Origin of the sequence: Blastococcus sp. HT6-4 (assembly GCF_039679125.1) — a bacterium.
In the GTDB taxonomy this organism is placed as follows: domain Bacteria; phylum Actinomycetota; class Actinomycetes; order Mycobacteriales; family Geodermatophilaceae; genus Blastococcus; species Blastococcus montanus.
The window spans coordinates 2,099,742-2,212,668 of the sequence record NZ_CP155551.1; the positions used below are offsets into that span (position 1 = coordinate 2,099,742).

A 112,927-nucleotide genomic window follows, 5' to 3' on the forward strand; every position below is an offset into this window, starting at 1 on the left:
GAATGTCTCCGACACGACCTCGTGCGCGGTCTCCGGGTCGGCGTGCCGCACCGCGTAGGCAAGCACCCGCGGGGCGTGCTCCTTCCAGAGCGCGGTGAACCGGCTGGTCTCGGGTTCCGCCGCCGGAACACTTCCCGTCACTCTCACACCTTGCAATGTCCGGCACCTGGCCGTTTCTTACGTCCGCAGCCCCGTGTCGTCCTGCCATACCTCCGCCCATCCGCTGGTCGCTCCAGCGCTACGGCTGGCGGCTTCGTGACTCCTCGACGGCTGTGCCCGCTCGCGATCGCGCCGAGCGACGGCCGATCGCCGCCGGAGTTTCCCGTCACTGATTGCGGCAGATCAGTCCTTCAATTCGCGAATGTCCTTGCCCTGTTCGGCGAACGCTTTGAAATCCTCCATGTGCTGTTGCGACTGCTTGCGGAAGACGCTGGGCATGAGAAACCCCACCAGCCGCATCAGCGGACCGGCGAACCGGTATTCGCTCTCGCTCTCCCAGAGCGTCGACTCCGGACTGGCTTCGGTCAGCCGATCGCGCACGACGCTCCACATGCCCGCACCGACGAGCTCTCGGTCGAAGTGAACGACGGTCTCTTCGGCGATCCCCTCCAGGTCTGCCGGATCCCGGCGTGTGATCGTCTCGGTGCACTCGAACTTCCGCTTCCCCGACTGCATCACGACCCGGGACCTGGTGCCGAGCTGTCCGTGTATCCCATCCACGGGCTCGTGCAGCACCATGCCTCGCAGCCACTTCGGTAGGTGTGCCGGGTCGGCGAGCAGCTGGGCCACCTTCTCTCGCGGCAGGGCGATCTCGATCGAGTTGGTGTACTTCATGACGCGCATTCCTCCTGGGCGTGGGACAACCTGCCTGTTGTGCTGCTCGTCGTGCTCCTCGACGGAAAGGCCTGGCATCCGTCTCGCGCATCGACACCTCGCATCGGCGGTGCGAGCGCCGGGAATGCCGAGCAGCTCACCGCAGCGGGGATGTCAGGTCAGGTCGGGTCGGGCGCGTAGAACGTGGTGGTGGCCTCGACTGCGGCCGCGACGTGCTCCGGTTCGCCACCGGCGGCCAGGTGAGCATCGCCCCAGGCCGCGGCGCTTCGGCGGATGAACTCGCGCCCTTCGGGCGATTGCTGGACCACCTCGTGGTCGGCGGTCCCGTCACCGGCCAACAACCGGGTCAGGGCGAGGAGATGCAGGTCCCAGCCAACGCCGCCGGCACCGGGGCCGTAGGTCGGGAAGAGGGGCTCCTCGACGACCGCTGCGTGGATCAGCGTGAACTCGGTGTCGCCGGTCGGGCCGGGGACCAGGCGCACTTCCACCTCGCTCGTGCCGGGCCAAGCGTCGGCGTCCGGCCCGTAGAGCCAGGACACCTTCAGCAGACGCGGCGGCTCGCACCGGAGGATCTCGCCGTGCTCGCCACTGCCCAACTCGAACGTGCCGCCGAGCCGCAGGTCCCCGGTGACCAGGCTCAACCAGCGGTGCAGCCGCTCGGGGCTGGTGACGGCGTCCCAGACGTCGTCGATCTGCGCTTCGTATCGCCGCCGCAACTCGATGGTGTACGCCTCGCCGGCGGGCACGCTGCCCTTACCCATCGCCCGGTGCGTGGCGGCCAGTTCGTCCAGTACGTCTTTCACGTCAGCTTCCCTTCGCTGCTGGATCGGTCTCGTCCGCATCGATGCCGGGCTCGGCCGGTCGGGTGGGCTCCCCACCAGCCGGAGTCCGAGCTGCACGCCTGCCCCGGGCCAGTTCGGTCTCCAGAGCGTCGAGGCGTTGTTGCCACAACCGGCGAAACCGGTCCAACCATGCGTCGACCTCGCTCAGCGGCCCGGGCTCGACGGCATAGAACCGGCGAGCGCCCTCACGCCGCACCGACGTGAACCCGCTGTCACGCAGCACGCGCAGATGCTGTGAGACACCCGGCTGGGAGAGTCCGAACTCGGCCCGGATCACGTCCGTGACTTGGCCAGAGGTCTGCTCGCCGTCGGCGAGCAGCTCCAGTATTCGTCGGCGCACCGGGTCGCCGAGGACGTCGAACGCGTACACGAACAGGGACCGTACCGGTCTTGGCTTATATAAGTCGATACGGACTTCTGGACGGGCGGCCAGGAAGATCCAGGGCCGGACACTTGCCCCCGGCAGTGACCTGCGTCACGATCTCGGGGCCCCGTCCGCCAAGGGAGTCCTGATGCGCCTGCGACGACGTACCGCCCTGTTCGTCACCTTCGGCACCGCGGTGGCACTCGCACTGCCGGCTGGACCGGCGGCCGCGCATCCAGGCGGCCACGGGCCCGGCGACGGCCCGGTGAGGGTGCAGTGCACCGCCGACGACACGGTGCACGTACCGGGCGCTGAGCTGGCCGTCACCGCCTGCTTGCCGGACGTCACCACCGCCGGGCTGCTCCAGGCACCCGCGGGCCAGTACACCGACCAGGCGGACTGGCTCTCTCTTCATGCGCCCGGCACGGCCAACCCCAGCGGTGTGCCGGGGGTGCAGGTCGACGGCTACTTCCCGGACACCTCGAGCTTCAACACCACCCACGGCTGGAACCACGACAGCCAGTTCGTGCTGCGCATCCCGGACAACTGGAACGGCGGCCTGGTGGTGACCGGCGCGCCGGGCAACCGCAAGCAGTACGCCAACGACTTCCTGATCTCCGACTTCGTCCTCGCCCAGGGATTCGCCTTCGCCTCCACGGACAAGGGCAACAACGGTGTCAACTTCTACCGCGACGGCGACCAGCCTGGCGACGCCGTGGCCGAGTGGCACGAGCGCGTGACCCAGCTCGCGATCGCTGCGCAGGGCGCGCTGCGCGAGCGCTTCGGCCACGCGCCCGAGCGGACCTACATGGCCGGCATCAGCAACGGCGGTTACCTGGTGCGCTGGCAGCTGGAGAACCGCCCGATGCTGTACGACGGCGGTGTCGACTGGGAGGGGACCCTGTTCACGCCGGACGGGCCCAACCTGTTCACCTACCTGCCCACGGCCGTGCGCTTCATCCTGGGCCAAGCCGACGCAGAGGACATGTACGCCGCCGGCTTCGCCCGCGGGTCCGAGGCGCTGTGGCCGTACCACCAGCAGGTCTACTGGGGTCTGACGCAGAAGATCTACCGGGCCGAGTTCGACCCGGCGTACGACCCGGACTGCCCGGGGGCGACGGCGGGCACGACGCTGCCCGAGATCCTGGCGCCGTGCGCGCATGACGCGGCCTACGACGCGTGGTTCGCCGACCCCGAGTCGGAGGCGGTGCACGACGCACTGGCTCGGATCAGCCTGACCGGCAAGATCAAGAAGCCGCTGCTGACCCTGCACGGGACGCTGGACACCCTGCTGCCGATCGGCACCGACAGCGACGTCTACGCCCAGATGGTCGCCGACGAGCACCGGAGCCGGTTGCACCGCTACTACCGCATCGAGGGCGGCAACCACGTCGACAGCCTGGTAGGGCTGGACCCGGACACCCTGCGCCCGATGCTGCCCTGCTTCCGGACCGCCTTCGACGCCCTCACCGCCTGGGTCGAGGACCGCCAGCAGCCGCCGGCGAGCACGACCGTGCCGCGCCCGGCCGGCAACGGCGCCACCGACCCGGAGCTGTTGAACACCTGCTCGCTGAGTGCCTGGAACTGACCCAGGTCTACCTGTCAGGTCACGCGCGGCGGCCGGCCATGCGCCCTGGCTCCTGATCGGACGCCGCGCCAGTGGCGCACGAACCCGGGTGCGACACCGTCACCCGATGGCGCTCCCCGGCTTCCGCCACGTGACCGCACCTCACCTCATCGGCACGCCCCGAGGGCAAGCCAGAAGATCGGCTCAGGAGTCGGCCGAGGCGAGCGGCCTCCGGGTGTTCTCCTCCCCCGGCGCCCCGCTGTGCCGCCGCGAGGCCGCGATCCGGGTCACTCGGATGCGTGTGCGTATGTGGCGTGTCACCCCTCGGACACCGAGTTGAACCCCCACGGTCCTCATGGCGGTGGGGTTCTCTCGTTACCGGTGTCGGCACGTCTGTTGGTCCGCTGAAGGGCACCAGCGGCGAGCCGTCTAGCGCGTCCTGTGGGGCGAATTCGTCGTCCGGTCTCGGGAACGTGCCAGCTGGAGGCGGTCGACCGAGCCGTGGTGACCTGGTGGGCCGCCGGGAACTATGGTGGGCGTCTCGGCATGGCTGTCAGCGTCCCCGCTGGCGCCGGTGCTGTCGAATGGGCCGGTACCAGGCAGCCTTCCGCGACACGGGACGGGCTGGAGTCGAGGCACGGCGAGGTCCCCGCCCTCCTCGCGAGGCGTGGCGCACCGACCGGCCGGCTGACGGAAGACGGTCTGGTCGCCAAGACGGTCAAGACGTGGTGTCGGCGGTCCGGCCGCCCTGCCATCCGGCAGGAAGCGGGCCCAACGTCTCTACTGGCCGTGGGCGATGATCGCGCGCTTGCTGATACGCCAGCCTGCGGGGGTACGGGTCAAGGTGTCGACGTACTGGCCGATGAGGAAGGGCATGGGGCCGGGCCGACTCTGACCGAGGCGCAGGTACTTGCTGCGCACGTCGACCTCGTCGCCACGGTCCTCGACCACCTCACTGTTCGTGGTGTGGTGTGACAAGCCGTGGCGCACCCCCGCCATACGCGTGAGTAGGGATCCACCGACGTACCGGTCATGGCCTCGAGGACGGCCTCGAGGCCAAGAACGACAGGACCTCCGCCGGCGGTCATGTCGAAGACCACGTCCGCGGTCATGACCGTGTCGAACGGCACGGCCGCCGAATCGAGCGCGTGCCCGTAGCGGGCGATGGTCTGCATGATGCCGAAGTAGTCCTCGAACCTCATGCCTGCGCCTCTGCGTAGGTCTCGGCTGCGCCTCCGGCGGAGGTCCGTCGTGGGGTGAGGCCGAAGGATTGGGCGAGCAGCGTGTGGGAGTGGCGGCGGCCGTCCGGGTCGGCGATCCGGTTTTGGATCATGATCTCGTCCGCTGGGCTCTCGTCGACCATCCGCTCCAGCGTGGCCCGGACCTCGTCCGGGTTCCCGGCGACGAACTGCGGCCACTGATCGTCGACGATGGAGGTTGGCTGCTCCCGCTCGGTGGTCGTCAGTTCCCGGGCCGCCTCATCGGCCGACGGCAGTTGCGCATCCCCTCCGGTCGGCCGCAACCGGGCGTAGTAGCCCTTGGCCGAGCCGACCAGGCGCTGCGCGTCTGTAGACGTGTCGCCGACGGTGACGTTCACGGCGAGGATCGCCCGCGGAGTTTCCAGACCGAAGCCCTGCCGCTGGAACTGTGCGCGGTAGGTGCGCAATGCCGGTGCCGCCCCGGGCGGGTTGATGAAGCCGGCGGACCCGCGCGGCGTTCGCCGCCGGGCTGGCCGGCCCGAGCATGGCCGGGGAGCTGGGTCGGGTTGCCGTTCCGGTCACCATCGTGCGCGGCACCCGCGATCGCGTGTCCCCCGCCCAGCGGAGTCGGTTGATGCACGACCGGCTCCCCTGCGCCGAGCTGGTGCTGCTCGAGGGGCGGGCCATGTCTCCATGGTCGAGCGGCCGGTCGAGGTCGCGGCCGTTCTGGACGGTGCTCCCCGCGTGGCGGCCGGGTAGGGCCCCTACGTCCCCACGCGGGCCGCTCACAGCCGGGCATCAGCCACCTGCCTCGGACACCAAGTCCGACGCTCACGGCACCGCGACCGGTGGGCGTCCCCTGTCCCTGGAGCCGACACGTGCGCCGTGCTGATCACTAGGCCGGTGAGCGTCACGGTCAGGCGCCGACGACCACGGACCTGACTGATTCCGGGCGGCGCCACTCTCGACGAGCACGCGCAGCTGCTGGTCCCGTGCTGGAACTGTCGTTCCCCCTCACCGACGTGGTGCGTCCTGGCCCGATGCATCGGAGGAGGCACACAGCGCGGCAGCGGCGCCACCGCCGAGACCCGTGCCGGTGCGCCGGAAGCACGGTCCCTGCTGCCCACGGTGAATGGGGCAGCGTCCTGCGGGTAGCGGAGCGGAGGCAGAGCACCAACCCCTAGGCCGATGCGCTGGGAGATGAGGATGACCGCCAGCACGGGAGAGCAGGACGTCGTCGACATCCTGACCACCGATCACCACGAGGTACTCGCACTCGTCAGCCAGATCCCGACGGCTGATCCTGACCAACGGCGGGACATGACCGACACGGTCATCGCCGAGCTGATGCGCCACTCGGTCGCCGAGGAGATGTACGTCTACCCGGCAATGCGTGAGCATCTTCCCGACGGGGACGGGAAGGTTCAGCACGACATCCAGGAACACCAGGAGCTCGAGGAAGTCATGAAGGAGCTCGAGGGTCTCGACGCCGCGGACCCGCAGTTCCTGGAGACACTCGCACGTCTCGATGCGATCCTGCGCGACCACGTCTCGGATGAGGAGAGTGAGCAGTTCCCCATGCTGCGTGCACAGCTCTCCCGTGAACAGCTGGTCGAGATCGGCGAGAAGGTCGAGACGGCGAAGAAGGCAGCCCCGACCCGGCCGCACCCTGCGGCCCCGCACAGCGAGCTGTTCCACAAGCTCGTGGGGCCGGGTGTCGGTATGGTCGACCGGCTCAGGGACAGGCTCACCGGTCGGCAGAACAGCGCCTGACCGCCCGGCGACGTCGATCGGCGGCCGAGAGTGGCAGCGGGTTAGCTCGGCCGCCTGCCCTCGGACACATCGACATGGGGGCGGCCGGACCACGAGGACGTGGTCGGCGGTCCCTGCCGAGCTGGGCCGGGCCGGCGCGCGCGTACGCGGCGGCCCGAGCGGGTCTGGGCCGCTGCAGGATCACCGCACCGGAGGGCGGACCGAGGCCATGGGCGGCAGGGTCCAGCACGCACCCAACGCGCGATCCAGGGTCCGGTCGAGCACGTCGAGGCCACCACCGGGATAGGGCGTGAGCTCACGGAACGACACGACCCGCAGCGGTGACCAGTCCGGCGTGTACACCCGTCGGAGGTGGTGGGCCCCCGAACCGGTCGGTGTCGACCTGTACGAGCCGCATCCGGCCGCCGAACACGAGGAGCTTGTAGTCGGCGAGCGGCTCCCCGAGGAACTCCTCGACCAGCAGAAGCCGGCGCGCCTGGCTGTAGACCCGCTCACCCCGGGCGCGGTACAGCGGCTCGTCGAGCCAGCCGTCGGTGATCCGGAACAGCTGCTCGACCTCCGGTTCGCCCGACCCGAGCTGCACCCGCATGGTTCCGTGGTTGGGCTTGAGAACCCACCTCTCCGGCACGTCCATACCCGCCAGCTCCCGCACGTCCGTCCCGGACCACAGGACCCGCGGCACCCGCAGGTCGGGGCACACCCGAGTGGCGTACTCCCTTATCCGCAGCTTGTCGCCCAGCTGCCCGATCAGCGTCCGCCGGTCGTTGACCACCCGCCAGTTGATCTTCTCCGTGAAGGTCCGTGGACGGCGGTCCCGCGGCCAGAGCCCGTGCGCCTCGCGGCAGAGCAGGGCGCGCTTCGGCCGGTCCGGGAGCCGGCGGAAGACGGCTCGGTAGGCGGGGTGGGCCGTCCTGACATGCTCCTCCTTGGTTGGGAGGCGGCGACCCGCCGCCGCCCGTACGGTCGGACCGACAGGGACGTCGGCTCCATGCCCACGGCGCCCACCGCGCCCACCCGCGAACAGGGAGAACCGGCTGCCAAAGACCGTGCTTCCAGTGGCGTCCACCAAGGTGGACGCCACTCGTGTCGCCCCTCGGACACCGAGTTGAACCCCCACGGCCCTCCGGCCGGTGGGGGTTCTCCTGCCTCTGGTATCGGCATACCCGCCGACTGCCTGAAGAACTGGATCGGCCGGCCGGTTGGCCTTAGCTCTCGGGCCCTAACGGCCGTCTCCTCATGGGCAGGCCAGTCGGGCGCGGCGCAGTCACCCCGAACCGGATGCCCGCCCTGAAGCGATAGCAACGTCATGGGCGGCGGCTCGCGGCTCGGTCAGGCACCGCCAAGCTGGGATTCGCAGCACTTGCCAGCCGAGTCGCTGTAACACCAGATCCCGCACGAGATGCTGGCGACGCTGCCGGCCGCGGGCGTCAGTGTGCTGTGTGCCGTCGCATTCAACATCGATCTGGCGGCCATCAGCGGCGGTCACAGCAAAGTCGAGTTCGTAGCCGTCTACGAGCGATTTTAGCTGTACCTCCAGGCCGGCTTCGGTCAGCGCCGCGTACAGCCGCCCTTCAGCCTCCGAGTGCAGACGTCGGTCTTCCCTGTCGGTCGGTGACGGCGTCGGGTGTTCGCGGCGGGCGACGTCAGCCAACGCCGCCAGGGTCGGCGTCGGCAGCTGCGCCAATGCCAGGGCGTCACCTGCGACGACCAAGGCACGGCGGGCCCGGCTGACCGCGACGTTGACCAGATGCGTTGCTCTTCCGCCCAGCGCGCAATTCCGTGTCGTGCATCGGAGGGCAAGCACTGGGCTGAACAGCACGCGATCGACGAGGGCCACCGCCCCGGAACCACGACCGATGACGCTTTGCTCGACTGGCTGAGCTGAAGCAGCACCGCGAGTGCTCCGCCGGTTCCTCCCGCCAGGTTCGCCGGTCGAACACGACCTCGGCGCTCGACTCCCGGCTCGGTGCCTCGGCGGCGAGGGACAGGACCAAGAGGGGCACAGCGGTGTGAGCCACGGCGCGGGTGGGCACCGAAAGGCGACAGATGCCACGCGGACGGAGGTCCTCCATGGAGCTGACCGGGCAGGTCGCCCTCGTCACCGGGGCATCGCGCGGGCTGGGGCTCGCGCTGGCCCGGGAGCTCCTCCGACGTGGCTGCAGGGTGGCGGTCTGCGCCCGGGACCCGGAGGAACTGGAACGGGCCCGAGTGGAGTTGGCGCGGGACGGCGCGGACGTGCTGGCCGTTCCGTGCGACGTCTCCAATCGTGATCAGGTGGAGGAACTGGTCGCCCGGACCGTGGACCAGTTCGGTTCGCTGGACGTCCTCATCACGAACGCTGGGGTCATCCAGGTGGGCCCGCTTCCGACGATGCGGGTAGAGGACTTCGAGGACGCCATGGGGGTCATGTTCTGGGGCGTGGTTCTGCCCACCCTGGCCGCGCTGCCGCACCTGCGCGAAACCCGGGGCCGGATCGTCACGATCACCTCAATCGGCGGGAAAGTCGCAGCACCCCATCTGCTGCCCTACGACGCAGCGAAGTTCGCCGCCGTGGGCTTCTCGGAGGGGCTCGCCGCCGAGCTGGCCCGGGAAGGTGTCCGCGTGACCACCGTCGTCCCCGGCCTGATGCGCACCGGCTCGCCGCTCAACGCGTTCTTCAAGGGGCAGGAGGCGCGCGAGTTCTCCTGGTTCACCGTCGCCGACAGCGTCCCCGGGCTGTCCATGGATGCCGAACGCGCCGCGCGACGGATCGTCACCGCCATGCAACGCGGCCGCACCGAGGTCCTCCTGACCGCTCCGGCCAAGCTGGCGGTGCGGGTCCACGGGCTCATGCCTGCCACCACGGTCCGCACCCTGGGCCTGGTGAACCGCCTGCTGCCCCGTGCGGACGCCGCCGACCAGCACGCGGTCCGCGGGGAGGCCGCCGCAACCGCGATCGGTTCCCCGCTGTTCCACCGGCTCATCGCTACGACCCGCCGGGCCGCGGAGCGCTTGAGGCAGCGGCCGGGCCCCGTCGCTTCCCCGGCCGCGGTCCGGTCCGCGCGGTCCGCTCCCGGCGAGGCTACGGGCCCCGGCGACGTCTCGTCGAGCTGACGGACGCCGTGGAGCCCGCACTCACTGGCCGTGAGTTTCCGGCAGTCTGCAGGCCCCGCGATCAGGCCCGGCCGAGTCCCCCAGGGCCGCAGGATCCTGTCGCTCAGCTCGCTGCTTGGTCGGCTTGCTTCTCAAGGAGAAGGTCCACGAGCTCCCGGTCGCCGGACTGCTCGACGTCGGCCGCACAACGGACATGGGTCCCGGCCCACTGCAGATCGTGCTACCGAGAGCTCACCGAGTTGTCGACGTCGTAGCCGCGCCCGGCGATGCAAGGCGGATTCCAAGGGGGCGTCCGACGGCACCACTCCCCGCCCGCCTTCGATGCCCTCACCGCCTGGGTCGAGGACCGCCAGCAGCCGCCGGCGAGCACGACCGTGCCGCGCCCGGCCGGCAACGGCGCCACCGACCCGGAGCTGTTGAACACCTGCTCGCTGAGCTCCGGGAGCTGACCCAGGTCTACCTGTCAGCTCACGCGCGGCGGCCGGCCATGCGCTCTGGCTCCTGACCGGACGCCGCGCCAGCCGCAGATGAGGCGGGCGCGCAGCGCCTCGTCCCCCGACGGCACCGGGCAGCCTGCATCTGTCACGTCACACGCCGCGGGCACCCAGCAGCCGCGAGATCTCGGCGGCGGCGGCTCTGGCTTGCGGGGCGAATCCTTCGATCGACTCTCCGGGATGCTCGAGGGCGATCGACGAGATCGACAGTCCGTGCGTGGCTCGGCCCGTGCTGTCGTATATCGCCGCCGCCACGCACACGGTGCCGTCTTCGTTCTCGCCCAGGTCGACCGCGAAGCCTCGCTCACGCACGACCTCGAGCACGCTGTGGAGCGAGGCGACGTCCCGGACCGTCGCCTCCGTGCGCGCCGGCAGCCCGGTGCGCTCGGCATAGTCGTTCACCTGGTCGTCGGTCCAGGTGGCCATCACGGCCTTTCCCATGCCGGTCGAGTGCATGGGGATCGCCAGGCCGATCCGCGAGCGCATGCGGTAGGGCTTGGAAGAGTCGGTGCGGATGACGTAGACCATCTCGTCGCCCGCCCGGACGCCGACGTGCACCGTGCAGTCCACCTCGGCGACGAGGCGGTCGACCACGGGCTGGGCGACGCGGGTGATGTCGGTCTCGGTGAGCACGCGGCCCGCCAACGACATGAAGCGCGTGCCCGCCCGGTACCCGTGCTCGGCGTCCCCGGAGAGGAACCCCTCCTCCACGAGGGTCGCGACGAGACGGTGCACCGTCGACTTGGCAAGGCCCGTGTGCTCGACGATGTCGGTGAAGCGCTCCTGCACCAGCGCCGCCTCGAGCACCTGGAGCAGCTTGTGCGAGGCGTTCGAGGGTGACTCCCGCCGATCGGTCAGCAGCTCCATCCTGGCCCCTCCGCTCGCACTCATCTCTCGTACTCGCTCGCTCGTCAGGTCAGCTCGGTGATCTGCACGTGGTCCATGTCGTCGAACGACTGGTTCTCGCCGGCCATGGCCCAGACGAAGGCGTATGCCTGCGAGCCGACGCCCGAGTGGATCGACCAGCTCGGCGACATGATCGCCTGTTCGTTGGCAACGAGCATATGGCGCGATTCGCTCGGCTCGCCCATCAAGTGCAGCACGCGAGCCTCTTCGGGCACGTCGAAGTACAGGTAGAACTCGGTACGGCGTTCGTGCGTGTGCGCGGGCATCGTGTTCCACATGTTGCCCGGGTGCAGGCGCGTGACGCCCATGACGATCTGGCAGCTGCGGATGCCGTTCTCGTGGATGACCTGGCGCAGCGACCGGCGGTTGGAGGTCAGCTGGTCGCCGAGCTCGCGCACCGTGCCCTCGCCGGGGCGACCCAGCTGGGACGGGTACTCGGTGTGCGCCGGCGCCGAGAAGCCGTAGTACTTCGCCGGGTCGTCGGCGGAGTCGGAGGCGAGGACGACGTCGCGCGTGCCGCGGCCGAGGTACAGCACCGCCTCGCGCTCCATCGGGTAGGTCTCACCGCCGGCACGGATGCTGCCGGGCCCACCTACGTTGACGATGCCGATCTCGCGGTGCTCGAGGAAGTACTCCGAGCGGATCTCGGGGATGGGGGTCAGCTCGATCTCGGCGTCGGTGGGCACGACGCCGACGGCGACCACGCGGTCGTAGTGCGTGGGGATGGCCACCTGGCGGCCGGCGACCAGCAGGTCCTCGATCAGGAACCGGTCGCGCAGATCCTGCTGCGAGAACCCGGGAATCTGCTCCGCGGCGACTGGGCCGCGCATCGACGAAGGCACTGCGTCTCCTTGAGGTGGTTTCGGTTGGACGGACGATGCGTCACTCGACGAGGCCGGCCAGGCGCGGCAGCCACAGCGACACGTCGGGTACGAAGACGACGAGGAAGAGCATGACGATCAGCACGACGAGGAACGGCATCATTCTCTTGATGACCGGCTCGAGCCTCGTCCTGGCCACCTGAGTACCGACGAACAGCACCGGCGCCGAGGGTGGCGAGATCACGGCGATCGACAGGTTGAAGACCATCATGATGCCGAAGTGCACCGGATCGACGCCGTAGGAGACCGCGATCGGCAGGAAGATCGGCACGAAGATCAGCAGCGCCGGCGTCGGGTCGAGCGGGATGCCGATGACCAGGAGCACGAGCATCATGATCAACAGCACGACGACCTTGGAATCGGTCCATCCGAACAGCGACTCGGCGATCAGCTGCGGCAGCCGCGCGTAGGTGAGGATGTAGCCCATGATCGACGACACCGCGATCAGGAAGATCACGATCGCGCTCGTGCGGCAGGCGTCGTACAGGATGCGGTCGAGGTCGCGCACCCTGATGGTGCGGTAGATGAACGACAGCACGAGCGCGTAGACGACCGCGATCACCGCGCCCTCGGTAGGCGTGAAGAAGCCGGCGACGATACCGCCGATGACGACCACGATGAGCCCGAGCGAGGGCAGGGCCTGCAGGACGGTGGCGAAGAAGACGCCCCAGCCGGGGAACGGCTGGCCCTTCAGCTCCGGGTGACGGCGCGCGTAGAAGTAGACGACGCCCGCGCACGACAGGGCCCACAAGGCACCGGGGATGTAGCCGGCGAGGAACAGCGCCCCCACCGAGGTGCCACCGGCGGCCAGTGAGTAGATGATCAGCGTGTTGCTGGGCGGGATCAGCATCCCCGCCGGTGCGGAGCTGACGTTCGTCGCCGCCGACATCGCGGGGTCGTATCCGCTGCGCCGGAGCATCGGCGTCATGGTCGAGCCGACCGCGGCCGCGGTGGCCACCGCCGAACCCGACACGGTGCCGAAGATCGTGTTGGCGATGACGTTGCTCTGCATGAGGGAAGCCGGTGCGCGCCCGACGAGCACGCGGGCGAGGTTCACGAGCCTCTCGGCTATCCCACCGGTGTTCATGATGACGCCGGCCAGCACGAAGAAGGGAATTGCCAGGAGGGCGAACGAGTTCGCGCCGCGCAGCATCTGCTGGGCGGAGGTGATGGCGCCGTTGTCGAAGCCCGCCACCAGCATGAGGCAGACGGTCGAGGGCAGACCGATCGCGACCGAGACCGGGGCTCCGATGGCGAGGAGGACGACGAGGCCGACGATGAGGATCAGCCCGATGACGAGTGGATCGATCATGCGGTCGCTGCCCCCGGGTCCTCGCGGAAGCCCTCGCGTCCCGTGAAGTCGCGAGACAGGGCGTGGGCGATGTGCAGGAACAGGTAGAAGGTGATCAACGCTCCCGAGATGGGCAGCGCGAGCGAGAGCTGGCCCTGCGTGAAGGGCAGCAGCGGGTTCGTCTGCGCCCACGCGACCCTCGACTGCTCGATGCCGCCGAAGAGCATCACGTAGCCGACGAAGGCGAGCACCGTGAGATAGGCGAGGACGTCGACGATCCGCTGCCAGGAGACCGGCAGCTTCTCGACGAGGAAGTCCATGACCACGTCCGCCTTCTCGCCGATCGCGATGGAGATGCCGATCAGGCTGACCCAGACGAAGGTGTAGCGCGCGGCTTCCTCGCTCCACGCACTCGGTGCGCCCAGGACGAGGCGGGTGAAGACCTGCCAGACCACGAGCAGCACGAGCACGGCGAACAGGACGACGCAGACGGCTCGCAGGGTGCGATCGAGCCAGAGGCGGACGACGGTCATGGACTTCCCACCGGTGGAGGGGACGGACGGGATCAGCTGCGAGCGGCTTCGATGGCGTCGTAGATCTCCTGCTGACGCTCGGTCGTCACCAGCTCCTCGTGGAGCGGGAGCACTGCCTCACGGAAGGCGTCGGCATCCGCTTCGACGAACGTCGCGCCGGCCTCTTCCGCGTCGGCCTTCGCGGTCTCGACAGCGTCGCCGAAGGCGGCGAGCTCGGTGTCGATCGACTCGGCGAGCAGCTCTTCGAAGATCTCCTTGGTCTCGTCGTCGAGCGAATTCCACGTGCTGGGGCTAGCGATGAGGTAGTCGGGCATCATCAGGTGCTCGGTGTAGGAGTAGTACGGCGCGATCTCGTCGTGCGAGAGCGACGAGTAGATGAGCTCGTTGTTCTCGCCGCCGTCGATGACCCCGGACTGGATCGCGGTGTACACCTCGTCCTGGGCCATCGGGGTGCCGACGCCGCCCATGAGCTCCATCATGCGGACGTTCGTGTCCGAGCCGATCACCCGGATCTTGAGGCCGGCGAGGTCGTCGGGCGTCTCGACCGGCTTGTCCGTGTACACGTTGCGCACACCACCGTGGTAGGCGGCGAGCACCTCGATGTTGTCCTGCGAGAGCGAGTCGTACAGCTCGCCGACGATCTCCTGGTCGTTGAGCACCTCGAGCTGGTGTTCGGGCGACTCGTAGACGTACGGCAGGTTGACCACCGAGAAGTCGGGCTCGAGGCTCTCGAGCAGCGAGCCGGCGACGAAGGCGAAGTCGATGGTGCCCGACTGGACCTGCTCGATGGTGGCTTCCTGCGCACCCAGGGTGCCGTCGGGGAACAGCTCGAGCCGGTAGCGACCGTCGGTCTCTTCCTCGAGCTTGTCGGAGAGCTCGAGGATCGCCTGGGCCTGGGGGTGCGACTCGTTCTGGTTGAACGCGACGCGGAACACCTGAGTGTCTCCGCCGCCGCCACCCTCCCCAGAGCCGGAGCCGGAGCCGGAGCCGGAGCCGCAGCCCGCCAGGGTGAGGGTGATGACCGCTCCGGTCGCGACGACGCTCGCGATGCGCTTGTGCGGAAGCATGTGGACTCCTCTTCGAGTTGACACCGGGCACCCGTGCGCCGGCGGCTTGAGACTCGGGTCACCCTACGCAGACGGAACCCGGTTTCGCCAGATGGAACTTTTCACGGAACTGTGTTCCACTTCCCCGAGCGGCAGCGTCCATCGCGCGTGTCGACGGCGCTCAGGGAGGAGACGTGGTGGGAGCTGGCGAGTACACGGGCGGAGGGCGAGCCGCTGCTTACACGGGTGCGGGCCGCATCGAGGTGAGGGACAACGCCGTCACGGGCCCGCAACCAGGTCAGGTGCAGATCCGCGTGGCGTACTGCGGCATCTGCGGCACCGACCTGCACATCCTGCACGGCGACATGGACCACCGGGTGAGCCCGCCGCAGGCGATCGGTCACGAGATGAGCGGCACTGTCGAGGCCGTCGGCGACGGGGTCGAGGGCGTGCGCCCGGGTGACTCCGTCACCGTCATGCCCCTGGACTGGTGCGGCGACTGCCCCGCCTGCCGCGCAGGCCACCAGCACATCTGCCACCGCCTCACCTTCGTCGGCATCGAGACCACGGGCGCGATGCAGGAGCTGTGGACGGTGCCCGAGTCGATCGTCGTCCCGCTGCCCGGCGAGGTGTCGCTGAAGCACGCCGCTCTGGTCGAGCCGCTCGCGGTCGCCTCGCACGACGTGCGCCGCTCGCGTCTCGCCGAGGGCGAGACCGCGCTGATCATCGGCGGCGGGCCGATCGGTCAGCTGATCGCCCTGGTCGCCGCACAGGCCGGCGCGCACGTCGTCCTGAGCGAGCCCAACGCCGACCGTCGCGCCTTCGCCGCCCGGCACGGCGCGACCGTCATCGACCCGATCAACGAAGACCTCGCCTCCCGCATCCAGGAGCTCACGGCCGATGCCGGAGCCGACGTGGTGTTCGAGGTCGCCGGCGTCGCCGCGACGGCACTCGAGGCCACGGCGCACGCCCGTACCCGGGGTCGTGTCGTCATGGTCGCGATCCACCCACGCCCCGTGCCGATCGATCTGCACCGGGTCTTCTGGCGCGAGCTCGAGCTGCTCGGCGCACGCGTGTACGAGCGCGAGGACTTCGAGCACGCGATCGCCCTGATCGCGCGGAGAGCCATCCCCGCCGACGAACTGATCAGCGCGACCGTGCCGCTCGACCGCACTGCTGAAGCGTTCGACAGCCTCACTCGCGCCGAGTCGATGAAGGTCCTCATCGATGTGCAGCACTGACCGCTTCTCACCGACCGACCCCCAGTTGGGAGCACCAGCATGACCGCGATGTTCGACCTCACCGGCACCACCGCCGTCGTCACCGGAGCGCGCCGCGGCATCGGGTTCGCCATGGCCGAGGCACTCGCGGTCGCGGGTGCCGACATCATCGCCGCCTCCGCCGGCCAGGAGGAGGACGGCGGCGAGATCGGCCGCCGCGTACGCGAGCTCGGCCGCGGGTTCGAAGGGCACCGCGTCGACTTCCGCGACCGCGAGGCCGTCACCGCCTTCGGCGCAGCCGTGGCCGGACGCACCGACATCCTCGTCAACAACGCGGGGACCATCCGCCGCGCCCCCGCTGCCGAGCACCCCGTCGAGTGGTGGGACGAGGTGCTCGACGTGAACCTGAACAGCCAGTTCGTGCTCACGCAGCAGATCGGCACGTCGATGATCGAGCGCGGGCGCGGCAAGGTCATCTTCACCGCGAGCCTGCTCAGCTTCCAGGGCGGCATCAACGTGCCGGGCTACGCCGCGGCCAAGTCGGGCATCTCGGGACTCACCAAGGCGCTCGCCAACGAGTGGGCGCCGCTGGGTGTGACGGTGAACGCGATCGCCCCCGGTTACATCTCCACCGACAACACCGAGGCGCTGCGCGGGGACCCCGACCGCTCGCAGGCGATCCTCGCTCGCATCCCCGCCGCGCGCTGGGGCCGGGCGAGCGACCTCGGTGGCGCGACGGTGTTCCTCGCGTCCGCCGCCTCGGACTACGTCACCGGCGTGATCCTCCCGGTCGACGGCGGGTGGCTCGGCCGATGAGGGGAGACCACCCGCTGTTCACCCACCGAGTGGTGCCGCTGGCCTCCGTCTCGCACCCCGAGACGATCGAGGCGATCGGTGAGGGTCTCGTCGCCGGCGGGCTGCCCGTCGTCGAGGTGGCCCTGCGGGGTGAGTTCGGCATGACGGCGGTGCGGCGCCTCGCCGGGCGCGACGACCTGCTCGTCGGCGCGGGCACGGTGCTCTCGGTCGAGCAGGCCCGGGCAGCCGTCGACGCGGGCGCGCAGTTCCTCGTGAGTCCCGGCCTGGACCTCGAGCTCGTCGCCTTCGCGGGTGAGGCCGGCGTACCGATGGTGCCTGGTGTGATCACGCCCACCGAGGTGCAGCGCGCCCGCGCCGCCGGGCTCACCCGACTGAAGCTGTTCCCGGCCGGGGTGTTCGGCGGGCTGTCGCTGATCGACGCGTACGCGTCGGTGTTCCGCGACATCCGGTTCATGCCGTCGGGCGGCGTCTCCCCCGGCAACCTCCCCGACTACCTCTCGCGCGCCAGCGTCTTCGCGGTGAGCGGCAGCTGGATCACGCAGGCCGCGGACGAGGGTGCCGAGGCTGTCGCCGCACGCGCCCGCGAGGCTGTCGGGGGGGCCGGGTGAGCACCTCCCCCGCCGATGTCGTCGTCGTCGGTGAGAGCCTCGGACTGCTCGTCGGCGAGCAGACGGGGCGCCTCGCGCGCGGCGAGCGGATGCGGCTGACCTTCGGTGGTGCGGAGAGCAACGTCGCGATCGGGGTGTCTCGACTGGGCGGCTCGGCCGCATGGATCGGCCGCCTGGGCGCCGACGCTGTCGGAGCGATGATCATGCGTGAGCTGCGTGCCGAGGGCGTCGCCGTGCATGCGGCGACCGAGTCGGCAGCGGCGACCGCGCTCATGCTCAAGGAGCGCGTGCGCCCCGGCGCCAGCCGCATCACCTACTACCGGCACGGGCAGGCAGGCAGTCGGCTGTCACCGGCCGACATCCCGACCGACGTCGTGACCTCGGCGAAGGTGCTGCACATGACCGGGATCTCGGTGGCGCTGGGGGCGGGGCCTCGGGATGCTGCGACGCACGCCGCTGATCTCGCCCGCGAGAGCGGCACGCTCGTGTCGTTCGACGTGAACCACCGCGCAACGCTCGTCGATGACCTCGAGCAGACACGACGCGGCTACCTCGCTCTCGCCGAACGCGCCGATCTGCTCTTCGCCGGCAACGACGAGGCGGAGCTCCTCACCGGGGAGAGCGACCCGGAGCGGCAGCTCGATGCGATGCTCGCGCTCGGTGCTCAGCAGGCCGTGGTCAAGCTCGGCGAAGACGGCGCGATCGCGGCGACCGCGAACGGCGACCGCCTGCGCCAGGGCGCGTTCCGGGTTTCAGCCGTCGACACGGTCGGCGCGGGCGACGCGTTCGTCGCGGGCTGGCTCGCCTCGTTGGTCGATGGTGGCGACCTCGACGCTCGGCTCGACACCGCTGTCCGCTGCGGAGCGCTGGCCTGCCTGACCGAGGGCGACTGGGAAGCCGCGCCGACGCGGGTCGACCTCGCCTGGCTGGACGCGAGCCACCTGGACCCCGTCTCGCGTTGAGGAGCTCTCTTCGGCGCCAGCGCATCGACCGGAACGTGGGAGGACGGCGACGACGAGCTGGTCCTCGGGGCATCGGAACCTGTCCCGCTCGAAGAGTTCGAGCCGGTTCGAGCGGCCGACCACCCGCATGCCACGCTCGCAGTCACGTCCTACCGGGATCATGTCGTTGTTGCGCTTCTCGCCGCGCTCCCGGTGGGAACCACCTGCCGCCGCACGGACCAGCTGAGAGGGACACCTGATGCAGACCGCTGAGCCAACGGAGCTGTTCGACCTGCGCATGAGCGAGGAGGCCAGGCCGCTCTACGACCGCGTCGTCCGGTTCCTCGAGGACGTGGTCGCGCCGATGCAGGAGGAGTACTTCCGGCTCGGTGGGGGACGCGCCGACCCGTGGTCGTACGCACCGGGTCAGCTCGAGGCGCTCGAAGGGGCCAAGACCAAGGCCAAGGAGGCCGGTCTGTGGAACTTCTTCCTTCCCAACTCCGAGGTCGGCGGCCTGACCAACCTCGACTACGCGTACATCGCCGTCGAGCTCGGCAAGTACCCGCTGGGCTCGGAGTCGCTCAACTGCTCGGCCCCCGACACCGGCAACATGGAGGTGCTCGAGCGCGTCGGGACCCCCGAGCAGAAGGCCCAGTGGCTCGAGCCGCTCCTCAACGGCGAGATCCGTTCCGCCTACGCCATGACCGAGCCCGACGTGGCCAGCTCCGACGCCAAGAACGTCCGGCTCCAGGCGGTGCGCGACGGCGACGAGTACGTCCTCAACGGCGAGAAGTTCTACATCTCCGGAGCCGGAGACCCTCGCTGCAAGATCATGATCGTCATGTGCCAGACGAATCCCGACGCGCCGGTGCATGCACAGCAGTCGCAGATCCTGGTGCCGATGGACACCCCCGGCGTCGAGGTGCTCGGCCCGATGCGCGTGTTCGGCCGCGACGACGCCCCCCACGGTCACATGCACATCCGTTTCACCGACGTGCGCGTGCCCGCCTCCAACATGCTCCTCGGCGAGGGCCGCGGCTTCGAGATCAGCCAGGTGCGCCTGGGGCCCGGGCGCATCCACCACTGCATGCGCGCCATCGGCCAGGGCGAGAAGGCCCTCGAACTGATGATCCGCCGGGGCAAGTTCCGGGAGGCGTTCGGCAAGCCCGTCCTGAACCTCGGCAAGAACATGGAGACGGTGTCGCGGGCGCGGATCGAGCTCGATGCCTGCCGGCTCATGGTGCTGAAGGCCGCCAAGGCGATGGACGTGCTCGGCAACTCCCAGGCCCGCGTCTACGTCTCGGCGGTGAAGGCGATGGTGCCGGAGAAGGTCTGCCAGATCATCGACCAGGCCATCCAGATCCACGGCGCCACCGGAGTGTCGCAGTGGACGCCGCTGGCCGACATGTACACCAGCCAGCGCACCCTCCGCCTGGCCGACGGACCCGACGAGGTGCACCACTTCGTCGTCGCCCGCCAGGAGGCCGGTCGCTACGCCGAACCGGCCCCCGGTCGCTCCGAGGCCCTCGGCGACGGCGTCTTCGCCGGCCCCTGAGCGGCGCAGGTCCCTGGTTCGGCGCAGGCCCCGTGGTCGGCGCGCCTCGGGCGCGCCGACCACGGGGCCGGGATGGCCGCGTACCAGCAGGCGCCTCCCGGCATGGGCGCCGACGGTGCCGAGCGGATCAGCCGACCGCTCGGCATCGACGGCCGGGAGGTGGCTACCGAGTTCGTCGTCCCGCGGACTCCGGTCGGTCCCCGGCGGAGCTCCGTCCGCCGGGGCCCCACCGGAGCCTGGCCGGCCGGTTGCCCCGACTCCCCCGGAGCCCCGGAGCGATCCGGTCCGGCCCCGGCCTGGGACGAGCCACCGTCGACGACGCCGACGGCCTCAGTGCTCGTGGGGTATGACGAGCACCTGACCAGCTCGGATGACCGTGGTCGTCAGTTGGTTGGCCGACATGATGTCGTCGACCCGGACCCCGTGGGCCAGCGCGATGTGACCGAGCGTGTCCCCCACGGCGACGGCGTACCCGCTCTGCGGGGACGCTGGGGCTTCTGCAGCTTCCTGCGAAGCGGGGACCGCGAGCACCTGGCCGGCCCGGATGACGGTGGACGTCAGCTCATTGGCCGCCACGATGCCTTCGACCGGGATCCCGTGGGCCAGCGCGATGTGACCGAGCGTGTCCCCGGGGGCGACGGTGTACTGCCTCGTCGGTGGTGCGGGTTCCATGGGCGGTGCCGGCTCGTCGGGTGGCGCCGGCTCGTCGGCCGGTGCCGGGGCCGGGGGTCGCCATGCGACGTCGGCGGCCACCCCGGTCCACCAGGACGTCTGCCGCAGGGCACCGCTCCAGGACAGCGAGATGTGCACGTGGCCGGTGTGCGCGTCGGCGCCCTGGTACGGCAGCCAGCCCTCGGTGGCGCGTTCGGCGGACCAGATCCGGTGGTCCCAGATGACGTACATGACGCCGAGCCGCCGGGCGTTGTACGCGTCCTCCCCCGCCGGGCCGGGCGCGACGAGCCAGCCGAGGAACTCCTCGGCGGCGACCCGCTCTGCCGGGATCTCCGCCTTCAGCATCCAGTCCCAGGCACGCCCTTCCTTGTGCTCGCTCGTCCCGCCCCAGGCGCAGTCACGGACGTACCCGCCGTTCCAGCCGACGCCATAGTGGGTGAGCACCGTCTCGGCCAGCGCCCGGACGCCCGGCTTGGCGACCGGGTCACAGGTCGTCTGCCCGACGTAGGGGGCGAGGGGTTCGAGCTCGGGTGGTGCGGCTGCGGCTGCGGGTGCGGTCGGGCCGGGCACGTCGTCCGCGTGCGCGGGTGCAACCAGGAAGCCGACGGCGCCGGCCGTGGCGAGCGGGAGGGCCACGGACCACCGGCGCCTGGCCCGGCGTGGGCCGGCGGGACTGCTGGGACCCCACCATGTCGACAGACGCACGCAGTCCTCCAGTGCCCGGTGAAGGCTCATCGCACGGGACGTGAGCCGCCCGGGTCCACCCCGCCAGCTGGGGCGACGGGATGGCACGGCGCGTCCCCCACCGAGCGGAACCGGCCATGTCCGGATACGACCTGACACCCTCTCCGACCACCTGCTCCCTCGTCCCGGCACGAATCCGACGGCCAGGAGGACCACCGCGCCTGGGGCCACCGGGCGCCCGCGGGAGGCCGGCATCCAGGTCAACCCGCCCCGCCGTCCGGGGCCGGGTGGCTCGGCAGGGCACACCGCGCGGCGGAAGGGGTCGTCAGCGGATGTCGCGCATCGGGGCGATGCAGCAGCCGTCGCAGGGATGGGCGGTGGAGACCCCACCGACGGACTGGAGATCGATGACGTCGTCGGGGTCGGGGTGCCCGATGCCGTGGGCGCAGCGGCGGAGGGAGTAGCCGCGGTCAGCGCTCCAGGTCATGGGCCAGCTCCGCATGTGGTGGTCGCTCGGGCGGTGCCAGCAGCACGGGCGGCCGGCACAGGTCTCGGGGTCATGTGGTGCGGCGGGGCTCATCGGGTCCTTCTGACGTGTCGAGCAGCCCTGTCGGCCTGCACCTCCCCCGCCCCTGGACGGAGCCGGGGCCGCCCATGCGGTGAGGAGGACGGCATGGGCTCCCCAGCCGGGGAACTGCTGGGTCCGGGAGCGAGCAGGTCTCCGTCGGGGATCGACACAGCAGCACTGTCGACGGCCAACCTGGGACCTCCGGGCAACCAGCCTGTACGGCGCCTGCGAAGGGGTGGGCGCAGGTAGCGCGTCGCCCCCCGGACGGCGAGGTGGACTCCCGCGGTCGTCAGGCCCTGGGAGCGCATCCACCCGGTTCGACTGGGACGCGATCGGGTAGCGCACAACTGACGTCGGCGGGAGCGTCGGCGGCCATCCCGACGCGCGAGGAGATCGCACTCATGAGCATGACCGGCACGGACGCCGCGACCGGCTCCCGGGACATCAAGAACCACGAGAGGACCAGCTTCGCCGACCTCGGCAAGGAGATGTGGTCCTACCTCACCGGCAAGGGCGCCGCGATCAACTACGAGTTCGTGGACATGACCGTCGAGGTGCCCCGGGAGACCGGATCGGACGCCCCGCGCGCCGTCTGGCGGCTCAACGGCACGCTGCGCATCACGACCGCCGAGATCGCCGGCCGGGGATGACGGACGCGCGCGGCCCCGTGCACCTGTCCGGAGAGCTCTCGCTGGAGGTGGACGGGGCGGGCGTGCAGGTGCTCGCCGACGGCGCGGACGTGCGGATCGTCGCCGAGGACGTCGGCGCCTTCGTGGCCCGGGTCCGGGAGGCCGCGACCGCACGGTCGGGGGTGGCGCCGGGCCGGCGGGACCTGGGTGGGCTGGCCGAGGCCCTGGCCGCCTCCGGGGTCACCGCGCACCTGGAGTCCCCGACGCGCCCGGTGGCCGTCGCCGGCGCCGGCGTCGACTCCCCGGCCGGGGCGCTGCTGCTGGGCACCCGGCGGGTGCGGCCGGGCGCGGCCGTGGTGGTCGCCGCCGGCCGCGGCCGGCGGCTGCTCGCCGCGGGCGCCGTCGCGGTGGTGCTGGTGACCGTCCTCGCCCGCCGCCGCAGGTGACCCGCCGGCGGGCTCTCGGCGGCCGCCGTCCGCGCTCACCCGGGCGACGGTGACCGCTCCTCCGCGAGGCGGTCGGCGAACAGCGGCGGCAGGTAGCGCAGCATCAGGGCCGACCAGACCAGGTGCGTGAGCACGGGGGCCTGGATCCCTCCGGTGACCCTGCGCTGTACCGCGAAGAGCAGACCCATCGGGACGCTCGCCAGCACGAGCGCCGCGTTGCGGGTGGCCGTGGTGGCCAGGGCGTACACCGCGGTCGACGCCAGCACCGGCCGGTCCGCGCCCGCCGCCGCGTAGAGCGCGCCGCGGAAGAACACCTCCTCCGCCACGCCGTTGGCCAGCGTGGTGGTGAGCACGAGCGGGTTCGACCCCTGGTCGGCGTAGCGGAGCACCGAGCCGATCGCCCGGTCCAGGACCGGGATCCGCCGGGCGACCAGCGCCGCCGCGTAGAAGGCCCCGAAGGCGCCGATCCCCGAGGCGACCGGCGTGAGCACGGGCCGGCGCAGCCGGTCGCCGGGCCCGAACATCCGTCCCAGGTGCAGTGGCCCGGACGCCAGCCCGCCGACGACCCAGGTGCCGGCGACCCCGAGGGTCAGCCCGTAGAACCGTGGTGAGCCCGGCGGCGTCGACAGCGACACCCCGAGCAGCGACGCGCCGGTGACCGCGACGACGCCGGTGACCCGCCGGCGACGGCGGAAGGCCGCGTCGGTCTCCCAGTGGTCGCGCGGGACCGCCCGCAGCAGCGGCCCGGCCGCCCGCTCGACCGCCGCCCGCAGCCGGTGCCCTCGGCGGCGGGTCACCGCCGGGCTCCGCGGCTCAGCCACCCGCCGCGCCGCTCCCCCACCTGCTGCCGGCGTTCCCGCGCCCGCTCCATCAGGGCGGTGAGCACCATCTCGTCGTAGTCCATGGGCTCGAACGGGACGGCCGAGCGGATGGCGTCGTCGGTCGCGACCACCTCGATGGTCATCGAGTCGATGAGCGAGCGGCCGGTGGCGACGTCCACGTCGGTGACCAGGGCCAGCCAGCGCGAGGACAGCTGCGGGCTGAGCAGCGGCACGGGGACGACGAACAGGTGCCGGTTCTGGATCTCGGCCACCCGGGTGAGCATCTGCAGGTAGGTGAGCACCTCCGGGCCGCCCACCTCGAACACCCGTCCCGCCGTGTCCGGTGCGTCGAGGACGCCGACCAGGTACCGGACGACGTCGGCGACCGAGATCGGCTGCGTCCGCGTGCTGACCCACCGGGGGGTGACCATCGCGGGCAGGTGGGCCACCAGCTGGCGGGTCATCTCCCAGGAGACCCCGCCGTGGCCGACCACGATGCCCGCGCGCAGCACGGTTACCGGCAGACCGGTGCCGCCCAGGAGCCGCTCGACCTCGCGGCGGCTGCGCAGGTGCGGCGACAGCCGGTCGTCGTCCCGGCCCAGGCCGCCGAGGTAGACGATCCGGCCGACCCCGGCCGCGGCGGCGGCCCGGGCGAAGGCATGCGCCGCGTCGGCGTCCTTGCGCTCGAAGTCCGGGTCGCCGAGGGAGTGCACCAGGTAGTAGGCGACCTCGCAGCCCTCGAGCGCCGCCCGCAGCGATGCCTCGTCGCCGACGTCGCCCGCCACCGGGGTGCCGGCCCCGCGGTAGCTCTCCGGACGTCGGGTCATCGCCCGGACGTCGTGGCCCGCCTCGTCCAGCGCGGTGGCCAGCCGGCTGCCCACGAACCCCGACGCGCCGGTGACCAGGACCCTCACCGGCACAGCCTCACCCGGCCGGCCGGTGGGCGCGACCTGTAGGCGTCTCCGGCCGGGGATGACACGATCTCCGTCGGTGCGGGGCCCCTGCCGGCCGGCCTCCGCGACCCGGAGCCTCCGGTCCCGTTCGCCCAGTGAGGAAGACGCGATGACGCAGAACCCAGGACGGACGATCTACATCGACGGGCAGTGGCGTGGGGCCGACGGGGGCGCGACGTTCAGCGTCACGGATCCGGCCACGGGTGAGGTCATCGGGCAGGCCGCGGATGGCGGCCGGGTCGACACCGAGGCGGCCATCGCGGCTGCCGACCGCGCGTTGCCGGCCTGGTCGGGCGCCACGGCCTACGAGCGCGCGGCCGTCCTCGCGAAGGCGGATTCCCTGATGCGGGAGCGACGGAAGGACCTCGCCGCGCTGATGACCCGGGAGCAGGGCAAGCCGCTGAAGGCCTCGATGAACGAGGTGGCGTACGCCGCTGACTTCCTGGCGTGGTTCGCCGAGGAGGCCAAGCGCGTCGGTGGTGTCACGATCCCCTCGGCGCGGGCCGACCAGCGGTTCCTGACGATGCGTCAGCCGGTCGGCGTGGTTGCGGCGATCACCCCCTGGAACTACCCGATCTCGATGCTGACCCGCAAGCTCGCACCGGCCATCGCCGCCGGGTGCACCTCGGTGCTCAAGCCCGCCGACCAGACGCCGCTGTGCGCGGTGGCGACGGTGCAGCTGCTGGCCGATGCGGGGGTTCCCGCCGGGGTGGTCAACATGGTCACCACCACGCGCCCGGCCGAGGTCGGCGACGCGCTGCTGGAGTCGCCGGTGGTGCGGAAGCTGACGTTCACCGGCTCCACGGGGGTCGGGAAGATGCTGGCCGCGAGGGCCGGCGCCACGCTGAAGCGGGTGTCGGTGGAACTGGGCGGCCACGCGCCCTTCATCGTCTTCCCCGACGCCGATCCGGTCCGCGCGGCGAAGGGTGCCGCGCTGGTGAAGTTCCTCAACACCGGCCAGGCGTGCATCAGCCCCAACCGCATCTACGTCCACCGCTCCGTCTACGACACCTTCGTCACGACGCTCGAGCAGCGGATCGCGGCGCTCCGCGTCGGCAAGGGCGACCAGGACGGCGTCTCGATCGGCCCGCTCATCGACGAGCGAGCCGTGGCCAAGATGGAGGCCCAGGTGCTCGACGCCCGCACCCGCGGCGCCCGGGTGGTGGCGGGAGGCCGGCGCCTGCAGGTCGACGGCCTGGAGGGCACGACCTTCTTCTCGCCGACGCTGCTCGCCGACGTGACGCCGGACATGCTCATCTCCCGCGAGGAGACCTTCGGCCCGATCGCCGCGGTCACCCCGTTCGACGACGAGGACGAGGTCGTCGCCCGGGCGAACGACACCGAGTACGGCCTCGCCGCGTACGTCTACACCAACGACCTGTCCACGGCGATCCGCGTGACCGAGAAGCTGCGGTTCGGGATGGTCGGGATCAACGACATCAACCCCACGTCCGCCGCGGCTCCCTTCGGCGGGATCAAGGCCAGCGGCCTGGGCCGTGAAGGCGGGTACGAGGGGATCGACGAGTACCTCGACACCAAGCTCGTCGGCATCTCGATCCAGTCGAGCCTTCGCCGTTCCCGCGGCAGCGGGCTCAGGCCGCGGCGGCCCGCTCCAGGGCGCGCCTCGTGAGGAGCCGGGCCAGGTGCCGCCGGTACTCGGCGTCGGCGTGCATGTCGGCTCCCGGCGACGTCCCCTGGTCGGCGAGCCCGGCGGCCTCGGCGATCGATGCCCCGCGGGCGAGCGCCTCCTCGGTCGCCGTCGCGCGGAGCACCGTGCCCGCCATGTTGGCCAGCGCCACCCGTCCGTCGACGGCGGCGGCGGCCACGATCGGCCAGTCGTTCTCCCGCCGGGTGAACTTCTCGTAGGCCCATCCGGTGGAGCCGGTGCGCGGCACCCGCAGCTCGACGACCATCTCGTCGGGCGACATGGCCGTCTCGAAGAAGCCGGTCCAGAAGTCGGTCACCGGGACAGGGCGGCGCCCACCGGGCCCCTGCAGGACCACGGTCCCGCCGAGGGCGAGCAAGGCGGTCGGCAGGTCGGACGCCGGGTCGCTGTGCGCCGTGGTGCCGCCGATCGTGCCGCGGTGCCGGACCTGGGGGTCGCCCACCCGGCCGGCCACGTGCGGCAGGATCGGCACCTCGGCACGGGCGACGTCGTCGCGCTCCAGCTCGTGGTGGCGGGTGCACGCACCGATCGCCACCTCGTCGCCCTCGACCCGGACGTAGGACAGGTCGGCGATCCCGCCGATGTCGATCAGCACGCTCGGCACGGCGAGCCGCAGCTTCATGATGGGCAGCAGCGAGTGGCCGCCGGCGAGCAGCTTGGCGTCCTCACCGTGCTCGGCCAGGGACGCCAGCGCCTCGTCGACCGAGTGCACCTTCACGTAGTCGAACGGGGACGGGATCACCGGGTCACCTCACCGGCGGCCGGACCGGCCTGCGCCGCCACGCGGACGGCGCGGACGATGTTGTGGTAGCCGGTGCAGCGGCAGAGGTTGCCCTCCAGCCCCTCCCGGACCTCCCGGTCGGTGGGGTCGGGGTTGTCGGCCAGCACGCCGATGGCGGCCATCACCATGCCGGAGGTGCAGAAGCCGCACTGCAGCCCGTGCTCGGCCCGGAACGCCGCCTGCACGGGGTGCAGTTCGCCGTCCGGACCGGCCAGCCCCTCCAGGGTCGTGACCTCGGCCCCGTCGGCCTGGGCGGCCAGCACGGTGCAGCTCTTCACGGACAGCCCGTCGACGATGACGGTGCAGGCACCGCAGGACGTGGTGTCGCAGCCGATGTTGGTGGCGGTCAGCCCGCAGGTCTCCCGGAGGTAGTGCGCGAGCAGCAACCGCGGCTCGACCTCGTCGGTCCGCTGCGTGCCGTTGACGGTGATCGAGACCTGCATCAGCTGCCTCCCCGCTGGGCATGCTGGATCGCCCGGAACACCCGCATGGGAGTGGTGGGCATGTCGATGTGCCGCACGCCCAGGTGCGACACGGCGTCGATGACGGCGTTCTGCACCGCCGGGGTGGCGCCGATCGTCCCCGCCTCGCCGATGCCCTTGGCTCCCAGCGGGTTCATCGGCGTCGGAGTGGCCATGTCGACCAGCTCGAAGCTGGGCAGCTCGGTGGCGGAGATGAAGGGGTAGTCGGCCAGCGTCGACGTGGTCGGGTTGCCGTCCTCGTCGTAGAGCACCTCCTCCAGCAGCGCCTGGGCGACGCCCTGGGCGTAACCGCCGTGCCGCTGGCCCTCCGCGAGCAGCGGGTTGAGGATCGTGCCGGCGTCGTCGACGGCGATCAGCCGCGTGACCTCGGCCTTGCCGGACTCGACGTCCACCTCGGCCACCACCACGTGGGCTCCGAAGGGAAACGTCGGGGCGGCGGCGGTGAACCTGCTCTGCACCAGGAGCTGCTCGTCGGCGGCCAGCTCGGCGAAGGTGACCCCCGCGCCCGGCGTGCCCCGGACGGCGAGGCCGGCGAGACCCAGGTCGACGACGAGGTCGGCGGGGTCGACCTCCAGCTTCTGCGCGGCCCGCGCCCGGGCCAGCTCGATCAGCTCACCGGCTGCCTGGTGCACCGCCGCGCCGCCCTGCTGCAGGCTGCGGGATCCCATGGTGCCGCCGCCCTGCGGCACCCGGTCGGTATCGCCGTGCACCACGGTGATCTTCTCGACGGGGATGCCGAGCTGGTCGCCGGCGATCATGGCCCACGCGGTGGCGTGACCCTGGCCGTGCGGCGAGGTGCCGGTGAGGACCGTGGCCGTGCCGTCCTCGTGGACCTCGAGCGCTGCGGCCTCTCCGGTGCCGGCACCGTTGTCGGCCCCGGTGATCTCGACGTAGACCGACATCCCGATGCCCAGCTGGCGTACGTCGCCGCGCTCGCGCCGCCGGGCCTGCTCGGCTCGTAGTTCGGCGTAGCCGGCCGCCTCCAGCGCCTTGTCCAGGGCCCCGATGTAGTCGCCGTTGTCGTACGTCGCGCCCGTCGGCGTGGTGTGCGGCTCGCTGAACGCCGGCAGCAGGTTCTTCCGGCGCACCTCGGCGGGGTCCATGCCGATCTCCGCGGCGAACCGGTCGACCGCCCGCTCCAGGGCCGATGTCGCCTCGGGCCGTCCGGCGCCCCGGTAGGCGCCGATGGACGTCGTCGTGGTCGCCAGGGCGCGTGCCTGGGCGTGGACCCTCGGGAAGCCGTAGACCCCCGGGGCCATCAGCAGGGTGAACCTGGGGAGGGCCGTGCCGATCCGCGGATAGGCGCCGCAGTCCTGGTCCGCCACCAGGCTGTAGGCCTCGATGGTGCCGTCCCGGCGCCCACCGATGGTGACCACCTGGTCCTGCGCCCGCCCGTGCAGCATGCCGATCAGGTTCTCCGACCGGCTCTCCGACCAGCGGACGGGCCGGCCGACGTGCCGGGCCATCCAGGCGATGAGGGCGTACTCCGGGTCGGCGCCGATCTTGGCCCCGAACCCGCCGCCCACGTCGGGGGTGATCAGGTGGATCAGGTCAGGATCCATCTTCAGCCAGTCGCCGAACTGCCCCCGGGCCTGCTGGGCGCCCTGGTTGGTGCACCAGACGGTGACCCGGCCGTCGTCGCCCCAGACGGCCGCGGCGGCCCGGGTCTCCAGCGGCACCGGGGCCACCCGCTGGTTGACCATCGGCTGGGTGACGACGACCTCGCAGCCGTCGAAGAAGTCCTCCGGCGCCGGTCCGCCGAAGCCGGCCATCACGTTGGTGCCCGCCTCGGGGAAGAGCAGCACCTCGTCCTTGGCCGCCTCGGCCGTGCCGATCACCGCGGGCAGGGGGTCGATGTCGACCACGACGAGCTCGGCGGCGTCCTCCCCCTGGTACCGCTCCTCGGTGAGGACGACGGCGATCGGGTCGCCGACGAACCGGACCCGGTCCGACGCGAGCCACGGGCGCGTCATGGCCGGGTGGACGAAGGGGAACGGCGGTGGCAGCGGGATGAGGTCGGCGACGTCCTGCGCCGTCACGACCGCCACCACACCGGGCGCCTCCAGGGCTGCGGAGGTGTCGACCGACAGCAGGCGACCGTGCGCGACGGTGGACCGCACGAACGTGGCGTGCAGCGCTCCGGCGAGCCGCTCGTCGACGAGGTCGTCGGTGTAGACCGCGCCCCGGGTGAGGAAGAGCGGATCTTCGGTGCGGACCACCCGGGTACCCAGAATGCTCATGCGCCAGCCTTCCGTCGTCGCCAACGAGCACACTCAACCAGACCCTGTGACGGCGGCCACACGTTGATCGCGCGAGGAAGACCGTTCGTCACGGGTGATGCCTGCTGTCACGGACGCATCGTCAGGCCCCGCCGTCTCGCCCCGGCGGCCGGCCGGTGCGACCGTGGCCGCCCGACCACGGCGGTTCGTCGCCGACGAGGGACGCGACCACCCGGGGGGCGATCGCCTCCGGGGCGGCACGCAGGTTCGCCCGGGGTCACCGCTCGGTGGTGTCCCGCTCGTGGCCCGTCCGTGTCCGGGAAGGGATCCGCGGCAGTAGTCGCCGCACCCCGACCGCAGCCCGGATGGCGTGGCCCAGCAACCGAGCAGGCCCTCGCCGCGGAAGCGACGAGAGCTCGGCGGCCGACTCCGGCAGTGTCCGGTGATCACCGGAGCGGACGGCCTCGGCCACCTTCGACGCGGCACGGCGATGGGTGTCCAGCGCGCTGTGACCGGTCCCGATGAGCGGGACCAGTACTGCGTCCGGAGCCAGGTCCACGACCTGCTGCGCGATGGCCCGGGGTGTCCGGACGTCCCGGTCACCGGAGATCACGGCGAGGGGCCACCGGAAGCGCGGCAGCTCGGTGGCGAAGTCGAACGGCTCACCCGTGAACGGCGGATGATCCGCAGCGTTCGCTGCGAAGTCCAGGTTCACGTCGAGCGGCAGACCGTCCGGGACGGGTGCGTAGCGGAGCTCGCCGTACGCGATCCTGCCGACGAGGTCGGGCTCCATGAGCAGCGACCTGCCGGTGTGATCTCGTCGGCGCCCAGGCGTGCCACTCGGTTCCAGATCCACCGGCCGCGGCCGTCCAGGCGCAGCCGGAGCAGTCGTTCGAGCGCGGCGGGCCCGGCGAACTCGTGGACGATCTGGGCCACCGCGCCGGTTGTCTCCACCGGCACCACGCCGGCGGCAACGGCCCTGCGCATCAGCTCGGCCGCCCGGGCGGTCTGGCTGCTCCGGCCGTGCCAGTACAGGTCGCGCAGGAACTCACGAACGACCTGGTCGTCCTGGGCGCTGAGGACCACGGAGCCGAGCACCATCCCGGCGATCCGCTCGGGATGGCGTACCCCGAGCCTCTGCGCGAGATAGGTCCCGTAGGACCACCCGTAGACGACGGCCTGGTCGACCCCGCAGTCATCGAGGACGGCGGCCAGATCATCCACCACCTGCGACACGGTCAGCGCCTCCGGCGGCAGGTCCACGCCGTCGGCGTCCTGCCGGGAGAGCCCCACTCCCCGGTGCTCGACCATCAGGACGTCCACTCCCCTGCCGGCTGCGGCGGCTCGGAAGGAGGAGTAGGGCAGCACGGAAGCGAGTCCGGGCCGCCAGGGACCACCAGCAGCGGCCGATCGCTGCGCGGACCCTCGCGTACGCAGGAGAGCTGGAACGTCCGCTCGTGCCCGGGGACGATCGGCCGCTCGACACGGGCCACACGGGGGTCGGCTGCGAGCTTGCGCTTCAATCTGTCGGTGTCGCCCATGGCCGGCGAACGAGCTCGAGCAGCTGCAAGTTCCGAGACCGCTGCAACTCGCATGGCGTGTGACCCTGCGGCTGCCGCGGAACCGTCACGCGCGCGGCGTCAGGCCCCGTCGCAGCTCGTCCATGGCCTGCGCGAGGCCCACCCGCGGCGCCCAGCCCCACCGGCGCGCGCGGTCGGCGAGCAGCCGGCCGGTCCAGACCGGCTCGTCGGTCCACTCCGGCTCGACGCCCAGCGCGTCGGTCACCGTGCCGAGGTAGTCCCGCCACGTCGCCGGCTCGCCGGCGACGATGACCGGCGTCGTGCTCCCGGGCACGGGGCCCCGCTCCGGGTCGTCGGCGGTCGCGACGGCGCCCGTGGCGACGTCGGCGATGAACGCCGCCAGGTCGTCGACGTGCACCCACGCCCAGGTCTGCGCCGGGTTCGCCATCCGCTCGCCGTAGCGCACCGTCTGCGGCCGGAGCGTGTTCCAGACCGACGTCTCCCCGGCGCCCAGGATCGCCGGCGGGCGGACCAGCACGGTCGTGAGCCCACCGACCTGCGCCAGCGCGGCGTCGGTGGCGTTCTTGGTGTCGGGGTAGTCGCCGCTGCCCTCGGGCAGGAGCGCGCCGTCCTCGGCGACGTCGCCGACGCCGGCCGAGCGGTCGTAGACCCCGGCCGTGGACACGTGCACGAGCCGGGCGACGCCGGCGTCGCGGGCGGCCCGGGCGATCACCGGGGTGCCCTCGACGCCCACCCGGTGCTGCACGTCCCGGGAGGAACCCATCGGGTGGACGGTCGTGACCACCGCGTCGGCGCCGCGGGTCACCTCGCGGGCGAAACGCTCGTCGGCGAACTCGCCGACGTGCTCGGTGACCCCGTCGAGCCCGGGCGCGCTGCCGGCGCGGCGGACGACGGCGCGCACCTGCGCCGACCGCTCGACGAGCGCCCGGCACACCGCGGTGCCCACCAGGCCGTTCGCACCGGTCACCACGACGACGGGAGAGGAGTCGACCATGCCCTCCACACTGCCAGCCACCGCGCGACGGCGCCCTCCGTGCGGCACGTCGCGGGTTCGGGACGCCACCGCCCGCCGCCACGGAGTGTCGGTGCAGCTCGTCGCCGAGACCGTGCCCAGGCCTCGATCGGGCGGCATCGGCCCAATCCCGGCGGGCGCAGCGTGACCGGGGGTGGCCTGGGGCCTCCGTCGGGCGGCCGGCGCGGCTGACCGCTGCGCGTCGCCGGGCGGTGCGGGGGTGTCCGCGCGGGGACGCCGGGTAGCGACGGGGGATGACGTCCTCCCCCGTGCTGCCCTCCGCCCCGGACGCAACCAGCGACCTCGAGGCGGTGCTCGGCGAGGTCGCCGACCGGACACGGCACCTGGCCGAGGAGGGCGAGGTCGAGGAACAGCCCGAGGAGCTGCCGTCGGCCGAGGGCGCTCGCTTCGCGCTCGCGCTCGCCGAACTCGACGGGACCGAGCACGTCGCCGGAGACGCCGACGTCGGCTTCGCGATCCAGAGCGTGGTGAAGGTCTTCGCGCTCACGGCCGCCCTCCAGCTGGTGGGTGAGGAGCTCTTCGCCCGGGTGGGCCGTGAGCCGTCCGGCGACCCGTTCAACTCGCTGATCCAGCTCGAGCACGAGAAGGGGGTGCCGCGGAACCCGTTCATCAACGCCGGAGCCCTCGTCATCTGCGACGTCCTCCTCGACGCCGCGGACGACCCGTTCGGCGCCGTCGCCGGCCTCCTCGGTGACCTGGTCGGCGCAGAGACGACGGTGAACGACACCGCGCTGGAGGCCGAGCGGGAGAGCAGCGCGCTGAACCGGGCCATGGGCCACCTGATGCACTCGTTCGGGAACGTCCACCACCCGGTCGACGAGGTCGTGGAGCTCTACATCCGGCTCTGCTCCCTCACGGTGACCACCCGGACGCTGGCCCGCGCCGCCCGCTTCCTCGCCAACGACGGCGTCAACCCGCGAACCGGGGAACCGGTGCTCTCCGAGCCTCTCGCCCGACGGGTCAACGCGCTGATGCTGACCTGCGGGACGTACGACGCCGCGGGCCAGTTCGCCTACGACCTGGGCTTCCCGTGCAAGAGCGGCGTAGCGGGAGCGGTCATGGGGGACGTGACGGGGCGCTTCGGCGTGTGCGCCTGGTCCCCGCCGCTGGACGAGAAGGGCAACTCGCGAGCCGGACGGGCCGCTCTGCACCTGCTGTCGGAACGGCTCGACCTGTCGCTGCTGTGAGCTGACCCGGGCGCGCCCTCCGGCGTCGGTGCACTCGCGTCGCAGTGGGTCCGGCCCGTCTTCGAACAGGCAGGTGTGCGGCGTGACCTGCGCTCACTCACTCGGGCGCTCCGCCCTGCCGTCACCCGCGCCGCCGCCACCGAGCTGGCGGCCTTCGACCGTCCCACCTGGCTCGCGTGGGCCACCGACGACCGGCTGTTCCCGCTGGAGCACGCGTACGCACTCGCGGCACTGATGCCGAACGCCCAGGTGGAACTCATCGCAGACAGCCGGGCCTTCAGCATGCTCGACCAGACCGAGGTCCTCGCCGGCCTGGTGTCCGACTTCGCGGTCCGGCGCGCCCCCTCCGCCTGAGCAACCGGTCCCCGCTCGCCGTTCCGGATCTCCGGCGGTCGCCCGCTGCAGGGGACGTCGCAGCGCGGTCGCCCGAGGAACCGGGTGGGCGCCCGGGGTGCAGCACCCCCGCACCTCGGCTGCTTCTCAGGCGATCCGGCGGAGGCGGTTGATCCGCAGCCCGTCGTCGTCGAGCAGGTCGTCGAGCATGCCGGCGAAGCGGGTCAGGTGCGGCATGGCCAGGTGGGCGTCGAGCGCCTCCGCGGACTCCCAGTTCTCGTAGAGGTAGAAGGTGCCGGGCTGCTCGAGCGACTCGTGCAGGTCGTAGTTGACGAAGCCCTTCTCCTGACGGGTCGGCTCGACCAGCGCGGTGAGCTCGCGCCGCAGCTCGTCCTCCTTGCCGGGTCGTGCGCGCATGTGTGCGATGACGGTCAGCAGCTCGGGGCGGACGTCGGTGGGGGTGGTCACGGGGCCTCCTCGGTCGACCGGGCGCACGGGGCGGGGCGGGTGGGCGGAGGCGTCACGGCACGAGGATGGCCCGGCCGCGGACCTTCCCGGCGTCGAGGTCGCGGATCGCGTCCACGGCCCGGTCGAGCGGGTACTGCTGGGTGTGCAGGGTGACCTTCCCCGCCTGCGCCAGCACCATCAGCTCGGCCAGGTCGGTGTAGGTGCCGACGATGTTGCCGACGATGTTCTTCTCGCCGGCGACGAACTCCAGCGTGGGGATCCGCAGCTCGCCGCCGTACCCGATGACGTAGAGCGAGCCGGCCGGGCCGGTCATGCGCCAGCCGTCCATCTCCGCGCCCTGCTCGGCGACGAAGTCGAACACGACGTCCGCGCCCCCACCGGTCAGGTCCTGGACCGCCTGCACCTGGTCGCCGTCGGCGACGACGGTCTCGTCCGCGCCGATCTGCCGGGCGAGCTCCAGGGCGTCGGGGTTGCGGTCGACGACGACGATCCGGGTGCCCGACAGCGCGGCGAGGCACTGCACGCCGATGTGGCCGAGCCCGCCGGCGCCCTGCACGACGGCGGTGGTGCCCGGGTGCAGCAGCGGCAGCGCCTTGCGCACGGCGTGGTAAGCGGTGATGCCGGCGTCCGCGAGCGCCGCGACGTCGGCGGGGTCGGTGGACGGGTCGAGCTTCACGCAGGCGCGGGCGGTGGTGCGCAGGAACTCGGCCATGCCGCCGTCGTCGTTCGACAGGCCCGGGAAGAATGCGTTCTCGCACTGCATGTCCCGGCCGGCGCGGCAGGCCATGCAGAGGCCGCAGCTGGGCTGGGGGTGCAGGATCACCGTGTCGCCGACCGCGACGTTGGTGACGCCCTCCCCGACCGCGTGCACCCATCCGGCGTTCTCGTGCCCGATGACGTAGGGCAGGTCGGGGTTCTGCAGGTCGGCCCACTGCCCCTCGAGGATGTGCAGGTCGGTCCGGCAGACCCCGGCACCGCCGATCCTGACGATGACGTCGAACGGGCCCCGGAGCTGCGGTTCGGGGATGTCGTCGATCGACGGATCGGAGTGGTACTCGTGCACGCGGACGGCCTTCACGGGTGGCTTCCCTTCGAGACGGTGAGCGGGATCAGCGGTCGGTCCTCGGGGCGGGGCGTCTGGTCGGTCCCCGACCCCGGGTAGCGGGTGCGGAGCAGGCCGCGGCAGAAGTGCGCGTTGCCGTCGACGGAGATGCGCACCGAGCGGGCCCGGCGCAGCACCAGGGGCGCCTCCGCCGGGGCGGGACGGGTGCCGTCGGGGTGCAGGAGCACCGGGGCGCCGTCGTCCACCGGCAGGCCGAGGGCCGCCCGGCGGCGCAGCAGCGCGGCGGTGGTCCGCTCCCCCGCCGGCAGGTCCCCGACGGTGAGCGCGGCGACGTCCACCGCGGGATCGGTGCGCAGCAGCGGGGTGACCGCCCGCTCCATCGCCGCGGTGTGGGCCTTGCGGGCGAAGATGGCCCGGAGCTCGTCCAGCGAGTCCTCGGCCTCGTGCCCGAAGGTGCCGCGGTAACCCACCCCGGCGGCCATCCCCCGGTTGATGAGGTCGGAGTCGTGGTGGTCGTCGAGCTCCACCACCACCCGCGCGACGCCGGGGACGGCGGACACCGCGTCGTGGGCGTCGGAGACCATGAGCCAGGCGAAGTTGGGTGCGCAGAACGACGTCGGCAGCCGCAGGTGCACCTCGACGACGTCGCCGGTCACCGAGATCGAGCGGACGAACCCGAGGTCGGTGACCGGCTCGTCGAGTTCCGGGTCGACGACGGTGGTCAGCGCCGCGCGGACGGCGGCGGCGAGGTCCGGGAGGACGGCTGTCATGCGTGTCTCCTCAGACGGTCGCGAGGTCGGCGGCGTCGGGCTGGCGCGGACCCGTGGCGGTCTCCGGTGCGTCGGGCAGCCGCAGGTGCTCGGGCACCGGGAGGTCGTAGAGCTTGGCGGCGTTGAGGCCGAGCACCTTCTTCTTGACCTCCGTGCTCAACGGCGCGTACTCGGCCATGTCCTCGGGGATCTGGAAGTCGACGAACTTCTCCACCAGCCACTGCGGCGTCCACAGCGCGTAGTCGCTGGAGAAGAGGATGCGGTCCTCCCCGATCCAGTACAGGAGCTCGCCCATGATCTGGGCGAAGTAGCGGGGCCGGGTGTGGATGAAGGGGATGGCCACCGCCAGGCCCGCGACCACGTTGGGCTCCTGGGTGGCGATCCAGCAGAAGTCCTCGAGGCGCGGGAGGCCGCAGTGCTCGACGACGAAGGTCAGGTCGGTGAAGTCGGTGGCCACGTGGTCCACGTCGGCGACGTCGAAGGCGTCGCGGTCCAGCGGCCGGATCGTCGGGCCCTTGTGGACGTGGATGTTCCGGATCCCGACCTCGCGGCACACTTCGAGGTACCGGTAGGCCATCGGGTCGGTAAGCTTCCAGCCGCGGGACTCGCCGTGCCAGTCGGCGGTGTAGAGCTTCACGCCCTTGAGCTGCATGCGCTCGGCGTTGCGGCGCAACTCGTCCAGGCCGTTCTCGCCGTCGCGCGGGTCCCAGTAGTGGTTGTAGGTGAGCTTGTCGGGGTGCGCCTGTGCGAGCGCGAACGCCTCCTCGGTCTGCCCGAAACCGCGGTGGTAGAACTCGGCGAGCCGGGCGGGCTGGAAGATGGCGTGGTCCACCACCCCGTCGGCGAACATGTCGCGCATCAGCCGCTCGCCGCCCTGGTAGAGGTACTCCTCGTAGGACCAGACCTCGGGCTCCGGGCTGAGGTTGCGGTGGTAGTCGTAGAAGCAGTCGATGAACTGCTTCCCGTGGATGTTGCGCTGGTTCTCCGGACGTGCGTCCCACAGCGCGATGTGGGCGTCCACGATGAAGTAGTCCTCGCCGTCCTTGCGGTACATCTGGCGTCCTCCGGCAGCTCGGGATGTGGGAGCGGTCACGTTCTGCCGACCACGCTAGGAAGGTCGTGCACGACCGAAAAGGTGTGGGCTGTCTCACTTTGAGACGCTCGGCGGCGTACCGTCGTGGGGGTTCCGGCAACGAGACGGGTGCGGCGTCGGCACCCGGGAGGTGCTTCCCGTGGCGGCGGACCCGAACGCAAGTCGGCCCGTAGCGGCTCCTCCCGACCTGCGGTCGGACGGACGGACGGCGGCGCCGCGGCTGCGTGCGTCGTGGCGGCGCAGCCAGCAGTACGGCGTCCCTCCGGAGGAGGTGCTCCCGCTCTTCACCGGCTCGGTCGACACCGGGTCCCTGCTCTACGAGTGCGGGTCGCAGGTGCTCGCCGGACTGCACGCGACGATCGCCAACGAGCCGGTCAGCCTGATCGTGGCCGACCGGGACGGGCTGGTGCTGGCCCGGCTGTGCAGCGACGCGGGGATGCGGCGCTCCCTGGACGCGGTGCACCTGGCGCCCGGCTTCTACTACTCCGAGCAGCAGGCCGGCACCAACGGCCTCGGCCTGTCCCTCGCCGACCGCGCGCCCTCGCTCGTCCGGGCCGGGGACCACTACTGCGCCGAGCTGCGCGGTTACACCTGCGCGGCCGTCCCCGTCCTGCACCCGGTCTCCGGTGAGCTCGCCGGGTCGATCAACCTGACCACCTGGTCGGACTCGTCGTCCGAGCTGCTGCTGGCGCTCGCCCAGGCGGCCGCCGGGGCCACCAGCGGACTCATGCTGCAGCGCGCTACCGGTCGCCCGGCGGGAGCCGCACCTCGCGGCGCGGTCTTCCGGATCGTCCCCGGGGCCGACGGTGAGGATCCGTGCGTCTCGGCCGCGTGGCACGCGGCCGTCGCGGCGGCGCGGGCGGCCGACACCGCGGGCCGGGTGCTCGCCGTCGTCGGCGAGCCGGGGGTCGGCAAGTCGACGCTGGCCGTCCACGCACGACGGCGCCCGGGGCGCGGGCGCCGGGTGCTGCACGCCCGCGCCCCCGGCGACGACGGCGCCGCGGAGTGGCTGGACCTGTGGACCCCGGAGCTGCGCGACCCCGAGGTGCACGTCGTCGTGTCGGGCACCGAGCGGCTGCCGGCGTGGGCGGCCGAGGAGCTCGCCGCCGTCCTGTCCGCGGCGCGCCGGACCGACGGCCGTCCGCAGCCGTTCGCCCTGACCAGCCGGGAGTACGCCGCGCTCCCCCCGCCGCTGGCGCTGCTGGTCGACGCCGTCGTCGAGGTGCCGCCGCTGCGCCTGCGCACCGACGACGTCATGGTGGTGGCGCACGCCGTCGCCCGCGCCGAGCGCCACCGCCCGGTCGAGTTCACCGCGCGGGCGGCCCGCGCGCTGACCAGCTGCTCGTGGCCGGGGAACACCCGCCAGCTGCGCCGGGTCGTGCGCGAGGCCGTGGCCCGGACCGATGTCGTCGACGTCCACCACCTCGCCCCGGAGGTCCTCGACGGCGGCTCCCGGGTCCTGAGCCGGCTGGAGCGGCTCGAGCGCGACGAGATCGTCCGGTGCCTCACCGAGCCGGGCACCACGGTGACCCGGGCCGCGCAGACCCTCGGGATCGGCCGCGCGACCCTGTACCGCAAGATCACGCACTACGGGCTGGCCCTGCCCGACGCGCCGGGCTGAGCGTCAGCCGTGCGCGGCCGCGCGGTGGCGGGCCAGCACGTCCAGCCCGAAGTCGGCGGCCGGGTCGCGCCAGACGGAGTGCGCGTGGTTCGCCCCGCGCTGGGTGTTGTCCCACTCGATCAGCAGCCGCGGGCCCTGCACCCGGTAGTAGTGCGGAGCGCCCGGGTCCGTCGGACCCGCCCAGGCGATGTGCACGGCGTCGAGGGCGGCGGCGTCGTCGTACCGGCGCGACGGCGACACCTCCTCGGGCACCCGGTCCAGGTAGGTGCCCAGCAGCGCCCGCAGCAGGTCCCGCTGCTCCGCGTCGAGCTCCGCTGCCGCGACGCCCTTCGGCTCGGCGCTGTACGCGACGGCCGAGTGGTCGCCCTCCCTCAACCCCGCTGCCCGGTCGATCGCGTCGCTCATCGCCTGGAGCTTCGTCTGCTCCCCCGGATCGGGGAAGCGCTCGTCGCGCCAGATGCCGGCCAGCGGGATCACCCGGTCCCCCGGGGCGACGGTCGTGCGGTTGCCGGTGACGAGGTCCGACGGTGCCCGGTCCAGCAGCACGGCCCGGCCGGCCAGGTCCGGCGGCAGCGACCGGACCAGGTCGCGGGCGAGGTCCTCCATCCGGCCCAGCGGGCGGTTCACCGCGCCGCCGAGCAACGGGGACGCAGCCGGGTCCGCACCGAGGAAGCAGGGGGTGGTGGCGACCAGGGCGCCGTCGACGACGAGGTTGTTCAGCGAGACGTGGTGCCCGCCGAACCGCCAGGCCCAGGTGCCCCGCTCCCCCGGCTCGCCGAAGACCCGGAGGTAGTACAGACCGGGATCGCGGCCGCGCTCGCGGTCGAACCGGGTGACGAAGCCCTCGGTCTGGTCGAGGACGTTCTCCAGACCGATGATCGTCGCGACCGTGACGTATGCCGGTGTGGACAGAGCAGAGGCGACGAGGCGCATCGCCGCCCGCTGCTGGGCCGGCCGCTGGGCGTGGAAGGTCAGCCCTCCGTGGTCGGTCGGCGTGTAGAACCAGCGCCGGCGCTCGGCGTCCGACGGACCGTCGGCCGGGACGGGGCCGGTGGCCACCCGTCGCTGCTCCGCGTCGAGACCGTCCAGCCAGAGCCCGGCCGCCTGGGCCATCCGCCGGGCGGCCGTACGGGCGGGACCGTCCTCCACGGCGAGCTCCGCACCTGCCATGTCCGGCATGCTCCCCCACGACCGGACGCTGCGCCCGCCGACGCCGTACGGGGGCAGAGAACGGGACCGGGACGAGCTGCGTCGCCGCCCGACGCCCGGGAAGCGGTCACGCCGGCCGCGGCCCCGAACGGTCGCGGGCGACGTCGAGATGGTGCGCCATGACCTGGGTCAGGGAGACGGCATCGACGCCGACGGTCACGATCGTGGCCCCTTCGGCGGCGTAGCGTGCGGCCTCCTCGCCGCTGTAGGCGTGGACGCCGACGGGTACCCCCGCGGATCCCGACCGGGCGACGACGGAGGACAGCACCGCGCGCAGCTCCGCTTCGCGATCGGCACCGGTCAGCCCCAGGGCCAGCGAGAGGTCTCCCGGACCGACGTAGACGCCGTCGAGGCCCTCCACGGCGAGGACGGCGTCGAGATCATCGAGCGCGCTCGCGGTCTCCACCATGACGACCACCAGAGGCTGCTCGGCCCCGCCGAACAGCCGCCCGATCGACCGGCCGCCGGCCGGGGCGTACCGGGTCGCGGCGACGACCTCACGGGCGTGCTCCGCGTCGCGCACGTTGGGCACGATGACGCCGCGGGCGCCGAGGTCCAGCGGGCGGCCGATGTCGGCGAAGGACGGGCTGCGGGTCCGGACGAGCGGCACCGAGCCGGCTCCGGTGATCGCCGCGGTGACCCCGGGCAGGTCGGCCTCGGCTCCTCCGCCGTGCTGCAGGTCGACGACGACGAAGTCCGCGCCGGTCCGCGCGAGCACCTCCCCGGTCACCGCGCCGGGCAGCAGGCTCCACAGCCCGTGGCAGGCCTGCCCATCGGTCCAGCGTCGCCGCAGGTCGACCTCGCTCATCGCCATCCCGGAACCGGTCCTCTCGTCGATCGCCGCGTCGCCCGCCGACCGAGCCGGGACGGCGCCTGCGGCGATCCTGCCGCACCCCTCGGCGCCGTGCTCACGCTCGGCCGACGCGGAGCACGGCCAGGTAGGCGGCCAGCCCGAGGGCCAGGCATCCGGCGATGACCGGGACGTAGGAGCCGGAGGCGTCGACGGCCGCGCCGGCGAGCGGCGCGCCCACCGCCGAGCCGAGCCCGGCGCTGGTGTAGAGCACCCCGAGCAGCGCACCCAGGCGGGTGGTGCCGAAGCGCTCGGCGACGACGGCGGGGCCGATCGCGACGAAACCTCCGTAGCCGACGCCCAGCACGACGGCGAAGGCCAGCAGCGCGCCGTAGCCACCACCGAGCCCCCACAGCACGAAGCTCGCCCCCATGGTCAGGAAGCACCCCTGGAAGGCGCGCAACGTACCGATCCTCGCCGCGACCAGTCCGAGCAGCAGCCGACCGGCGGTGCTCGCGAGGCCGATCACCCCGACCAGCGCGGCGGCCGCGACCGGGTCCACGCCGGTCTCCTGGGCGTAGCCGGGCAGGTGGACGAAGGGGACGAAGAGCGCGACGGCCATGAGGCCCGACGCCAGGTACAACCGCCGGTAGTCGCGGTTCCGCGCGGCCTCCCGCAGCGTCAGCGCCGCCGGGCCGGCCTGCACCGGGGGGCGCTCGACGACGAAGGCGCAGGCGGTCAGGACCGCCGCGCCGGCCAGGCCCAGGACGAGGTGGGTGTTCCGCCACCCCAGCTCGCGGATCAGCGCCGCGGCCAGCGGCGCGACCGCGAGGGTGCCCAGGCCGATCCCGGTCACCGCCACCCCGATCGCGAGCGTGCGCCGCCGCTCGAACCACCCGCTGACGACGGCCACCATCGGGACGTAGGCGCAGGCCACCCCGATGCCGACCCCGAGGCCGTAGGTGAGGAGCCCGATCCACAGTTCACCGGCCTGCGACGTCGCGGCCGGCCCGGCACCGAGGGCGACGCCACCGACCAGCAGCACCCGCCGCGGGCCGTAGCGGTCCACCGCGACGCCGCTGAGGGCACCCAGGCCGAAGTACGTGAGCGAGGTCAGCGCGAAGAACGCCGACGTGGCGCCACGGCCGGACCCGAACTCCGCCGCCATCGGCTCGAGGAACGCGCCGAAGGAGTAGGCGATCCCGAAGGAGACGAACATCGCGGCGAACGCCGCGGCGACCATCACCCAGGCACGGGCCGAGTCGACCGATGCGGAAGGTCGCATGCCGGAGGACGATACGAGACCCGTGCGTGGCCGCCGGGACGCTGCGAGCCCCGCATGGCGGCGCCGGCCCCGGAGCGGCGCGCTCCGCCGTCGGGTCGCCGACTCGCGATCAGCGGAGGACCGTGGGAGACGTCGTCGCCGCCCCCTGGGCGTGCCAGACCTGGACGGAGGTCGCGTGGGACGGGTCCAACTGCTCGCCACGGGCGGCACGATCGCCAGCCGGCACGGACCGGGCGGGCTCGCGGCCCGCACCCCCGCCGCCGAGCTGCTGGCAGCGGCCGGGTCTCCCGCCGGCGTGACCGTGACGACCAGCGACCTCTCCACCGTCGGCAGCTTCGCCCTCGATACCTCCGACCTGCGGGGGCTCGTGGCGGAAGCCCGCCGCTGCCTGGTCGAGGGCGTGGACGGCGTCGTCGTCACCCACGGCACCGACACGATGGAGGAGTCCGCCTACCTGGCCGATCTCGTCCACGACGACCCGCGCCCGATCGTCTTCACCGGCGCCCAGCGCCCGTTCGACTCCCCCGCTCCCGACGGCCCGCGCAACCTCGCCGACGCGCTTCGGGTCGCGTCCACACCCGCGGCCCGGGACCTCGGTGTCCTGCTCTGCTTCGACGGCCACGTCTTCGCGGCGCGCGGCGTCCGCAAGGTGGAGACGCTGCGCAGCGGGGCCTTCGCGGCACCGGGACGCGGCCCCGTGCTCCGGGTCGACGGCGACGCGGTGACCTCGCTGGCCCGACCGCCGCGCGGCCCGGCTCTCCCCCTGGACCTGGCTGCCGACCTGCCCCGCGTGGACGTCGTCCCGCTCTACCTGGGCGCCGACGACACCCTGCTCCGCGCCGCGGTGGCGGCCGGAGCGGCCGGCATCGTGCTCCAGGCGTTCGGGGCGGGCAACGCGACACCGGTGGTGGCCGCCACCGTGGCCGACCTCGTCAGCGGAGGTCTGCCGGTGCTGGTGTCCTCGCGCGTCCCGTCGGGTCCCGTCGCCCCGCTGTACACCGGCGGCGGTGGCGCCGACCTCGCGCGGGACGGCGCGCTCCTCGCGGGCGACCTGAGCCCGTGGCAGGCCCGCCTGCTGCTCGCCGCCGCCCTCGCCGTCTCCCCCGACGACCCGCTGACGGTGGTCGCCGGCCACCTGGCGGCGTGGAACCGGATCCGCGACCGAGTGGAGGGAGTGCAGGGATGAGCAAGGAGATCTTCGTGGCCTTCGGCGTCGACGTCGACGCCGTCGGCGGCTGGCTGGGCTCGTACGGCGGGGAGGACTCCCCCGACGACATCTCCCGCGGCGTCTTCGCCGGTGAGGTCGGCGTGCCCCGCCTGCTGGAGCTGTTCCGCCGTCGCGAGCTGCCGACCACCTGGTTCTGGCCCGGGCACTCGATCGAGACGTTCCCGGAGCAGTTCGACGCCTGCGTCTCGGCCGGGCACGAGATCGGCGTCCACGGCTACAGCCACGAGAACCCGATCGCGATGAGCCGCGAGCAGGAACAGGCGGTGCTCGACCGCTGCATCGCGCTGATCGAGGAGCGCACCGGGCGCCGTCCCACCGGTTACGTGGCCCCGTGGTGGGAGTTCAGCGGCGTCACGAACGAGCTGCTCCTCGAGCGCGGCATCACCTACGACCACTCGCTGATGCACCGGGACTTCGAGCCCTACTACGTCCGGGTGGGCGACTCGTGGACGAAGATCGACTACTCGGCGCCGGCGGAGAGCTGGATGGAGCCCCTGGTCCGTGGCGAGGAGACCGACCTCGTCGAGATCCCCGCCAACTGGTACCTCGACGACCTCCCGCCGATGATGTTCATCAAGTCCAGCCCGAACAGCCACGGCTTCGTCAATCCCCGGGACATCGAGCAGATGTGGCGCGACCAGTTCGACTGGGTCCACCGCGAGATGGAGTACGCGGCGTTCACCATGACCATCCACCCGGACGTCTCCGGACGCCCGCAGGTGCTGCTCATGCTGGAGCGGCTCATCGAGCACATCAACGGTCACGACGGCGTCCGCTGGGCGACGTTCGACCAGATCGCCGGCGACTTCCTGCGGCGGTCACCCCGCGACGGCGCCCGGCCCTAGTCAGAGTGCCCCGTACAGGGCCCTCTCCACGTCCACGTAGACCTGGTGCACCTCCGGCGCGACGAACGGCAGGGTCTGGGTGTAGACCGCCGCCGTGATGCCGGTCGTCCGGTCGACCCAGAAGTGGGTGTTGCAGAGCCCGGCCCACGCGCCGCTGCCCGCGCGCCTGCGCCCGGGGAGGTCCTCGGTGTTGAGCAGCAGCCCGTACCCCCACGTGTGGCCGGGACCGGCGGAGAAGTCCGCCGTCGAGCCCGGGTCGGCGCTGGGGATCGTGGCGGGGAAGCCCAGGTCGCCGATCTGGTTGGTGAACGCCGCATCCACCGTCTCGGGCCGGAGGATCCGGGTGCCCTCGAGCTCACCGTTCCCGAGCAGGGCGCGCTGGAAGCGCAGGTAGTCCCGCGGCGTGGCGTACAGCCCGTGGCCACCGGCGTAGTACTCGGGCTCGGGGTGCAGGTCCAGCTCGCTGGGCTGCCACGTGCCGTCCGGCGCACGCATGTGCACGGGCACGCAGTTCGCCCGCTGCTCGCCGCTGGGCGCGAACGAGGTGTCGTCCATGCCCAGCGGCCCGGTGACGCCCTCCTTCACGGCGACGTCGAAGCCCAGCCCGCTGGCCGCCTCGACGACCTTGCCCACCCAGTCGGTGTTGATGCCGTACTCGAACCGGGTGCCGGGATCGGCGAGCAGCGGCGCCCGGAAGATCACGTTCGATCCCGACAGGACGTTCGGGGTGCCGGTCACCGTCTCCCAGCGCAGCAGCTCGGCGTTGAAGAACCAGTAGCCCAGCCCGGTCGTGTGGGTGAGCAGCTGGTGCACCGTGGCCTTCGTCGCCGGCGGCCGCATGCGGGGGACGTCACCGTCGAAGCCGTCGAGGACCTGCAGGTCGGCGAACTCCGGGCAGTACTCCTCCACCGGCGCATCCAGGCGGAGCGTGCCCCGCTCGACCTGCTGCAGCGCCGCCACCGTCGCGACCGGCTTGGTCATCGACATGATGCGGACGTGGGTGCCGGCATCCACCGGCTCGCCCCCGCCGGCCACCCGCGGCCCGGCCGCGCTCTCCAGGATCGGGCCGTCGCGGTCGGCGGCGACCACCACCGCGTTGGGCACCGCGCCACGTGCCACGGCTTCCTGCAGGACGACGTCGACGGCGTTCGGGTCCATGGGTGCTCCCGGATCGGAGGACGACCGGGACACCCCCGATCGCCGCCGTGACGTGGATCACGGCGGTGCCCGGCACCCTTCCGGTCCCCGCCGTCCAGGGCAAGGGGCGCCCCGCGGGTGACGTCGAGATCCCAGGCGACATGCGCGTGGCACGGGGACCTCCTGCGCTGGATCGGGCACTCGCCTCCGGCAGCGGCTCACCGGAGCGGTCCGGACGCACTCGGTAGCCGACGCCGACCCGGCGCCGGATGTGGTTGACCGGAACAGGTCCGAGCGGTACCCCTGCCGCCAGGGCAGGCGGTCCACACCCTCCACCAGGGGGCACACGATGACGACGTCGGAGCTCGAGCCGTATCGCACCGTCGGTGCGGGCAACCCGTTCTGGATCCTGCAGTACGACAAGCAGGGCGCCAGCCGCTCGCCCGAGACGCTGGAGCAGGTCCGGACCGCCGTGGGATCCGGCGGGTTCACCGACATCGTCGTCTTCTCGCACGGGTGGAACAACGACTGGGACGCCGCCACCAGGCGGTACGACCACTTCGCCGACGGCGTCGTGGGCCAGTTCCCCGACGACCCGCACCGGAGGGCGTTGCTCGTCGGCATCTTCTGGCCCAGCGCTCTCCTGGTCCTCCCCGGCGAGCGGGAACCGGACTTCGCCGCCGGGGTCGGCGGCCCGGCGGGCGCGCCGCCCCACCCGGACGCCGCGGCACTGGACGACATCGCCGACGAGCTCCCACCCGCCGAATCCGCGCGCGTCCGCGAGCTGGCCGCCGAGGAGGTGCTCGACGCGGACGCCACCGCGGAGCTCGCCCGGCTGCTCGCACCGCTCTACCGCAGCGAGGGCCCGGAGCTGGGCGAGGACCCGGTCCCGCCGGACGGCCCGACGCTGGCTGCCAGCTGGCTGTCCGCTCCGGCCCCGGTGGAGTCCCCGAGGTCGACGGCGGCGGACGACACGGACGACGACGACTTCGGCGCCGTCGTCACCGCTCCTCGGGACGGCCCCCGCCCCGCCGGCCTGCGGGACCTCCTCGATCCCCGCAACGCGATCCGCGGTGCCTCCGTCTGGCTGATGAAGGACCGGGCCGGGCGCGTCGGCGCGACGGCGGTGGGCCCCCTGGTCCGGCATGCGCTGGCCGAGAGCGAGGCGAAGGTGCACCTCGTCGGCCACTCGTTCGGCGCGAAGGTCGTCCTGTCCGCCGTGGCGACGCAACCGGTGCCACGGCCGGTGCACTCGATGCTGCTGCTCCAGCCGGCGGTGAACCACATGTGCTTCGCCGAGGCCGGCGACGGCGAACCGGCGGGCGGGTACCGCGTCGTCCTCGATCGGGTCGACCAGCGGATCTTCAGCACGTACAGCCCGCACGACAAGCCGCTCACCCGCTTCTTCCACTGGGCTCTGCGGCGGGACGGGGACCGCCGGGAACCGCTGCCGGCCCCCTGGCCCGACCCGCCCAGCGTCTACGCCGCACTCGGCGGGTTCGGCCCGCACGGCGCCGATGCCGCCACGCAGCGGCGGCCGCTCCAGGCCGCGGGAACCCCGTACGAACTCGATCCCGGACGCCCGCTCGTCGCACTCGACGGCACGCAGGGCATCTCCGGGCACGGCGACATCAGCGGGCCCCGGACCTGGTGGGCGCTCCGAGAGCTGATGTGGTCCTGATGCCTCCCCTGCTCAGTCGCGCGTACCCGCTGACCCTCATCGGGGCGTCCCTGCACCTGGCCGAGGACGACGACCCCTCCGACCCGGTCGGGGTCCACGTCGAGGTCGACCTGCCCGGCAGCGTCCGCCTGCAGCGGGACCTCGCCCTCGAGGAACTCGGTCTGCCGCTCGACCTGAAGGGCATCGACCGGGCCCTGGCCGAGGCGGTCCCGCTGATCCTCCCGGAGGCCTGGCGCTCGGAGCTGCTCCGTGCGCTGGAGCCGGCGCCTCCCGATGAGCCGGTCTGGCTGGACTTCCGCCGGCCGTTCGGCCACCTGCCGGCGATGCCCTGGGAACGCATGATGGTCCCGCACCTCGGCCGCCCGCTCGTGCGCCTGCCCTTCTCGGCGGTTCCGCCCCCCGAGGTCCCCGACGACCTCCGGGTGGCCGTGTGCGCGCCGTGGGCCGGCACGACGGCCCTGCGCGACTTCCTCGAGGACGTCGTCCCCGTCGTGCCGGGCGCGCGCATCGACGTGTTCGCCGCCGACCCGGGGGCACGCGACGGGGTGGTGCCCGGCACGGCCGTGCGGTTCCACGAGCCCCCGACGGAGGACGCGGGCGCGGCGACGACCGGGGGTCGGTCCGGAAGCATCCGCCCGGACAACCCGTGGCTGCGCTGGATGCTGGACGTGATCGGACCCGGCACCGTAGACGTCGTCCATCTGATCTGTCCCGCAGGTGTGTCCGAGAACTACGGGATGCTCGACTTCGGCGCCTCACCGGCGGGGGGCGAGAGCCCACGCTCCGTCCGCCTGGTCGGCATCGGTCAGCTGCTGGACGTCCTGACCGAGCTGGGCGCCTGGAGCCTCAGCGTCGCGATGCCCGAGGTCCGCACGAGAGGCGGCGAGGCCGGACTGCGCATCTTCGCGCACCGGATGACCGGGCTGCTCTCCGGACCGGTCACCCTGCAGGCGCCGGCCGGGCCGGCGCACGAGCTGGCCGCGGCCTACCGGTTCCTGTACACGCCCGCACCCGGGCCGGTACCGCGGACACCGAGCCTGATGGTCGCCTGTCACCCCGGCCTCGTGCGCGCCCGGACGACGGCGGTCGCGCCGGCACGGGGGCAGGACGACGAGGCGGCGCAGCGGATCGAGCGCGCGCTCCGGGACTGCACGCTCGACGCGGACGTCCTCCGCACGGCGCGCCGGAGCACGACGGAGCCGTCGGCCTGGGTGGCGTCCAGCCAGCGGATCCTCGAGCGCTGGACGTCGAACGTGCTCGGGACCGAGGTCGACCCCGCCGTCTCGAGCACGGTCCCCAGCGGCGTCACCGCCGCGCTCTCGTTCATCAGCCGGTCGATCGAGTCCTCGGTCCGCGGGAAGGGGGACGACCGATGAGACGCGTCGTCGTGCGGGTGTCCACGGTGCCGAGCCCCGATCAGGCGAGCGAGTCGGTCTACGTCTCGGTCGAGGAGCCGACGACCGTCCCGGGGTTCGGGCAGCTGTACCCCTTCGTCGGCGATCCGGCGCTGATGCACCGCTTCGACGAGGATCCGCCCTCCGGGGAGAACATGCGCATGGTGGGGCAGGCGCTGCTCGACGAGCTCGGCCGGCACGAGGCCACGAAGGCAGCCCTCCGCTACGCGATCGACCACACCCCGCTGGACGAGTGCTGCCCGGTCTACCTCGATCTGGAGGGGTCGGAGACGGCCGCCGCCCTTCCCTGGGAGGCGCTCTTCGAACCCGCCGCGGGGTTCCTCGCTCTGGAGGACCGCTGGCCGATCGCCCGGCGGGCCGCCTCCACGGCGCCGGAGCGGGGCGTGCGGACCTTCACCGCGCCGATCCGGCTCATGGCCGTCATGTCGGCCATCGGGGTTCCGGCCGCCCGGGAATGGGCGGCGCTGCGGCGGGCGATCCGGCAGAGCCCGACGCCCGCAGGCCTGACGTTGTCCCTCTGGGTCGGCGAAGGAACCGTGGCCGCGCAGATCGAGGACGACCTCCGGCAGGACGGGCTGACGGGCTCTGTGCACTACCTGACCGGCGCCAACGATCTGGTGCGTGCGCTCAAGGAGTTCGACCCGCACCTCCTGCACCTGTTCTGCCACGGTCAGGGCGGGACGTCCCCGTTGCTCCGGCTGGCCACGAAGCGCGAGCACGAGATCGGGCACGGCAGCTCGGTCGTGCTCGAGCCGCTCCAGCTGCACAGCGTCGGCCGGTCCACCTGGCTGATCTCGCTCAACGCCTGCGAGGGGGCGAGCGACTCGGCGGGTGCCCGATCCCTCGCCTACCTGCTCACCCGGGCCGGTTGCCCGGCCGTGGTCGGGATGCGCGACCCGGTGTCGAGCAGCCTCGCGGCGGTGTTCACCTACGGCTTCTACTCCTCCCTGCTCAGCCAGCTGGGTGACAAGCTCGTCCCCGGCGAGGAGGTGGACCTCGAGCTCGCCGCGGCGCTGGCGGCGCCCCGGCGCGACCTGCGGGACACCCATCAGGCGGCGGACCCCCGCTCGTCGGCGGCCGTCCACCGGGACTGGACCCTGCCGGTGCTCTACGTGCGCCGCGACCCCCTGGTCATCGAGCAGCTCGTCGCGGACCCGTCGCACGACGCGCAGACGCAGAAGGACACCACCGACTACCTGGACACGCTGTTCCGGTTCCGCCGCGAGCACCCGGCGGGAACGGCTGACGACGTCCTCGCGATGATCGACCAGGAGATCGAGCGCGCGCTCCAGGCGCTGAGGACGCCGTCGGGATGACCGCGGAGAGCGCGCCCGCGTACCCCAGCGAGCTGCGGGTGAACGCGTGGACGGGCGGGGAGACGGCGGCGGGGCCGCTCGGTCCCCGCGCGCGGGGCTGGGCGCTGTCCGGCCACGGGCGTGCGCTCCCCCAGCTCCTCGCCCCCGAGGAGGAGGCGGACCCCGCCGACTGGCGCGACCCGCGCGTGGGGTGGGGGCTCGTCCTCCCCGACGACGATGCGCTGCCCGACGACGTGAAGGCCCGCGGGGACGACGCGCCGGAACCACTCCGCGAGCTGCTGGCGGCCCGGAGCGGCTCACCCGTGCTGCGGTACCGGACCGAGACGGAGCTGCGGTTCACCCATCTGCGGCGGTACTACACCGACCGGTCGGTGCAGGACATCGCACTGAGCGGTCCGGAGCGCGGCACGGGCGTCGGGGCCCTGCCTCGCTACCTGCTGCTGTACGGCGGACCGGACGTGATCCCGTGGGACTTCCAGTACCTCGCCAACCAGTCGGCGGCGGTGGGGCGGCTGACGCTGACCGGGGTGGGCCTGGAGAACTACGTCACCGCGCTGCTGGGGAACTGGCCCGGATCGGCGGCCCGGCCCACGCACACCGTCGTGTGGGCCGCGGACCACGGGCCCGCCGACATCACCCGGGTGATGCGCACGGCGATCGCCGCCCGGGTCCAGCGGTCCCTCGCCGGCGACTCCGAGATCGGCGCGCATGCGCGCTACCTCGACGGCGGGCAGCACCAGGCCACCGCCGCGGCGCTGTACCAGGCGCTGGGCGACCACCACCCGGCGCTCGTCGTCACCACGAGCCACGGGAAGACCGGGCCGCTGACCGACCCCGCTGCGATGGTGCGGGACCTGGGGCTGCCGGTCGACGACGAGTACTCGATCGTCGACCCGGCGCGGGTGCTCGACGCCTGGCAGCCCGACGGCGCCATCTGGTACGCGCACGCCTGCTGCTCGGCCGGCAGCGACGGCAGCACGATCTACGCGGGTCTGCTCGAGGCGGGGTCCTGGGTGGACCAGGTGCTCACCGGGATCGCGGGCATCGGCGCGCACGTCGCCCCGCTGCCCGAGGCGCTGCTCGGGGCGCCCCGCCCGCTGCGCGCCTTCATCGGCCATGTCGAGCCGACCTTCGACTGGACGATCCAGAACCCCCACACCGGGCAGAAGCTCACCACCAGCATCTGCCGGGGGCTGTACGACGGGCTCTTCCGTCCCGCACCGGTGGGGCTGGCGCTGCGCGAGCCGTACTCGCACGTCGGTGAGCTGTTCGCCCAGCGGGACAGCGCCTACCGGGCCTTCGACGAGGGAGCGGACAGCGCAGGGGTCGCGATGGCCACGACGCTGGCGGCACGGGACCGGCAGAGCATGGTGGTCCTCGGCGATCCCACGGTCGGCGTGCCACCGCTCCCGTCGCGCGCTCGCTGACCTGGTCCGGGGCTGCGTTCTGCGGCGGACAGCCCTGCGCCGGGGACGATCAGGTGGGGACCTGGTCGGCGTCGGTGGCCGTCAGGTAGGTCTGCAGGGACACGTCGTCGAAGTGCAGCAGCTCCGGGGCGGGGCCGCGGTCCGCCCGGCGTGGCGGCAGCGACACCGGCACCAGGGTGACGGTCCGCAACGAGTCGCCGGCCGCGAGGATGCGCTGCAGCGCACCGGTGACGGTGACGTACGTGTCGTAGGGCCTCGGCGGGGGCGCGAGGCGGAGGTCCTCGCCGGCCGCGGGAGCGTCGCAGTGTCCGTCGCCGCCGTAGCACCCGCCGTGGCCGAAGACGGTGTAGCGCCCGGCGTACCCCTCCTCGGCCGTGCGCGGTGTGGCGGCGGTGGCGTCGGGGTTGTCGAGGAAGATCCTGACCTCGTACGACATCTGCGAGTGGTCGACGCCGGTGATGACCAGGTCGGCGCGGCTGAACGGCGCTGGTGGCACGTCCCCGGGGAAGACGAGGTCGACGACCCGGGTCTGGTCGTCCCGTCCGGCGCGTGCCGTCGCGAGCGTCGCCATCGCGGCCTCCTCAGCCGATGACCTGGGCGGCGTACTCGTAGCCCAGGGTAGAGATGTCCAGGGTCTCGCGCACCGTCATGGGGAACGGCGGCAGCGCTCGGTCGAGGAGCTGCGCCGGGGGGTTGCGGCCTTGCGGGGAGAGCTGCCAGAGGTACCACAGCCGGTCGATCATCGAGTGGTGCGCCCAGAAGAGCGGGTCGAAGGCCGCGGTCGGTGCGGCGGACATGGCTCCCCCGACCCAGCCGTGCACGCCGTTGTGGATGCTCTCCACGATCCCGCTGAAGCCGGTGAAGGTCGTGGCGCGCAGTGCCCGCTGCACGGTCGCGGCGCGGGGCAGCTCGTCGGGGTCGTCCGGATCGCGCAGCGTGACCGGTTCGTCGCCCTCGCTGACAGCACCGGGGAGGTTGTCCCGCACGAGCTGCAGATCGTCGGGGCCCAGCGCCACCGGGCCGGCGCTCAGCGGGTTCGCCGAGCCGTCCGCGAGCGGTCGGAACGGGGTGGGCAGGCCCTGAGCGTGCGAGACCGCCGACGACCAGTCCCACCACGGGAGACCCACCTCGACCGTCTCGTCCGCCCGAGCCCGGCGCAGGGCGGCGGTGAGCGCCCGCTCGACGTAGTACAGGTAGGCGCGATGCCACGGGAGGAACAGCGCGTTCCCGTGTTCGCAGTAGACCGGTAGCGGCAGGCCGTGGATCCCGGCGAAGAAGCCGAACCCGCGATCGTCCTCGATCAGGTAGAAGGCCTCGAACGCCTCGCGCAGATCGACCAGCTCGGACGGCATCAGGTTCTCAGCGTTCCTCCGCAGCCCCACGGGAACTCCTTCGCCGCATCGCTCTCGCCCGGTGTCCATCGTCGCGGCCGGCGGCCGGGCTGTCCATCACCAGTCGGGATCCGACGGCACAGTCGTTGACCTGGCCCGAGGGGCCGGGCACACGCTGGGGTGGAGCAGTCCCGACTCAGGCAAGGAGAACCGTGCACACCCATCTGAGCGCCGGTGAGTTCACCGCGCTGACCGGCTTGTCGGCCAAGGCGCTCCGGCTGTACGGGGAGCGAGGGGTCCTCTCCCCCGACGCCGTCGACCCGCACACCAACTACCGCAGCTACTCCCCCGCGCAGTTGCGCCAGGGCATCACGGTGGATCTCCTCCGCCGCGCGGGCGTGCCGGTGACCGAACTGACGCGCTGGGCCGACTACCCCTATGCCGAACGACGGCAGGAGCTGGTCCTGCGCCGGGCCATGGAGGACTTCTTCCTCGACGTCGCCGAGGAGATCAGCCGCTCCGACCCGGCACGTCTGGCTGCGCAGAGCACGCCGGCTGAACCCCTGCCGTGGGCAGGTGTCTCGTACGGGTTCCCGGTCCCCGGCGAGGCCCAGGAGCGCATCGAGGTGTTCGGTGCACAAGCCCTCGTCCTGCCCGCGGTCGACGCCGCCTTCGAGGAAGCTCTGACCGACCTCGGCCTGGACCCAGCGACGCACCGGTGGACCGCCGTCCCCGAGACGACCGGCCCGGCAGCTGCCCAGCAGGCAGCCATGGTGATCGCCCGTCCCTGCTCCACCGACCTCGCGGCGGATGCACGGCGGCACATCGCCGCGCACGTCCAGCAGCACGCCGGGGCCGAGGTCGCCGTCGTGACCGGCACCCTCCCCCGCCGGCTGGAGATCACCTTCCCCGTGGACGGCCTCGGCGAGCGCACCCCGGTCCAGGAGGCCGCTCACGACCACCAGCAGCTGCTCGCCTTCGCGCACCACTGCGCTCGCGAGGGACTGACCATGATCGGGAAGTCGGCACGTCAGGTCGTCGCCGGTGCCTCACTCAGCACACCGGCTGCGCCACCGATCACCGTCTTCGACGCCCAGCCGAACGCCTGACGGTCGTCGGCAGCTCCCTACGAGCCTGGTGTGGCCTCCACCGTGGGCGGAGGCGCGTCGAACTGCTCGGCTGCCGGTGGTTCGTGCGTCGGCATCATCGGGCCGTCCCCCGCCGGGTCGAGGACATCCTGCTCGAACCATGCGTACCGGCCGGAGAGAACCTGCTGCGCGACCCCGTACTGGGCGTGGTCGTCGTTGGCCCACAGCTCCGCGAACAGCCGGTCGGCGCGACGGCGGGCCTGGTCGCAGAACAGGCCGGCCAGTTCGACCACCTCCTGCCTCCGGTCGGGCCGCTCACGGGCGACGGTGTCGGCGTAGACGCACGCGCACGACATCGCGTAGAGCTCGGCGCCGATGTCGACGAGCCGGCCGAGCAGGTGGCCCTTCTGCTCGAGTCGCGCCTGGTAGCGGCCCATCGCGTAGAAGGTCGAGCGCGCCAGCTTTCGAGCGTGGCGCTCGACGTAGCGCACGTGCGTGGCGAGCTCCCCGAACTCGGCGAAGGAGCCGGGACGCTGGCCGGCGCCGGTCGTCAGCGTCGGGAACCACCTGGCGTAGAAGGCGCCCGCCCTCGCGGCGGCCTTCGCCTTGTCGGCCGGGCGGGAGTCGCCGAGCACCAGGTCCCCCGCCACCTTCAGGTGCTCGTCGACGGCCTCCCGGGCGATCAGGAGGTGCATGATCTCCGTGGAGCCCTCGAAGATGCGGTTGATGCGCATGTCGCGGAGCATCTGCTCGGCCGGTACCGGCTTCTCGCCGCGTCGCGCGAGTGACTCGGCGGTCTCGTAGGCCCGACCGCCGCGGATCTGCACCATCTCGTCGACGGCAGTCCAGCCGAGCTCCGAGCTGTAGAGCTTGGCGAGCGCGGCCTCGATGCGGATGTCGTTGCGCTTGTCGTCGGCCAGGCGGCTGGACACGTCGAGCACCGCCTCCAGGCCGAACGCCGTGCCTGCCAGCCAGGCGAGCTTCTGCGCGATCGGGTCGTGCTCCCCGATGGGCCGGCCCCACTGCTGCCGTTCGGCCGACCACTGGCGGGCGATCCTGAGGGAGTACTTCGTCGCCGACAGGCAGAACGCCGGCAGGGACAGGCGGCCGGTGTTGAGCGTGGTGAGCGCGATCCGCAGGCCCTTGCCCTCGCCGCCGACGACGTCCTCCCGGCGCACGAAGACGTCGTCGAAGCGGGTCACCGAGTTCTCGATGCCCCTGAGCCCCATGAACTCGTTGCGGTGCTCGACCGTGATCCCCTCGCGGTCGGACGGGCAGAGGAACGCGGTGATGCCGCCCCGATGGCCTTCGGACGCCGGGACGACGGCCATGATCACGACCACGTCGGCGATGGCGCCGTTGGTCGCCCACAGCTTCGTGCCGTTGATCCGGTAGCCGGTGCCGTCGTCGGTCGGGACCGCGGTCGTGCTCATGCGCGCGGGATCCGAGCCGACGTCCGGCTCGGTGAGCAGGAACGCCGAGATGTGGTCCCGGGCCAGCCTGGGGAGCCACTCGCGCTTCTGCTCCTCGGAGCCGAACAGCCGCAGCGGCTCGGGCAGGCCGATCGACTGGTGCGCCGACAGCAGCGTCGAGATGGACGAGTGCCAGGTACCGGCCATGGCCAGCGCCCGGTTGTAGTGGACCTGGCTCAGCCCGAGCCCTCCGTACTCCTCGGGGATCTTCATGCCGAGGGCGCCCAGCTCCTTCAGGCCCCGGAGGACGTCCTCGGGGATCCGCGCCTCGCGCTCGATCCGCCGAGGGTCGACGTGCTCGGTGAGGAAGTCGCGGAGGCGCCCGAGGAACGCCTCGCCCTTCTCCACCGCGACCGGATCGAGCTCCGGCTGCGGGTGGATCAGGTCGAGGCGGAACCTGCCGAGGAAGAGCTCCTTCCCGAACGACGGCTTGCTCCACTCGGTCTCGCGGCTCGCCTCGGCGACCTGCTTCGACTGCTCGTACGACGGATGCGACGCCATGCACCACGATCGCGCCGATCGCCTCTCGGGACAACGGTCTTCGACGTCGTCCCGCGCCTCAGGTTCCGTCGGCGCCGTCCCGTGATGGGTGGAGCGCCTCGATCGCCCAGCCGGCCCGCCCGGCCGGCACCGCCCACTCCGGTCGCGCCGTAGGGGTCACGAGCTCTCGGGGACGGCACGATCCGATCGTCACGGACGTCGCGGTGGTGCACGCCTCCTGCGGGGTGCGGTTCGCCGTCGGTGGTCCCAGCCCGGCCGTCGTGGAGCTGCGGGTCAGTTCAGCCGCTCGGTGAGGTGGACGTCGACGTCGTCGCCGTCGTCCTTGCCGATGGCCTTGCGGATGGGTGCGGCCACCGGGAGCTTGTGGGTGCCGTCCCCCAGGGCCATGAACGCTCCGGTGAACGGGTGACCGTCGACGGTCCCGGCGACCTTGACCAGGCCCCGGGTGCCGAAGATCCGTGCTGAGTCGGACAGCTGGACACAGGTCCAGACATCCCCCGGCCGGGCCTTGCCCAGGCGAGCGGTGAATCTGATGTCCAGCGGTCGGGGTTCAGGCATGGTGAAGGCCCTCCAGCCGATCGAGCCAGGTTCTGCGTCGGTCACCGAGGCTCGGCAGGAGTACTCGGGTGGTCATCGTCATGCTCGGTCGGACCGAGCCGCGGGCGGGAAGTCATCGGTTCCCCTGGTGGGACGTCCGTCGAGCGCACCGGACCACCATTCCTGTCCCGGGACACCTACGGAGAGCTGCGACCGCGCCGCAGTGGTCGGTCGATCCCACCAGGTTGCGCCGATCCCCCATCCGCGGCCGGCCCGCGAGCGAACGCCCTGTAGTACGCCGCCACCACCAGGGAGCTCCTCATGAACCAGCGTCGCCTCATCGTCACCGCCACGACCGCCGGGCTGCTGGGTGGCAGCATGCTGCTCGGCCTCCCGGTCGCCGGCGCCCACCCGTCGAGCCCTCCCGGGCAGGAGAAGACGGTGCAGCTCGACGCCTCGCTCCACGAGCTCAACGGCTCCGGCGCGTCCGGCACCGCCAGCGCCGTCGTGCGCAACCAGCTGATCCGGTCCATCGAGGTCGAGGCCCACGGCCTGAGCCCGGATGCACCGCACGCGATGCACATCCACTACGGCGACGACGCACGCAACGAGTGCCCGACGGCGGCGGATGCCACCAACACCCGAGGGGAGGACGACATGCTCCGGCTCAGCACCGCGGACGGCCTGCCGGCGTACGGCCCGATCGTCGTCTCGCTGACCACCACCGGTGACACCGGCCCGGCATCGGCGCTGGCGGTGAGCCGCTTCCCGGTCTCGATGGGCGGCTCCTTCGACTACGCACGGAAGAACATCGAGTTCACCGACGTCGCCGGTACCGGCTACGGAGCCGGCGGGTCGGGTACCGCCAAGCAGATCGCCGACGCCATCCGTGACGGCGAGGGCGTCGTCGTGATCCACGGCGTGGACTACAACGACAACGGCAGGTACGACTTCGAGTCCGCCGGCGCCAGCGAGCTCGACCCGTCGCTGCCGGCAGAGGCGACCGACCCGGCTGCCTGTGGGGTCCTCCGCTGACTCGCCCGCGGGGCGCCTCCCCGCTCGTCCGCTGACCACCGGCGCCGGCCCCGTGCGGGGCCGGCGCCGCTGCGTCGGCACGCCGGGGCTCCGACGCGGCACCGGTCGGCAGCCGGACGTCCGGACCGGTTGCTCAGGCAGTCCAGCGACCGGGCGACCGACGGTCTCACCGCTCATCGACCCCCGCGGCGCGGGGCCGGCGAAGCGGCCGGAAGAGCGCGCGGACGTCGTCGGTGAACAGCGCGGGCTGCTCCATGGCGAGGAAGTGACCGCCCCGCGCGGCCTCGGTCCACCGGACGACGGCGTGGTCCCGCTCGGCGAAGGCGCGGACGGTCACGTCGTTCGCGGAGAGCAGGAATCCCGTCGGAACGGTCCCCCGCTCCGGCGACCAGTCGCCGGCGTCCCCCTCGTCGGCCTGCCCGTCACCCGCTCCCCATGCCGCGGGGTTCATCGCCTCGAAGTAGGCCTGTGCCGACGACCCCGCCGTGGCGGTGTACCAGTAGATCGAGACCGCCGTCAGGATGCGGTCGCGGTCGATCGCGTCCTCCGGGAGCCCGTCGTCGGGCAGGTCGGACAGCCGCTGGAACAGTTCGACCACCCAGGCCAGCTGGCCGGCCGGGGAGTCGGTGAGGGCGTAGGCCAGCGTCTGCGGCGACGTCGACTGGAGCTGCAGGTAGCCGTCGTCGTAGGCCTGCATGCGCTGCCACCGCTCCTCGTCGGCCCCGGTGAGCGCGTCGAGCTCGCCGTCGTCGGCGGGAAAGGTGATCGCCGCATTGAGGTGGACACCGATCACGGAGTCGGGTGCCGCCTTCCCGACCTCCGAGGCGACGAACGAGCCGGTGTCGCCGCCCTGGACGCCGTAGCGGTCGTGGCCGAGGTCGGCCATCAGCGTCGCCAGCATCCGCGCGGTCCGCTCGGCGTTCATCCCCGGACCCGCGAGCGGGGTCGAGAAGCCGAACCCGGGCAGCGACGGGATCACCAGCGCGAAGGCGTCGGCCGGATCGCCGCCGTGCGCCCGCGGGTCCGACAGCGGGCCGGCGACCTCGAGGAAGTCGGCCACCGTGCTCGGCCAGCCGTGCAGCAGCAGCAGCGGGGTGGCGTCCGGCTCCGGTGAGCGCACGTGCAGGAAGTGCAGCCGCTGCCCGTCGATCTCGGTGACGAACTGCTGCAGCGCGTTGAGCCGCGCCTCGGCGGCCCGCCAGTCGAAGCGGTCGCGCCAGTACGTGGCGAGTTCCCGCAGGTAGGCCTGGGGGACGCCGCGACTCCACCCCACGCCGGGGAGGTCACCGGGCCAGCGGGTGGCCGCCAGGCGGGCGGACAGGTCGTCGACCTGCTCCTGAGGGATGTCGATGCGGAAGGGGCGGATGTCCAGCCGAGGAGTCGTCACGCCGGTGACGCTAGGAAGCGCTTAGGACAGGGCTGCTCCCAAGCAGGTGGCATCCTCGGCGGCGTGCTCGAGACCTCCGCCCGGCTGCTGCGGCTCCTGTCGCTCCTGCAGGCCCACCGCGAGTGGTCCGGTGCCGACCTCGCCGAGCGGCTCGGCGTCAGCATGCGCACCGTCCGGCGGGACGTCGAGCGACTGCGCGAGCTCGGCTACCCGGTACACGCCGTCCAGGGCACGGCCGGGTACCGGCTCGGCGCGGGGGCGGCCCTGCCGCCGCTCCTCCTGGACGACGACGAAGCCGTCGCCGTCGTCCTCGCGCTCCGGACCGCCACCGCGAGCTCGGTCGTCGGGGTCGAGGAGACCGCGGTGCGGGCCCTGCAGAAGCTCGAGCAGGTGTTGCCGGCCCGGCTGCGCCACCAGGCGCGGTCGCTGCAGGAGGCCACCGTCCGGGCCGGCGTGGCCCCTGGTCCGCAGGTGCCCGCCGAGACGCTCGTGGCGATCGCGGACGCGTGCCGCCGCCGCGAGCAGCTGCGGTTCCACTACAGCAGCCCGCGCAGCGGGCAGACGGTCCGGACCGTCGAGCCACACCGCCTCGTCAGCTTCGGCCGGAACTGGTATCTGGTCGCCTGGGACCCGGACCGCCACGACTGGCGCAGTTTCCGCGCCGACCGGATCACCCCCCGTCCGCCGAACGGCCCGCGCTTCGCACCGCGGGAGCCGCCGGGGGGCGACGTCGTCGCCTGGTTGTCCTGCCAGCTGTCGGCCCGGACCTGGCCGTACCGGGCGACGGTGCGGCTGCACGAAGCGGCGGAGGCGGTCTCCGACCGCGTCTGGCCCGGCATGGGAGTGGTCGAGGCCGTCGACGCCGGCAGTTGCCTGTTCACCGTGGGCGCCGACGACCCCGCCGCCCTGGTCTGGATGCTCACCTCGGTCGACACCGACTTCACCGTTCTCGAAGGCCCTCCGGAGCTCACCGCCGCCCTGCACCGGCAGTCGCAGCGGTGTGCGGACGCGATCGCGCCCCCGGTCGACGCCGACCCGGGCGTGCGGGAGCGACGCACCCGTGGACGTCGTACCGCCTGAGTCACCCGGGCACCCGCACAGGTGTCGGCTGGGCACCCTGCCGCCCCTCGATCGCCGGGTCGCGCGTGGGATGCGACGCGCAGGGGCTGCCCGTCGAGCCGACCACCCGGCTCGACGACGCGTGGATGGCAGCGCCGGCGACGGACCGCGGTCGCGGCGGACGGTGATGCCGCCGTGGCGGCGCGGTGGGACGGTAACCGGTGACCTGCCGCACCTGTCCATGAGACCGAGGAGCGTCGGTGGAGCTCTCGACACTGCTGCTGGAGATGTCCGCCCTGCTCACGCTGGCCGTGCTGCTGGGTCTGGTGGCCCGGCGGATCGGGGCGCCGCTGAGCGTCGTCCTCGTGGTGGTCGGCTTCCTCGCCGCCGCCGTGGGCCTCACGCCCGAGATGGGCCGGCTCGAGGGTGAGGCCTTCGAGGAGGTGGTGGTCTTCCTCTTCCTGCCGGTGCTGGTGTTCGCGGCCGCTCTGGGCATCGACCTGCGCGCCTTCGTCCGGAACCTCGGCGCCATCGTGGCCCTGGCGACCGTCGCCTTCCTGGTGTCCGCGGTGGTGGTGGGGCTGACCCTGCACTGGGTGCTCGGCACGGCTCTGGCGGTGGCCTTCCTGTTCGGCGCGCTGATCTCGGCCACCGACCCGGTCGCGGTGGTCGCGGTGTTCCGGGAGGTCGGCGTCCCACGCCGGCTCCTGACCCTGGTGGAGGGAGAGAGCCTGCTCAACGACGGCGTCGCGATCGTGCTCTTCGCGATCCTGGTCGAGGCGGCGACGGGGGGCTCGGTGAGCGTCGCCGCCGGTGTCGTCGGTTTCGTCACCGTATTCGGCGGCGGGGCGGTGATCGGTATCGTCCTCGGCCTGGCCGCCTCCGCGGTGCTGCCCTGGCTCGGTCGGCTGCCGGCCGCCGGGTTGTCGCTGGCGACGGCCTACGGCTCCTTCGTCCTCGCCGACGCCGTTCTCGGGTTCTCCGGGGTCATGGCCACCGCGGCCGCCGGGATGGTGCTGGCCGGCCTCGCGCCCAGCCGCGCATCTGCCGAGGTGCGCGAGATGTGGGAGCAGATGTGGGATGCGCTGGACTACGTCGCCAACGCGCTGCTGTTCCTCCTCATCGGCCTGGTCATCGGCCCCGCGCAACTGCTCGACCACCTCGGCCCCATCACGCTGGCCGTCGTCGTCGTCCTGGTCGCGCGCGCACTGGCCGTGGTGCCGCTGGTCTGGCTGCTCGAGCGGCTGGCCCACATCCCGCGGCTGGGCCGGCGCAACGAGGCCGTGCTGGTCTGGGGTGGGCTGCGCGGCGGCGTCGCGCTGGCGCTGGCCCTGGCCCTGCCCGAGGAGCTGGCCGAGCGCGACCTCCTCGTCGCCCTGACGGGCGGGGTCGTCCTTGCCACGCTGCTGCTCAACGCCACGACCATCCGCCGGCTGGTGTCCCGGCTGGGCCTCGACCGGCCCAGCCGCGCCGACCGCTACCTCGTGGCGATCGCCCGCGTCTCGGCCATCGAGGCCGCCCGGCAGGAGATGGACGACCTCGGCCTGACCCCCGATCCGCGGACCGGCGCCGAGCTGGAGAGCAGCGCGCGAGAGGCGCAGCAGGAGATGGCGGCCCTGGACGTGGACGAGGACGAGGAGTACCGCATCGTGGTCGGCCGCGGGCTGCACGTCGAACGCCGCACCTACCAGGAGCTCAGCGACGAGGGGCTCCTCCCCCCTGCCGTGACCCGCACCCTGCTGCACGAGGTGGACGACGAGATCGACGACTTCTCGCTGCACGCCTCGAGCCACCGGCTGGGGGCGACCCGCCGGGCTCCGTCCGGCCGCCTGGAGGAGGTCAGCCGGTGGCTGGCCGGGCTGCTCCCCGAACCGGCAGGGGACGATCCCGGCGAGCTGGCCTACGCCGAGGCGACCGCCCGCCGGTTGGCGGCACGACGCACGGCGGACGCGCTCGAGATCTTCGACGACCTGCCGGCCATCCGGCAGGAGACCGTCGACCACGCACGCCGCACCTTCGCCGAGTGGGAGCAGCGGGCCATCGCGGAGTTGGACGAGCTGGACACCCGGTCCGGGAAGGACGCCCATGACCTCCGCGTCCGGCAGGTCCACAGCCTCGCCACGGCGGCCTCCAGCCGGGAGCTCGCCGAGCTGGTGGAGACGGGGCTGCTGCCCGAGCAGGTCCTGAAGTCGACCGGGACGGCACGGGCGGACCACCCCCGCTGACGCTCCCCCGTGCCCGTGCCCGTGCCCGTGCGCTCCGCCGCGGCCGGTGCCGGCCCGGGGAACCACGGGGCATGGGGTGATCGTTGCCCGCAGGAACGCACACTGCCCGAGACAGGAGCTCCGATGGACACCCCGCTGCCGACCGGCTCCGCCGGCACCCTGGACGTGCGGGCCGCCGAGGAACTGTCCTGGCTCCTCGCGGTGGACCCGTCCGTGCTCGCCGTCCTCGGCGGCGTGCTGGTCGTGTTCCTGCTGATCGCCGTGCTCGCCGGGTGGCTGGTCGTCAGGCGGGTCCGGCGCAGCGCGCTGGTCGCCCGTGGCCGCGAGCTCACCGCGCGCGGCCGGGAGCTCGGCATGCAGGGCGCCACTGCCGTCGCTGCCCTCCGCCTGCCGCCGGGGCAGCGGCGCTCCGCGGCGGAGCTGCAGCTGGAGATCGCCCGCGCGCGTGGTCACCTGCGCCGCCAGATCGGAACCGCGCAGGCCGCCGGCGCCCACCTCGGCGACGTCCCCGGCCTGCTGCCGGCGCTGGAGGCCGAGGGCAGCCGGCTCGAGCAGCGGCTGCGCCTGCGGGCGCTGGCTCCCAGTGCCACCGACCACGCCGACCTGGAGACGGAGGCGCGGGCGTACCTCGACGTGCTCGCCGACGTCTGCGACGCGGTGCTGAAGGCCGAAGAGGTGGCAGGGGCAGGGCGCCTGACCACCGACGTCGCGGATGCGGTCACCGCCCTGCGCGCCCACACCACCGCCTACCAGGAGCTCATCGCCCCTCCGGTCGTCCCCCCGCTGCCGCCGCCCCCCTCGCCATCGCCGGAGCACTCGGTCCGGGAGCCCACTCAGGGATGAGCCGGTAGCCGGGCAGCGTTTCCGACGCCGACGCCGACGCCGGCGACTGACGACGCGCACGGGATCGGCACCGACGACACCACGGTCCCCGGTGACCGTGGCATGGCAAGCGTTCGCGCACGTCACCCCCGGGCGAGGATGGCGTCTCTGGACAGGGTCACCTCCGTGCGCAGGGCGTCCACGTCGACGTCGACCAGGGCACCGTTCCACTTGCGCGCTCGGCCGGCCACCAGGACCGCATCGATGTTGCGGGCGTCCGCGCCGAGGACGACCGTTCCGACCGCATCGTTCAGCGGCATGGTGTTCACGTCCTCGGCGCGCACGACGATCAGATCCGCCTGCCTGCCGGGGGTGAGGGAGCCGGTGATGTGGCCGAGTCCGTTCGCGCATGCCCCCTGCACGGTGGCGAGGTCGAGCACGTCGCGGGTGGAGATCCGTGATGGGAGGGCGTCGGTGCCGTAGGCACCGTTGACCGCGCGCATCCGCTGGATCGCGTGGAGCGTGCGCATCTGGGTGAACATGTCGCTGGCCAGGGCCACCTCTACGTCGATGCTGAGACCGGGGCGGATCCCGACCGCGAGCGCCTCGTCGATGGCCGGCACGGCGGTCTCGAGACCGATCTGCGCGTCGGACGTGGGAGCGAGGCTGACCGACACCCCGGCGTCCGCCATCGCCGCCCAGGCCTGCCCGGTCAGCCCGGTGCAGTGGATCAGCGTGAGCGTGGGGTCGAGGATGCCCTGCCGCGCCCAACGCAGCACCGCCTCCGACGATGCCGTGCCGAACACCGCGTCGATGCTCGTCCACACCCCGAGGTCCCGGGCGAGGGCGGCCAGCTCGGGCCCGTAGGCCAGTGCCGGCCCGGCTATCTCGTCGGTGGCCAGTGCGGCCAGCCGGACGCTGACCAGTCCGCCCGCCCGGTCGTGCAGCCGGACCAGATCCGCGGGCCACTGGCGGTCCCAGTCGCCGAAGTGCGGGCCCATGGCCGCGTGCACGCCCCGGATGCCGGTGTCGACGAGGGCGTCCAGGGCAGCATCGCTGTGCGCGCAGCTTCGGGAGTTGTGGGAGAAGTCGAGCATGGTGGTGATGCCGGCGTCGAGGGCGGACAGCGCGGCGAGCCGGGTGCCGACGTACATGTCGTGGGGGGTGTAGCGGGGGGCGAGGTCGGCCAGCGTGGACATCACGTACGCGCCGAGGTCGGTGACGTCGGGGATGCTGCGCCGGAACTGGGTCTCCCAGGCGTGCCGATGGGTGTCGACGAACCCGGGGCTGAGGATGCAGCCGGTGACGTCGACGATCACGGCGCCCTGCGCCTGCGCGGCGTCCCGGAGGTCGGTGCCGAGAGCGACGATCTCGGTGCCGCGGACGAGCACGTCGCCGCGGGGCAGGTCGCCGATCGTGGGGTCCATGGAGACGACGGCGCCGCCGGTGAACAGGGTCGAGGTGGTGGGCTCGCCGGAGGGCGGGATGAGCGGGAGCATGGTGAGGATTCCTGTCCGTCCAGGTGGGTCAGCGGCGGTGGAAGACGTAGCCGGCGTGGTGGAGCACGCCGTCGCGGAACTGCCCGTAGGCCCAGAAGCCGAGGTCGTCGCGGTAGACGATGCGGTCCGCGTCGAGCCAGAACGAGCCCTGGTAGGCGTGCGGGCGACCGCCGCGGGTCTCGTCGTACCGGCCGTCGGCGGTCAGCGCCTGGTGCACGAAGCCGGTCTCGTCGACCCAGGTGCCCAGGTACGGGCTGACGACCGGGGTGGCCGTCGGGCCGGCCGCGTCCGCCGGCGCGCTGAGCGGGCGGCGGTTCCACTGCTGCACCACGCCGTCGGCGACGATCGCCACTGCATCGGCGGCATGCCACACCAGCAGCTCCACCGGCCCGGGGCCGGCGGAGTCGACCACGCCGAAGGTGGCCGGGTTGCCGGGGGTGAGGGTGCCGACCCGGTCCCGGCGGACCCGCAGCCCGGCCATCCCCACGGTGTCGATGACCGCCGGTGCGATCGTGAGCCCTGAGCAGTCGACGACCAGGGCGCGGTCGTCCTCCGCGGCGGTGTGCAGGCCCGGGCCCACACCCACGATCTCGCTGCCGACGAGCAGCACGTCGGAATCGGGCAGGTCGCCGATGAGCGGATCCATCGTGCGCACCGTGGCGTGCGCGAACAGCAACGGGCGGTGACCGTCCTCCTGATTCGCGAGGATGGTCTGCAGGAGGTGCTCGTCCAGCATGTGCTTCGTGGTCATGCGGCAACCGTGCAGGCGGCCGCGGGGGGCATCCAGGCCGTTCTTCCCCTGGGTGTGGCACACCCTGGCTGGGCTCCGGCCCGGCTCCTAGCCTCTTCCCCGTGACATCCGGTGACCTCGCAGCCTTCCTCGTCGCCCGGCGAGCGCGACTCCGCCCCGCTGACGTCGGGCTGGTCTCCTCGGGTGTCCGCCGGGTCGAGGGGTTGCGCCGCGAGGAGGTCGCGCTTCTCGCGGGGGTGAGCGTCGACTACTACACCCGGCTGGAGCAGGGGCGGGAGCGGCACCCGTCAGCGGCGGTGCTGCGCGGGTTGTCCCAGGCGCTGCGCCTGGACCGGGAGGCCTGCGACCACCTGTTCCGCCTGGCCGGTGTGCCGACGGGGGGGCCGGTCGCCCCAGCACCGGCGACAGTCGACCCGCACCTCCGGGTACTGCTGGATTCCTGGCCGGACACCCCCGCGATGGTCATCGACCGCGTCCTCGACGTCCTCGCGCTGAACTCCCTGGCCGAGCAGCTCTACGCCGACTTCGCGACGGCGGACAACATCGCCCGGATGACCTTCCTGGACCCGGCCGGCCGGACGTTCTTCGCCGACTGGTCGCGGGCGGCGGATGCCTGCGTGGCGAACCTGCGGCACGCCCTCGGTTGTGATCAGCACGATCCCGGCCTGCACGCGCTCGTCGGCGAGCTGACCCGCGGCAGCGCGGAGTTCCGTTCGCGGTGGCCGCGCAACGACGTCCGCGGCAAGACGCAGGAGGCCAAGACGTTCGACCACCGTGGCGTCGGTCTCCTGACGCTCACCCACCACACCTTCGAGGTGCGCGCCGCGCCCGGCCAGCAGCTCGTCGTCTACGGTGCCGAACCCGGCAGTACCAGCGCCGGTGCCCTTCGGCTGCTGGGCGCCCTGGCGGCGACGGGACGCCGGGAGTCCCTCGACGTCCAGCGCCCGCATCCTGGGTGATCCGGAATCCGCCCGATGGAGGACCGAGCCACTGTCTCCCCTCCTCGCCTCGTGCGATCGGCACAGGGGATGCAGCCCATCCGGGCGCCGATCGGGACGTCCGACGACGTTCCCGGGGCGGACCGGCTCGTCGGACTCCCACGCCTGCCGGAGGTCCGGCCGCGCCCACGGCTCCGCCGGCACCGTGCTGGTGCGTCCGTCGCCGGAATCGCGCCCGGCCGCTGAGTGCGTGGGAAGGTGCAGGACGTGACGTCACCCGACTCCCCCCGGTGGACGCTCCGGACGCTGTACCAACCGATCGTCGACCTCCGGGACGGGACGCCCGTCGCCGTGGAGGCGCTGTCCCGGGGGGAGCCGGGGCCACGGGAGTCGGCGGGAGCGCTCTTCGCCGCTGCCCGGGGGTCGGGGACGCTGGTCGAGCTCGACGAGGCGTGTCTCCGTGCCGCCCTGCGCGGTGCCGGGCGGCGCGCCGGCGCGCTCACCCTCTTCGTCAACATCGAACCGGCCACGTTGTCGGCGCTGAGCCCGCGGCGCCTGCGGGCGCTCGCGGACCTGGTCGGCGACGACGTCCAGGTGGTCGTGGAAGTCACCGAACGTGACCTCCTCGATCGCGCCGCCGACCTGGTCCGTGGTGTCCGGGCCGTCCGCGAGCTGGGCTGGGGCGTGGCTCTCGACGACGCCGGGGCGGAGTCCAAGGGGCTCGCGCTGATGTCGTTCCTGCGGCCGGACGTGATCAAGCTCGACCTCGCCCTGGTCCGCGGGCACACGACCCTGCGAGCCGCCGCGGTGGTCAACGCGGTCCGGGCGGAGGCCGAGCGTTCCGGTGCGGTCCTCCTCGCCGAGGGGATCGAGAGCGAGCAGCACCTCGAACGCGCGCTGGCCATGGGGGCTCGACTGGGCCAGGGCTGGATGTTCGGACGGCCCGGGCCGCTGGCGACCGCAGGCATGCGCGCCTTCCCCGTCCCCCCGCCGCCCGACCGTCGCACGCGTGCGGGCGCAGCTCCCCGCACGCCGTACGACGTGCTCAGCGCCGGCTCTGCCGCGCAGCGCGCCACCCTGCCGCTGGTCGCCTCGATCACTCGCCAGGTGGAGCGGCAGGCGCTGGTCCTCGACGAGGAGACGGTGGTGCTGGCGAACTTCCAGAACGCGGAGGCGATGACCCCGTCGACCCGCCGCCGGTACGAGTCGCTCGCCGGTCTGGCCGCGCTGACCGCCGTCACCGGCGCCGGGATGCCCGACGAACCCGCCCCCGGGGTCCACGGCACGGCCCTCGACGCCGACGATCCCCTCACCGACCAGTGGGTGGTCACCGTCGTGAGCCCGCACTTCGCCGCCGCGCTCGCCGCCCGCGACGTGCCGGCCGGGTACGGCGACGCCCCCGGCGACTCCACCGGTCCCGCCGGCGGGCCGGCGCGCCGGCTGGACTACGTGCTGACCTACGACCGGGAGCGGGTCCTCGACGCTGCGGGACTGCTGCTGGAGAAGGTGCGCCCCACGTCCGGCACGGCGGCGCCGTCGCCGGCCGGGGGCGAGGCGCCGACCCCGGACGCCGTGCGCGTGCCCCCCGGTGAGCTGCCGGATCTCCTGCTGCGGGCCATCGCGACGGCCAGCAACGGCATCGTCATCGCGGACGCCACCCTGCCGGATCTCCCGGTGGTCTACGCCAATGCGGCGTTCCTGCGATTGACGGGATACGCCGAGCACGAGGTGCTCGGCCGCAACTGCCGGTTCCTGCAGGGCCGGGCCACCGACCCGAGCCAGGTGCAGCCGATCCGCCGTCGGCTCCTCGCCGGACGGGACGTCCACACCGTCCTGCTCAACTACCGGCGTGACGGGTCGGCCTTCTGGAACGAGCTCCACATCAGCCCGGTCACGAACGCGATCGGCGACGTCACCCACTACATCGGCAACCAGGTCGACGTCACCAGCCGGGTCGAACGCGAACTGCGGACGACGTACCTCGCCCATCACGACGAGCTCACCGCGCTGCCCAACCGGGCCCACGTCCTCGACCACCTCCGCCTGGAACTGCGACGCGCGCGGCGGAGCGGCACCAGCGTGGGCGTGCTCATGCTGGACCTGGACGAGTTCAAGGACATCAACGACCGGTTCGGCCACGCGGCCGGGGACTCGGTGCTGACCTGGGCCGCCGGTCGCCTCCGCTCGGCCGTCCGCGCCGGTGACCTGCTCGGGCGACTCGGCGGCGACGAGTTCCTCGTGGTGCTCGCCGGGCTCCCGCCGACGGGAGAGTCGCCCGGACGCCCGGAACGGGAGCCGTCGGCCGAGGAGACGCTCCGCCTGGTCCGGGAGCACCTCCACGCCGCCCTCGACCACCCCCTCACCCTGGCCGACGCCACCGTCCACCTCAGCGCCAGTTCCGGCGCCGCGCTGTTCCCCCGCGACGCCGACGACGCGGCGGAGCTGATCGCCCGTGCCGACGCCGCCATGTACCGGCACAAGACCAGGAGCTGAGCAGCGGCGTCCCGACCGGAACAGGTGTCCGCCGCTGGGGCTGACTCCCAGCGGCGATGCGGCGATGCGGCGGACGGCGCCGGCCACCGCCGCCGTCAGCACCGCGAGGGACGGGACGGCAGGCGTCAGGACCTGGTCGCGACGAGCGCCGTCCAGCAGCCGGCGAGCCGGGTCTCCTGCGCGACGACGGTCAGCCCCGCCTCCCGGCAGGCGTCGGCCAGCCCGTCCGGGGTGGGCCGGTCGGCGTCGGCGGGGTGGAAGGCGACCGCCCGCAGGGGGCGGCTGTCGACGAACCGCGCGGTCATCTCGCAGGAGAAGAACCGGCCGCCCGGCCGCAGCACCCGCGCCGCCTCGCGGACCACGTCCCGCCAGGCCTCGGCGTGGTGCAGCACGTGGTAGGCGAAGACCGCGTCGTAGGACCCCGCCGCCGCGGGAACCGCGGTGGCGTCGCCCTCCCGCACGTCGACCCGGCCGCCGAGGTCGCCGGTCGCCGCCCGGCACGCAGCCACGCTCGCGGGATACCGGTCGATCCCCTCGGCGCGACCGGCACCGAAGACCTCGAGCGCGAGCCGCAGGCCGGTGCCCCGCCGGCCGGTGCCCAGCTCGAGGACGACGCCGCCGGGTACCTCGCCGCCGAGGCGCCGCAGGACGGCCGCCTCCCCCCGCCGCTGCACGAACGCGCGGAGCCGGGAGTCGACCCACAGGCGGGTGGCATCGACGTAGGTGGACGGGACGTTGGGCCTGTCGCGCACCATGCGGTTGTGCCCCTCGTGCCCTGGGCAAAACGGGGCGATGACAGACCTGCAGGAGCGCGTCGTCCTGGTCACCGGCGGAAGCACCGGTATCGGTCGCACCGTCGTCCACCGCCTGGCCGCGGACGGGGCGCGCGTGGTGGCGTGCGCCCGCGACGGGGGCCGGCTGGCCGAGGCGCTGGCCGGCGTCGACCGCGTGACCGGAGTGCCGGCCGACGTCTCCTCCGCCACCGACCGGGTGGCGCTGGTCGAACGGGTGGTCGCGGAGCACGGGCGCCTGGACGCCGTCGTCCTGAACGCGGCGATCGGCTACGCCGGGCTCGTCGAGGAGACGCCGCAGGACGCCGTCGAGGCGATGATCACCACCAACCTGACCGGGGTGGTCGACCTCGCGCGTCTCGCCCTCCCGCACCTGCTGGCGGCGGCCGCGGAACGGGGGCGCGCCGACATCCTCGTCACGGCCTCCTCCGCCGCGCTGGCGCAGGTGCCGCCGCTGACCGTCTACTCGGCCACCAAGGCCGGCGCGCACGGCTTCGTCAAGGGGCTCCGGCGGGAGGTCACGGCTCGCGGCGTCCGGGTCCACTCGATCACGCCCGGCCCGGTGTCGACCGAATGGCTGGTCCGTGGCCGAGGGGCGGCCCCGGTGTCCGACGAGGACGCCGAAGGGCGGCTCTCGCGCGGCATCCGGCCGGAGCGGGTGGCCGAGCAGGTCGCGCGCAGCCTCACCTCCTACTGGTCCCGGACGGTGTCGGTGCCCCGGTGGATGGGCCTGGCGCGCCTCGGCGAGGTCCCGCCCGTCGACCGGATCCTCGACATGACCCTGTCCCGGCAGGCGCACCGCATCCAGCGGATCACCGACCGAGCGGTGGCCGAGCGCGGCGCATGACAGCCCGGGCGGGGTGAACGACGCACCGGGTGGCGGGACCGGGCCGGCAGTCGCAGGAGCGCCGGGACGGCGCCGGCCGTGGAGTCAGGTGCGCACCCGGTTCCGCGGCCGCCGGCGCCGGGCGAAGAACCGCTCGACCCGGCGCCACCGGTTCGGCGTCTTCTCCGGGTCCATCACCTCGGACTCGGCGAGCACCCGTTCGCCCGGACCGAGCTCGGGCGGTTCGAACGGCACCAGCGAGCGGCCGGTGGGCCGGCGCAGCCGCTCGATCGCCTGCACCAACGAGCCGGTGTCGGCGATCGCGGCGGCGACGTCGTCCGGGGTGCAGCCGAGGTGCTCGGCGAGCAGGCCGTTCCGGAAGCCGACGATGGTCGCGGCGAGCCGATCGGCGCCCGGCCGCCCCTCCACCGCCTCGATCGCCAGGTCGCACTCGGTGTCCAGGCCCATCGAGCGGTTGTTCACGTTGCTGGAGCCGATCCGGATCAGGCGGTCGTCGATCACGGTCACCTTGGCGTGCACGTAGATGTGCGCGCGCTGCTCGGTCACCGGTGTGTAGAGCCGGAACCGGTCGTGCGCGTCGGCCGCGCGCACGATCTCCAGGACCCGGGCGCGCGCGGTGCCCATCGCCTTCTCCGAGAGCCAGCCGTCGGCGGTCCACGGGTTCACCACGACCACGTCGGGGCCGTCGGGCTCGCGCAGCCGCTCGGCGATGGCCTCGGCGATCCGGCGGCTGGCGAAGTACTGGCTCTCCACGTAGATCGAGCGGCGGGCGGCGGCGATCGCGGCCAGCCACAGCAGCTCGATCTCGTGCACCAGGGGGGCGCCGCCGTGCTCGGGCCGGGTGCGGGAGATCGCGACGTCGACGTCGGTGAGCAGCGGCTCGACGTCCTCGGGCCAGCACTCCCGCGCGTCGAGGACGGGCTCCAGCCGCTCTCCGGTGCCGCTCTCCCACCGCTCGCGCGCCAGCTCGGCGACGGCACGAGCGGCGGGCCCGCTCATGATGCTGGTCGCGTCGTGCCACGGGCCGGTCAGCCGGCCCCGTGCGCGTCCGGTCGCCGGACGGCGCCGGTGCGGGTTGCCGTCGGCGTGCTCGGAGGTGTCCCAGCGGTCGGCGGTGACGTCGATGCCGCCGGCGAAGGTCAGGCAGTCGTCGATGACGACGATCTTCTGGTGGTGCGCCCCGCCGACGGGGTGGTGGGTGTCGATGGCCAGGGTGAGCCGGTCGGGAGTGCGCCGGTCGAGCAGCACGATCGGTTCGAGACCGCGGCCGAGCGCGCGGAGCATGCCCAGATCCCACTGCAGGACGCCGATCTCCAGCTGCGGGTTCTGCTCCACCGCCTGCTCGAGGACGGCGCCGAGCCGGTCGTCCTTCGGCCGGCTGCCGTCCAGCGGATCGAGCCGGATCCGCGGGTCGAAGTCCCAGCCGATGAACAGCACCCGCCGCTGGGCCTGCATCACGGCACGCTTCAGGGTGGCGAAGTAGCCGGCCGCGTCGACGAAGATCGCGAAGCGGGTGGCCCGCTCGATCCGCCAGCACGTCTCGCCGGGGATCAGCAGCGGCGCACCCTGCTCCGGCCCGCCGACGCCGGGAGCGTGGGCCGGCGCGGGCGACCCGGTACCGGGATCGGTATCGGGTTCCGACGTGGTCTCGGCACCGTCCATCACATCGGCAGTGTGCCCGCCGTCGCGGGCGGAGCCAACGACCGGCTCTCCTGCAGCCGCGGCCGCAGCCGTGCGCGTGTCGCGCCCCGGACCGGCGGGCCCTCTCGAGCGCGGCCTCCTCCGCGCGATCGCGGTGCCGGTACGCCGCAGGCGCCGGAGGGAGCGAATGGCCGCATCCGAACGCGAACTTTTCGCCGGCGCGCGGCGCACACGCCGACGACGTGGGTACCGTTTGTGACCTGGACCACAGGGATGAGTGGAGGTCGACCATGACCACGACCGAGCAGCGGACCGTCCCGGAGCAGGGCAGCGACCCGTCCCACCCCGAGCACGTCGACGTCCTCGTCGTCGGGGCCGGGGTGTCGGGCATCGGCGCCGCGCACCACCTGCGCGAACGCTTCCCGGAGAGGTCCTTCGTGCTCCTGGACGCCCAGGACAACCGCGGCGGCACGTGGTGGACCCACCGGTACCCGGGGGTGCGCTCCGACAGCGACCTGTTCACCTACGGTTACCGCTTCAAGCCCTGGCGCGGTCCCTCCATCGCGGCGGGCGAGGAGATCCTCAACTACCTGGACGAGGTCATCGCCGAGGACGACCTGGCGCAGCACATCCGCTACCTGCACAAGGTGACCGCAGCGACCTGGTCGAGCGAGGACCGGCGGTGGACGGTGGAGGTCACCCGGCTCGACACCGGGCAGGAGCTGCGGTTCACCACCGGCTTCCTGTGGATGTGCCAGGGCTACTACAACCACACCAAGCCCTACCAGCCCGAGTGGGAGGGCATGGATCGCTTCGAGGGCGTGGTCGTGCACCCGCAGCAGTGGCCCGACGACCTCGACCTCACCGGGAAGCGCGTCGTCGTCATCGGCTCCGGCTCCACCGCCGCGACGCTGATCCCCGCCGTCGCCCAGCAGGCCGCGCACGTGACCATGCTGCAGCGCTCCCCGTCCTACTTCCTCGCGCCGCCGCTCACGCACGAGCTCGCGGTGACGCTGCGGCAGCTGGACATCCCGGAGGACTGGACCCACGAGATCCTCCGCCGCGCCTACTCCGCCGAGTTCAACGAGCTGGCCCGGCTGGCGCACGAGGCGCCGGACGAGCTGCACACCTTCCTCATGGAGTCGATGAAGCCGTTGCTCCCCGAGGGCTTCGACATCGACAAGCACTTCACCCCCCGCTACCGGCCGTGGCAGCAGCGCATCGCGATCGTCCCGGAGGGTGACCTCTTCGCGGCCCTCCGCGAAGGGAAGGCCTCGATCGTCACCGACACCATCGAGACCTTCACCGAGAAGGGCATCCGGGTCGGCTCCGGCGAGGAGCTCGAGGCCGACGTCGTCGTCACCGCGACGGGGTTCGACCTGTCGGTCCTGGGCGACGTCGCCTTCACCGTGGACGGCGAGGCGGTGGACTTCACCGAACGGGTCACGTGGCGCGGCATCATGATCAGCGGCGTGCCGAACATGGCGTACATGTTCGGCTACTTCAGGCACAGCTGGACGCTGCGCGTGGATCTCGTCAGCGACCTCGTCATCCGGTTGATGGAGACGATGGAGCTCAAGGACGCGACCATGGTCGTCCCCACGCTGCGCGACGAGGACGCCGGCATGCAGCTACGACCGTGGTCGGACCCGGAGAACTTCAACGCCGGCTACGTCATGCGCTCCCAGCACGTGCTGTTCAAGCAGGGCGACCGCGAGCCGTGGACGCACATGCTGGAGCACGCGGCGGAGGCGGAGATCCTGCCGAAGGCCGGCCTCGACGACGGCTCGCTCGTCTACCGGTGACGCCGTCGCGCCCTGCCCAGACCTCGCCGCCGGGCGTCGTGCCCGGCGGGCCCCGTCACCGCTCAGGAGGAAGTTCCCATGCCGCAGACGGCCGTCCGAACCGGAGTCACGCTGAACTACGAGGTCAGCGGCGAGGGGGATCCGCTGCTGCTCATCATGGGGACGTCCGGGTCGATACCCCTGTGGGGTGAGCTGATCCCGCGGCTGGCCGAGCACTACCGGGTGATCGCGTACGACAACCGCGGGCTCGGCGGGAGCGAACGGGGCGAGGGCGAGATCTCCGTGGCATCCCTGGCCGAGGACGCCTCGGCCCTGCTGGAGGCGCTGGACATCCCGCGGGCCCACGTCATGGGCTGGTCGCTCGGCTCCGCCATCCTCCAGGAGCTGGCCCTCGCGCACCCGGAGCAGGTCGCCACCGCGGTCATGTACGCCAGCTGGGCGCGCTGCGACGGTTTCCAGCGTTCCGTCCTCTCCGCGTTGCGGCACCCCTACGCGACGAGGGACATGGAGGCGGCACTCGCAGCCGCCGGCCTGGCCTTCTCCCCGCAGCTGCTCGACAACCCGGACTTCGAGAAGATGCTGGAGCCGATGCTGCCGGCGTTCCCGCAGACCGAGGAGCAGATGCAGGTCACGGTCGAGCAGTGGGACGCGGACCTGGCGCACGACACCCAGGACCGCCTGGGCGACATCGCCGCCCCCACCCTGGTGGTCGTCGGCGAGCAGGACCTGCTGACGCCGCCCTGGCAGGCGAAGAAGGTCGCCGACGCCGTCCCGGGCGCGCAGTTCGAGCTGATGACCGGTCCGGGGTCGAGCCACGGCGTGCACATCGAGCGCCCGGAGGACCTGGTGGGGATCGTGACCGGCTTCCTGGGCGGGAACGCCCTGCGTGCATCGAGCTGACCGCCCTCAGCCTCGCACCTGGGCCGTGTGCGTCAACGTGATCAGCAGGAGCCCGCCGATCATGTTGCCCGCCGTGGCCAGCCCGATGTTCGTCCACAGGTCCGCGTAGGCCACCCCGTCCGAGAGCCAGATCCCGAACAGCAGGTGCAACGCCGACACGACGACGTGGTCGAACGGTCCCAGCGCCAGCAGGAAGCCGACGGAGAGCGCGACGAGGATCCGCGCCGTCACGCTGTCGCACGCCCGGACCATGTAGGACAGCAGCGTGATCAGCGCCCCGGCGAAGATCGCCCGGACGAACGTGGCCGCCCAGCCCTTGGCGGCGATGTCCTCGGCCACCGAGACCAGGGCATCGGCGGCGCCGGACGGCAGCGCCCCCGGCACCGTCATGAGCCCCACCAGGATCCCGCCGCCCACGAGGTTCAGGACCAGCGTCACCACCCAGAGCCGGCCCAGCCGGAGCCAGGGCCCCCGGCCCTTCTCCTCGATCGCCGCCGCCACCGGGTCGAAGAAGTCCTCCGTGAAGAGCTCGGAGCGACCTACGATGAGGAACACCACGCCCAGGGCGAACGCCAGCGCGCCCCCGACCGAGGCGACCCCCGGGCCGACGTCCGGTTCCAGGAGCCCCTCGACGACCCCGAGCGCCACGACGCCGAAGACGATCGTGACCCCGGCGATGAACGCCGTGGAGATCTTCTCGAGCGGTGACATGGAGAGCCGGCGGTCGCCCTCCTGTTTGGCGCGCTCGTAGATCTCGTCCGGGTCGGCGGCGACGGGCATGCCTCTCTATACCGGGGACCTCCGGCGGTCGCACGGGGTCGCGCCGGTGGCTCCGGCTCCCTCTCCGGGGCTACGGGGCGCGGTGGAGCAGTCGGCGCAGCAGCCCTCGGGGCCGCTGCGGCGGATCCGCGACCACCGGCGTGGCCTGCCGTGCGTCGGGCACGGGGCTACCCGCGGCCGGGTGGTGCACCGCGGCCGGGCGTGGCCGGGGCGGATGGGCGACCCGCTCGTGCGCGAAGTAGTGCTGCAGGACGTCGGGTGCCCCCCGGTGACCGCGGGCCGCCACGTCGTGGCGCGCCTCCCACTCGGCCATCCGCTTGTCGGCCTCGGTCATCTGCAGGGGGTCCACGTCCCGCCGCGTCCGACGGCCTTCCGTCGCGTGCGGGGATCCGTTCTCGGTGCTCATCACGCCTCCTCGAGGCTTCCGGCGCCGTCCACATGGTGGACCCGACGGGAGGCGCCGGGAACCCCTCGGTGCCCGGCGCCGCGTCGCCGTGGCGGTGGACCGCCCGCCCCGGCCACGTTCCCGGTCGCCGCAGTGGCGGGGGCGCTGTACCATCGAGTCTGTAGTTGAGCGCTCAATGATTTACGTCGATCACCGACCGGCCTGATCGCCGTCCACCAGCCCCAGGGAGAACCGTGCCCAAGATCGCCGTCATCTACTACTCGTCCACCGGCAACGTCCACCAGCTCGCCGCCGCGCTCGCGAAGGGGGCCGAGGAGGCCGGCGCCGAGGTCCGCCTCCGCCGGGTGCCCGAGCTCGCGCCCGAGGAGGCCATCGACTCGAACCCGCTGTGGCGCGCGCACGTCGACGCCACCGCCGACGAGGTCGAGGTCGCCACCCCCGCCGACATGGAGTGGGCCGACGGCTACGCCCTGGGCAGCCCCACGCGGTTCGGCACCCCCGCCGCGCAGATGAAGCAGTTCATCGACCAGCTCGGCGGCCTGTGGTTCTCCGGCAAGCTCGCGAACAAGGGTGCGACCGCGTTCACCAGCGCGCAGAACACGCACGGCGGCAACGAGTCGACGATCCTGACCTTCTTCAACGTGTTCTCGCACTTCGGTGCCGTCATCGTGCCGCCCGGCTACACCGACCCCCTGCTGTTCGAGGCCGGCGGCAACCCCTACGGCGTCTCCAACGCCTCCGGAGGGAAGTCGGCGACGGCCGGCGCGGCCGAACTCGCCGCTGCCCGCTACCAGGGCCGTCGTCTCGCCGAGGTGACCGCGAAGCTCGTCGCCTGAGCTGGTGGTCCCGGGGCCGCTCCGCGAGCGTCCCCGGGACCGGCCGGGTCAGCCGTCGGCGGCCCGGCGGCCCCCCCGGGCCGGCTGCTCCGCGGCCGACGTCGCACTGACCCAGGCGTCGATCGTCGCCCACCACCGGTACAGCCAGTCCGTCAGCTCGGTGTCGTCCCGCGGCACCTCGGCGGCCGGCACGAACCACCAGCGCAGGTGCAGGGTCTTGTCCATCGGCAGGTCACGCCACAGGTCCCGGACCGTGCTCAGGTGCTCCAGCCCGGTGTGCGCGACGAAGACGACGTCGGCGTGCGGGGCCGCCCGCAACGCCGCGGTGACCCCGGCCGGGCGGGGTGGCAGCAGGTGCTGCAACGCCTCGGCCCGGCGCACCGCCGCCACCAGCGACCGGTCGCGCAGCCGCTGGATCGCCCGGAACCGGCGCTGCGGGGTGAAGTTCGCGCCCTCGGGGAAGATCAGCAGCGCGTCCTCCTCGCCCAGGTCGCGGGCCAGGTCGGCGATCGCCTCCGTGGAGCTGTACCCCACCGCCGGATCGGCCGCGACGAAGTGGTTCGGCAGCCGGTTGAGGTAGACGTCCAGCAACGGGTCCAGCTGCAGCAGGTCCTTGAGCACGATCCGCGGCCGGCGCAGGTGGTCCCGGTTCATGAGCGTGTCCACGAGCAGGAACGAATCGCCCGGCCCGGCGTGGCGGGAGAGCACCACCATGGCGTTCGTCGAGCCCGGCACCCCGTCGTCGAGCGGCGACCAGGACGTGCCGTCGGTGACCAGCCGCAGCGCGAACACCCGCTGCGCCGCCCGCATCAGGGCGTCCAGGAGCAGCCGCAGGACGGTGTAGTGGGCCGCCCGCCACCGCGGGGTGTCCAGTCGGCAGCCGAACGCGCTCAGTGCCCACAGCACCCCGGCGACCACCAGGCCGACCACCTCCAGCGCGAGGTACACCAGGGCGAAGCACAGCAGCCGCAGTGCGCGCCACCGCCCCGGGAGGAACACCGAGGCGACCGCAGCCACCGGCACGAGCACGGGCAGCAGGGCGACCGCAGCCACCAGGGCGCCGATGACGACCGGACCGCTGATCCGCCGGACGCGGCGCGGGGGCAGCACCTCAGGCCTCCGCGCCGGACGGCGCGCCGGCCCGCTCCAGGTAGCCGCGGGCCGCGGCGTGGGCCTTGTCGATCCGCGCGGAGACGCCGGAGAAGTCGCGGTACCGCAGGTTCGCCGCGCCCGACGGGGCCGGATCCCCCGAGGGCAGGACGTGCACCGTGACATCCGGGGGGAGCGCGGCCAGGTCGGCGGCGAACCGGTGGCGGCGGGCGATCTCGAAGGCGACCGTCGCGACCTCCCAGGGCCGGGTCGGCGGGCGCAGCGGGCGGTCGATCCGGCCGACGTGCAGCACGTAGATCGTCCGGGCACCGAGCGCGACCGCCCGGCCGACCGGGATGCTGTGCACCAGCCCGCCGTCCAGGTAGTGCTCCCCGTCGAGCTCGACCGCCGGCAGCAGCCCGGGGACGGCGCAGGAGGCGAGGACGGCGTCGACCAGCGAGCCGTCGCTGAACCAGCGCTCGGCGGCGCGCTCGATGCTGGCCGCGACGCACTGGAACGGGACCCGCAGCTCGGCGAACGTCTGCACCGGCAGGTGCGCAGCCAGCAGGTCGCGCAGCGGCTCGCGCGGGTGCAGGTGCGTGCGGGTGCGCGCCAGGGTGTTCATCCGGGACAGCACCGATCCGGCGAAGATCTGCCGCGAGGCCAGCTCCTCCCAGACGGCGCGCAGCCGGCCCACCGCGCTCGGCGCCGGGTCGGCGGCGACGAGCGCTCCGTTGATCGCCCCCACCGACGTGCCGACGACGAGATCGGGCCGGACGCCGTGCTCGAAGAGTGCCTGCAGCATCCCCACCTCGGCGGCACCGAGCACTCCCCCGCCACCGAGGACGAAGGCCGTGCCGCCCGGCCCGGCAGGCACCTCTGGCGAGGTCATGGCGGCATCGTGCCATCCGCGGCGGGACCGGGCAGCCCCGCCTCCACCGGCGCGCAGCGGCCCGGCGTCGTCGGCCTCCCAGCGTGCGAAGTCCTCGACCAGGCCGCGGCCCGCGGTGGCGCAGCTACCCCGCCTGCCGGCGCCCCTGGGTCAGCGCGCCCCGGAGTCGAACTCCATCCAGACCCGCCGGCGGTCCGGCCTGCGCCGGACGTTCGACATGGCCTCCACCCGGCGACGCTGCTCGTCGGTCGCGACGTGCTGGGCGACCGCCCGTTCGGCCTCCTTCATCGCCTCCTCGGCCTCGGCCTCCCGGGGAGTTCGGGGCAGTTCCTCGGTCCGCGACGGCTCGTGGTCGTCGGGTGCGGACGACCGGTAGGGGCTCTCCTCCGGCAGGTTGCCGCTCACCCGGCCGTAGGCGCCGAGCAGCAACAGGCCCAGGCCGACCACGACGGAGAAGACCACGTTGCTGAAGTCGAAGGCCAGGACGTTGTAGTCGGTGCGCAGCACCGCGAGGTTGCCCAGCGCCGAGAGCACGAACAGCACCCCGACGACGATCATGACGGTCGACGCCACGCGCGCCCCGATCAGCGCGGCCCCGATGAGCACGAGGCCGACGACCACGGAGATGGTGGACAGCAGGCCGTTGGTCGACAGGCCCAGCACCGACTCCCCGCTGGTCGAGAAGAACGGCAGCCCGCGGGCGAGACCGAGCACCGCGAACAGCAGCAGGAACGCGCCCACGACGGCGGCTCCCACGCGGTGCACCATCAGCACCCGGCTCCGTACGGCTCGCCGGCCCTCCGGCGACGACGCCGCCGTGGTGGTCCGTTGTGGATCGCTTCTCCGGGTCATCGGGACGTTCCTCCTCGCTACCGAGGTGACTGGTGGCCTCCGTGCTCCGTACTGCGGCTACCTCCGGTCAACGACCGGGGCGCGGGCAGAGTGCCCGGCGGCGCGGATTCGGGAGCTCCTGGTCCGCCGGGCGAGGGCCATACCGCACGGTCTCCTCGTGCCACGACAGGCGGCCGCCGCTCCCCCGATCGCGTCACTCTGGAATCCTCGGTCCGACGGCCCGGTGTACCTGTCGCCCCGACGGGTAAGCGCGCCGGACGAGGGTGGCGCACGAGGACGGCGGCCGCCCGCCGCACCTCACGAGTGGACCTGATGACCGGCAACGCCACACACCGATTCAGCAACACCGCGATCCTCACCGTGCAGACGGTGGACGCGTCCCAGATCGTCACGTCGGCCGCGTTCGACGAACAGCTGGGCGACACCTACCAGCGCGTCGGGCTGCGCCCGGGTCTGCTGCAGCGGCTCGCGGGCATCGAGGAGCGCCGCTGGTGGGCCGACGGGGTCTCGTTCACCGACGGCGCCGCCACCGCGGGCGCCAAGGCGATCAGCGAGAGCGGGGTCGACCCGGCGCACATCGGCCTGATGGTCAACACGTCGGTCAGCCGCAAGCACCTCGAGCCGTCGACGGCCGTCGCGGTGCACGACGCCCTCGGGCTGCCGAGTTCCTGCCAGAACTTCGACGTGACCAACGCCTGCCTGGGCTTCATCAACGGCATGGAGCTGGCCGCGGCGATGATCGACGTCGGGATGGTCGAGTACGCCCTGGTCGTCAACGGCGAGGACTCGAGGCCCGTGCAGGAGCGCACCATCGACCTGCTCAACCGGCCGGACACCGTGGCCAAGGACGTGATGGGCCACTTCGCGACCCTCACCCTCGGCTCCGGCGCGGTGGCCATGGTCCTGGGCCGGGCCGACCGGCACCCCGAGGGCCACCGGCTGGTCGGGTCCGTGAGCCGGGCCGGTACCGAGCACCACCAGCTCTGCACCGGCGACAACGACGGGATGCAGACCGACCTCAAGGGCCTCCTCGCCGCCGGCCTCGACCTGTCCGGTGAGCTCTGGGCGGACGCCGCGGCCGAGTTCGACTGGGCGCGGGGAATGGACCGCTACGTCATCCACCAGGTCTCCAAGGTGCACACCGGCGCGCTGTGCGACCGGTTCGGCATCGACCGGGCTCTGGTGCCCACGACCTTCCCGACCCGCGGCAACCTCGGTCCCGCGTCGGTGCCGTTCACCCTGGCGAGCCAGGCGGACACCCTCACCGACGGCGACCGGGTGCTGCTGATGGGGATCGGCTCCGGCCTCAACGCCTGCTGCCTCGAGATCGCCTGGTGACGGCGGGCGCGCCGGTCGAGCTGCCGGGACTGGACCCGTCCTGGTCGCGGTGGATCACCGTTCCCGGTGCCGACGGCGAGAAGCACCTCTGGCACGTGCTCGACAACGGGGTCCCCGACGCGGTCGGCACCCTGCTCTGCGTCCACGGCAACCCGACCTGGTCCTACCTGTGGCGCCGCCTGGTCGCCGCCGCACCGCCGGGGTGGCGCGTCGTCGCTCCCGACCAGCTGGGCATGGGCTGGTCCGAACGGCCGGCCGCGCCGCGGACCCTGGCCCAGCGGGTGACCGATCTCGGAGACCTCACCGCCGCGCTGGGCATCAGCGGACCGGTCGTGACGGTGGCCCACGACTGGGGCGGCATCATCTCCCTCGGCTGGGCGCTCGAGCACCGGCCGGTCGTGCGGGGCGTGGTCCTCACGAACACCGCCGTCGCCATGCCCGAGGGTGATCTGGGGCCCGCACTGATCCGGCTGGCGCACGCGCCGGGCCTGCGCGCCGCCGTCACCGTCGGCAGTTCCGTGTTCGTCCGCGGGGCGACGGCGCTGTCGTGGCCGCCGCTCCCCCGGGAGATCCGCCGGGCGTACGCGCAGCCCTACCCGTCGGCCGCACGGCGCCGGGCCGTGGGCGAGTTCGTCGCCGACATCCCCTTCCGGCCGGGCCACCCCTCCCGTCCGGCGCAGGAGGCGATCGCGGAGGGCATCCGCACGCTGGACGTCCCCGCGCTCCTCCTGTGGGGGCCCCGGGACCCGGTCTTCGGTGCGAAGTACCTGGCCGACCTGCGCGAGCGGCTGCCCCGGGCAGAGGTGCACCGCTACGAGGGCGCCTCCCACCTGCTCCCGGAGGACGCACCGCAGTACGCCGAGGCGGTGGCCACGTGGGTGACCGACACGTTCGCCGCGCCCGACGCTCCCGCCCCGGCCCGGGGCGGGACGTCGGCGGAGCCGCCGGCCCGGCCGTGGGCGGCCCTGGCCGCCCGCTCGGAGGACGACTCCCCGGCGGTCGTGGAGGCGGGCGGGGGCTCGGTCACCTGGGCGCGACTGGCCCGCCGGGTCTCCGATCTCGCCGCCGGCCTGGCCGCGGCCGGCGTCCGTCCGGGAGACCGGGTGGCGCTCCTGGTGGAGCCCTCGGCCGACCTGACGGCAGCGGTCTACGCCACCTGGCGCGCCGGAGCCGTCATCGTCGTCGCCGACAAGGGCCTCGGCCTCCGCGGCATGCGCCGGGCGTTGCGCGGCGCGGCGCCGGACCACGTCCTCGGCAGCACCGCGGGTCTGGCCGCCGCACGGGCGATGGGCCTGCCCGGGACGCGCATCCTGGCCGGGCCGGCGACGGCGCGGCTCCGCCGGGCCCTCGGGGCCGAGCACGACCTGGCCTCGCTGGAGGTGCTCGGCCGGGCGTCGTCCGCCCCGGCGGAGGCCCCGCCGGACGCCGACTGCGCGGTCGTCTTCACCTCCGGGGCCACCGGCCCGGCGAAGGGCGTGGTCTACACGCAGCGCCAGGTCGGTGCGCAGCTCGAGCTGGTCCGGACGGCCTACGGCCTCACGCCCGGTGACTCGCTGGTGGCCGCGTTCGCACCCTTCTCCATCCTCGGCCCGGGGCTCGGCATCGCCTCGTCCGTCCCCGACATCGACGTCACGGCGCCCGGCACGCTCACCGCCGCGAAGCTGGCCGACGCCGCGGCCGCGGTGGACGCCACGGTGGTGTTCGCAGCGCCGGCCGCCCTGCGCCGCGTGGCCGCCACCACCGCGGAGATGACCGGGGAGCAGCGGTCGGCGCTGAGCCGGGTGCGGCTGCTCATGTCCGCGGGAGCGCCCGTACCGACCCCGCTCCTGCGCAGGCTCGGTGACACCTTCCCGGGGGCCGAGCCGCACACGCCCTACGGCATGACGGAGGCGCTCCCGGTCACCGACGTCTCCCTGGACGAGGTCGAGGCCGCCGGTCCGGGCGACGGCGTCTGCGTCGGCCGCCCGGTGCCCGGCGTCGAGGTCCGGATCAGCCCGCTCTCCCCGCTGGGCGCCGCCGACGGCCGGCTCACGAGCGCTCCCGGGGTTCCCGGCGAGGTGTGCGTGCGCGCCCCGCACGTGAAGGACCGCTACGACGCCCTGTGGGCCACCGAGCGTGCCGCCGCCCGCGACCCGGGATGGCACCGCACCGGGGACGTCGGGCACCTGGACGGCGAGGGACGGCTCTGGATCGAGGGCCGGCTGGCGCACGTGATCACCACCCCGGACGGCCCGGTGACCCCGGTCGGCCCGGAGCTCCGGATCGAGGACCTGGACGCCGTCTCCGCCGCGGCGGTCGTCGGCGTCGGCCCGCCAGGCGCCCAGGTGGCCGTGGCCGTCGTCGTGCCCGCGGGCCGTGCCCCGCGCCGTGCACCCCGCGCCGGCCGGCTCACCGTGGCTCCTCCCGAGCTCGCCGACCGGGTCCGCGACGCGGCGGGGATCGACCTCGCCGCCGTCCTCGGGGCCACCACGCTGCCGGTCGACATCCGGCACCAGTCGAAGGTGGACCGGGCGGCGCTGTCCCGCCGGGCGGCCCGTGTCCTCTCCGGCACGCCGGTCCGGTGGGGTGCGCGGCGCGGCAGCACGCCGTGAAGGTCCTGGTCACCGGCGCGAGCGGGATGCTGGGCCGGGTCGCCGCCCGGCGCCTGCTGGCGCGGGGCGACGAGGTGACGGTCCTGCAGCGCCGTCCCGCCGGCCTGCCCTGCGCCGAGGTGCTCGGGGACGTCGCCGAGCCCTCCGTGGTGGCCCGGGCGGCCGAGGGGCAGGACGCGGTCGTCCACCTCGCCGCGAAGGTCGACGTCACCGGCAGGTGGGCGGAGTACGCCCGAGCCAACATCCAGGGGACGAGGAACGTCGTCGCCGCCTGTGCCGCCGGGGGCGTCGCGCGGCTGGTGCACGTGTCGTCCCCGTCGGTCTCGCACGCCGGTTCCCCGCTGGTCGCCGCCGGGGCCGATCCCGCCGACCCGGCGCGGGCGCGCGGGCACTACTCGCGGTCCAAGGCGGTGGCCGAGCAGGAAGCCCTCGCCGCGGACTCGGCGGGGCTCGCGGTGCTCGCCGTGCGCCCCCACCTGGTGTGGGGGCCCGGCGACGAGCAGCTCGTGGCGCGGATCGTCGGGCGCGCCCGGCGTGGTCGCCTGCCGCTCATCGGCTCGGGCGCCGCGCTCATCGACACGACCTACGTCGACAACGCTGCTGCCGCCCTCGTGGCCGCCGTCGACGCGTGCGGCCCCGTGCACGGGGAGGCACTGGTGGTCTCCAACGGCGAGCCGCGCACGGTCGCCGAGATCCTGCGGCGGCTGTGCGCTGCCGCGGGCGCGCCCGGACCGCGGGGTCGGGTGCCGACCCCCGCGGCCTGGCTGGCCGGCGCGGTGGTGGACGGCGTCTGGGCCGCGACCGGCCGGCGCGCGACCCCTCCCCTGACCCGGTTCCTCACCGAGCAGCTGACGACCGCGCACTGGTTCGACCAGCGGCGGACCCGGGCAGCGCTCGGCTGGCGGCCGGAGGTCGGCCTCGACGAGGGCTTCGCCCGGCTGGCCGCCTGGTACGCCGGCGCGGCCGAGGGGACGGATCAGGGGGCGGGCACCGTCGGCGTCCGGCAGGTGCCCGTCAGCCGGTGATCGACGCCTCGGCCGGGACGCCCGGCCGGACGTCGTGGATCACGAAACCGTCCCGCGGGAGGGTGGGCAGCCGGGTGAGGCCGACGCTGAGGTCCTGGACACCGACCCGGTAGCTCATCGACCGCGTGAGCAGCCGGACGGACTCCGCGATCAGCAGCCGGGTCATCGGCTCGCCCGGGCAGCGGTGGTCGTCGCGGTAGTCACCGGCGCCCTGCGGCACCAGGGTGTACGGGTCACCGGGCCAGTCGCGGAAGCGTTCCGGTCGGAAGACCTCCGGATCTGTCCACACCCGCTCGTCGTGGTTGGTGCCGTAGAGGTCGAGCAGCACCCGCTCCCCCACCGGGAAGTCGTACCCGGCCCAGGTGAACGGCCGCCGGACCCGGCCGCCGACGAGCGGGAAGAACGGGAACAGCCGGCGGACTTCGTCGACGAACCCGAACAGGTCGTCCTCGTCTCCGGCAGCGAACGTCCGGTGCCACCGCGGCTGCTGGAGCAGGGCCAGCGCGGCGAAGACGACGAACCGGCTGACCGCCACGGTCGGGCGCAGCACGTTGAGCAGCTCGACCCCGGCAGCGGGCACCGTGAGCAGCTCTCCCTCGGTGTCCCGGTGCCGCGCGATCACCGCCAGGGCGCTGTCCTCGGGCACCTGCAGCGCACCGGCCCGCACCTGTGCCACCAGCCCGCGCGCCCACAGCTCCGACCGGTTGCGCAGCAGCCGGGCCCACCAGTTGGGCGGGCCGATGGTGCCGGCCCGATCGACCATCACCGCCAGCTCCCGGGTGCGGCGGCGGACGTCACGCTCGGTCGCCGGCACGCCCGCCCAGCGCAGCGCCGTGCGGGTGAGCACGTCCCGGACGGCGTCGTGCAGGACGACGCGACCGGCACGCTGCCACCGCGGCACCGCGGCTCGCCACTCCTCGGCGAACAGGTCGGTGATCCGTTCGCTCCCCGTGCCCTGCAAAACGGTGAGGAACATGTCCTTCCGGTGCCGGTGGGCGCCCCCGTCCAGCGCCTGCACGCTCCCCAGGTCCTGCAGCAGGTGGAGGATGGACGGCGGGAACGCGTCGGTCCGGGTGAACCGCTCGCCGCTGTAGAAGATCCGCGCGGCTTCGGCGCCGCGCACGCAGACCGCCGGCTCGAGCAGCAACCGGGTGCGGAAGGCGTCGGTCCCCAGCCGATCGCAGCGGCTGGAGATGAAGGTGTAGCCCTCACGCAGGAGGGCCAGGCTGCTGTCGGGGGTGCGGAGGGTCGGGATCATGCAAGGCCTCTTCCCGTCTGAGCAGGCGTTGGTTTCACCCGGCAAGCACCGTAACCGTGCCCACCCCGACCACGCAGCTCTGCGGCCGGCCGGGGCCGGTGCCCGAGCGCCCCGGACGCTAGGCCAGCTGGTTGATGCGGATCAGGTTTCCCGACGGGTCGCGGAAGGCGCAGTCGCGCACGCCGTAGTCCTGGTCCGTCGGCTCCTGCAGGACCTCGGCGCCGGCGGCCTCGATCCGGGTGAACTCGGCGTCCAGGTCGTCGCTGGCCAGCGTGACCGCGGTGTAGTTGCCCTTGGCGATCAGCTCGAGGATGGTGCGGCGTTCGTCGTCGGTGATGGTGGGGTCGGCGGCCGGCGGGTGCAGGACGATCGACGTCTGCGGCTGGTCCTTCGGACCGACCGTGATCCAGCGCATGTCTTCGTAGCCGACGTCCTTGCGGACCTCGAAGCCGAGGACGTCCCGGTAGAAGGCCAGCGAGGCCTCCGGGTCGGTGTGCGGGAGGAACGTGTAGTGGATGATCAGGCTCATGCCGATCACGCTAGGTGCGGCTCCGGGACCTGGGCTTCTCGATTCCTGACCGGTCTGGTCACCTGCTTGGCGATGCACGGCGGGATCCCCGGGAGCCCCTCGGCCACCCGCTGCCGGTAGACGCTGGGGGGCATGCCGACCAGCTCGGTGAAGCGGGTGCTGAACGTCCCGAGCGAGCCGTAGCCGACCGCGAAGCAGATCTCGGTCACGCTGAGGTCGCCCCGGCGCAGCAGCGTCATCGCGCGCTCGATCCGCCGGGTCATGAGGTAGGCGTACGGCGACTCCCCGTACGCCCGCCGGAAGGTCCGGCTCAGGTGCCCGGCCGACATGTGCGCTCCGCGGGCGAGCGCCTCGACGTCCAGCGGCTGCGCGTACTCCCGGTCGATCCGGTCGCGCACCCGGCGCAGCAGCACGAGGTCGGACAGGTGCTGCCCGGAGACGGGTCGGCCGGCCACGTGCACGATCGTAGGGATGCGCCGGATCCGCACAAGGGTCCGCGGCGGTCGGCCGGTCAGGCCGCGTCGAGCTCGCGGGCGACGGCCGCGGCCGCCTCGGCCAGGTGCGACACCCAGTACGGCACGCGGTCCGCGGAGTACCGCACGGACGGCGCGGCCACCGACAGCGCGGCCCCGTCGAACCCGCCGGCCGGTGGGACGGCGACCCCCACCGCCGTCAGCCCCGCCTCGGTGCCCTGGTCGTTGACCGCGAACCCCCGGCGCCGGACCGTGTCCAGCTCCCGTTGCAGGCGGGCCGCCGCGGCTCCGTCCAGGGCGTCGAGGACGACGGCGCGCCGATCGCCGTCCAGCGTCGCCAGCACCGCCTTGCCGCCCGAGCTCAGGTGGGCCGGGAGGGTCCGGCCGGTGCGGTCACCGACCCGCAGCACCTGGTCGCTCTCGGCCGTCGCGACGAACCGGACGACCGAGCCGGTCAGCACCATGACGTTGGCCGTCTCGCCCACCGCCCCGGCCAGCCTGCGCAGGTGCGGCAGGGCGGCCTCGCGCAGCGTGGCGGCCGACGCCCGCTGCACCGGGCCGGCGCCCAGGACCGGCCCGGGGCCGTACCGGCGGTCCGGGAGCTGCTCGGCGAAATCGCGGTAGACCAGCATCCCCAGCAGCCGGTGGGCCGTCGAGACCGAGACCTCCAGCCGCGTCGCTACGTCGGTCACCCGCATCGCGCCCTCCTGCTGGAGCAGCGTCGCGAGCAGCAGCGCGGAGTCCACGGATCCGATCGCGTAGGCCGGCTTGTTCCTCACACCAGAAAAGCCTATCCCGCGCTGCGGAAGGTGCGGGACCGTGGGACGGTGCCGCCGCCGGCGGTCGCCGAGGGAGTTGAGTCGTGCAGTTCCACCTGGACGGATACCGGCCCGGGGACCCCCTGGTCGAGGACGCGCACCCGTCGGTGGCCGACCGGCCGCGCGGCCTGCCCGAGGAGGTCGACGTCCTGATCGTCGGCTGCGGGCCGGCCGGCATGGTGCTGGCCGCGCAGCTGGCCGCCTTCCCCGACATCCGGACGGCGATCGTCGACCGCCGCGACGGCCCGCTCGCCGTGGGCCAGGCCGACGGCGTCGCCTGCCGGACGGTGGAGATGTTCGAGGCGTTCGGGCTGGCCGACCAGCTGGTCGCCGAGGCCTACTGGGTCAACGAGGTCTCCTTCTGGCGGCCGGACCCGGCCGACCGGACCCGGATCACCCGCACCGGCCGGGTGCAGGACGTCGAGGACGGCCTGTCGGAGTTCCCGCACGTCATCGTCAACCAGGCCCGGATGCTGGCCTGGCTGCGCGACCACATGGCGCGGTCGGCGTCCCGGCTCGAGCCGTTCCACGGCCTGCAGGCCGCCGACGTCCGGGTCGACCCCGGGGGCGAGCAGCCGGTGACGGTCACCCTGCGGCACGTGCGGGGCGGGGTCGAGACCGGCGGGACCTCGACGATCCGGGCCACGTACGTCGTCGGCTGCGACGGCGCCCGCAGCGCGATCCGCGGCGCCATCGGCCAGGAGCTGGTCGGCGACCCCATGAACCAGTCGTGGGGCGTGATGGACGTGCTGGCCGTGACCGACTTCCCCGACATCCGGCTCAAGTGCGCGATCCACTCGGCCAACCAGGGCAACATCCTGATCATCCCGCGCGAGGGCGGGTACATGGTGCGCCTCTACATCGAGCTCGACGCGGTCCACGACCGGGAGATGCTCGAGAGCCGGGACGTGACACCGGAGAAGCTGGCCGCGGTGGCCAACCGCATCATGGCGCCGTACACCCTCGACGTGAAGGACGTCGGCTGGTGGTCGGTCTACGAGATCGGCCAGCGGCTGTGCGCGAGGTTCGACGACCTGCCGCCCGGGGAGACCGACCGGCTGCCGCACGTCTTCATCGCCGGCGACGCCTGCCACACGCACAGCGCGAAGGCCGGCCAGGGCATGAACGTCTCCATGGCCGACGCCTGGAACCTCGGGTGGAAGCTCGCCGCCGTCCTGCGGGGCACCGCCCGGCCGGAGCTGCTGAACACCTACTCCGCCGAGCGCCGGGCGATCGCCCAGGAGCTCATCGACTTCGACCGCGAGTTCGCCCGCATGTTCAGCGCCGCGCCCGCCGACGGCGACACCACCGCCGGGGGCGTGGACCCGGAGGAGTTCCAGCGGTACTTCGTGCAGCAGGGCCGGTTCACCGCCGGCGTCGCCACCCGGTACGCGCCGTCGATGATCACCTATGGGACCGGGCACCAGCACCTGGCGGAGGGCTTCCCGGTCGGGATGCGGTTCCACTCCGCGCCGGTCATCCGGCTGGCCGACGCCAAGCCGGTCCAGCTCGGGCACGCCGCCCGCGCGGACGGCGCCTGGCGGCTCTACGTCTTCGCCGACGCGGACAGCCCGGCTGCTCCCGGCTCGCGGGCCCGCGCGCTGTGCGACGTCCTGGCGTCGGAGGGGTCCCCACTGGTCCGGTTCACCCCGCCCCGCGCCGACCCCGACTCCGTGATCGACGTCCGCGCCGTCTTCCAGCAGGGGCACCGGGACCTGACCGTCGACGAGCTGCCCCCGGTCCTGCTGCCGCGCAAGGGCCGGCTGGGGCTGGTCGACTACGAGAAGGCCTTCTGCCCCGACCCAGCGGCCGGAGACGTGTTCGCGCTGCGGGGCATCGACCGCGAGCAGGGCTGCATGGTGCTCGTCCGGCCGGACCAGTACGTCGCGGCGGTGCTCGCGCTGGACGCGCACCGGGAGCTGACGGACCTCCTCGCCGGGGTCCTGCTCGACGCCCGGTAGTGCCCGCGGTCACGGGCCGCCGGTCACGCCTGCGCCCGAGGGCGCTGCGTCGTCGTCGACGTCGACCCAGTCCAGGGTCCGCTCGACGGCCTTGCGCCACCCGGCGTGCCCCACGGCGCGCTGCGCGTCGTCCCACTGCGGTTCCCACCGGCGGTCCTCGGCCCAGTTGGCCCGGAGCTCGTCGGTGTTCGTCCAGAACCCGCAGGCCAGTCCGGCTGCGTACGCCGCGCCGAGCGCGGTGGTCTCGGCGACCACCGGCCGGCTGACCGGGACGCCCAGGATGTCCGCCTGCATCTGCATGCACAGCTCGTTCGCGGTGACGCCGCCGTCGACCTTGAGGACGTCGAGGTGCACCCCGGAGTCCTTCTCCATGGCCTCGGCGACGTCGCGGCTCTGGTAGCAGATGGACTCCAGCGTGGCCCGGCAGAGATGGCCGCGGGTGTTGAACCGGGACAGCCCGACGATCGCGCCGCGGGCGTCGGAGCGCCAGTAGGGCGCGAACAGCCCGGAGAAGGCCGGCACGAAGTAGACACCCCCGTTGTCGGGGACCTCGCGGGCGAGCACCTCGCTGTGCGCGGCGTCGCGGATGATGCCGAGCTGGTCGCGCAGCCACTGCACCGCCGACCCGGTGACCGCGATGGAACCCTCGAGCGCGTAGCGGACCGGCTCGTCGCCGAACCGGTAGCAGACGGTGGTGATCAGGCCGGCCTGCGAGCGCACCAGTTCGGTGCCGGTGTTGAGCAGCAGGAAGTTGCCGGTCCCGTAGGTGTTCTTCGCCTCGCCCGGCTCGAAGCAGACCTGGCCCACCGTGGCCGCCTGCTGGTCGCCGAGGGCGGCGCACAGCAGCACCTCGCCGCCGAGCGGCCCGGCCGTGCGGCTGGTGCCGTAGCCCTGCGGGTCGGAGGAGGGCCTGATCTCGGGGAGCATCTGGCGCGGGATGCCGAAGAAGGAGAGCAGCTCGTCGTCCCAGTCGAGCGTCTCCAGGTCCATCAGCATGGTGCGCGAGGCGTTGGTGACGTCGGTGATGTGGACGCCGCCGTCCGTGCCGCCGGTGAGGTTCCACAGCAGCCACGTGTCGGTCGTGCCGAACAGCGCGTCGCCGCGCTCGGCGAGCGCGCGCACCCCGTCGACGTTCTCCAGGATCCACTGGATCTTGCCGCCGGCGAAGTAGGTCGCCGGGGGCAGGCCCGCCCGGTGCCGGATGACCTCCCCCTTGCCCTCCCGCTCCAGGCGGGAGGCGATCCGGTCGGTACGGGTGTCCTGCCAGACGATCGCGTTGTACAGCGGCCGGCCGGTGCGCCGGTTCCAGACCACGGTGGTCTCCCGCTGGTTGGTGATGCCCATCGCGCGGAGGTCGGGAGCGCTGATGCCGAGCCGGTTCAGCACGGTCCGGATGACCGTCTCGGTGCGCTCCCAGATCTCCACCGGGTTGTGCTCCACCCAGCCCGCCTGCGGCATGAACTGCTCGTGCTCCAACTGGTAGCGGCCGACCTCCTGACCGCCGTGGTCGAACACCATGAACCGGGTGCTGGTGGTGCCCTGGTCGACTGCGCCGATGAAGTCGGGCATCGGTTGCGCTCCTTCCGTCGGTCCCGGCCACGACGTGTCCGTCGCGTCGTCCGTCCTCCCGCACGGCGGCGCCGCCGGCGGGGGCCGATGGGTGGCCGTCGGCCTCGATGGCGACGTTACGGTCCCCCGGGTGTGCGCTGAGCGGCGCGCCGCGAAGAAGTCGCCGCACGCGGCGCCGGTCGGCCCGCCGGGCAGCGCCGCCCCGAGCACGACGTGGCGGACATGGCCGACGTGCGGTGCGTCGGCCATGTCGGCCACCGCCGGTGCTCGGCGGATCGTCCTCGGGCCTCGGCGCACCCTGGTGGATCACACGGCCGGACCCATCCGCGACGACATCGGCATCCCGGCGCCGGATGGCGGCCCCGCTCGGCTCAGCCGCCGGGGATGGTGAACCGCTGGCCGACCTGGATGAGGTTCGGGTTCGGCCCGATGGTGGCGCGGTTGGCGTCGTAGATCTCGCGCCAGCTCACGCCGTCGTACCGGGAGGCGATCCGGCCCAGCGTGTCCCCCGGCTGCACGACGTGCGTGGTCGACCCGGCGTCGGGCGTCGTCGGCGTGCCACCGCCACCGCCACCGGAGCCACCGCCCGCCCCCGGGATGGTGAGCCGCTGGCCGACCTGGATGACGTTCGGGTTCGGCCCGATGGTGGCGCGGTTGGCGTCGTAGATCTCGCGCCAGCTCACGCCGTCGTACCGGGAGGCGATCCGGCCCAGCGTGTCCCCCGGCTGCACGACGTAGGTGCCACCCTGGCTCGCATCACGCGGGAACGCCCGCCCCACCGGATCGGTGAAGGTGTACCCGCGGGAGTCGTAGAACGAGATGACGTCGTCCAGTGCGGCGACGGTGTTCTGCCGGTAGCCGCCGCCGTCGTGCATCAGGACGATGGGGTGCGTACTGCGCGGCGAGGTGGCGCGGTCGATGATCTGCTGCTGGAACGACGGGCTCCAGTTCGGCGGCGCCGTCCAGTCGCGGGTGTCGATCGACCAGTCGACGACCGTCATGCCGCGGTCCCAGGCCAGGCCGGCGATCGACGGGCTGTGGTGGATGCCGAACGGCCCCCGGAAGAAGCAGGGCGCCGTGCCGGTCGCGTCGACGATCGTCCCCGTCGTCCGCTCGATCTGTGCCACCCGGTCCGCCGGGGACAGCTGGCTCAGGTCCGGGTGCGACCAGGTGTGGTTGCCGATGGCGTGGCCCTCGGCGACGATCCGCCGGACGAGGTCGGGGTGGGCGGCGGCGTGGTCCCCCCGCACGAAGAAGGTGGCCTTGACGCCCCGGGACCGGAGCACGTCCAGCACGTCGGGTGTGTTCTGCGGGAAGGGGCCGTCGTCGAAGGTCAGCGCCACCGTGTGGTCAGCGGTCGCCGGGGTGGTGTCGAGGACGGTGCGGACCGGGGCGGGGCAGTCCGCCGCGGTCGCGGCCGGACCGGTGACGGCCTGACCGGTGGAGAGCAGCACCATCGCCGCGACCACCGTCCCCAGCCGCGGGACCCGTCGCCGTCCGCCGGTGGATGTCGTACCGGTCTGAGTCATACGTTCCCCTTCGGTATCGGAATCGACGTTCAGTGGCACGTTCGCAGCGTGGTCGCCACGGGCCAAGGCGATGGGTGCGTGCTGCGGACTTCCTTCACGAAACCGTCATGGAGCCCGGCGCAGGTCCGGGGCCCGCTCCGGCGCACGGGTTCTGTCGGTACGCCGGGCCACCATGTCCGGACGTCGCACCGGTGGGTGACGAACTCCGGGTGCGGCCATCGGCACGCACATCTGCACGAGGAGGAACGGATGAACGTCGTCGTCACCACTCCCACCGGCCACGTCGGCTCGCGCGTCGTGCGACTGCTGCTCCAGGCCGGCCACCGGCCGACCCTGCTGCTGCGCGACGTGAGCAGGCTCGACCGGGCCACCCGTCCCCTGGTGGACGTGGTCGAGGGTGATCAGCGCGACCCCGACGCGGTCCTGCGCGCCACCGCGGGCGCCGACGCCCTAGTTCGCGCTCACGTTCTACGCCGCCGTCCGCGCGCAGGACCGGGCCGCCGTGTACGGGATGTTCAACGACTTCGTCATCCCCTACCTCGACATCCGGGACCGGACCAAGGGCTACGCGGTCTCCATCGTCAAGGCCGGGCTCACCGCGGTGGGCCGCGACGGCGGCCCGGTGCGCCCGCCCCTGTCGAACCTGACCGAGGCCGACCTCGCCGACCTCACGCTCCTGATCCAGAAGATGTCCTGACCCGAGGCCCGCGGAAGGCGATGACGCCGGTCCGCACGACACCAGACCCACGCACCGGAGGACAGCATGGTTGACGTCGTCGGCATCGAGCCCCGCACCGGGGAACCCATCGGGGTCGCGGCCCAGGAGACGGCGCCCGAGGAGGTCGCGCGTCTCGCCGAGGCCGCACTCGCCGCGGCGCCGCACCTGGACCGGATGGGCCGCACCGGGCGGGCCGCGCTGCTGCGGGCCCTCGCCGATGGGCTGGAGGCCGAACGCGACGACATCGTCGCCGTCGCCGACCGGGAGACCGCCCTCGGTACCGGCCGCCTCGACGGCGAGCTGACCCGGACGTGCTATCAGCTGCGGCTCTTCGGCGACGTGCTGGAGGAGGGGAGCTATCTCGAGGCGGCCGTCGACCACCCCGGCGACAGCCCGATGGGCCCCGTGCCCGACCTCCGCAGGATGTTCGTCCCCTTGGGCCCCGTCGCCGTCTTCGGCGCGAGCAACTTCCCGCTGGCGTTCTCCGTGCCCGGCGGTGACACCGCCTCGGCCCTCGCCGCCGGGTGCCCGGTCGTGGTCAAGGCTCACGGGTCGCACCCGGCGACCTCCCGGCTGTGCTTCGAGGTGCTGGCCCGGGCGGCACGCGGGTCCGGGGCCCCGGAGGGCACGCTCGGCATCGTGCACGGCCAGCAGGCGGGCGCCGGGCTGGTGGCGCACCCGGCGATCCGGGCCGTCGGCTTCACCGGCTCGGTCACCGGCGGGCACGCCTTGCTGCGCATCATCGAGCAGCGCCCGGACCCGATCTCGTTCTTCGGCGAGCTCAGCAGCCTGAACCCGGTCGTGGTCACCCCGTCGGCGGCGCGGGAACGGGCCGCCGACATCGCCGCCGGGCTGGTCGGCTCCTTCACCCTCGGCGCCGGCCAGTTCTGCACCAAGCCCGGGCTCGTGCTGATCCCGGCCGGTGCCGACGGCGACGCCGTGGTCGACGCGATGGCGGAGTCCGTCGCGCACGCCCCCGCACAGATCCTGCTGAACGAGGGGATCGCCACCGCCTACGCGCGCGTCTCCGCCGGCCTCTCGGGCCGACCGGGTGTCCGGACGGCCGCACGGGGCGGTGACCCGGCCGGCAAGGGGTTCGAGGCGGTCCCGCTGCTGCTGACCACGTCGGTCGCCGACCTCTCACCGGAGATCACGGAGGAGTACTTCGGTCCGCTCGCGGTCGTGGTCCGCTACGCGGCCGAGTCGGAGCTCTTCGTGGCGCTGGACCGCATGCCCTCCTCCCTGACCGCGACCGTGCTGCGCGGCACGGGTGAGACGGCGCTGCCCTTGGCCGTCTCCGAGCGGATGCGCTGCCGGGCCGGCCGCCTGCTCTTCGACGCCTACCCGACAGGTGTCGCGGTCACGTGGGCCCAGCACCACGGGGGCCCGTGGCCGTCGACGAACTCCCAGCACACGTCGGTCGGCACGTCGGCCATCCGCCGCTTCCTGCGGCCCTTCACGTGGCAGAACGCCCCGCAGGAGGTCCTCCCCGAGGAACTCACCGACGACTACCGGGGCATCCCGCGGCGCATCGACGGGCAGCTCCACCTGCCCGGCTGACCCGGCCGCGACCCGTCTCGCCGTCCGACGCGCCGGAGCGGTCCGGTCCGGCGCGACGCCCCGCCCCCCGCGGGCAGGCCCTGCGTGACGCCTCGTGTCGACGTCCGTCAGAGGCCTCGGGACACGCGATGCCGGTTCGGCCGGGTGCCGTGCAGCGGATGGAGCCGGTGCCGGACCGCGAGCCCGGCCGGGGTCACCTGTCGGCTCCGCTCCCGCGGCGGGGCCGGTCGGTGGAGGGGACGGACGTCCCCTCCACCGGCCGCATCTCGATCAGCGGTTGGCGCCGCCGGTGCTGCGGTCGTCGTCGGGTGCGACCGTTCCCCGCTCGACGCTGTCGGAGGACCGACCCGTGGTGGTGCTGGCCCGGTCGGACTCCTCGACCACGCGCTCCTCCCGGGTGCCCTCCGTCGAGGGCGGCGGGACGACGGTGACGACCTCCTCCGGCCGGCCCGAGGTCTGGTGCGTCTGCCCCGTGCCGACCCGGGCCGTCTCCGTGCTGCTGCCCTGGGACGTGTCCTCGTTGCTGCTGCTCTTGGAGGAGGCGGCGGCGACCCCGGCGGCTGCGGCCGCGACGCCGGCAACGGCAGCGCCGGCGGCCTTGACCGTGCCCGAGACGCCGGCCTTGCCGCTGTCGCCGCGGGAGGTGAAGGCCGCGTTCGTCCCGGGCGTACCGACGTCCTGACCCGCGTTGATCGTCCCGCGCCATCCACCGGTGGCGTAGCCCTCGCTCTCGACGAGCGACTTGAACCGCTTCAGGTCGGACTCGATCTGGCGCTCGACGATGCCCAGCTTGTCACCGGCCTTCTCGACCAGCCCCTCGGGCTCGTACTCCAGGGACAGGTGGACCATCGTGGAGTTGGCGCCGACCGGCGTGAACCGGACCGCCCCGGCGTTGGTGGCGCCTTCCTTCGCGGCCCAGGCGATCTTCTGGTCCGGGACCTGCTCGAGGATCGCGGCCTCCCACTCGCGCTTGACGCCGGCGATCTGGGCGACCCAGTGCAGGCTCCGGTCGCTGTGCTGGTGGACCTCTTCGACCCCGCCCATGAAGTGCGGGAAGTCCTCGAACTGCGTCCACTGGTTGTAGGCCGTGGACACCGGTACGTCGACCTGGATGGACTTCTCTGCCTTGGTGGTCATCGTTCGTCCTCTCGTTGGACCGTGCTGGACACCTCTCGTCACCGCTACCCCGCTGGGATGGCTCCATGCCCGCGCTCGGGGGCTACGCCGGTGGACGGGGACGGGTCCGCCGACCTCGACGACCCCGTCCAGCGCCACGATCCCGGGGACGGCGGCGACCGGGTCAGCCCCCGACGGTCTGCTGCAGGTCGTTGCGCGGGACCACGCGGAGCGCGCGGAACGGCAGCCCCTCCGCCCCCGGCTCGGCCCAGTCCACCTCGACGACCTGACCGGCCCGGAGTTCTCCCGATCCGGTGGTGCTCTGCTCGACCGCGGCCGCGTCGGCCCAGCAGCCGCCCGGCAGCTCCGGGGCCTCGATCACCGCGCCGCTCGCGTCGTCGTCCCACCGGACCACGGTGCCGAAGGTCGTGCCGCCGCGCGTCATGCGCTCGAGGCTCCGCCGTCACCGCGCCGGAAGCAAGCCGACGGCGCGCGATCCCCGGGACCGGGCGGGGCAACGACCCGGGACGGATTGCGCCCCCGCGCCGCCGGAGGTGGGATGGGTCATGGCTGTCGCCCGGGACGAACGTCCGTCGGCCGGCACGCGAGGCCGCCGGGGCGGGAGCGGCAGGAACGACGCGACCTCCCCGCGCGGGATATCCGCGGCCGGCTGGCGGTCCCTGCTCCGGCGCGTCGGCCGGGAGATGCTCGGTGACCGTCTCATGGTGCAGGCCGCCGGGGTCGCGTTCTTCGCCGTCCTGTCGGTCGCCCCGGTGCTGGTGACGGCGCTGTCGATCTACGGGTTCGTGAACACACCGGAGACCGCCACCCGGCAGCTGTCCGACATCGCGGACACGCTTCCCGACGACCTCGAGTCGATCGTGATCGACCAGCTCACGTCGATCACCGCGGCCTCGGCGCAGGTGCTGACCTGGCGCGGGCTCACCGGTCTCCTCGTCGCGCTGTGGACGGCGATGACCGCGATGACCTACCTCATCGACGGGGTGAACCTCGCCTACCGCCAGACCGAGACGCGCGGTCTGCTGCGCCGGTCGGGGCTGGCGCTGGTGTTCGTGCTCGGGGGGGCGTTACTGCTCGCCGCCCTGATCGCCGTGGCGGGCCGGGCCGCGGCCGAGCTCGTCGGTGCTCCCGGTCCCGTGCAGACTGCCGCGTCGGTGGGGTCGTGGGTGGCCCTGGCGGTCCTCATGGCCGTAGGCCTCGCCGTCCTCTACCGCGTCGCCCCCGACCGCAGGCACGCGCAGTGGCGGTGGATCACGGCGGGATCGGTCCTCGCCACGGCCGTCTGGCTGGCCGTGACCCTCGGCTTCTTCACCTACGTCCAGAATCTGGGCAACTACCAGTCCACCTACGGCTCGCTCGCCGGTGTCGCGATCAGCATGTTCTGGCTGTGGGCCACGGTCACGCTGGTGTTCCTCGGGGCCGCGGTCAACGCGGAGACCGAGCGGCAGACGGAGTGCGACTCGACCGTCGGGCCGGATCGGCCCGTGGGCTCCAGGGGCGCCGTCGTGGCCGACAGCACGCCGCCGTATCCCCGGGGGTCGTGACCACGCCGGCGGCGCCCGCCCGGACCGGCCCCGGCGGTCAGGCGCTACCGACGTCCACCCGGGCGACCTCGATCCGGCCGGCCCGCCGCCCCGGGCGCCAGCTCGGCGCGGTGCAGACGAACAGGCTCCGGCCGTCGGCGCCACCGAGCGCGCACGCGTAGGACAGCGAGCCGCTCCCCACGGCGACCCGGCCGGTCACCTCTCCGCCCTCGCGGACGCGGAGGACCTCGGGGCTGCGGGCGGTGGCCACCCAGACCTGCCCCTCGGCGTCGAGGCAGATCCCGTCGGGGGCCACCCCGGGGAGCTCGGCGAAGACCCGCCGGCCCGACAGCGTGCCGTCCCCGGCGACGTCGAAGACGATCAGCCGGGCCGCATAGGTCTCGGCGACCACGAGCCTGCGGCCGTCCGGGCTCAGCACCATGCCGTTGGGGAAGACGACGTCCTCGGCGGCCACGTGGACCGAGCCGTCGAGGTCCACGCGCAGCAGGGCCGTTGGCTCCGGGTCGGCGCCGCCCTCGAGGTCGAAGCCGAAGCTGCTGACGTACGCCCGGCCCGCCGCGTCGACGACCAGGTCGTTGGCCCGGAACCGGGTCGAGCCGGACACGTCGGCGTGCAGTTGGGGACCGCGCTCCCCCACCCGCAGCAGCGCCCGACGGACCATGGAGACGACCAGCAGGTCGCCGTCGGGCAGCCAACCAAGCCCCGACGGGCTGTCGTCCAGCTCCACGGCCACCTCCTGGCCGCCGTCGGCCCCCAGCGTCCGCACCACGCGATCGTGGAAGTCGGAGAACCACAGCCGGCCCCCGTGCCAGCGGGGTGCCTCGGGGAAACCGAGGCCGTCGGCGAGGACGGTGGTCGTCAGGGCGGTCACCGGCCGCACCGTAGCCGGGCCGCGCGCCGCGCGGGAACCGCCCTCTTCGCCGGCACGGCGGTGGGCCGCTGATGAGAGGCTGGGCGTCCGCTCCGGTCCGGAGTCGGTCGTGAGCGAGCGTGCAGGAGATGGTGTCCATGGCCCCGGAGGCGATCCGGCCCGCGACCAACTGGGCGGGGAACGTCACCTACCGGGCGGCCCGGCTGCACCGGCCCGCGAGCGTCGCCGAGCTGCAGGACGTCCTGGCGGGCAGCGACCGGGTCAAGGCGCTCGGCTCGCGGCACTGCTTCAACGACATCGCCGACACCACCAGCGATCTCGTGCTCCTCGACGGGCTGGACACCGGCGTGGAGGTGGAGCGGTCCCCCGGCGGGGACGGCGGCGTGGTGTGGGTCCCCGGCGGGATGCCCTACAGCCACCTGGTCCCCCGCCTGGCGGAGCACGGCTGCGCGCTGCACAACCTCGCCTCGCTGCCGCACATCACCGTCGCGGGGGCCACCGCCACCGGGACCCACGGATCCGGCAACCGCAACGGCTCGCTCAGCACCTCGGTGGTGGGTCTGGACCTGGTCCGGTCCGACGGCGAGGTCGTCACCCTCCTGCACGGGGACCCGGACTTCGCCGGCGCCGTCGTCCACCTCGGCGCGCTCGGCGTCGTCACCCGGATCGGCCTGCGGTTCCAGCCGGCCTTCCAGGTGCGCAACACCGTCTACACCGGCCTGACCTGGGACCGGCTCGTCACCGACTTCCAGGCCGTGACGGACGCGGCCTACAGCGTCAGCGTCTTCACCGACTGGCACGAGGTGAGCCAGGTGTGGGTCAAGTCGCGCACGGACGAGCCCGACGTCGCCCCGGAGGACTTCTTCGGCGCCCGTGCGGCCACGGTGCCGACCCACATGCTGAAGGACACCCCGGTCGAGAACCTCACCGAGCAGCTGGGCGTCCCGGGCGAGTGGCACGAGCGGCTCCCGCACTTCCGCACCGGGTTCACGCCCAGCAACGGCGACGAGCTGCAGACCGAGTACTTCGTCCCGCGCCGGCACGTCGCCGAGGCGTGCGCCGCGCTGCGCTCCCTCGCGCCCCGGATCGCTCCGCTGCTGCAGATCAGCGAGCTGCGCACCGTGGCGGCCGACGACCTGTGGCTGAGCCCGGCCCACGACGCCGACGTCCTGGCGCTGCACTTCACCTGGCTCCCCGACGAGGCCGGGGTGCGCGCGCTGCTCCCGGAGATCGAGGCGGCGCTGCGCCCGTACGGCGCGCGGCCGCACTGGGGCAAGCTCTTCACGACCGGGGCCGACGAGCTCGAGCGGGCGTACCCGCGGATGCCGGACTTCCGGGCGCTGGTCCGCCGCTTCGATGCGCGCGGCGCGTTCCGCAACGACTTCCTGGACCGGACGGTCGCGGCGTTCGGGTGACCGGGGCGCCCGGCCCCCGCCCGGTCAGCGGCGCCGCCGGCCCGCGCCACCGGGTGCCGGACGGGCCAGGAACTCCCCGAGGATGACCCCTGCCGCCAGCGCCAGCCCGATCGTGGTCGCCTGGCTGAGCAGGACCAGCCCGGTCCCGGTGTCCCCGGCCGCCAGGAACAGCATCCCGCGGTAGATGAGGAGGCCCGGGAGCAGCGGGATGATCCCGGCCGCGATGTAGATCAGCGGCGAGGCCTTCTGCCGGTGGGCCAGCAGGTAGGCGCCGGCCCCGACCAGCACCGCCGCCGCACCGGTGGACAGGGCGGGATCGAGCCCCAGTTCGCCGAGGCCGCGGAAGGCTCCCCAGCCCAGCGCGCCGGCCAGGCCGGCGGCCGGGAGGGTGCGCCGCGGGGCGTAGTTCGCCGCCGCCGCGGCCGCCGCCGCGATCACCGCGGCGACGAGCTGCACGGGCACCTCACCCAGCCTGCCGGCCGGCGCCTGGGCGACCGCGAGGGCGACCCCCGCCCGGTCGGCGACCGAGAGGACGGCCGCCACGCCGCTCACGATCCCCGCGGTGAGGATGAACACCTCGAACGCCCGGGCGCTGGCCGTCAGCACGAAGCCGTTGATCGCGTCCTGGACCGCGCCGACCAGCGTGACCCCGGGCAGGAGCAGGACGATGCCGCTCGCCACGATCAGGGACGGGCGCACCCCGAGGTCGGCCACCGTGACGGCCATGGCCACCGCGGTGGCGATCGCCGCCCCCACCACGTTGGCGTAGAAGTCGGGCAGCCGGCGGGCGACCAGGGCCCCGGTCGTGCGGTCGACCAGCACGGTGGTGACGAAGGCGATGACCGTCACCAGGAGGCCGGCGCCGATCAGGACGGCGAAGCCGGCGCCCAGCAGCGCGCGGAAGCCGGTGATGGCCCACCGCCGGTACGCGGGGCGCCGGCTCTCGATCGCCTCCAGGCGGGCAACCGCCTCGGCGAGGCCGATGCGCCGGCTCACCACGTCGTCCACCAGGTTGTGGATCTCGGTCACCCGGGTGTAGTCGGGGTTCCGCTCCTGGACGAGGCGGACGCTGGTGACCGGGGCGACGTCGGGCGCCCGCAGGTAGGACATCGTGATCGAGGTGAAGGTGACCTCGCTGACCAGGCCCCGCAGACCGCACGCGCGAGCGAGCGCGATCGTCGCCGCCGTCACGTCGGAGGCCGCCGCACCCCCCGAGAGGAGCACCTCGCCGGCCCGGAGCGCGAAGTCCAGGATGCGGTAGGCCTCGCGCTCCTCGGGTTCGGGGAGGTGGACCGGCTCCGGAGGTCCGGCCGGGTCCCGTCGTCGCCCCCCGCGACGGCGACCTGCGACCACCGTTGCTCCTCACCTGTTCGTCGATCGTCGGGGTCGCCTCGCACCCCGCTACCCGGCGGCCGGGTGGCCCCGGCTGCCCGTCCCTACGACGACGTCGTCAGCGCGTCGGTCAGCAGGGCGACGAGCGCCTCGTGCTGGACGTCGGCGGAGGACGAGATCTCGTCCCCCGAGCCGTCGAGGGCCCTGGCGGCGAGCCCCGCCTTGCTGTCGATGAGCTCGGCGACCCGGGCGTCGATGGTCTGCGCGGCGATGATCCGCCACGCGGTGACCGGTTCGGTCTGCCCGATGCGGTGGCTGCGGTCGATGGCCTGCGTCTGCTCGGCGTCGGTCCAGGACAGCTCGGCGAGCACGACGTTGGAGGCGACCTGCAGGTTGAGCCCCACGCCGGCCGCGGTCAGGGAGCACACCGCGACGGCGACGTCCGGATCGTTGACGAAGGCGTCGACGTGCTTCTGCCGCGTCGCGGGGGTCTGGTCGCCGCGGATGGAGGAGAACCTGATCCCGAGCTTGGTGAAGGTCTCCTCGGCGGCGTCCATCACGTCGACGTGCTTGGCGAAGAACACCACCTTGCCGGCGCTGCGCGCGAGCTGGGCGGCGTAGTCGGCGGCGGGGCCGGCCTTCGCCCGGCCGATGCGCCGCATCATGCTGAAGACGTTCTCGCCGTCCTGCGTGGTGCTGGCCTCCTTCAGCTCCCACCGGGCCACCCGGCGCACGAGGTCGTGGTCGATGCCCTCGACGACGTCGTGCGACTCGCGGGCGGCGAGCGCGCTCTCGTAGCGCTTCACCAGCCGGCGCGCCAGCTCCCGCTCGGCCGCGCGGATGGAGCGGCCGGCCTTGTCGTCGAGCTCGACGGGGAGGTCGGCGATCCGGCGGGCGGGGATGTCGGCGGCGACGTCCACCTTGCGGCGGCGGACGATGCCGAGGTCGACCACGGACCTGCGGGCGGCCGGGTAGAAGCCGGGGTCGGCGGGCGTCAGGCCCGTCTCCTCCAGCGCGTCCGTCAGCTCGGCGAGCGGTCCGCTCTCGTCGATCCAGCCGAGGAACTGCCAGATGGCCCGGAAGTCCTCGATGTCGTTGATCAGCGGGGTGCCGGTGAGCGCCATCAGCAGGGGGCGCCCGGTGCGGGCCCGGATGCGCTCGGACAGCTCCAGCACGTGCTGCGAGCGCTGGGAGGTCTTGTTCTTGATGAAGTGCGCCTCGTCGACGACCATGCCGCGGAAGCCGAAGTCGCCGATCCACCCCACGTGGCGGTCGAGCACCTCGTAATTGACGACGACGATGTCGGCGAAGGCGTCGATCGTCTCGCCGTTGCCGTGGATCACGGTGGCCGCGCGGTGCGGGGTCCAGCGGCCGGCCTCCCGTGCCCAGTTGGTCTTCACCACGTTCGGCACGACGACGAGCAGCGGGTACGCGTCCGCCGCCTCGGCGGCCAGCAGCGCCTGGGCCGTCTTGCCCAGGCCGGGCTCGTCGGCGAGCAGGAAGGTCCGGTGGCCGGACGCGGCGGCGGCGACCACCTCCGCCTGGTGCGGCATCAGCTCCAGACCACCCGGCGCGCGCAGGGACGACGGCGCGGGAAGGGTCATGCACGCCGAGGCTCCGCCGCTCGCGCGCTCGAAGGAACTGAGGAGCGGGCCGAGCAGCTCCCAGCCGGCCAGCCGGCGCGGGCGGGGCGCACTCGGCCGCGGGGCCGAGAAGTCCGGGGCGAGGAAGGGGTTGGCCAGCTGCCGCGAGATGACCGACTGCGGCACGACCCGGTTCTCGGGAACCGCGGGTGCGGGCGCGGGCTCCGGCGGCGCGACCTCGTCCGGCACCGGCTCGATGCCCACGGCGCGCAGCAGCTCCTGCTTGCGCGACCGGACCGCGTCGGGGACGACGGCGTCCTCGGAGAGGAGCCCGAGCAGCGCGGGGTCACGGACGGCCGTCTTCGCGAGGATGGTCGCGATCCCGTCGAGGCGCTTGAGCCGCTCGGCCCGGCGGGCTTCGCTGAGGGACTCGTCCGCACGGACCCGGGCATGCTCCTCGCGCAGCATCAGCGCGACGACCTGGAACTTGGCGCGCACCGACGGCGACACGGGGCCGCGCTCGGCGGCCGCCTCGACCTCACGGACGGTGCGCGCGAGCACCGAGACCACGTCGTCGCGGTCGCGGTCGCGGACACGCCGCTGGTTCCGCGGGGCGGCGGTGCGGCGGGTGCCCGCCTTCGACTGGCCTCGTCGGGCCACAGACTCCTCCTTCGAACGCCCGGCACGGTGCCGCGGCGGGATGCCGCAGCCGGCTCCACGGACCCGTGGGACCGACGCCGCGAGGAGGGGCCTGGGCGGCGGTTCGCGACGCGACTCGACCCCACGGATCGGCAGGCATCGACGCCTCGGGACCCGACGGCCCGCCCGCGGTGGGCAGCCATGGCCACCAGTCGATGGCCGGGGCACCGACCGCACGGGGGGAGCCGTCGTCAGACAGGCGACGGCGTCCCTGGGTCGGTGCTGCCCGCCATGCTAGCGCCTGTCCGCCCGGCTCCGCCTGCCGCGGCGGCCGGACGGCGCGAACCGGCCACCGGTTTCCGCGCGAGGTGCTGCGCGCGCCGCGACACGCTGGTTGACTCGGCGGATGGTCGAACCACTGCCCGAGCCCGAACCGCAGCTCCATCCGGACCAGCCGATGCCCGACGACCCGGCCGAACTGCTCCCCGACGCGGCGGAGCCGCTCCCCCCCGCGCCGATCGAGTCGACGCCCGACGATCCCGGCGGCGACACCGGAGGCGTGCCCGAGCCCGCCTGATCCACCGCCTGCGACCACGGGGTGGCCGGGCGCCCCTCGCTCCGGCGGGTGGAACCGGCCGGACATGCCCGGCGGGCCCGCACCGGAGGGTTATCGTCGGCCGCACATCCTGAGCGCGTCAGTCCACGAAGGAGCACGAGAGCCAGGTGCGGAGGCCCTCACCGAGGATGGCGGACGTCGCCCGCGCGGCCGGGGTGTCGCTGGGCACCGTCTCCAACGTCCTCAACAACCCGGCGCGGGTGGCTCCCGAGACGCGCCAGAAGGTCGAGGCGGCCATCGCCGAGCTCGGCTTCGTCCGCAACGGCGCTTCGCAGCGCTCCTCCCCCGGCATGGTCGACGTCGCGCGGGCGGCCGGGGTGTCGCTGGGCACCGTCTCCAACGTCCTCAACGACCCGGCGAAGGTGACCGCCGAGACCCGCCGCAAGGTCGAGGCCGCGATCGCCGAGCTCGGCTTCGTCCGCAACGGCGCGGCGCGCTCGCTGAAGTCCGGCACCAGCAGCACCCTCGGCTTCGTCGTCCAGGACCTGAGCAACACCTTCTTCCTCGACATGGTCCGCGGCGCCGAGGAGGAGGCCGCCCTGTCCGGGATGAACGTGCTCCTCGCCAACTCGGCCTCCGACGGTGCCAAGCAGCAGGCCTACCTGAACCTGTTCGAGCAGGAGCAGGTCGCCGGGATCCTCGTCGCCCCGCATCGCCGGACGCTCGACCAGATCCGCGCCCTCCAGGCCCGCGGCATGCCGCTCGTGGTGCTCAACGATCCCTCCCCCGGGCTCGACGTCTGCGCGGTCATGACCGACAACGTCCGCGGCGGTTACCTGGCGGCGCGGCACCTGATCGACTCCGGGCGCCGGCGGCTGCTCTTCGCCGGCCCCCAGCAGTTCCGGGTCATCGGCGAGCGGCTGGAGGGAGCTGCCCGGGCCGTGTGTGAGGCGGGCGCGGCGGTCACCCTCGAGCGCGTCGACACCCCGGAGGTCCGGGCCGAGGACGGCCGGCGGGTCGCCGAGGAGATCCTGGGGCGTCCGGAGGCCGACCGCCCGGACGCCGTGCTCGGCGCGGCTGACCTGCTCGCCCTCGGCGTCATCCAGCACGTCCTGCTGGACGGCCGGCTGCGCATCCCGGAGCACCTCGCCGTCGTGGGTTACGACAACAACCGCTCGGCCTGGAACAGCGTCGTCCCCATCACCACGCTGGACCAGGCCGGCGAGGAGATGGGCCGGACGGCGGCGCGACTGCTGCTCGAACAGCTGACCTCCCCCCGCCGGCAGGAGCACCGCGCCGTGACGCTGGAGCCGGTGCTCATCCCGCGGGAGAGCACCGTCGGTCGCTGAGGCGGCGGCCGGGCGGCGTCCTCACCGGCGGTCCGCGCGGTCGACCGTCCGCGGCCGGCCCGCCGTCACCTCCAGCGTGAAGGCCTCCCCCTCGTCGGCGGAGTCGGCGGCCACCCGCAGCCGGTGCCGGCCGTCGGCCACCACGCGCCGGCCGAGGCCGGGGTCGAAGCGCAGGAGCGCCTCCGGCCCGAGCACCACGCGGACGTCGGCGGACTCGCCCGCGGCCAGCGGCACGCGGGCCACCCCGGCGAGGGCGGCGCCGTCCGTGGCGCCCTCGAGCTCCAGGTACGCCTGCACCACGTGCACCGTGGGCCGGCTCCCCCGGTTGGCCGCCCGCAGGACGAGGACCACCTCGCCGTCGACCACCCGCGCCGCCGTGAACTCGTGCGCGGTCGTGGAGTAACCGAGGCCGTGGCCGAACGGGAACAGGGCGCCGGCGCGCCGCACGGCCGGCGAGCGGTGCCCGATCGCCGCGCCCTCGTCGTACCGCAGCTCGGTGCGGACGTCCTCCGGATCGCCGGCGCCGGGGAGGTGGCAGGGGTCCCGTGGAAAGGTCAGCGGCAGCCGCCCACCGGGCTCCGCGTCGCCGAAGAGGACGTCCGCGAGGGCGGCGCCGAACTGCTCTCCCGGGTACCAGACCTGGAGCACCGCGGCGACCTCGTCCCGCCACGGCATCAGGACTGCGCCCGGGGTGTTGAGCACGACCACCGTGCGCGGGTTGGCCGCGGCCACCCGGGCCACCAGCTCGTCCTGGTCCCCGGGCAGGGCGAGCCCGGCGCGGTCCATCCCCTCGCCGGAGACCGCCTGCACGAGGACGACGGCGACGTCCGCGCCCGCGGCCGCCGCGACCGCTTCCTCGATCAGGGCATCGGGCTGCTGCCAGCCCAGGTGCAGCTCGGGGGCCCAGCCCATGGGCGGGAAGAGCATGGCCGGCCCGATGTCGTAGTCGATCTCCACCGTCACCGGCACCCCCGCCTCCAGGTGCACGACGGCCTGGAGCGCGTACCGGGGGCCGGCGATGAACCGCACGGCCTCGCGGCTGCCGGCGAGGACGACCTCCCCGTCGACCCGGACCACCGCGCGGCCGGCCAGGGCGAGCGAGAGCCGGTGCGGGCCGGAGCGGTCGGAGGTCAGCCGGGTGGCCCACCGCCGGGGCCACGCGTTCCGCATGTCCTCCTCGCCGGCCCGGAAGTCGACCGTCTCCTCGACCCCGGCCCGCGCCGAGCCGTCGGCCGCGACCCGCTCGACGTGCACGCCGGGTCCGGAGCCGTCGGGCAGGGTGAAGGCGCCGGCCGGCACGGCCGGCAGCTGCACGTCGCCCCACGAGCCCTGGGCCGCGACGACGCGCACCGCGGAGCCCGCCCGCCGCCGGATGCCCGCGAGCGGGGAGATCGCCCGCGCGGGGTCGATGTCCACCGCCCCCGCGCCCCCCATCGTGTACAGGGCGTCCTCCCCGGCCGGCCCGAGGACGGCGAGCGTCCGCACGTCCGCGCTCAGCGGCAGCGTCGCGTCCCGGTTGGTCAGGAGCACGGTGCCGGCGACCGCCGCCCGCCGCGCGAGGTCGAGGTGCCCGGCCGTGGACGGTGCGGCGGCCTCGGGCAGCGGGGAGTCCACCAGCCCGGAGCCGATGAGCGCGCGCAGGATCCGCCCGGCGATCGCGTCGCTCGTGCCCGCCGGCAGGCCAGGTGCCGCCAGCATCTCCGGCGTCCGCCCGCCCGGCTCGCCCAGCCCCGGGACGTCGAGCCCCGCCGCCAACGCCGCGGCCGGGTCCCGGACGGCGAACAGGAAGTCGGGGGCGAGGAACCCCCGCCATCCCCATTCCCGGCGCGGCAGCTCGAGCAGCTCGCGGTTCTGGCAGGTGTACTCACCGCCCAGCCGGTTGTAGGAGCCCATGATCGCCCAGGCGCCGGCGTCGACCGCCGCCCGGAAGGGCGGGAGGTGGACGTCGTGCAGGGTCGCCCAGGAGGCCTGCACGTCCATCGCGTCGCCGCGCTGCCAGCCCGGCCCCCACCCCGTCCGGCGGTCCTCGGCGGTGTAGCCGACGTAGTGCTTCAGCATCGCGATCACCGCGTTGCCCTGCACGCCGCGGACGTGCGCCGCCCCGATCAGGCCGGTCAGGTGCGGGTCCTCGCCGAAGCCCTCGGGCACCCGTCCGCCACGGGGGTCTCGGGCGAGGTCGAGGGTCGGGCCCAGCAGCACGCTGAACCCGCCGGTCCGGACCTCGGCGCCCACGGCGGCGCCGTACTCCGCCGCCAGGGCGGCGTCGAACGAGGCCGCCAGCGCGATGCCCGCGGGGAAGGCGGTGGCGCCATCGACCCCGCGCAGGCCGCTCCCCGCGTCGACGTAGTGCGGGTGCGGGAGGCCGCGCGCCGTCAGCGGTGCCCACTCCCCGAGTGCGAGGGCGGTGCGCTCGTCCGCGGACAGCTCGGCGAGAAGGGCCCGGACGCGCTCCTCTACGGGGAGTGCCGCGTCGCGCCAGCGCGGGAGCGGCGCGGCGGGGTCGGGGCTCACCGGAGCGTCACCTCGAAGCAGTGGGTGCCCGGACCGATCTCGGCCGGCTCGGCCCCGGGCAGATCCACGGTGGCCGTCGTACCGGTGGGCACCTCCACCCGGACGGTGAGCTCCGGGCCGGCCAGCCGCCACGACACCTCGGCCGGGCCGTACGGCGTCTCGTGCCGGGCCCGGGCTGACGTGAGGCCCCCGCCCGGGCGCGGCCGGACCAGGATCCGGCGGTAGCCCGGCGCGGCCGGGGCCAGCCCGGCCACCACCCGGTGCAGCCAGTCGGCCACCGCACCGAGGGCGTAGTGGTTGAAGGAGGTCATGTCACCCGGGTTCACCGTGCCGTCGGGCAGCAGGCTGTCCCAGCGCTCCCAGATGGTGGTCGCCCCCTGGGTCACCGGGTACAGCCACGAGGGGCAGCTGCGCTCCAGGAGGAGGGCGTAGGCGGCGTCCTCCCGGCCGACCGAGCTGAGGGCGTCGCAGACGACCGGGGTGCCGGCGAACCCGGTGGCGATGCGGTTGCCGCCCTCGGCGACCAGCTCGGCCAGCCGCCGCCCGGCCCGGGCGCGCTGCGCGGCCGACGGGATCAGGTCGAAGACGAGGGCCAGCGCGTAGGCCGTCTGCGCGTCGCTGACGACGCGGCCGGTGGGGCTGACGTACTCGGCGGCGAACGCCGCGGCGACCCGCTCGGCCATCGCGCCGTAGTGCTTCTCGTCCTCGAGCTCCCCCAGGACACCGGCGATCCGGCTCAGGTGCAGGGCGGACCACGCGTGGTACGCGGTGGCCACCAGGTACCGGTCGGTCCGGGCCGCTGCCGGGTCCTCCGGGGGTGCGGCCGGGTCCAGCCAGTCCCCGAGCTGCATCCCGTGGTCCCACAACCCGTCGTCCCCGACGCGGGCCGCCACGCAGTCCACCCACGCCTTCGCACTGGCGTACTGGGTGCGCAGGACACCGCTGTCCCCGAAGCGCTCGTACAGCACCGCCGGCGTCAGCACCGCCACGTCGCCCCAGACGGCCCCCGGGTTGGCCGGCGTCCAGTCCCCGCCGGGGATCTCCGGCACGTACCAGGGGATGGTCCCGTCCGGGTACTGCTCGGCGGCGACGTCCCGCAGCCAGGAGCCGACCATCCCCGCGCAGTCGTAGAGGAAGCCGGCGGTCGGCGCGAACACCTGCAGGTCACCGGTCCAGCCCAGCCGCTCGTCCCGCTGCGGGCAGTCGGTCGGCAGGTCGACGAAGTTGCCGCGCATGCTCCACACCACGTTCTCGTGCAGCCGGCTGACCAGTGGGTCGGAGCACTCGAACCAGCCGGTCCGCTCCATGTCGGTGTGGTAGACGCGGGCGACCACGTCCCCGGGCGCCGGCTCGCCCGGCCAGCCGGTGATCTCGGCGTAGCGGAACCCGTGGAAGGTGAACCGCGGCTCCCAGGTCTCCACCCCGCCGCCGCGGAGGGTGTACTCGTCGGTGGCCTCGGCCCCACGCAGCGGGCGGGTGCAGAGCTCGCCGTCCTCCAGCACCTCGGCATGCCGGAGCCGCACCGTCGTCCCGGCCGGCCCGTCGACGCGGATCCGCAGCCGCCCCGCGATGTTCTGGCCGAAGTCGACGATCGTCGCGCCCGACGGGGAGGTGCCGATCGACACCGGTCGCAGCTCGCCGGTGCAGCGGACGGGCGGACCGGTCGGGGCGACCAGGGTGGCCGGGTCGCGCTCCACGGGGACGACCGGGGCCCAGCCCGAGTCGTCGAATCCCGGGCGTGACCAGCCGGCGGGCTCCCGCCGGGCGTCGTAGCGCTCGCCCTCGTAGAGCCCCGCGCGTGCGATGGGGCCGAGGCCCGCCCGCCAGCGCGGACCGGTCGCCACCGTCTCGCCGGTGCCGTCGGTGTAGCGCACCTCGAGCTGGGCCAGCAGCGCGACCCGGTCGCCGTAGAGGTTCCGGTGCCCGCCGTGAAAGCCCAGCCGGCCGCGGTACCAGCCGTCGGCCAGCCAGGCGCCCACGGCGTTCTCCCCCTCGACGAGGAGCGAGGTCACGTCGTGGGTCGCGTACCGCAGCCGGGAGGAGTAGCTCGTCCAGCCGGGGGCCAGCGCGTCGTCCCCGACGCGGTGCCCGTTCAGCTCGACCTCGTAGAGGCCGTGCGCGGTCACGTACAGGCGTGCCTGCGCGACCTGCCGGCCGACGGTGAACGACGTCCGGACCAGTGGAGGCGGCTCGTCGCCGTCCCGGTCCGCCGGCCACGACGGGGTGACGGCCACGGCGGTCCAGTCCCCCGGGTCCAGCAGCCCCGCCTCGACCGGGGCGGGGCTGCTCCAGGACGACGGGTGCGGCCCGTCCCCCCAGACCCGGATCCGCACGACCCGCCGCTCGCGGGAGGCCAGCGGGCCGGTCGGCCACGGGACCAGCACGCTGTCGGGGCTCTCGATCCGCCCGCTGGCCCAGCGCCGACCCTCGCCCGTCGCCTCGACCTCGTAGGCCCGCTGCCGCCAGTCCGGCGGCGCCGTGACCTTCCAGGACAGCCGCGGCGCGGCCTCCCCGATGCCCAGCGCCTCGCGATGGTGCTCGAAGCGGGGGGCGGAGACGGTCACGGTCGTCGGCATGCGGGGCCTTTCACGGGTGGATCGAGCGACGTTCGGTCGTCGCGGGTGGGGATGCGCGGGGCGGGATCGGGCGTGCGGCGACGGAGCCCGGCCACGCGGAACGGCAGGCCGGGGGCCGGTGGTGCGGGACCGCGGCGGCGGGTCAGCCGCCGAGCCGGGAACCGTCGACGGTCGAGAACAGGTGGGTGCGGCCCTGCTCCGGGCGGACGTGGACCCTGGAGCCCCGGGCCGGCGTCCGGCGCCCGTCGACGCGCACGACCATCGGGTGCTCGTCGCCGGCGATCACCGTCCGCCCGTAGACGTAGGCGTCGGCGCCGAGCTCCTCGACGACGTCGACCTCGACCGGCAGGCCGTCCCCGGCGATCTGCAGGTCCTCCGGCCGCACCCCGACCAGGACCCGCTGGCCACCGGCCGCCCCGAGGACCGAGCGCTCCACCGGCAGCGTGGTGTCCCCGAACTCGACGCCGCCGTCGACGGCCTTGACCTCCAGCAGGTTCATCGCCGGGGAGCCGATGAAGCCGGCGACGAAGGCGTTGACCGGGCGGTCGTAGAGCTCCCGCGGGGCCCCGACCTGCTGCAGGAGGCCGTCCTTGAGCACGCAGACCCGGTCACCCATCGTCATCGCCTCCACCTGGTCGTGGGTGACGTAGACGGTGGTGACCCCGAGCCGGCGCTGCAGCGTGGCGATCTCGGTCCTCGTCTGCACACGGAGCTTGGCGTCGAGGTTGGACAACGGCTCGTCCATCAGGAAGACCTGAGGACGGCGGACGATCGCGCGTCCCATCGCCACCCGCTGCCGCTGACCACCCGACAGCGCCTTCGGCTTGCGGTCCAGGTAGGGGTCGAGGTCGAGGATCCGGGCGGCCTCCTTCACCCGCTCCGCGATCTCGTCCTTCTTCACTCCGGCGATCTTCAGTGCGAAGCCCATGTTCTCGCCGACGGTCATGTGCGGGTACAGCGCGTAGTTCTGGAACACCATCGCGATGTCGCGGTCCTTGGGGGCCACGTGCGTGACGTCGCGCTCCCCGATGAGGACCCGCCCGCCATCGACCTCCTCGAGCCCCGCGAGCATCCGCAGCGACGTCGACTTCCCGCAGCCGGACGGGCCGACGAGCACGAGGAACTCGCCGTCCTCGATCCGCAGGTCGAGCTGGTCCACCGCGGGCCGGTCGGACCCAGGGTACACCCGCGTGGCGCTGTCGTAGGTGACCGTGGCCATGTTCTGCCTTCCTGAGGGGCCGGTACGGGGCCCGTGGTGTCAGCTCACCGGAGCGAGCGCTGGTCGGGTGCGGGATGCGCGGAGGGGAGGGCCCTCGCGCCGGTCAGCCCTTGACGGCGCCGGCGGTCATGCCCTCGACGATCTTCTTGTTGAAGAAGAGGAACATCAGCAGCGGCGGGATCGTGATGAGCAGGATGTCGGTGAAGAGCAGGTGCCACTGCGTGGAGAACTGGCTCTGGAAGTTGAACAGCGTCAGCTGCACCGTGGCGTTCTCGTCACCCGGCAGGAAGTACAGCGGGTTGACGAAGTCGTTGAAGACGAACACCGACTGCACGACGATCACCGTGACGATCACCGAGCGCAGCAGCGGGAAGACGACCTGGAAGAACAACCGGATGGGTCCGGCCCCGTCGATGGTCGCCGCCTCGTCCAGCTCGCGGGGGATGGTCGCGATGAATGCCTGGAAGAGCAGGATCGTGAACGCCAGCCCGAAGGCGATCTCGACGAGGATGAGCCCGCCGAGCGTGCGGAACAGGCCGATGCCCTGGAGCACCCAGATGGTCGGGACCACGGCCGGGGGGATGATCAGCCCCGAGAGCACGAGCAGGTTGATCGCCCCGTTCCAGCGGCTCTGCCGGCGCTGGAGCACGAACGCCACCATGGCCCCGAGGATCACCATGCCGGCGACGCTGGCCACGGTGAGGATCGTGCTGTTCACGAACGCGGTCAGGAGCATGTAGTCCCGGGCCGACACGACCTCGACGATGTTGCTGACCAGGTTGTTGCTCGCCGGCCAGGAGAAGTCGAGCCGGGCCGCCTGCTGCCGGTCCTTGAAGGCCATCAGCACGATGAAGACGAACGGGACGATGAAGAGGGCCGCCGTCAGCAGGAGGGCGGCGCCGCCCATCCAGTAGCGCGATGCGCGTCTCACATTTCCACCTGCTTGCGGTTGAGTGCCCAGAACAGCGGGACGACGATCAGCGCCACCGCGAGGAAGAGGATGACGTTGCCGGCCGTCGAGAGACCCCAGAAGCCGGCCTGGTACTGCTTGTAGATCACCGACGCGATGACGTCGGAGCTGAAGCCCGGCCCCCCGCGCGTCATCGCCCAGATGAGGTCGAACGACCGCAGGCCACCGATGAGCGACAGGATGATGACCGTGACCGTCGCCGGCCGGGCCAGCGGCAGGATGATGTTCCGGAACCGCTGCCACGCACCTGCGCCATCCATCGCGGCCGCCTCGAAGTAGTCGCGCGGGATCGAGACGATGCCGGCGATGTAGATGACCGTCGCCAGGCCGACGCCCTTCCAGACGTCGACCAGGGCCACCGAGTAGAGCGCCAGGTCGGGGTCGGTCAGCCAGCCGGGGCCGTCGATACCGACGAGCGCCAGCGCCTCGTTGATCAGGCCTTCCTGCGGGTCCATCAGGACGACGAAGGTGATGCCGACCCCGATCGTGCTCACGAGCACGGGGAAGAAGACCACCGAGCGCAGCCAGCCCCGGGCGATGATCTGCGACGTCA

General features: G+C 73.2%; 102 protein-coding genes and 1 pseudogene (2 of these 103 only partly in view). 42 read left to right on the forward strand and 61 right to left on the reverse strand.

Going from position 1 to position 112,927, the window contains the following annotated elements; genetic code table 11:
* The 4 genes from ABDB74_RS10185 to ABDB74_RS10200 form a co-directional block, all read right to left on the reverse strand.
* A protein-coding gene (locus ABDB74_RS10185) for a sigma-70 family RNA polymerase sigma factor (protein WP_346623743.1) crosses the window boundary here: on the reverse strand, window positions 1-147 show its start. It extends 420 nt beyond the left edge of the window; the window shows 147 of its 567 coding nt (coding positions 1-147); it begins with the start codon at window positions 145-147; the stop codon falls past the left edge of the window.
* A 195-nt stretch (window positions 148-342) separates the two neighbouring features.
* Window positions 343-834 (reverse strand): SRPBCC family protein, encoded by a 492-nt coding sequence (locus ABDB74_RS10190; protein WP_346623745.1) that lies wholly within the window; start codon window positions 832-834, stop codon window positions 343-345.
* Window positions 835-992: 158 nt separating this feature from the next.
* The gene (locus ABDB74_RS10195) at window positions 993-1,676 is read right to left on the reverse strand and encodes an SRPBCC domain-containing protein (protein WP_346623747.1); all 684 of its coding nucleotides are present in this window, start codon (window positions 1,674-1,676) and stop codon (window positions 993-995) included.
* Window positions 1,639-2,046 carry a metalloregulator ArsR/SmtB family transcription factor gene (locus tag ABDB74_RS10200; protein WP_346623749.1) on the reverse strand — a complete coding sequence of 136 codons (408 nt, stop codon included), beginning with the start codon at window positions 2,044-2,046 and terminating at the stop codon, window positions 1,639-1,641. The genes ABDB74_RS10195 and ABDB74_RS10200 overlap by 38 nt, the downstream gene beginning before the upstream one ends.
* A 142-nt stretch (window positions 2,047-2,188) precedes the next feature.
* On the opposite strand from ABDB74_RS10200, the gene ABDB74_RS10205 reads away from it, so the two are divergent.
* Window positions 2,189-3,628: a tannase/feruloyl esterase family alpha/beta hydrolase gene (locus ABDB74_RS10205; RefSeq protein ID WP_346623750.1), complete on the forward strand. Its 1,440-nt coding sequence runs from the start codon at window positions 2,189-2,191 to the stop codon at window positions 3,626-3,628.
* A 759-nt stretch (window positions 3,629-4,387) separates the two neighbouring features.
* Here ABDB74_RS10205 and ABDB74_RS10210 read toward each other — a convergent pair.
* Window positions 4,388-4,606, reverse strand: a complete 219-nt coding sequence (locus tag ABDB74_RS10210; protein ID WP_346623751.1) for a nuclear transport factor 2 family protein — start codon at window positions 4,604-4,606, stop codon at window positions 4,388-4,390.
* A gap of 199 nt (window positions 4,607-4,805) precedes the next feature.
* Window positions 4,806-5,273 carry a hypothetical protein gene (locus ABDB74_RS10215; RefSeq protein ID WP_346623752.1) on the reverse strand — a complete coding sequence of 156 codons (468 nt, stop codon included), beginning with the start codon at window positions 5,271-5,273 and terminating at the stop codon, window positions 4,806-4,808.
* A 739-nt stretch (window positions 5,274-6,012) separates the two neighbouring features.
* Here ABDB74_RS10215 and ABDB74_RS10220 point away from each other — a divergent pair.
* Window positions 6,013-6,579, forward strand: a complete 567-nt coding sequence (locus tag ABDB74_RS10220) for a hemerythrin domain-containing protein (protein WP_346623754.1) — start codon at window positions 6,013-6,015, stop codon at window positions 6,577-6,579.
* A gap of 295 nt (window positions 6,580-6,874) precedes the next feature.
* Here the strand turns inward: ABDB74_RS10220 and ABDB74_RS20690 are convergent, their stop codons facing one another.
* The gene (locus ABDB74_RS20690; RefSeq protein WP_407062160.1) at window positions 6,875-7,351 is read right to left on the reverse strand and encodes a hypothetical protein; all 477 of its coding nucleotides are present in this window, start codon (window positions 7,349-7,351) and stop codon (window positions 6,875-6,877) included.
* 492 nt (window positions 7,352-7,843) lie between these two features.
* The gene (locus tag ABDB74_RS10230) at window positions 7,844-8,416 is read right to left on the reverse strand and encodes a DUF559 domain-containing protein (protein WP_346623757.1); all 573 of its coding nucleotides are present in this window, start codon (window positions 8,414-8,416) and stop codon (window positions 7,844-7,846) included.
* A gap of 233 nt (window positions 8,417-8,649) precedes the next feature.
* Here ABDB74_RS10230 and ABDB74_RS10235 point away from each other — a divergent pair, with 233 nt between their 5' ends.
* Window positions 8,650-9,672 (forward strand): SDR family oxidoreductase, encoded by a 1,023-nt coding sequence (locus tag ABDB74_RS10235; RefSeq protein WP_346623758.1) that lies wholly within the window; start codon window positions 8,650-8,652, stop codon window positions 9,670-9,672.
* 587 nt (window positions 9,673-10,259) lie between these two features.
* Here the strand turns inward: ABDB74_RS10235 and ABDB74_RS10240 are convergent.
* The 5 genes from ABDB74_RS10240 to ABDB74_RS10260 form a co-directional block, all read right to left on the reverse strand.
* Window positions 10,260-10,973 (reverse strand): IclR family transcriptional regulator, encoded by a 714-nt coding sequence (locus ABDB74_RS10240; RefSeq protein WP_346623759.1) that lies wholly within the window; start codon window positions 10,971-10,973, stop codon window positions 10,260-10,262.
* Window positions 10,974-11,077: 104 nt separating this feature from the next.
* Window positions 11,078-11,914 (reverse strand): 5-dehydro-4-deoxy-D-glucuronate isomerase, encoded by an 837-nt coding sequence (kduI, locus tag ABDB74_RS10245; RefSeq protein ID WP_346623761.1) that lies wholly within the window; start codon window positions 11,912-11,914, stop codon window positions 11,078-11,080.
* A gap of 40 nt (window positions 11,915-11,954) precedes the next feature.
* Window positions 11,955-13,265, reverse strand: a complete 1,311-nt coding sequence (locus tag ABDB74_RS10250; protein ID WP_346623763.1) for a TRAP transporter large permease — start codon at window positions 13,263-13,265, stop codon at window positions 11,955-11,957.
* Window positions 13,262-13,777: a TRAP transporter small permease gene (locus ABDB74_RS10255; protein WP_346623764.1), complete on the reverse strand. Its 516-nt coding sequence runs from the start codon at window positions 13,775-13,777 to the stop codon at window positions 13,262-13,264. Before ABDB74_RS10255 ends, ABDB74_RS10250 begins: the two co-directional genes overlap by 4 nt.
* Before the next feature lie 32 nt (window positions 13,778-13,809).
* On the reverse strand, window positions 13,810-14,844 hold the full coding sequence (locus tag ABDB74_RS10260) for a TRAP transporter substrate-binding protein (RefSeq protein ID WP_346623765.1): 1,035 nt from the start codon (window positions 14,842-14,844) through the stop codon (window positions 13,810-13,812).
* 176 nt (window positions 14,845-15,020) lie between these two features.
* On the opposite strand from ABDB74_RS10260, the gene ABDB74_RS10265 reads away from it, so the two are divergent.
* From ABDB74_RS10265 to ABDB74_RS10285, 5 genes are all read left to right on the forward strand, one after another.
* Window positions 15,021-16,064 (forward strand): alcohol dehydrogenase catalytic domain-containing protein, encoded by a 1,044-nt coding sequence (locus tag ABDB74_RS10265; RefSeq protein ID WP_346623767.1) that lies wholly within the window; start codon window positions 15,021-15,023, stop codon window positions 16,062-16,064.
* Window positions 16,065-16,103: 39 nt separating this feature from the next.
* Window positions 16,104-16,859, forward strand: coding sequence for an SDR family oxidoreductase (locus ABDB74_RS10270; RefSeq protein WP_346623768.1), 756 nt, complete (start codon window positions 16,104-16,106; stop codon window positions 16,857-16,859).
* Window positions 16,856-17,467 carry a bifunctional 4-hydroxy-2-oxoglutarate aldolase/2-dehydro-3-deoxy-phosphogluconate aldolase gene (locus ABDB74_RS10275; protein ID WP_346623770.1) on the forward strand — a complete coding sequence of 204 codons (612 nt, stop codon included), beginning with the start codon at window positions 16,856-16,858 and terminating at the stop codon, window positions 17,465-17,467. Before ABDB74_RS10270 ends, ABDB74_RS10275 begins: the two co-directional genes overlap by 4 nt.
* On the forward strand, window positions 17,464-18,429 hold the full coding sequence (locus ABDB74_RS10280; RefSeq protein WP_346623772.1) for a sugar kinase: 966 nt from the start codon (window positions 17,464-17,466) through the stop codon (window positions 18,427-18,429). The genes ABDB74_RS10275 and ABDB74_RS10280 overlap by 4 nt, the downstream gene beginning before the upstream one ends.
* Before the next feature lie 238 nt (window positions 18,430-18,667).
* Window positions 18,668-19,963 carry an acyl-CoA dehydrogenase family protein gene (locus tag ABDB74_RS10285; RefSeq protein WP_346623774.1) on the forward strand — a complete coding sequence of 432 codons (1,296 nt, stop codon included), beginning with the start codon at window positions 18,668-18,670 and terminating at the stop codon, window positions 19,961-19,963.
* Between the two features lie 330 nt (window positions 19,964-20,293).
* Here ABDB74_RS10285 and ABDB74_RS10290 read toward each other — a convergent pair whose 3' ends face one another.
* Both ABDB74_RS10290 and ABDB74_RS10295 read right to left on the reverse strand, forming a co-directional pair.
* Window positions 20,294-21,271, reverse strand: coding sequence for a LysM peptidoglycan-binding domain-containing protein (locus ABDB74_RS10290; protein ID WP_346623776.1), 978 nt, complete (start codon window positions 21,269-21,271; stop codon window positions 20,294-20,296).
* A 373-nt stretch (window positions 21,272-21,644) separates the two neighbouring features.
* Window positions 21,645-21,806 carry a hypothetical protein gene (locus ABDB74_RS10295; protein ID WP_346623777.1) on the reverse strand — a complete coding sequence of 54 codons (162 nt, stop codon included), beginning with the start codon at window positions 21,804-21,806 and terminating at the stop codon, window positions 21,645-21,647.
* Window positions 21,807-22,288: 482 nt separating this feature from the next.
* Between ABDB74_RS10295 and ABDB74_RS10300 the strand changes: the two genes are divergently transcribed.
* Window positions 22,289-22,537: a hypothetical protein gene (locus ABDB74_RS10300; protein WP_346623779.1), complete on the forward strand. Its 249-nt coding sequence runs from the start codon at window positions 22,289-22,291 to the stop codon at window positions 22,535-22,537.
* Window positions 22,534-22,962: a hypothetical protein gene (locus ABDB74_RS10305; protein WP_346623781.1), complete on the forward strand. Its 429-nt coding sequence runs from the start codon at window positions 22,534-22,536 to the stop codon at window positions 22,960-22,962. Before ABDB74_RS10300 ends, ABDB74_RS10305 begins: the two co-directional genes overlap by 4 nt.
* 35 nt (window positions 22,963-22,997) lie before the next feature.
* On the opposite strand, the gene ABDB74_RS10310 is transcribed toward ABDB74_RS10305, so the two are convergent.
* Window positions 22,998-23,759 carry a CPBP family intramembrane glutamic endopeptidase gene (locus ABDB74_RS10310; protein ID WP_346623783.1) on the reverse strand — a complete coding sequence of 254 codons (762 nt, stop codon included), beginning with the start codon at window positions 23,757-23,759 and terminating at the stop codon, window positions 22,998-23,000.
* The gene (locus ABDB74_RS10315; RefSeq protein WP_346623784.1) at window positions 23,756-24,697 is read right to left on the reverse strand and encodes an NAD(P)H-binding protein; all 942 of its coding nucleotides are present in this window, start codon (window positions 24,695-24,697) and stop codon (window positions 23,756-23,758) included. Before ABDB74_RS10315 ends, ABDB74_RS10310 begins: the two co-directional genes overlap by 4 nt.
* A 148-nt stretch (window positions 24,698-24,845) precedes the next feature.
* Between ABDB74_RS10315 and ABDB74_RS10320 the strand changes: the two genes are divergently transcribed.
* On the forward strand, window positions 24,846-26,366 hold the full coding sequence (locus ABDB74_RS10320) for an NAD-dependent succinate-semialdehyde dehydrogenase (protein WP_346623786.1): 1,521 nt from the start codon (window positions 24,846-24,848) through the stop codon (window positions 26,364-26,366).
* Here the strand turns inward: ABDB74_RS10320 and ABDB74_RS10325 are convergent.
* The 6 genes from ABDB74_RS10325 to ABDB74_RS10350 all read right to left on the reverse strand — a co-directional run bounded on the left by ABDB74_RS10325 (window position 26,329) and on the right by ABDB74_RS10350 (window position 32,440).
* Window positions 26,329-27,144 (reverse strand): xanthine dehydrogenase family protein subunit M, encoded by an 816-nt coding sequence (locus tag ABDB74_RS10325; RefSeq protein WP_346623788.1) that lies wholly within the window; start codon window positions 27,142-27,144, stop codon window positions 26,329-26,331. The genes ABDB74_RS10320 and ABDB74_RS10325 overlap by 38 nt on opposite strands.
* A complete protein-coding gene (locus ABDB74_RS10330) occupies window positions 27,141-27,626 on the reverse strand; it encodes a (2Fe-2S)-binding protein (RefSeq protein WP_346623789.1) in 486 nt (161 codons plus the stop codon). The genes ABDB74_RS10325 and ABDB74_RS10330 overlap by 4 nt, the downstream gene beginning before the upstream one ends.
* Window positions 27,626-29,905, reverse strand: a complete 2,280-nt coding sequence (locus ABDB74_RS10335) for a xanthine dehydrogenase family protein molybdopterin-binding subunit (protein ID WP_346623790.1) — start codon at window positions 29,903-29,905, stop codon at window positions 27,626-27,628. Before ABDB74_RS10335 ends, ABDB74_RS10330 begins: the two co-directional genes overlap by 1 nt.
* A 256-nt stretch (window positions 29,906-30,161) precedes the next feature.
* Window positions 30,162-30,677: a hypothetical protein gene (locus ABDB74_RS10340; protein ID WP_346623932.1), complete on the reverse strand. Its 516-nt coding sequence runs from the start codon at window positions 30,675-30,677 to the stop codon at window positions 30,162-30,164.
* Window positions 30,596-31,252 (reverse strand): alpha/beta hydrolase, encoded by a 657-nt coding sequence (locus tag ABDB74_RS10345; RefSeq protein ID WP_346623792.1) that lies wholly within the window; start codon window positions 31,250-31,252, stop codon window positions 30,596-30,598. Before ABDB74_RS10345 ends, ABDB74_RS10340 begins: the two co-directional genes overlap by 82 nt.
* A 258-nt stretch (window positions 31,253-31,510) precedes the next feature.
* A complete protein-coding gene (locus ABDB74_RS10350) occupies window positions 31,511-32,440 on the reverse strand; it encodes an NAD(P)H-binding protein (RefSeq protein ID WP_346623794.1) in 930 nt (309 codons plus the stop codon).
* Between the two features lie 251 nt (window positions 32,441-32,691).
* On the opposite strand from ABDB74_RS10350, the gene glsA reads away from it, so the two are divergent.
* Entirely contained in the window at window positions 32,692-33,645 is a 954-nt protein-coding gene (gene glsA, locus ABDB74_RS10355; RefSeq protein WP_346623796.1) for a glutaminase A, read from the forward strand.
* A 75-nt stretch (window positions 33,646-33,720) separates the two neighbouring features.
* The gene (locus ABDB74_RS10360; protein ID WP_346623798.1) at window positions 33,721-33,999 is read left to right on the forward strand and encodes an alpha/beta fold hydrolase; all 279 of its coding nucleotides are present in this window, start codon (window positions 33,721-33,723) and stop codon (window positions 33,997-33,999) included.
* Between the two features lie 126 nt (window positions 34,000-34,125).
* Here the strand turns inward: ABDB74_RS10360 and ABDB74_RS10365 are convergent, their stop codons facing one another.
* From ABDB74_RS10365 to ABDB74_RS10380, 4 genes are read right to left on the reverse strand one after another with little or no spacing between them, the layout of a single operon-like run.
* Window positions 34,126-34,446: a putative quinol monooxygenase gene (locus ABDB74_RS10365; protein WP_346623800.1), complete on the reverse strand. Its 321-nt coding sequence runs from the start codon at window positions 34,444-34,446 to the stop codon at window positions 34,126-34,128.
* A gap of 52 nt (window positions 34,447-34,498) precedes the next feature.
* Window positions 34,499-35,524: an NAD(P)-dependent alcohol dehydrogenase gene (locus ABDB74_RS10370; RefSeq protein WP_346623802.1), complete on the reverse strand. Its 1,026-nt coding sequence runs from the start codon at window positions 35,522-35,524 to the stop codon at window positions 34,499-34,501.
* Complete coding sequence (locus ABDB74_RS10375; RefSeq protein WP_346623803.1) at window positions 35,521-36,279, reverse strand: iron-sulfur cluster assembly protein; 759 nt, start codon at window positions 36,277-36,279, stop codon at window positions 35,521-35,523. The genes ABDB74_RS10370 and ABDB74_RS10375 overlap by 4 nt, the downstream gene beginning before the upstream one ends.
* A 10-nt stretch (window positions 36,280-36,289) precedes the next feature.
* Window positions 36,290-37,333, reverse strand: a complete 1,044-nt coding sequence (locus ABDB74_RS10380) for an amidohydrolase family protein (RefSeq protein WP_346623804.1) — start codon at window positions 37,331-37,333, stop codon at window positions 36,290-36,292.
* A gap of 310 nt (window positions 37,334-37,643) precedes the next feature.
* Between ABDB74_RS10380 and ABDB74_RS10385 the strand changes: the two genes are divergently transcribed.
* A complete protein-coding gene (locus tag ABDB74_RS10385) occupies window positions 37,644-38,993 on the forward strand; it encodes a helix-turn-helix domain-containing protein (protein WP_346623805.1) in 1,350 nt (449 codons plus the stop codon).
* Between the two features lie 3 nt (window positions 38,994-38,996).
* Here ABDB74_RS10385 and ABDB74_RS10390 read toward each other — a convergent pair whose 3' ends face one another.
* The 3 genes from ABDB74_RS10390 to ABDB74_RS10400 form a co-directional block, all read right to left on the reverse strand.
* Window positions 38,997-40,163 (reverse strand): DUF3500 domain-containing protein, encoded by a 1,167-nt coding sequence (locus tag ABDB74_RS10390; RefSeq protein WP_346623806.1) that lies wholly within the window; start codon window positions 40,161-40,163, stop codon window positions 38,997-38,999.
* Window positions 40,164-40,269: 106 nt separating this feature from the next.
* Entirely contained in the window at window positions 40,270-41,010 is a 741-nt protein-coding gene (locus ABDB74_RS10395; RefSeq protein WP_346623808.1) for an aldolase/citrate lyase family protein, read from the reverse strand.
* Window positions 41,011-41,110: 100 nt separating this feature from the next.
* A complete protein-coding gene (locus ABDB74_RS10400; protein ID WP_346623810.1) occupies window positions 41,111-42,277 on the reverse strand; it encodes an MFS transporter in 1,167 nt (388 codons plus the stop codon).
* A 175-nt stretch (window positions 42,278-42,452) separates the two neighbouring features.
* Between ABDB74_RS10400 and ABDB74_RS10405 the strand changes: the two genes are divergently transcribed.
* Window positions 42,453-43,463, forward strand: coding sequence for an asparaginase (locus tag ABDB74_RS10405; RefSeq protein WP_346623812.1), 1,011 nt, complete (start codon window positions 42,453-42,455; stop codon window positions 43,461-43,463).
* The gene (locus ABDB74_RS10410) at window positions 43,460-44,350 is read left to right on the forward strand and encodes a polysaccharide deacetylase (protein ID WP_346623813.1); all 891 of its coding nucleotides are present in this window, start codon (window positions 43,460-43,462) and stop codon (window positions 44,348-44,350) included. The genes ABDB74_RS10405 and ABDB74_RS10410 overlap by 4 nt, the downstream gene beginning before the upstream one ends.
* Here the strand turns inward: ABDB74_RS10410 and ABDB74_RS10415 are convergent, their stop codons facing one another.
* The gene (locus tag ABDB74_RS10415; RefSeq protein ID WP_346623815.1) at window positions 44,351-45,508 is read right to left on the reverse strand and encodes a serine hydrolase domain-containing protein; all 1,158 of its coding nucleotides are present in this window, start codon (window positions 45,506-45,508) and stop codon (window positions 44,351-44,353) included.
* 328 nt (window positions 45,509-45,836) lie between these two features.
* On the opposite strand from ABDB74_RS10415, the gene ABDB74_RS10420 reads away from it, so the two are divergent.
* The 4 genes from ABDB74_RS10420 to ABDB74_RS10435 are packed head-to-tail and all read left to right on the forward strand — an operon-like array spanning window position 45,837 to window position 51,326.
* Window positions 45,837-47,168 carry a hypothetical protein gene (locus tag ABDB74_RS10420; protein ID WP_346623816.1) on the forward strand — a complete coding sequence of 444 codons (1,332 nt, stop codon included), beginning with the start codon at window positions 45,837-45,839 and terminating at the stop codon, window positions 47,166-47,168.
* A complete protein-coding gene (locus ABDB74_RS10425) occupies window positions 47,168-48,544 on the forward strand; it encodes a hypothetical protein (protein ID WP_346623818.1) in 1,377 nt (458 codons plus the stop codon). Before ABDB74_RS10420 ends, ABDB74_RS10425 begins: the two co-directional genes overlap by 1 nt.
* On the forward strand, window positions 48,541-49,899 hold the full coding sequence (locus tag ABDB74_RS10430) for a CHAT domain-containing protein (RefSeq protein WP_346623819.1): 1,359 nt from the start codon (window positions 48,541-48,543) through the stop codon (window positions 49,897-49,899). The genes ABDB74_RS10425 and ABDB74_RS10430 overlap by 4 nt, the downstream gene beginning before the upstream one ends.
* Window positions 49,896-51,326, forward strand: coding sequence for a hypothetical protein (locus ABDB74_RS10435; RefSeq protein ID WP_346618360.1), 1,431 nt, complete (start codon window positions 49,896-49,898; stop codon window positions 51,324-51,326). The genes ABDB74_RS10430 and ABDB74_RS10435 overlap by 4 nt, the downstream gene beginning before the upstream one ends.
* 49 nt (window positions 51,327-51,375) lie before the next feature.
* Here the strand turns inward: ABDB74_RS10435 and ABDB74_RS10440 are convergent, their stop codons facing one another.
* On the reverse strand, window positions 51,376-51,897 hold the full coding sequence (locus ABDB74_RS10440; protein WP_346618361.1) for a hypothetical protein: 522 nt from the start codon (window positions 51,895-51,897) through the stop codon (window positions 51,376-51,378).
* A gap of 10 nt (window positions 51,898-51,907) precedes the next feature.
* Complete coding sequence (locus tag ABDB74_RS10445; RefSeq protein WP_346618362.1) at window positions 51,908-52,708, reverse strand: tyrosinase family protein; 801 nt, start codon at window positions 52,706-52,708, stop codon at window positions 51,908-51,910.
* Between the two features lie 161 nt (window positions 52,709-52,869).
* Here ABDB74_RS10445 and ABDB74_RS10450 point away from each other — a divergent pair, with 161 nt between their 5' ends.
* Window positions 52,870-53,766, forward strand: coding sequence for a MerR family transcriptional regulator (locus tag ABDB74_RS10450; protein WP_346618363.1), 897 nt, complete (start codon window positions 52,870-52,872; stop codon window positions 53,764-53,766).
* 17 nt (window positions 53,767-53,783) lie between these two features.
* Here the strand turns inward: ABDB74_RS10450 and ABDB74_RS10455 are convergent, their stop codons facing one another.
* A complete protein-coding gene (locus ABDB74_RS10455; protein WP_346618365.1) occupies window positions 53,784-55,718 on the reverse strand; it encodes an acyl-CoA dehydrogenase family protein in 1,935 nt (644 codons plus the stop codon).
* 273 nt (window positions 55,719-55,991) lie between these two features.
* On the reverse strand, window positions 55,992-56,276 hold the full coding sequence (locus tag ABDB74_RS10460; protein WP_346618366.1) for a DUF1905 domain-containing protein: 285 nt from the start codon (window positions 56,274-56,276) through the stop codon (window positions 55,992-55,994).
* A 300-nt stretch (window positions 56,277-56,576) separates the two neighbouring features.
* On the opposite strand from ABDB74_RS10460, the gene ABDB74_RS10465 reads away from it, so the two are divergent.
* A complete protein-coding gene (locus ABDB74_RS10465; RefSeq protein WP_346618368.1) occupies window positions 56,577-57,290 on the forward strand; it encodes a hypothetical protein in 714 nt (237 codons plus the stop codon).
* Window positions 57,291-57,456: 166 nt separating this feature from the next.
* Here ABDB74_RS10465 and ABDB74_RS10470 read toward each other — a convergent pair whose 3' ends face one another.
* Entirely contained in the window at window positions 57,457-58,677 is a 1,221-nt protein-coding gene (locus tag ABDB74_RS10470; RefSeq protein WP_346618369.1) for an epoxide hydrolase family protein, read from the reverse strand.
* 63 nt (window positions 58,678-58,740) lie between these two features.
* Between ABDB74_RS10470 and ABDB74_RS10475 the strand changes: the two genes are divergently transcribed.
* From ABDB74_RS10475 to ABDB74_RS10485, 3 genes are all read left to right on the forward strand, one after another.
* Entirely contained in the window at window positions 58,741-59,757 is a 1,017-nt protein-coding gene (locus tag ABDB74_RS10475; RefSeq protein WP_346618370.1) for a transcriptional regulator, read from the forward strand.
* A 239-nt stretch (window positions 59,758-59,996) separates the two neighbouring features.
* Window positions 59,997-61,961 carry a sodium:proton antiporter gene (locus ABDB74_RS10480; protein ID WP_346618371.1) on the forward strand — a complete coding sequence of 655 codons (1,965 nt, stop codon included), beginning with the start codon at window positions 59,997-59,999 and terminating at the stop codon, window positions 61,959-61,961.
* Between the two features lie 123 nt (window positions 61,962-62,084).
* Window positions 62,085-62,804, forward strand: coding sequence for a hypothetical protein (locus tag ABDB74_RS10485; RefSeq protein ID WP_346618372.1), 720 nt, complete (start codon window positions 62,085-62,087; stop codon window positions 62,802-62,804).
* A 122-nt stretch (window positions 62,805-62,926) separates the two neighbouring features.
* Here the strand turns inward: ABDB74_RS10485 and ABDB74_RS10490 are convergent, their stop codons facing one another.
* Window positions 62,927-64,282 (reverse strand): amidohydrolase family protein, encoded by a 1,356-nt coding sequence (locus tag ABDB74_RS10490; protein WP_346618373.1) that lies wholly within the window; start codon window positions 64,280-64,282, stop codon window positions 62,927-62,929.
* Between the two features lie 28 nt (window positions 64,283-64,310).
* The gene (locus tag ABDB74_RS10495) at window positions 64,311-65,033 is read right to left on the reverse strand and encodes an Atu4866 domain-containing protein (RefSeq protein WP_346618374.1); all 723 of its coding nucleotides are present in this window, start codon (window positions 65,031-65,033) and stop codon (window positions 64,311-64,313) included.
* A gap of 101 nt (window positions 65,034-65,134) precedes the next feature.
* Between ABDB74_RS10495 and ABDB74_RS10500 the strand changes: the two genes are divergently transcribed.
* Together ABDB74_RS10500 and ABDB74_RS10505 are read left to right on the forward strand one after the other, a co-directional pair.
* Window positions 65,135-65,992, forward strand: a complete 858-nt coding sequence (locus ABDB74_RS10500; protein ID WP_346618375.1) for a helix-turn-helix transcriptional regulator — start codon at window positions 65,135-65,137, stop codon at window positions 65,990-65,992.
* A gap of 246 nt (window positions 65,993-66,238) precedes the next feature.
* Window positions 66,239-68,464 (forward strand): diguanylate cyclase domain-containing protein, encoded by a 2,226-nt coding sequence (locus tag ABDB74_RS10505; protein ID WP_346618376.1) that lies wholly within the window; start codon window positions 66,239-66,241, stop codon window positions 68,462-68,464.
* Window positions 68,465-68,589: 125 nt separating this feature from the next.
* Here ABDB74_RS10505 and ABDB74_RS10510 read toward each other — a convergent pair whose 3' ends face one another.
* A complete protein-coding gene (locus ABDB74_RS10510) occupies window positions 68,590-69,219 on the reverse strand; it encodes a class I SAM-dependent methyltransferase (protein ID WP_346618377.1) in 630 nt (209 codons plus the stop codon).
* A gap of 37 nt (window positions 69,220-69,256) precedes the next feature.
* Here ABDB74_RS10510 and ABDB74_RS10515 point away from each other — a divergent pair, with 37 nt between their 5' ends.
* Window positions 69,257-70,102: an SDR family oxidoreductase gene (locus tag ABDB74_RS10515; RefSeq protein ID WP_346618378.1), complete on the forward strand. Its 846-nt coding sequence runs from the start codon at window positions 69,257-69,259 to the stop codon at window positions 70,100-70,102.
* Between the two features lie 84 nt (window positions 70,103-70,186).
* On the opposite strand, the gene ABDB74_RS10520 is transcribed toward ABDB74_RS10515, so the two are convergent.
* Window positions 70,187-71,764, reverse strand: coding sequence for a phospholipase D-like domain-containing protein (locus ABDB74_RS10520; RefSeq protein WP_346623871.1), 1,578 nt, complete (start codon window positions 71,762-71,764; stop codon window positions 70,187-70,189).
* Window positions 71,765-72,033: 269 nt separating this feature from the next.
* On the opposite strand from ABDB74_RS10520, the gene ABDB74_RS10525 reads away from it, so the two are divergent.
* Window positions 72,034-73,548, forward strand: coding sequence for an NAD(P)/FAD-dependent oxidoreductase (locus tag ABDB74_RS10525; protein WP_346618379.1), 1,515 nt, complete (start codon window positions 72,034-72,036; stop codon window positions 73,546-73,548).
* A 78-nt stretch (window positions 73,549-73,626) separates the two neighbouring features.
* Complete coding sequence (locus ABDB74_RS10530) at window positions 73,627-74,448, forward strand: alpha/beta fold hydrolase (protein ID WP_346618381.1); 822 nt, start codon at window positions 73,627-73,629, stop codon at window positions 74,446-74,448.
* A 6-nt stretch (window positions 74,449-74,454) separates the two neighbouring features.
* Here ABDB74_RS10530 and ABDB74_RS10535 read toward each other — a convergent pair whose 3' ends face one another.
* Complete coding sequence (locus tag ABDB74_RS10535; protein WP_346618383.1) at window positions 74,455-75,228, reverse strand: formate/nitrite transporter family protein; 774 nt, start codon at window positions 75,226-75,228, stop codon at window positions 74,455-74,457.
* 70 nt (window positions 75,229-75,298) lie between these two features.
* Window positions 75,299-75,634, reverse strand: coding sequence for a hypothetical protein (locus ABDB74_RS10540; RefSeq protein ID WP_346618384.1), 336 nt, complete (start codon window positions 75,632-75,634; stop codon window positions 75,299-75,301).
* Window positions 75,635-75,867: 233 nt separating this feature from the next.
* Between ABDB74_RS10540 and wrbA the strand changes: the two genes are divergently transcribed.
* On the forward strand, window positions 75,868-76,470 hold the full coding sequence (wrbA, locus tag ABDB74_RS10545; protein WP_346618386.1) for an NAD(P)H:quinone oxidoreductase: 603 nt from the start codon (window positions 75,868-75,870) through the stop codon (window positions 76,468-76,470).
* Window positions 76,471-76,518: 48 nt separating this feature from the next.
* Here wrbA and ABDB74_RS10550 read toward each other — a convergent pair whose 3' ends face one another.
* From ABDB74_RS10550 to ABDB74_RS10560, 3 genes are all read right to left on the reverse strand, one after another.
* Window positions 76,519-77,580 carry a lysophospholipid acyltransferase family protein gene (locus ABDB74_RS10550; protein WP_346618387.1) on the reverse strand — a complete coding sequence of 354 codons (1,062 nt, stop codon included), beginning with the start codon at window positions 77,578-77,580 and terminating at the stop codon, window positions 76,519-76,521.
* A gap of 1 nt (window position 77,581) precedes the next feature.
* On the reverse strand, window positions 77,582-78,451 hold the full coding sequence (locus tag ABDB74_RS10555; protein WP_346618388.1) for a patatin-like phospholipase family protein: 870 nt from the start codon (window positions 78,449-78,451) through the stop codon (window positions 77,582-77,584).
* Between the two features lie 150 nt (window positions 78,452-78,601).
* A complete protein-coding gene (locus tag ABDB74_RS10560) occupies window positions 78,602-79,207 on the reverse strand; it encodes a DUF4383 domain-containing protein (RefSeq protein ID WP_346618389.1) in 606 nt (201 codons plus the stop codon).
* A gap of 408 nt (window positions 79,208-79,615) precedes the next feature.
* On the opposite strand from ABDB74_RS10560, the gene ABDB74_RS10565 reads away from it, so the two are divergent.
* Genes ABDB74_RS10565 through ABDB74_RS10575 form a run of 3 tightly spaced genes read left to right on the forward strand, consistent with a single transcriptional unit; the run spans window position 79,616 to window position 84,257 of the window.
* Window positions 79,616-80,641: a 3-oxoacyl-ACP synthase III gene (locus tag ABDB74_RS10565; protein WP_346618390.1), complete on the forward strand. Its 1,026-nt coding sequence runs from the start codon at window positions 79,616-79,618 to the stop codon at window positions 80,639-80,641.
* A complete protein-coding gene (locus ABDB74_RS10570; protein WP_346618391.1) occupies window positions 80,638-83,232 on the forward strand; it encodes an alpha/beta fold hydrolase in 2,595 nt (864 codons plus the stop codon). Before ABDB74_RS10565 ends, ABDB74_RS10570 begins: the two co-directional genes overlap by 4 nt.
* A complete protein-coding gene (locus tag ABDB74_RS10575) occupies window positions 83,229-84,257 on the forward strand; it encodes an NAD-dependent epimerase/dehydratase family protein (RefSeq protein WP_346618393.1) in 1,029 nt (342 codons plus the stop codon). Before ABDB74_RS10570 ends, ABDB74_RS10575 begins: the two co-directional genes overlap by 4 nt.
* Here the strand turns inward: ABDB74_RS10575 and ABDB74_RS10580 are convergent.
* The 4 genes from ABDB74_RS10580 to ABDB74_RS10595 form a co-directional block, all read right to left on the reverse strand.
* On the reverse strand, window positions 84,247-85,515 hold the full coding sequence (locus ABDB74_RS10580) for a cytochrome P450 (RefSeq protein ID WP_346618395.1): 1,269 nt from the start codon (window positions 85,513-85,515) through the stop codon (window positions 84,247-84,249). The two genes, ABDB74_RS10575 and ABDB74_RS10580, sit on opposite strands and share 11 nt — an antisense overlap.
* A 118-nt stretch (window positions 85,516-85,633) precedes the next feature.
* Window positions 85,634-86,044: a VOC family protein gene (locus tag ABDB74_RS10585; RefSeq protein WP_346618397.1), complete on the reverse strand. Its 411-nt coding sequence runs from the start codon at window positions 86,042-86,044 to the stop codon at window positions 85,634-85,636.
* Window positions 86,045-86,049: 5 nt separating this feature from the next.
* On the reverse strand, window positions 86,050-86,499 hold the full coding sequence (locus ABDB74_RS10590; protein WP_346618398.1) for a helix-turn-helix transcriptional regulator: 450 nt from the start codon (window positions 86,497-86,499) through the stop codon (window positions 86,050-86,052).
* 56 nt (window positions 86,500-86,555) lie between these two features.
* Window positions 86,556-87,296, reverse strand: a complete 741-nt coding sequence (locus tag ABDB74_RS10595) for an IclR family transcriptional regulator C-terminal domain-containing protein (protein ID WP_346618400.1) — start codon at window positions 87,294-87,296, stop codon at window positions 86,556-86,558.
* An 83-nt stretch (window positions 87,297-87,379) separates the two neighbouring features.
* Between ABDB74_RS10595 and ABDB74_RS10600 the strand changes: the two genes are divergently transcribed.
* Window positions 87,380-89,296, forward strand: a complete 1,917-nt coding sequence (locus ABDB74_RS10600) for an FAD-binding monooxygenase (RefSeq protein WP_346618401.1) — start codon at window positions 87,380-87,382, stop codon at window positions 89,294-89,296.
* 9 nt (window positions 89,297-89,305) lie between these two features.
* On the opposite strand, the gene glpK is transcribed toward ABDB74_RS10600, so the two are convergent.
* On the reverse strand, window positions 89,306-90,865 hold the full coding sequence (glpK, locus tag ABDB74_RS10605; RefSeq protein WP_346618403.1) for a glycerol kinase GlpK: 1,560 nt from the start codon (window positions 90,863-90,865) through the stop codon (window positions 89,306-89,308).
* A gap of 371 nt (window positions 90,866-91,236) precedes the next feature.
* On the reverse strand, window positions 91,237-92,394 hold the full coding sequence (locus ABDB74_RS10610; protein WP_346618404.1) for a polysaccharide deacetylase family protein: 1,158 nt from the start codon (window positions 92,392-92,394) through the stop codon (window positions 91,237-91,239).
* A gap of 249 nt (window positions 92,395-92,643) precedes the next feature.
* Here ABDB74_RS10610 and ABDB74_RS20695 point away from each other — a divergent pair.
* The 3 genes and pseudogenes from ABDB74_RS20695 to ABDB74_RS10620 all read left to right on the forward strand — a co-directional run.
* A pseudogene (locus ABDB74_RS20695) lies at window positions 92,644-92,799 on the forward strand (NAD(P)H-binding protein); the annotation flags it as partial.
* Window positions 92,800-92,896: 97 nt separating this feature from the next.
* The gene (locus ABDB74_RS10615; protein ID WP_346618405.1) at window positions 92,897-93,091 is read left to right on the forward strand and encodes a hypothetical protein; all 195 of its coding nucleotides are present in this window, start codon (window positions 92,897-92,899) and stop codon (window positions 93,089-93,091) included.
* A gap of 66 nt (window positions 93,092-93,157) precedes the next feature.
* On the forward strand, window positions 93,158-94,672 hold the full coding sequence (locus ABDB74_RS10620; protein WP_346618407.1) for an aldehyde dehydrogenase (NADP(+)): 1,515 nt from the start codon (window positions 93,158-93,160) through the stop codon (window positions 94,670-94,672).
* A 270-nt stretch (window positions 94,673-94,942) separates the two neighbouring features.
* On the opposite strand, the gene ABDB74_RS10625 is transcribed toward ABDB74_RS10620, so the two are convergent.
* Window positions 94,943-95,809: an SRPBCC family protein gene (locus tag ABDB74_RS10625; RefSeq protein ID WP_346618408.1), complete on the reverse strand. Its 867-nt coding sequence runs from the start codon at window positions 95,807-95,809 to the stop codon at window positions 94,943-94,945.
* Window positions 95,810-95,972: 163 nt separating this feature from the next.
* Complete coding sequence (locus ABDB74_RS10630; RefSeq protein ID WP_346618409.1) at window positions 95,973-96,233, reverse strand: hypothetical protein; 261 nt, start codon at window positions 96,231-96,233, stop codon at window positions 95,973-95,975.
* A 259-nt stretch (window positions 96,234-96,492) separates the two neighbouring features.
* On the opposite strand from ABDB74_RS10630, the gene ABDB74_RS10635 reads away from it, so the two are divergent.
* The gene (locus ABDB74_RS10635) at window positions 96,493-97,353 is read left to right on the forward strand and encodes a YihY/virulence factor BrkB family protein (RefSeq protein WP_346618410.1); all 861 of its coding nucleotides are present in this window, start codon (window positions 96,493-96,495) and stop codon (window positions 97,351-97,353) included.
* Between the two features lie 37 nt (window positions 97,354-97,390).
* Here the strand turns inward: ABDB74_RS10635 and ABDB74_RS10640 are convergent, their stop codons facing one another.
* Complete coding sequence (locus tag ABDB74_RS10640) at window positions 97,391-98,224, reverse strand: SMP-30/gluconolactonase/LRE family protein (RefSeq protein WP_346618412.1); 834 nt, start codon at window positions 98,222-98,224, stop codon at window positions 97,391-97,393.
* Between the two features lie 128 nt (window positions 98,225-98,352).
* Here ABDB74_RS10640 and ABDB74_RS10645 point away from each other — a divergent pair, with 128 nt between their 5' ends.
* Window positions 98,353-99,639 (forward strand): D-arabinono-1,4-lactone oxidase, encoded by a 1,287-nt coding sequence (locus ABDB74_RS10645; protein ID WP_346623872.1) that lies wholly within the window; start codon window positions 98,353-98,355, stop codon window positions 99,637-99,639.
* Window positions 99,640-99,663: 24 nt separating this feature from the next.
* On the opposite strand, the gene ABDB74_RS10650 is transcribed toward ABDB74_RS10645, so the two are convergent.
* Window positions 99,664-100,992 carry a threonine/serine exporter family protein gene (locus ABDB74_RS10650; protein WP_346618414.1) on the reverse strand — a complete coding sequence of 443 codons (1,329 nt, stop codon included), beginning with the start codon at window positions 100,990-100,992 and terminating at the stop codon, window positions 99,664-99,666.
* A gap of 83 nt (window positions 100,993-101,075) precedes the next feature.
* Window positions 101,076-103,214, reverse strand: coding sequence for a DEAD/DEAH box helicase (locus ABDB74_RS10655; protein ID WP_346618416.1), 2,139 nt, complete (start codon window positions 103,212-103,214; stop codon window positions 101,076-101,078).
* A 385-nt stretch (window positions 103,215-103,599) separates the two neighbouring features.
* Here ABDB74_RS10655 and ABDB74_RS10660 point away from each other — a divergent pair, with 385 nt between their 5' ends.
* A complete protein-coding gene (locus tag ABDB74_RS10660; RefSeq protein ID WP_346618417.1) occupies window positions 103,600-103,770 on the forward strand; it encodes a hypothetical protein in 171 nt (56 codons plus the stop codon).
* Window positions 103,771-103,937: 167 nt separating this feature from the next.
* Window positions 103,938-105,098: a LacI family DNA-binding transcriptional regulator gene (locus ABDB74_RS10665; RefSeq protein WP_346618419.1), complete on the forward strand. Its 1,161-nt coding sequence runs from the start codon at window positions 103,938-103,940 to the stop codon at window positions 105,096-105,098.
* A 21-nt stretch (window positions 105,099-105,119) separates the two neighbouring features.
* Here the strand turns inward: ABDB74_RS10665 and ABDB74_RS10670 are convergent, their stop codons facing one another.
* From ABDB74_RS10670 to ABDB74_RS10690, 5 genes are all read right to left on the reverse strand, one after another.
* On the reverse strand, window positions 105,120-107,609 hold the full coding sequence (locus tag ABDB74_RS10670; RefSeq protein ID WP_346618420.1) for a glycoside hydrolase family 3 C-terminal domain-containing protein: 2,490 nt from the start codon (window positions 107,607-107,609) through the stop codon (window positions 105,120-105,122).
* Window positions 107,606-110,185: a glycoside hydrolase family 78 protein gene (locus ABDB74_RS10675; RefSeq protein WP_346618422.1), complete on the reverse strand. Its 2,580-nt coding sequence runs from the start codon at window positions 110,183-110,185 to the stop codon at window positions 107,606-107,608. Before ABDB74_RS10675 ends, ABDB74_RS10670 begins: the two co-directional genes overlap by 4 nt.
* A gap of 142 nt (window positions 110,186-110,327) precedes the next feature.
* Window positions 110,328-111,404, reverse strand: coding sequence for a sn-glycerol-3-phosphate ABC transporter ATP-binding protein UgpC (locus ABDB74_RS10680; RefSeq protein WP_346618424.1), 1,077 nt, complete (start codon window positions 111,402-111,404; stop codon window positions 110,328-110,330).
* 103 nt (window positions 111,405-111,507) lie between these two features.
* Window positions 111,508-112,335 carry a carbohydrate ABC transporter permease gene (locus ABDB74_RS10685; protein ID WP_346618425.1) on the reverse strand — a complete coding sequence of 276 codons (828 nt, stop codon included), beginning with the start codon at window positions 112,333-112,335 and terminating at the stop codon, window positions 111,508-111,510.
* Window positions 112,332-112,927, reverse strand: the 3' portion of a protein-coding gene (locus tag ABDB74_RS10690) for a sugar ABC transporter permease (RefSeq protein ID WP_346618426.1). 334 nt of this gene lie beyond the right edge of the window; 596 of the gene's 930 nt are visible here — the last part of the coding sequence; the start codon falls outside the window, past its right edge; it ends in the stop codon at window positions 112,332-112,334. The genes ABDB74_RS10685 and ABDB74_RS10690 overlap by 4 nt, the downstream gene beginning before the upstream one ends.

What these genes read in the sequence shown, in the direction of transcription:
- ABDB74_RS10275 (WP_346623770.1), top strand. Translation starts at nt 16,856, where the DNA reads ATGAGGGGAGACCACCCGCTGTTCACCCACCGAGTGGTGCCGCTGGCC.
- ABDB74_RS10375 (WP_346623803.1), bottom strand. Translation starts at nt 36,279, where the DNA reads ATGACAGCCGTCCTCCCGGACCTCGCCGCCGCCGTCCGCGCGGCGCTG.
- ABDB74_RS10510 (WP_346618377.1), bottom strand. Translation starts at nt 69,219, where the DNA reads ATGGTGCGCGACAGGCCCAACGTCCCGTCCACCTACGTCGATGCCACC.
- ABDB74_RS10255 (WP_346623764.1), bottom strand. Translation starts at nt 13,777, where the DNA reads ATGACCGTCGTCCGCCTCTGGCTCGATCGCACCCTGCGAGCCGTCTGC.
- ABDB74_RS10530 (WP_346618381.1), top strand. Translation starts at nt 73,627, where the DNA reads ATGCCGCAGACGGCCGTCCGAACCGGAGTCACGCTGAACTACGAGGTC.
- ABDB74_RS10250 (WP_346623763.1), bottom strand. Translation starts at nt 13,265, where the DNA reads ATGATCGATCCACTCGTCATCGGGCTGATCCTCATCGTCGGCCTCGTC.
- ABDB74_RS10435 (WP_346618360.1), top strand. Translation starts at nt 49,896, where the DNA reads ATGACCGCGGAGAGCGCGCCCGCGTACCCCAGCGAGCTGCGGGTGAAC.
- ABDB74_RS10300 (WP_346623779.1), top strand. Translation starts at nt 22,289, where the DNA reads ATGAGCATGACCGGCACGGACGCCGCGACCGGCTCCCGGGACATCAAG.
- ABDB74_RS10380 (WP_346623804.1), bottom strand. Translation starts at nt 37,333, where the DNA reads ATGTACCGCAAGGACGGCGAGGACTACTTCATCGTGGACGCCCACATC.
- ABDB74_RS10490 (WP_346618373.1), bottom strand. Translation starts at nt 64,282, where the DNA reads ATGCTCCCGCTCATCCCGCCCTCCGGCGAGCCCACCACCTCGACCCTG.
- ABDB74_RS10585 (WP_346618397.1), bottom strand. Translation starts at nt 86,044, where the DNA reads ATGAGCCTGATCATCCACTACACGTTCCTCCCGCACACCGACCCGGAG.
- ABDB74_RS10390 (WP_346623806.1), bottom strand. Translation starts at nt 40,163, where the DNA reads ATGGCAGGTGCGGAGCTCGCCGTGGAGGACGGTCCCGCCCGTACGGCC.
- ABDB74_RS10660 (WP_346618417.1), top strand. Translation starts at nt 103,600, where the DNA reads ATGGTCGAACCACTGCCCGAGCCCGAACCGCAGCTCCATCCGGACCAG.
- ABDB74_RS10680 (WP_346618424.1), bottom strand. Translation starts at nt 111,404, where the DNA reads ATGGCCACGGTCACCTACGACAGCGCCACGCGGGTGTACCCTGGGTCC.
- ABDB74_RS10620 (WP_346618407.1), top strand. Translation starts at nt 93,158, where the DNA reads ATGGTTGACGTCGTCGGCATCGAGCCCCGCACCGGGGAACCCATCGGG.
- ABDB74_RS10465 (WP_346618368.1), top strand. Translation starts at nt 56,577, where the DNA reads ATGAACCAGCGTCGCCTCATCGTCACCGCCACGACCGCCGGGCTGCTG.
- ABDB74_RS10285 (WP_346623774.1), top strand. Translation starts at nt 18,668, where the DNA reads ATGCAGACCGCTGAGCCAACGGAGCTGTTCGACCTGCGCATGAGCGAG.
- ABDB74_RS10525 (WP_346618379.1), top strand. Translation starts at nt 72,034, where the DNA reads ATGACCACGACCGAGCAGCGGACCGTCCCGGAGCAGGGCAGCGACCCG.
- ABDB74_RS10515 (WP_346618378.1), top strand. Translation starts at nt 69,257, where the DNA reads ATGACAGACCTGCAGGAGCGCGTCGTCCTGGTCACCGGCGGAAGCACC.
- ABDB74_RS10580 (WP_346618395.1), bottom strand. Translation starts at nt 85,515, where the DNA reads ATGATCCCGACCCTCCGCACCCCCGACAGCAGCCTGGCCCTCCTGCGT.
- ABDB74_RS10665 (WP_346618419.1), top strand. Translation starts at nt 103,938, where the DNA reads ATGGCGGACGTCGCCCGCGCGGCCGGGGTGTCGCTGGGCACCGTCTCC.
- ABDB74_RS10190 (WP_346623745.1), bottom strand. Translation starts at nt 834, where the DNA reads ATGAAGTACACCAACTCGATCGAGATCGCCCTGCCGCGAGAGAAGGTG.
- ABDB74_RS10540 (WP_346618384.1), bottom strand. Translation starts at nt 75,634, where the DNA reads ATGAGCACCGAGAACGGATCCCCGCACGCGACGGAAGGCCGTCGGACG.
- ABDB74_RS10340 (WP_346623932.1), bottom strand. Translation starts at nt 30,677, where the DNA reads ATGGAGCCCGACCTCGTCGGCAGGATCGCGTACGGCGAGCTCCGCTAC.
- ABDB74_RS10330 (WP_346623789.1), bottom strand. Translation starts at nt 27,626, where the DNA reads ATGCAGGTCTCGATCACCGTCAACGGCACGCAGCGGACCGACGAGGTC.
- ABDB74_RS10335 (WP_346623790.1), bottom strand. Translation starts at nt 29,905, where the DNA reads ATGAGCATTCTGGGTACCCGGGTGGTCCGCACCGAAGATCCGCTCTTC.
- ABDB74_RS10395 (WP_346623808.1), bottom strand. Translation starts at nt 41,010, where the DNA reads ATGAGCGAGGTCGACCTGCGGCGACGCTGGACCGATGGGCAGGCCTGC.
- ABDB74_RS10420 (WP_346623816.1), top strand. Translation starts at nt 45,837, where the DNA reads ATGACGACGTCGGAGCTCGAGCCGTATCGCACCGTCGGTGCGGGCAAC.
- ABDB74_RS10220 (WP_346623754.1), top strand. Translation starts at nt 6,013, where the DNA reads ATGACCGCCAGCACGGGAGAGCAGGACGTCGTCGACATCCTGACCACC.
- ABDB74_RS10295 (WP_346623777.1), bottom strand. Translation starts at nt 21,806, where the DNA reads ATGACCTGGAGCGCTGACCGCGGCTACTCCCTCCGCCGCTGCGCCCAC.
- ABDB74_RS10495 (WP_346618374.1), bottom strand. Translation starts at nt 65,033, where the DNA reads ATGACCACGAAGCACATGCTGGACGAGCACCTCCTGCAGACCATCCTC.
- ABDB74_RS10520 (WP_346623871.1), bottom strand. Translation starts at nt 71,764, where the DNA reads ATGGACGGTGCCGAGACCACGTCGGAACCCGATACCGATCCCGGTACC.
- ABDB74_RS10210 (WP_346623751.1), bottom strand. Translation starts at nt 4,606, where the DNA reads ATGGCGGGGGTGCGCCACGGCTTGTCACACCACACCACGAACAGTGAG.
- ABDB74_RS10565 (WP_346618390.1), top strand. Translation starts at nt 79,616, where the DNA reads ATGACCGGCAACGCCACACACCGATTCAGCAACACCGCGATCCTCACC.
- ABDB74_RS10675 (WP_346618422.1), bottom strand. Translation starts at nt 110,185, where the DNA reads ATGCCGACGACCGTGACCGTCTCCGCCCCCCGCTTCGAGCACCATCGC.
- ABDB74_RS10535 (WP_346618383.1), bottom strand. Translation starts at nt 75,228, where the DNA reads ATGCCCGTCGCCGCCGACCCGGACGAGATCTACGAGCGCGCCAAACAG.
- ABDB74_RS10260 (WP_346623765.1), bottom strand. Translation starts at nt 14,844, where the DNA reads ATGCTTCCGCACAAGCGCATCGCGAGCGTCGTCGCGACCGGAGCGGTC.
- ABDB74_RS10555 (WP_346618388.1), bottom strand. Translation starts at nt 78,451, where the DNA reads ATGACCTCGCCAGAGGTGCCTGCCGGGCCGGGCGGCACGGCCTTCGTC.
- ABDB74_RS10430 (WP_346623819.1), top strand. Translation starts at nt 48,541, where the DNA reads ATGAGACGCGTCGTCGTGCGGGTGTCCACGGTGCCGAGCCCCGATCAG.
- ABDB74_RS10625 (WP_346618408.1), bottom strand. Translation starts at nt 95,809, where the DNA reads ATGACCACCAAGGCAGAGAAGTCCATCCAGGTCGACGTACCGGTGTCC.
- ABDB74_RS10460 (WP_346618366.1), bottom strand. Translation starts at nt 56,276, where the DNA reads ATGCCTGAACCCCGACCGCTGGACATCAGATTCACCGCTCGCCTGGGC.
- ABDB74_RS10440 (WP_346618361.1), bottom strand. Translation starts at nt 51,897, where the DNA reads ATGGCGACGCTCGCGACGGCACGCGCCGGACGGGACGACCAGACCCGG.
- glsA (WP_346623796.1), top strand. Translation starts at nt 32,692, where the DNA reads ATGACGTCCTCCCCCGTGCTGCCCTCCGCCCCGGACGCAACCAGCGAC.
- ABDB74_RS10320 (WP_346623786.1), top strand. Translation starts at nt 24,846, where the DNA reads ATGACGCAGAACCCAGGACGGACGATCTACATCGACGGGCAGTGGCGT.
- ABDB74_RS10635 (WP_346618410.1), top strand. Translation starts at nt 96,493, where the DNA reads ATGCTCGGTGACCGTCTCATGGTGCAGGCCGCCGGGGTCGCGTTCTTC.
- ABDB74_RS10425 (WP_346623818.1), top strand. Translation starts at nt 47,168, where the DNA reads ATGCCTCCCCTGCTCAGTCGCGCGTACCCGCTGACCCTCATCGGGGCG.
- glpK (WP_346618403.1), bottom strand. Translation starts at nt 90,865, where the DNA reads ATGCCCGACTTCATCGGCGCAGTCGACCAGGGCACCACCAGCACCCGG.
- ABDB74_RS10455 (WP_346618365.1), bottom strand. Translation starts at nt 55,718, where the DNA reads ATGGCGTCGCATCCGTCGTACGAGCAGTCGAAGCAGGTCGCCGAGGCG.
- ABDB74_RS10645 (WP_346623872.1), top strand. Translation starts at nt 98,353, where the DNA reads ATGGTGTCCATGGCCCCGGAGGCGATCCGGCCCGCGACCAACTGGGCG.
- ABDB74_RS10415 (WP_346623815.1), bottom strand. Translation starts at nt 45,508, where the DNA reads ATGGACCCGAACGCCGTCGACGTCGTCCTGCAGGAAGCCGTGGCACGT.
- ABDB74_RS10305 (WP_346623781.1), top strand. Translation starts at nt 22,534, where the DNA reads ATGACGGACGCGCGCGGCCCCGTGCACCTGTCCGGAGAGCTCTCGCTG.
- ABDB74_RS10205 (WP_346623750.1), top strand. Translation starts at nt 2,189, where the DNA reads ATGCGCCTGCGACGACGTACCGCCCTGTTCGTCACCTTCGGCACCGCG.
- ABDB74_RS10630 (WP_346618409.1), bottom strand. Translation starts at nt 96,233, where the DNA reads ATGACGCGCGGCGGCACGACCTTCGGCACCGTGGTCCGGTGGGACGAC.
- ABDB74_RS10270 (WP_346623768.1), top strand. Translation starts at nt 16,104, where the DNA reads ATGACCGCGATGTTCGACCTCACCGGCACCACCGCCGTCGTCACCGGA.
- ABDB74_RS10235 (WP_346623758.1), top strand. Translation starts at nt 8,650, where the DNA reads ATGGAGCTGACCGGGCAGGTCGCCCTCGTCACCGGGGCATCGCGCGGG.
- ABDB74_RS10485 (WP_346618372.1), top strand. Translation starts at nt 62,085, where the DNA reads ATGGACACCCCGCTGCCGACCGGCTCCGCCGGCACCCTGGACGTGCGG.
- ABDB74_RS10195 (WP_346623747.1), bottom strand. Translation starts at nt 1,676, where the DNA reads ATGCGGACGAGACCGATCCAGCAGCGAAGGGAAGCTGACGTGAAAGAC.
- ABDB74_RS10610 (WP_346618404.1), bottom strand. Translation starts at nt 92,394, where the DNA reads ATGACTCAGACCGGTACGACATCCACCGGCGGACGGCGACGGGTCCCG.
- ABDB74_RS10400 (WP_346623810.1), bottom strand. Translation starts at nt 42,277, where the DNA reads ATGCGACCTTCCGCATCGGTCGACTCGGCCCGTGCCTGGGTGATGGTC.
- ABDB74_RS10410 (WP_346623813.1), top strand. Translation starts at nt 43,460, where the DNA reads ATGAGCAAGGAGATCTTCGTGGCCTTCGGCGTCGACGTCGACGCCGTC.